Origin of the sequence: Bifidobacterium xylocopae, from assembly GCF_003315615.1 — a bacterium.
GTDB lineage: Bacteria > Actinomycetota > Actinomycetes > Actinomycetales > Bifidobacteriaceae > Bombiscardovia > Bombiscardovia xylocopae.
In genome coordinates this window covers 1-97,526 of record NZ_PDCH01000007.1, presented here as the reverse complement: position 1 = coordinate 97,526, position 97,526 = coordinate 1, and the positions used below count along the sequence as shown (strand labels likewise).

The following is a 97,526-nucleotide window of genomic DNA, read 5'->3' as shown; positions in this document are numbered from 1 at the left end:
TTCTGCACTGCGTCGGTCGAGTGTACACGGGATCATATGGTTTGTTAACGCGGAAAGAGCAGTCCATGGTCGTCCTCGGTTTCGGAGGCGGGAGGAGGTGGAAAAGAGCACGAGGTGAGTGAATGGGTTATTTTGTTGGCGCCGGTGAGGGAGGGAGTAGGCCCCTTTTTGTTCTTTTACTCAGTTCCCCTTTGGGCCCAGTCCCCGTTCGGGATAGTCCCCCCGGGGTATTCAACCCCCCTCTTTCCCCCCCCCCCCCCCCAATCCGTCCGCTCATCTGCTTGTGGGCGAATCCTCACGCATGGGGATGATGCGCCGCCATTTGTTGTGAAGTTGCCAAAAAACCGTGAACGGCGTGTTGTGTGGCGACAGGGGAAGGCGGGGAGCGGCGGAGGTCAGGAGGTGGACGCACCTATTGTGACTTGACCGCCGGAGGGATAGACCCGCGTGCTGTCGTGGGCTTCGACGGAGTTCGCCTGTTCTATTGGGATAATCTGTGACTGGTCAATATGTGGACAGCTTTACGGGATACATACCGGTGGACGCCTATGATGCACCTATACCGGCGGATCGCCACAAGCGTGGGGCCAGGACAGTAATTCCAACCAGCCATCTGTTGAGAAGAAGTGTCACATGACTAGCCAATCACATCACGATCCAGACGCATTGAACAGGCTCGCAGCTGCTTTTACCGTCTCGCCGAACGCGCACCCGGCTTCGGATGAGCAACGCGAGGCAATGATCGACAAGCCTGCTTTCGGGCAAGTGTTTTCGGACAGCATGGTACGCATGAGCTGGCGGAAGGACCAAGGATGGTCCGGCCGCTCCGTGGAGGCTTATGGACCTTTGAGCCTGGACCCGGCCGCTGCTGTGCTGCACTATGCGCAGGAGGTTTTCGAGGGGCTCAAAGCGTATCATCATGATGATGGTTCGATTTGGCTGTTCCGTCCCGACGCGAACGCGGAACGTTTCCAGAATTCAGCCAAGCGACTGTCGTTGCCTGAGCTGGGCACGGAGGACTTCCTTGGCTCGGTCGCAGCGCTGGTGAGACAAGACGCCGCTTGGGTTCCCAGGCGTCGTGAATACACACTGTACCTTCGACCTTTCATGTATGCATCGGAGCCGTATTTGGGGGTCAGAGCCCCGCAGCAGGTTGATTATTGCGTCATCGCATCACCATCCGGTCCGTATTTCCCCGGGGGGGTCAAACCGGTCAGTATTTGGGTGGAGAACCGATGGTTCCGCACCGGTCCCGGTGGTACTGGCTTCGCAAAATGCGGGGGCAATTACGCCGCATCGATGGTCGGGGAAGGGCGCGGTGCCCAGCATGGCTGCGAGCAGGTGTGCTTCGTGGATGCAGCCACGGGTACGTATCTTGAAGAACTCGGTGGAATGAACATCTTCACCGTCCATCGTGACGGGCATCTCGAAACGCCGAGCCTGACAGGAACGATTCTGCCGGGCGTGACACGGCGCTCCATCATAGAGCTTGCTCAGGATGAGGGGCATGAAGTAAGCGAACGAATGATCAAGATGGATGATTTGCTTGCCGACATCCGTTCCGGAGAAGTCACTGAGGTCTTCGCCTGCGGCACGGCGGCCATTATCACGCCCATCGGCCGCTTCAAATCAGACGAAGCCGATGTGACGGTTGCTGATGGTGAATCAGGTTCCTTCACCATGCATCTGCGCGATAAGCTACTCGGCATTCAACTCGGTGAAGTGGACGATCCCCATGATTGGATGTGGAAGGTCTGCTGAATCCCGGTAAACATCGGTAAATGGGCCCCGTATACCTGGAGCCTGCGGAGGGGGGCACCTGCGACTGCCCGTCATGACATGGAGAAAGGGCAGTCGCAGCTGAATCATGGACGGTCGGGTTTGATGGAAGCGTGTGGGATTCATACGCTGTTGAATCTTTCCGGTCTTGGCGGTTTGTGCTGTCTCCGTGCAGTAGGACGGTTGGGTGGCCTGTGGCTGCCGTGTGACCTCCTGACCGAGGTAGGCCGACTATGCGTGCCCATACCCGCCCAGCAGGTATTGGTCTGCTCCCAGTGGCGGCCGAATAGGCGAACTACCTCCGTGTCTTCAGTTTCCATAGGTCTCGGAACCCCTGCCTGGTCAAGTATTCTGCGCACAATAAGCCCATCCCTTTCCTGTATTTGCGGGTAGGGGAATCGGATGATCACATATCCTAGGATTGGAATCTCCGTCTCCCTGTCTTTTCATTCACAATGCCGTCAACCATATTGCCGGACTGCCGCATCGTGGGGTTCAGATATTCCTCCCTGCCATCAAGTTCGCCGGCGATTCTGCGCCCGTTTTTGCATACCCAAAGAAAATCCAAGCGGATGTGTCTGCCTGCATGCAAAGGGCTAGGAAGGGATACTTGCTGACATGGTTCCTCGTATCCCCAAGCATCGAAATGCGCTCTGGCGATGGGCTCACCTCCGCTTTCGTTCAGCGGCGACGCCCGCGAGAATACATATCTGGCGCGCTTTCCGCCCCAGCACCTGCTTTTTGAATCCGCATAGGCGATGAGCTGCGGGCGCGTCAGACCGTATCGGCGCTTCGCGCGGTCGCAGATTGCCAGAGCGTTGCTGTAGTCAAGCCGACGGGCGCAGTCGAACACGGTTTGCAGAAGTGGCGTCACCGGGATTCCCGAACGTTGCTTCGAGATGTCCGCAAGGCAATAGTGGAACTTGACGCTGCCGCCATCACGTGTATGAGTGTGTGTTCGAGCGACGACATGCGTCTGCGCGTCCACAAAGACCGTGTCAGTCAATTTCCGGATGAGTGCGGCTGAGAGGTAGCAGAACGTCCATTCCGGCCTTCTGGCCGAAGTTGCGTAAATGAGATGGAGCGCACGCTCCCGCACCGGCAGCGTCGACCACTGGCTTGACAAAGCGTGCAAGTGTGGTTTGGGACGTTTCAGGACTGAACGCCGGAATGCACGGAGGTACCACATCCTTTCGCTGTTGGAAGTCGGGAAAATGCACGCGCTTCGGCTGAACTTCCGGCTGGGTGGAGACTCGATGCCCCGGTTTGTTGTTTCCATGGATTCGAGTCTATGGACGGTATGATCGGGAGCCCAAATTCAGACTGTGGATGTGGTCGAATGTGGATAACTGCCGGTGGCCGGGGCAAGTCCCGGCTTGGAGGCGCAGCTGACCGACCGAGCAGCCAGTCATGCCTTGTTTTGGGCAAGCAATCACGCTATTAACGCCAATATGGACGATAGTTGTGAGCGTCCGCCCAAAATGGAACACGGGGGGAGGGGTGGCAGGCTCAGCTTGAATGATTGAATTGTCTTGTGCAACTGAAGACTGGGGAAGGAGATGACTGAGCCCCCCATCTTCACAGTGGAAATGGGGGGCTCAGCGAATTGAAAGCAGGCAATCACATGGCATTGATGGCGGTAGCCAGGCCGGACTTACGGTTGGCGGCCTGATTGCGGTGGATTACCCCTTTGCCTGCGGCCTTGTCCAGACGACGAGCGGCGACTGCGAAGGCGGACTGTGCGCCTTCCTTGTCACCGGCGTTGATGGCCTTGCGTACGCCACGAACGGAGGTCTTGATTGCGCTCTTGACTTCCTTGTTGCGCAGGTGCGCCTTCTCGTTCGTGCGGATCCGCTTTTTCTGCGATTTAATGTTTGCCAATGTAACTCCAAACGACATGTGCTACCAATACAGACGAAAACCAATACTATCATGTGCGGTGGAGAACCCGCCGGGGGCATAGGTCACGCATCCACACTGGCACAAGGGATTTCCATGCGGACGGAGGCGATGCGGAAGTCCAATGCCTCGCCGAAGGCGATCGCCGACTCATCCTGGGCCATGACATCGAATGACAATTTGAACAGACCGTTTTGCCTGGCCCAATGCTTGGCTTCCGTCAGCAGGGAACGCCCAACCCCTCGGTGACGGAAACGCCGGTCCACGCATACGTGGCTGATGTGGCCCTCCGGTCGGCCCGACGAAGTGTCGGGACGGATGGCAAGATAAACGAACCCTATGATCCGGCTCATGCCGGATGCTGCTGAAACAGCCCCGCCACCATCGTTCGGCCCGCTTACAGGGTCGGACGTGGAGTTGGGGGCCGTCGTGAGCATGGCAAGCTCGTCAGGTGTATCCGCAATCGCGACTACGACCGCATTCCCGTTCACGCCCTGCTCCCGCTGCAATTCGTCCGCCAGTCGTTTACGCTCGAACAGACCTTGATCGAAACGGCTCAGACCCCAAGGTGCGCCTTGGTCGGCCTGCAATTGCGACAGTTCGAGCAGGCGGGCATCATCGTCATGTCTGCGATATGGCCTCAGTCTCATAAGCGCGCTCCTTCCACTAGCTCAGCCCATTCTAAACATACTTGGTGAGCGTCTGCGGAGGTTTACCGACATTGCCTTGTGCACCGATAGCGCTGCTAACGTGCTTGTTCCGACACGGTGATGCGTTTTCCATGGGGGAAGCAGTGCTCGGGTCAGAAAGCCGTCTTGCGGGGTTTTGGGCGAATCCTCACGCACCATCCCCGCATAAATCGTTGTACAAGTGAGAAAATGCCCAAAATCATGGAACGGCGGTGGGGACGAGGGCGGTTCGAATGAAACAGGGTGGGGTGGAGGAAAATGTTGCGACCGTGATCTGTGTGGGTGGATTCGGGACGGAATCGTCGGCGTTCCGAGGAAGGTTGGGCCGCGGAGAAGGGGAGGACGGCGGAAAGCCCAGGGCAGGGGATAGAATCAGGTATTCGAGCATTGATAAGGGAGGAGCCCGGTGGTCACCTTCACCAACCAGCCAGGATTCACCGACCAGCGGCTGATCCGCAACTTTTGCATCATCGCGCACATCGATCACGGCAAGTCCACGGTGGCCGACAGGATTCTGCAGCTGAGCGGAGTGGTGCCCAAGAGGGAGATGCACGAGCGTTTCCTAGACCGGATGGACATCGAGCAGGAGCGTGGGATCACCATCAAATCTCAGGCTGTTCGTGTGCCATGGGCAAAGAACGGCACCGAATACACACTGGGTATGATTGACACACCGGGACACGTGGATTTCACCTATGAGGTCTCGCGCGCCCTCGAAGCATGCGAGGGGGCCGTGCTCCTGGTTGACGCTACCCAGGGAATCGAAGCGCAGACCCTCTCCAACCTTTACATGGCTATGGAGCACGACCTGGCCATCATCCCGGTGCTGAACAAAATCGACCTCCCCTCAGCCGAACCGGACCGGCATGCCGAGGAGATCGCCAACCTCCTGGGTTGCGATACCGGTGACGTGATGCGCGTCTCCGGCAAAACGGGCGTAGGGGTCCGCGAACTCCTTGACAGGATCGTCGACGAGGTTCCGGCCCCCAGCGGCGACCCGCAAGCACCCCCACGGGCGCTGATCTTCGACTCGGTCTACGACTCATACCGTGGCATCGTCACCTATATCCGCATGGTCGACGGTGAGATCAAGTCGCGGCAGAAGATACGGATGATGAGTCTGGGTACGGTCCACGACCCCATCGAGCTGGGCGTTATCAGCCCTGACATGACCGCTACGAAAGCACTTGGCGCGGGCGAAGTGGGTTATGTCATCACAGGAGTCAAAGACGTGGCCCAGTCCAAGGTAGGCGACACAGTCACGCTTGAAAACCGGCCTGCCAGCGAACCTCTGCCGGGCTACCGCGACCCGCAACCCATGGTCTACTCAGGGCTTTTCCCGATTGACAACGCGCAATTTCCCGAGCTGCGCGAGGCGCTTGACAAGCTCAAACTCAACGATGCCGCCCTGGTCTACGAACCCGAGACCTCGGTCGCCTTGGGCTTTGGTTTCCGGTGCGGTTTCCTGGGACTGCTCCACATGGAGATCGTCTCCGAGCGACTCAGCCGTGAGTTCGGTCTGGACCTTATCTCGACCGCCCCGAATGTGACCTACCAAGTGACCATGGAAGACGGCTCGCGGCATCTGGTCAAGAACCCCAGTGAGTTCCCCGACGGCAAGGTCAAGCGCATAGTCGAACCGCTAGTCGCAGCCGATATCATCACCCCCAAGGAATTCATCGGTTCGGTCATGGAGCTGTGCCAGGACCACCGAGGGCAGATGGGAACCATGGAGTACCTGAGTCCTGAGCGGGTGGAGATGCACTACAAGATCCCGTTGGCTGAAATCGTATTCGACTTCTTCGACCAGCTCAAGAGTCGGACCAAAGGGTATGCCAGTCTGGACTACCATGAGGCAGGGGAGCAATCCGCTGATCTGGTCAAAGTCGACATCCTGATTCAGGGCGAGAAAATCGACGCGTTCTCCGCCATCGTCCACCGCGACAAGGCCTACACCTACGGCGTGATGATGACCAAGAAGCTGCGGGAACTCATTCCCAGGCAGCAGTTCGAGATTCCAATCCAGGCAGCGATCGGATCGCGCATCATCGCTCGTGAGACGATCCGCGCCCTACGCAAGGATGTGCTGGCCAAGTGCTACGGCGGTGACATCACGCGTAAGCGCAAGCTACTGGAGAAGCAGAAGGCCGGCAAGAAGAGGATGAAGATGCTGGGCCACGTCGAAGTGCCCCAGGAGGCGTTCATAGCCGCCCTGAGCACCGGCGATGCCGAAGACCGGGACAGCAAGGATAAAATCCGTGCCGCCCAAAAGGAAGGGTAGGCTTCCATCGGTTTGTGGCGGCGCAGGAGAGCGATTCCAGCGTTGGTGGTTTAGCGGATTACACTCAAATGGCCTCACACTGATCACGCACCATCCTGATGGAGATGGGCATTCGTTCGTCCTTCGCTCTTCGGGAATGAGGGCATTCGCCCCGAAGGTCATAGATCCGGCTACGCACGCCCCTTCCGACCTTCCGGTTTTGGGCGAATGCGCACGATGAGCCACTGACAGTACTGCAAATGCCGTGAGGAGTTGCCCAAAATGAGAGCTGGGACGGTGTAAAGGAGAAGGATTGAAGAAGGATGGGTGGTCTTGGGGCTTGACGGCTTCGAGGGGCGTTGGGACGAATGCAAGGGTCGGAGGATTCGGGGGATGATGGCGGAACACAACATTGCGGCATGGTCCGGCGCCATCGCGCGCACGCCTTTCGAATTGTACATACACGTTCCTTTCTGCCTTCGCCGGTGTGGGTACTGTGATTTCAACACCTATACGGCGGTGGATATGGGCGAAGGCGCCAGCCGCGGCAACTACGTCAACCTGGCCATACAGGAGATGAAGCTGGTCCGCCTGTGGCAGGAAGTCCATGGAATCGTGGAGCCCGCACTGTCGACCATCTTCCTGGGAGGGGGAACCCCGACGGTCCTGCAGGCTGACGAGCTGAACCGCCTGATCCGAGCGGCCGATGAAATCTGGGGCATAAGCCCAGGTGCCGAGATAACGACCGAAGCGAATCCCGACACCGTGGATGCGGCTTACTTGGAACGACTGGCGCAAGGCGGATTCAACAGGGTCTCCTTCGGCATGCAGTCGGCGGTGCCGGACGTGCTCGCCACCCTGGACCGAACGCACACTCCGGCGAATGTGGCAGCAGGCGTGGAAGCTGCACGTTCACTCGGATTGGAATGCAGCGTGGACCTCATTTACGGCACGCCTGGTGAAAGCCTGGACGATTGGCGAAGGAGCGTTGAAACGGCCCTTGATCTCGGTGTTGACCATATCTCCGCTTATGGGCTTGCCCTGGAACCGACCACGAAGATGGGCCGTCGGGTCGCTGAGGGGCGTCTGCCCAGTCCGGACGACGATGATGAGGCAGCGAAATACGAACTGGCCGACGACCTGTTCAGACAAGCTGGGCTGCATTGGTATGAGATCTCCAATTGGGCCAGGCTTGGGCATGAATCCCGACATAACTTGGGTTACTGGCGGAATGTGGACTGGGCTGGTATCGGGCCCGGGGCGCACTCCCACTATGCTGTCACAGCCCTAGGCGCGATCGGCGATCCAGGTGGATGCGTTCGGTCTGGACAGGCCGGGGAGGAAGACGGATACGGCGTGACGAAGAATGTCAATCGGGCGCAACAACCGGAGTCGGAGGAGGGAAACGGATGGCGGCGGACCGGCAATAGTACTGGTGGACCGGAATTGTCAATCGCCAGCCTTGAGCATTCGGTATCCGATAATGCTTGGATGCGTACTCCAGTGCGGTCGTGGGACATCAGCCATCCGCGTCAGTGGGCACATGCCCTCAACGAGGGCCGTGTGCCCTGGGCGGGGGGCGAGTGCATCGGACCCGACGAGCGAGTGGAAGAGCTGGTGATGCTTGGGCTGCGACTTCATGAAGGCCTTTCGATCAGCGGATTGGAACGCAGCATCGGGGCAGCCATAGGATATGGAAGCATGGATGGAATTATCCGTGATGGACTGGCCTGTTTGGAGGGGGACCGGCTCATTCCCACACGGCGTGGGCGCCTGCTCAACGATGATCTCATCGCCAGAGTGCTTGATGTGACGGACCAGGCCCGTAAAAGCAAGGCTGGGAAGTAACATGGCAGCGAGATGGTCCAGGAGCAGTGCCGAGTCGATCTCACGCCAGTCATGGAAGATACGTCCTGCCGGTATGAGGGGCTTGATCCCTCTGGTTTTCATCGCTGCTGGTGCTGTAAAGGGCTGTTGGGGGATGGGGCACTTGTCCCAATCATCCGTAGTCTAATATTGGACAGGTAGGGCATGATTCCTCTTACGGTCACAACCTTCGTGGGGGGAAGGTCCAAAAGCATGCAAGGATAAGGACGTAACGGACTTGGAGGCGGTGTGATGTCGAACCGTGCTGAGCGGCGGGCGCGTGCCAAAAGCGCGCGCAAGGGGCAGGAGAACAGGTACTCGCGTGGGGCGGTGAAGAGCCGGCGTGGTGCTTTGGACGAGATGTCCTTGCAGGAGAAGTCGCGTCGCTTGGCCAACGGCGAGGACGGAGAATGGAAGCCGACTGGCCACAACGGTACCGCGACGGATGCAGGGCTCGTTGACCCAAGCTTGCGTGATCCCCAATTGGTGCGCAAGCCCCGCTCGGCCAGGCAATGGTTCCGCATGTTCAGCTGGTGTCTAATCGTCCTATCGATCGTCGCCTTCCTTGTCGCCATGTGGATACCGAACATGCCGATGTGGGCGATTGCCGCGATTTGTGCTGTCTTTGCTGTCGGTGTCGTCAGCCTCTTCTTCGTGGGGGGATCCTACAAGGAGAATCCTAAGCTGGACTCCTACGGCACCGCCGTGTGATCGTTCGCCATATCCTGGATTCTTGGCATTGGGCATGGTCAGCGGGGTTGCGCTGTTTTACTGGTGCTGACCGAACATGACGGGCATGAGCATATAACCATACAACGCATAGGCAACGGCTACGTCGCCTTCCCTGTATTCACGGTTTTGGGCAGCAACCCACGGCTATGCTCCACAGGTGAGGCCAGAAGCGTGAGGGCTTGCCCAAAACAGTCCAGGCGTGTTCGGGTACGGTGGGGGTGGAGTCGCGATACCGGGGCTTGTGCATTGCGACCGGCGAGGATGGATGACCGGTGCGACGTGAATCGGGAGGAAGAGTGACCGCAGTCAGACGGGGGCCTTTACGGGCGGGCGAAAAGGTGCAGTTGACCGACCGGAAAGGCAAGAAGCTCACCATCATGCTCAAGGCAGGGGCGGTGACGCAGACCGACCGTGGCTTCCTGGCGCACGACCGGTTGATCGGGCTGAGCGAGGGTTCCGTGGTGACCACACTTTCGGCCCAGGGGCTTGCAGAGCGGAAAAGCGGAGAGCGGACGGATGGGTGTCAACCCGGCATCGATCGGTCGGTCGGTTCCGAGTCGGCTGCCCATGCAACCGATGGGCAGCGCAAGGGGGCTGGGTCTTCAGACGGTCCTGTTGTCCCTAGGGCTTCGATGACCAATGGGACCACCAGTGTCCGCGATCCGCGCAAACCTTGGAAGGAGTCGCGGGCCGTCGGCGGGTGGGCGTACGTCGTAATGCGCCCCCGCATGGCCGACTTCGTGCTTTCCATGCCACGCGGTGCACAGATCATGTATCCCAAGGACATAGCCCAGGTGCTCTCTGTCGGTGACATTAGCACGGGAATGCGGGTCCTGGAGTCAGGTGCAGGTTCGGGCGCCATGAGCCTGTCCTTGTTGGATGCGGTTGGACCGGCGGGGTCAGTGACCACCATCGAACTGCGGCCTGAATTCGCACGTGTGGCGCAGGGCAACGCAACGGTGTACTTCGGCGGTCCCCCTGCATGGTGGGACTTGCGCACCGGCGACTTCGACAGCCTGGCACCACAGTTGGCGGAAGGTTCCTACGACCGTGCGGTCCTGGACCAGCTGGACCCATGGAATCGATTGTCCGGTGTACGGCGTGCCCTCACACCGGGCGGTATCCTGACTGCTTATGTGACGACCACGACACAGCTGAGTCGGCTGGCTGAGGCCTTGCGCGAAAGTGGATCATGGACAGAGCCGGAGATCAGCGAAACGATGGAACGCGGCTGGAAAGCGGACGGTCTGGCGGTCCGCCCCCAGCACCAGATGATTGGACACACCGGATTTCTTGTTGTCAGCAGAGCCATGGCGCCAGGTTTCGCGGCCCTACGCCGACGGGAGCATGGGACCAAGGACACGCACGCCGACATCGACACCCAAGTGGCGGGCGCTAGTGGCAGTGACGGCTTGGCTGCACTGGAGTTGCGCGACATCTCCGACCGAAAGCTGCGCAAGGTCCTGCGTGACCTTGAGAGCCAGGAGGCACAGGTGGCGGCCACCGGGAATGACCGGCCGGAAAGGGATGGTGCTTTATGAGCGAGGTCGGGCATGGGGAAGGGGACGGCATGCCGGCAGGTGGCCACCTCCTGCTGATCATGCGACACGCGCAAGCCGAGCCAGGGGTTGCCGGTGGAGACCGCATGCGTCCGTTGAGCCTGCAGGGGCGCCATCAGGCTGAGCATGTGGGCCGCGGTCTGGCGCGACATGGGTGGACACCGGACCGAATCGTGTGCTCCGGGGCTACACGCACCAGACAGACCCTCGATCAGATGTTGGACTCGTTCGGCGATGGACCGAGGGTGGACTACAGGGAGGGTCTGTACTCGGATGGCACCCAAGCGCTGTTGGATGAGCTGTCGGCCTCCAGGTCCGAGGACGGGATCCTCTTGGTGGTCGCCCATGAGCCTACCGTTTCCTATTGTTCGCGCCTACTGGCGACTACTGGCAGCGACGGGGATGGACCGGGACGGCTTGGTCTGGGTATGCCGCCCGCAGCTGTCGCCTGTCTTATCAGCGAGCGCCCGTTCTCCCACTGGGGGCTGCACTCGGCCCGCCTGTGCGGGGTGTTCGGATGGCGCGATTGGCGGTGAAGCGGAACCGCCTTGGTGAAGCGGATGGTGGGCGGCAGGGAAGCGACGGATGATGGAATCGCTTCCTGTGCGACGGGATCGGTGAATCAATGCTGGAAGGCTGACAGTGGCGGGGAAGCCAGGTCAGTCCTCGGAAGCGCGGGAGTCTTGGATGCCTTCCGCCGCATCGCGGAGTCCGCCTGACCTGCGTAATAACTTACATATATTGCTTACGGGGTTGTTATCAATCGTATTGATATCGACACCCACATTCCACTGATTACCCGCGGCGGCAGGCCACTGATAGGCTGAAGACCAGTCAGCCCAGCAGGCTTGGAGGATTCATGCCACGTATCGCATCCGTCATCGGATTTCCCCGGATCGGCGCCGACCGGGAGCTTAAGAAAGCCATCGAAGGCTACTGGAAAGGCCGGCGCGAACTGGATGAGGTCCGCTCGACCGCCAGGGAGCTTCGGGAGCGTCATTGGAGGATTCAGGTCGGTCATGACATCGACCTGATCGCCAGCAACGACTTCTCCTATTACGATCGGATGCTGGACACCGCCATCCTGCTTGGTGCGATCCCCGAACGCTACCGGCGGCTCGGTCTGGACGCCGAGGACACCCTGTTCGCCATGGGACGGGGCTACCAGGGGCCCAGGGGTGATGTGACGGCGCTGCCTATGAAGAAGTGGTTCACCACCAACTACCATTATCTGGTTCCCGAAATCGAAGAGCCCGCGCAGATCCGCCTGAATTCCGAAAAGCCTTTCGAGGAGTTCACCGAGGCAAAGGCCCTGGGTCTGGTCAGCAAGCCGGTACTGATCGGCCCGTATACCTTCCTCAAGCTGGCACGGGGCCCGCAGGGAGGGGCGCTGGACTATGATGCAGGGCTGATTGACGCCGTCGCCTCGGTATATGTCGAGGTCCTCAGACGCTTCATCGGATTGGGTGCACAGTGGTTGCAATTGGATGAGCCCTATCTGGTGTTGGACAAGGATGAGGGCGACATGGCCCTGTTCAGGAGCCTGTACAGCCGGATACTGCCGGCCAGGACCAGCGCACACGGATCGCTCAAAGTGCTTCTGCAGACCTATTTCGGGCATGTGGGCGATTGTTACGAGACCTTGGCACTGCTGGGGTTCGATGGGATCGGGCTGGACCTGGTCGAAGGCCGTGAGGGGAACCTGTCCGCCCTGGAGCGATACGGGGTGTCCGAAGGTACGACGATCTTCGCCGGGGTCGTCAACGGACGCAACATCTGGCGCAACGATTACGCCGCCAGCCTTGGCTTGGTCGATGCGGTCGGTCGGATCACACCTGATGTGGCCGTATCGACCAGTTGCTCCCTCCTGCACGTACCCTTCAGCCTGGAGGGCGAGGACGGATTGGGGGAACCAGTCCGCCGTCACTTCGCCTTCGCTGTCGAAAAACTGGGGGAATTGCGTCGGATTGCCGAGTTGGCCGACCAGGATGAAGCGGGGCTGCGAGCTGACAAGGCGCTGGCCGCCAACCAATCCCTGTTCGACGGGTCGAGGGTCCGACGTGATCAGGCGGTCGTCGAGCGACTTGCCGCCCTCAGGCCGTCTGATTTCACCCGTCATCCGGCCCGGGCGGAGCGCCGGACGATACAGCGGGAGGAGCTGGGGCTACCCCTGCTGCCGACAACCACGATCGGTTCCTTCCCCCAGACAGCCCGGGTCCGTGCCGAGCGGGCGCGTTTGCGCAAGCGCGAGATCGGACAGGAGGATTACGACCGGTTCATCGCGGGAAGAATCGACAGTGTCATCGCCGAGCAGGAGCGGATCGGGCTGGATGTGCTGGTACACGGCGAATTCGAACGCAACGATATGGTTGAATATTTCGGTCAGCGCCTAAAGGGTTTCCTGTTCACCAGAAACGCTTGGGTGCAATCCTATGGGACTCGCTGCGTCAAGCCCCCGATCATCTGGGGGGATGTGTCCCGGCCTGGGCCGATGACGGTGCGGTGGTCCTCCTACGCACAGTCGAAGACCGATCGGATGGTCAAAGGAATGCTGACGGGGCCGGTCACAATCCTCAACTGGTCATGGCCCAGGGAGGACATCGGCCGCAAGGAACAGACCGAACAGCTCGCCCTTGCCATCCGTGACGAGGTCGAGGACCTGGAGGCCGCCGGCATCCGGATCATTCAGATCGACGAGGCGGCATTGCGTGAGAAACTGCCATTGCGCCGCTCCGACTGGCATCGGGCATACTTGGATTGGGCTGTTCCCGCTTTCCGGCTGGTTCATTCCGGGGTCAGGCCCGGCACGCAGATTCATACGCACATGTGTTACTCGGAGTTCAACGACATCATCCGCGACATCGATGCGATGGATGCCGATGTGATCTCGTTCGAAGCCTCACGGTCCGACCTGACCGTCCTTGACGCGATCCAGGCGGCGCATTTCGAGACCGAGGCAGGACCGGGGGTCTACGACATCCACTCACCGCGTATCCCATCCCAGGAGGAGATCGAGGAGAGGATAGGGCAGATACTGCACAAGATGGATGCCGCCAAGGTGTGGATCAACCCGGATTGCGGGCTCAAGACACGCGGCGAGGCCGAGACCTGGCCCAGTCTGGAACACATGGTGGCAGCAGCCCGGTATGTGCGAGCACGGCTTGAGGGCGCATGTTAGCCGCTTCGTCGGAAGGCTTCCGGCGCCGCTCGGGCGATGCATACCACTGGCAGCCGGGAGGTGGATGCGGGGCCGGACGTTCTGATGCCCATGTTCGTGCATATGGGGAAAGGCCGGGCGTCGGGGCGTCCACGGGCATGAAGGGAGGAAGTGGTCATGCATCGACCGATTTTCTCGTTGGAGGTGTTCCCGCCCAAGCGCAATGCCGCAGTGGGCACGATCTACGACACCTTGGATGGTATGGAGGGGCTGAAGCCCGATTTCATCTCGGTCACATACGGTACAGGCCGGCAGGCTGATCGGACGGCGACGGCCCGCATCTGCCGGACGATCCTCCAGGAATACGGCATCCCCGCAGTAGCCCACCTGACCGCCCAGTACGCGGACCGGCAGGTGGTCGATGCTGCCCTTGACATGTTCGAGCGGGCCGGTGTCACAGCCGTCCTGCCCCTGCGGGGGGATGCCATCGAAGGAAGGCGGCCCGCAGGCGTATTCAAGCATGCCAGCGACCTGATCGCATACGTGCACGCCGCCAAGCCCGACATGGCCATTTTCGCCGCCTGCTATCCCGAGACCCACCCCGAGGCGGTTTCGCCCGAGTCGGATGTGCGCTATCTGAAAGCGAAGGTCGATGCAGGTGCAGGGCACCTGATCTCCCAACTTTTTTATGACAACGCCCAGTTCCTGACCTTCCTCGACCATGCACGGGCGGCGGGGATCAATGTGCCGATAGAGGCTGGAATCATGCCCATCACGCGGGTCGGGCAAGTACGGCGTATGAGTGACACCTGCGGCTCGCGCATACCGCCGGCAGTGGAGCGAATCCTCGACAAATGGGGGAACGACGCGGAAGCCCTTCGCGAGGCCGGAATCATCTACGCCTCCGAACAAATCGCCGGTTTACTGGCGGAAGGCGTCGACGGCATCCACCTGTACTCGATGAACCAGCCTGTCGTCATCCGACGTATCTGGCGCAACATCGCACCATTGTTCGTAGGTGGGGCTGCCGCCTGATCAATCACCTGGTCCGGAACCCCACCCCTCCTCTTCCCGGGCGAGCGTATCCGAGTCGTTCACGCGTTTTGGGCGGATTCGCACACGGCAATCGGTTGGCAGCTGCGGCAGGCGTGAGATTACGCCCAAAAAAGCATGTGGCGGTGTGCGATATGGTCGTTGGGTGGGGTAAGTGGCGGATATATTTGATGGTGTGGATGAGCGGCCGGCCGTGAATCCGGGTGTCGAGGGGCGGCCAGAGGGAGCGTGCATGGTGACCGAGGTAGGCTCTGATGGTCCTGATGGGGCCGAACGGGGTATAGAGTCCGTGCGGCTGATCCGGGTCGGGCTGCGACGCTTGGGCCGGGCACGCCGGGAGCTCGGTCTTTTGGCGGGGATGGGGCTGGCGCGGGAGGACATCGAACGGATACTGAGCTGTCTGGCGCACGCATGCGACCCGGACCAAGCATTGGAATCCCTTGTCCACGTCTGCCAAGAGTGTACGGGAGCCCCCCAGGCACCGGCTGTCGAAGGCGATGCGGGAGGCACTACAGCGGGGCATGCGGGTGATGTCAACAATCAGGCTGAGCCGGGGGGGCGTGGCTTGGTTGCCGGCATGGGCGCCAAGGGCGGCAAGGCAAGAAGCGCGGCGAAGGGAATGATCCCAGGATCGGCGGATGAAGCGCCGGATGACGATGCCCCGCAGTGGATCCACCAGCCCCACGCTCTCGATGGGTTGGTCCGTATCCTCGGATCATCGCGGGTCATGGGACGCATGATGCAGAATCGTCCCGGCCTGCTTGCGGCTGCGCTCGGCGGTCCGGAACCGGACGGTCGGGGCCAGGCTGGGGGTAGCCAGACACTGCTGGATGCGGTGAAGGCCGCGGTCGGCGAAGGCAGGAAAGTGGGCTACGCCCAGGCTGTGGCCGCCCTGAGGGCGGGCTACTACCGCCGGTTGGCCGCCATCATGGCAAGGGACCTGACCTCCTCCGACCCGGTCCAGGATCAGCCCGCCATCAGCCTTGCCTTGTCCGACCTGGCGTCCCAGGCCCTTGAAGCGGCACTGGCGATCGCCTGCCGGAAGGTCCCCGGCTCCCAGGACTGTCGGTTCGCGGTGATCGGCATGGGCAAACTCGGAGCCCGTGAACTCAACTATGTCTCGGATGTGGACCTGGTCTACGTGGTCGAACCCGCCGATGAGAGGAGCACGGGGGAGGGCAGCGACCTGGTGGAGGTGGGCAGCGCGATAGCGGCCAACCTCCAGCGTATCTGCCAGTCCATCATCCCTGACGTCACTGAACCCCCGCTGTGGAAGGTGGACACCGCCCTGCGTCCGGAAGGCAAGGACGGCCCCTTGGTGCGTACGCTCGCCTCATACCGCGGATACTATGAATCCTGGGCGCAGAACTGGGAATTCCAGGCTCTGCTCAAGGCCCGACCCGTAGCCGGTGACCGAGAGCTGGGCCACCGCTACCAGGCCATGTGCGACGGGTTCGTCTGGTCCGCCTCCCAGCGCCCCAACTTCGTCTACGACTGTCAGCAGATGCGAGAGCGGGTGGAGACCTTCATCCCAGCCAAGCTCCGTGACCGCGAGATCAAGCTGGGGGCCGGCGGCCTGCGCGATGTGGAGTTCACGGTCCAGATGCTCCAGCTGGTCCACGGACGTACCGACCCTGCACTGCGCGTCCGCCCGACCCTGGATGCCCTTAAGGCCTTGGCCCTCGGCGGGTACATCTCCTCGGACCACGCCCGTCGCCTGGCAGCGGACTACCGGTTCGAACGGGTCATCGAACACCGTCAGCAGATGTGGATGCTCAAGCGCACCCACCTGTTCCCCGATCTGGGCGCCCACAACGAAGGCGGGCTGCAATCACGGCGCAAGCTCACTCTGGAGGACCTGGAATCCAATGACGACCTCTACAGGCTGGCCCGGGCCTTCCGCCTCCATCCGGAAGAGCTGGTCGACCGCTACGACCGCGCACGACGGGAGGTGCGCCGCCTCCATCTGGCCATCTATTTCCGTCCCATGCTGCCGATCGAAGCCCAGCTGGAAGACGATGAGGTGAGTCTGAAACCCGATGCCGCACGGGAGCGATTCGCCTCGATAGGGTTCGCCGATCCGGACGCAGCGGTGCGTCACGTACAGGCACTGACCAAGGGGCTGACACGGTCCGCCAAGATCAACCGCATACTCCTGCCCGCTGTCTTCGCCTGGCTGGGCAACGGGCAGGACCCGGACATGGGGCTCCTGGGTTGGCGCACGCTGGAGGAGCGGTTCGGCACCAAGAGCGCCTACCTGGGTTTCCTGCGCGATTCCTCGTCAGCTGCCCGGCGCCTGTGCCATGTGTTGGCGAACTCCCGCTATCTGTCGGCGGCCCTGTGCAAGTCCGTCGAGTCGGTCACCTGGCTTGGCGACGACCGGCTCCTGAAGCCCCGCGGCATGGCATCCCTGACAGTCTCGTGCGACTCCTACCGGCAGCGACACGTCGACGATATGTCGGGATTCGCCGATGCCATTCGCGCCATGCGACGCCGAGAGATCGAACGGATCGGGCTGGGTCGCCTCAACTGGGTGAGCGACGAGGATGCCTGCCTGCGCGGCATGAGCGACGTCCACGACGCGATGATCCAGTCTGCCCTCGACTGGTCACTGGCGGCCCAGACCAGGCAGCAAGGCGGGGGCCGGGCGCTCGCAAGCATGTGCGTGATCGCCATGGGCAGATATGGTGGTCGTGAGGTCAATTTCAGTTCAGACGCTGATGCGATCCTGATCTACGAGCCGGCGGCCGGGGTCGATGACGCCGACGCCGCCTCCTTCGCCCGTGGGGCAACGGACAAGTTGAGAACGATCCTGGGATCGATGAGCCTAAGTGTGGAGCCCAAGGTAGACCTTGACCTCGCCTTGCGTCCCGAAGGCAAGAACGGACCGCTCGTGCGCTCGCTCGAATCGTGCCGCCGATACTACCGACAGTGGTCCGGTGTCTGGGAGCATCAGGCCTTGTTGCGCGCCCGCCTGGCGGCCGGCGACCCGGGGTTGGGACGGCGCTTCCTGAATGAGGTCGCCGACTCCCTGCGCTATCCGGCGGTGCCCCCAGACTCGGGGCAGCTGGCGCAGGTTCGCAAGCTCAAGGCACGGATGGAGGCCGAACGCCTACCGAGGGGGGTACGCCGTGACCGTCATCTGAAGCTGGGTGCGGGTGGTCTGTCGGATGTGGAGTGGACGGTACAGCTCCTCCAGCTGGAGTACGCCGGACACTGCCCACAACTGCGCACCACCTCCACGCTAGGGGCTCTGCATGCGCTCAAGGACCTGGATCTGATCTCCTCAAAGGACGCCAAGGCGCTTGAGACGGGCTGGCGCCTGTGCACCGGCGCCCGTAACGGCTCCTACCTGTGGTCCGGGCGGGCCAACCAGGCCGACATCCTGCCAGACGACACCTATACCCTGGGTGCGATGGCCGTATACCAGGGTTATCCGGCCCATCGAGGCTCCGACTTCGCCAACGAACTGCTGGGCGCCATGCGCCGTTCGCGCGAAGTCATGGCCCGTCTCTTCTATGGATTGTGAATACTCATTCCCACGCGTTCGGCATTGGTCGCGCAGGCGGCGTATCGTTATACAGGTCACGCAGGGTGACCACCTTCCATGGAAAGGTGCGCCGTTGTCTGAGCAACAGCAAGGCCCGATTTACGGGCGGCATGATTCCCCATCATTCTCATCTTCCTCTTCGAATACCAGTCTGTCGGGTCACAGGCAGGACATCCGGGGTTCCAGCCTGGTGACGCTGGACGAACTGGACACCTGGTGGATCCGGGAATTGATCCACCGAGCGGCGTACATCGACGCCCACCGTGCTCGCGTGGCCGGGACCTGCAAGGGAAAGGTCCTGGCCACGCTTTTTTATGAGCCTTCGACCCGAACCCGTCTGAGTTTCGAGACAGCCATGCTCCGCCTTGGCGGGCAAGTGGTCGGATTCGCCGGTTCCCAGCTGTCCTCGGTCTCCAAGGGGGAGTCGATAGCCGATACCTTGTGTGTCGTGTCATCTTATGCGGACATCATCGCCATCCGCCACCCCAAGGAGGGTGCCGCGCTGGTCGCAGCACGGTCAGCCGACGTGCCGGTCATCAACGCTGGTGACGGCGGACATCTCCACCCGACACAGACCCTGGCCGATCTGGCCACCCTCCAGGCGCGCCTCGGAAGGATCGACCATTTGACGATCGGCCTGTGCGGCGACCTGACCTTCGGGCGTACGGTGCATTCCCTGATAGAGACGCTGACCCGCTTCGGCAATGTGCGGTTCGTACTCGTCTCGCCCCCCGAGCTGACCTGCCCCAGGTACGTGCTTGACCGGATCGACGCCTCGCGCACGTGTTCATTCCAGGAAACCGGTGACCTTGAGGCCGTCATCGGCGACCTGGACGCCCTCTATATGACCCGGGTGCAGAAGGAGCGTTTCTTCAACGAGGACGACTATCTGCGCCTGCGAGACAGCTACATCCTCACCGAGGACAAGCTGCGCCTCGCCAAGCGGGACATGGCCGTTCTGCACCCGCTGCCCAGGGTCAATGAAATCGCCGTTGAAGTCGACCGCGATCCGCGCGCCGCCTACTTCCAGCAGGTCAAGGAGGGGATGCTCATGCGCATGGCACTGGAAGCCGCCCTCTTGGGCGACGAACTGCCAGGATACGAACCCGGTGAGGAGGTGGCGGCCTGATGGAGGTCACCAGCATCAACCAAGGCGTCATCATCGACCATGTGCCCGCCGGCCGCGCCCTGACTGTCCTGCACTACCTGGGTCTGGACCCCTCCCGTACCCGGCTGGCCCTCATCATGAACGCCCCCAGCCGGCGTTTCGGAGCCAAGGACATCATCAAGATCGAGGGGGAACCTGAACTACGGCTCGATGCCCTGGGCTTCGTAGCCCCACAGGCCAGCATCAACCGCGTCGAGGGGGGACGGATCGTCGACAAGCGGCGCCCGGTCAGACCGGAAAGCCTTACCGGTGTCATTGCATGTACAAACCCCCGCTGCGTCACTACGGTCGAGCGCGGACTGCCCCAATCCTTCCACCTGGATCATACCGGAGCGGACGGGGTCTACCGCTGCGACTACTGCGATGAGAAAGCCGAGGTCTGAATGCACGTCGAAGAGCCGGGCCCAGGCCCCTGCATCCTCCTGCGCGGTCTGACCGCGTGGAACGATGGTCGTACCCTCGACCTCCTACTGCCCTGGCCGGACCCGCGGTGTCTTGTCGGCCGCTCCGATGACCTCGGCGTCTGGTTGCACCTGGCCGCTTCCGTGGCGGGGGGAATCCTGGAGGCAGACATGGCCGGCGCCGTTCTGGCACCGGCTTTGACCGACCCCCATGTCCACTTCCGTGACCCTGGGCACACCGACAAGGAGGATATGATCTCCGGAAGCTCCGCGGCCGCGGCCGGCGGCTATGGGACCGTCCTCATCATGCCCAACACGCAGCCCGCCATGGACGGCCCTGCGGTCGTCGACCGTCTCCAAGGCTATGAACGAACCCTCGGACGTCCCCTCCCGGTGCATTACCGGCTGTGCGTGGCCGCGTCGAAGGGGCGGTCGGGGCGGTATCCCAATCCGCCAGGATCCTGGCGGCCCTACCTCCCCGGCGGATCGAGAACACGCCTCGACGAGGCTGCAGCCAGCCACCCGGTCGTGGCCTTGAGCGATGACGGTGCCGCGGTGACCGATGGCATAGCGCATACTGTGGCGGGATGGGCCAAGGAGTACGGAATCCCACTGCTGGACCACTGCGAGCATCATGATTCCGGTGTCATCAACCAGGGGCCTGTCGCCGCGCGGCTGGGACTGCCGGGGGTGCCGGCATCGACCGAAGCACGGATCGTGGAACGCGACATCGACCTCGCCCGCGACACCGGTGCGCACATCCATCTGCAGCATGTGTCCACAGCCGCAGCTTTCGCCGCCATACGCCGAGCCAAGGCACAGGGGCTGCCGATCACCTGCGAGACCGCGCCACACTACCTGGCCCTCTCTGATGATGATCTGCCCCGGCTCGGTGCCATGGGCAAGATGAACCCGCCCTTGCGCTCTCGGGCTGATAGGCGTTCCTGCCTGGAGGCGGTGGCCGACGGAACCGTCGACATGATCGCCACCGACCACGCCCCCCATACCAAGGCAGAGAAGGCCCGGGGTCTCGGTCAGGCCCCGAACGGGGTCATCGGTCTGGAAACCGCCTATGGGGTCTGCCGCACGTCCCTGGTCGGTGGTGGATGGATAGACGACAGTCGGCTGATTGAGCTGATGAGTGCGGCACCAGCCCGTCTGATGGGCCTGGAGGTCACGGACCTGGACGCCCTGATGGACGAGGCGGATGGATGGACGGCGGGCACCAGCCGCAGGCCGCTGATCGACCTGACGGCAGGGGATCAGGCCGGAACCGACCTGGTCGTCCTGGCGCCGGACGCGACCTGGCGGGTGGATGCGGACCGCTTTGTGTCGAAGGCCCGCAACTCACCTTTCGACGGCATGGAATTGACCGGTAGGCCACTGATGACGGTCGTTGACGGCCGACCCGTCCATTCGGCCATAGCCCCCCGATCGTTCAGGCCCGCAAGGAAGATGGATAGGTCCGACATGGAAGGGAGGCGGTGATGGATCGTTTGGTGGAGGCTATAGCGGAAAAGGGCGGCAATCCCAGCTTGGTGGGCCTGGACCCCAAACCGGCCCTCCTGCCGACGCAGTTGATCCGGCAGGCTGTCGAGGAGACCGACCGGCTCGTGGAAGGCCAGAGCGAGGCTTGCGCGAAGGCAGGCGCGAACGGACGGGACGACATCTGGCTCGACAGGTTGGCGCAAGCATACCTGCGTTTCAACCTGGCCGTGCTGGATGGGGTGGCCGACGTGGTCCCGGCGGTCAAACCGCAGATAGCCATGTACGAAGCCCTGGGGCTGCCAGGCATCCGGGCCTACATGGCCACCTGCCGGGCGGCAGGCGAGCGTGGCCTCTTCGTGATCGGCGATGTCAAACGTGGCGACATCGGTTCGACCGCGGATGCCTATGCCTCCCACCTATCCGGGCCGCCCCTGACCTACCGGCAGGCGGTCCAAGGTCTGGACGGTCATGGGGACGCGGAACCGCCTGGGGCGTCCGGGGCGGCCGTCGGTTCCCCCTGGATGGAGGATGCCATCACCGTCAACCCATACCTGGGTTCGGACGGCATAGAGCCCTTCGTCCGGGCCGCCGGAGCCAGCAAGAAGGACCTGTTCGTCCTGGTGCGCACCTCCAACCCTTCGTCCGATCAGATCCAGGAGTTGCCAGTGGTCCATGGCCCCGGTCAGGGTGAGCGGCTCTATCAGAGGATCGGCGACCTGGTACAGGATTGGGGAAGCGGGGAAATCGGTACTTCCGGTTACTCACGGGTCGGTGCCGTCGCCGGCGCCACACATCCCCGCGCCGGCGCGGAGCTACACCAAAGAATGCCCCACACCTTCTTCCTTGTCCCCGGTTTCGGTGCCCAGGGAGGTAATGCGAAAGATGTGGCACCCATGTTCGATGCCCATGGTTGCGGGGCGATCGTCAACTCTTCCCGCGGTATCATCGCCGCCTGGAGGAAGGAGTCCGGTTACCGACCCGACCTGAGCGTGAATGCCACGCTCGGTGTGGTCTCCACCGGAGCCCGACGGTCGGCGGTACTCATGAAGCAGCAACTGCTCGATGTCTTGAAGGAGGATCGGTGAGTCACATCGAAAGTGAATTCAGGCCTATACAGCGAACGCCGGCACCAGAGGTCGGGGTCCGTCATCTGCCAGGTCGCCGTACAGGCCATGTGAGTGCCCAGCGCAGTCTGGCCCAGGGCGTCTACATGCTGACCATCCGGGATGCCCCAGTGGCCCGGAACGCACGCCCAGGTCAGTTCGTCAACCTTTACCCGAACGATCGAACGGCCATGCTACCGCGCCCCTTCGGCATCGCAGGAGTACATGGCGATGAATTCGACCTCATCTACCAGCGTGTTGGTGCCGGGACTAGGGCTTTCGCGCGTCTGTCCGCCGGCGACCCCATCGACCTGGTGGGACCACTCGGCAGGCCTTACGATCTGACCGCTGCAGGCGACTACCTGCTGATCGGGGGAGGACTGGGGGTGCCGCCCCTGATATCAGCCGCCCAAGGCTTGGCCGGCCGGGGGGACGTGCGTGCAATCGCCTTGTTCGGTTATCGGGATGCCCGCTTCGCGGACGGGCTGGTGGGTCGCTTCGCCGATCGTACGCTGAGTGTGTCGGCTTGCGAGGGCAACGTCATAACCCTCCTCGATCGGATCGAGCCCGAGCTGGAAGTCGAGGCCACCACCATCCTCTCCTGCGGTCCTATACCGATGATGCGGGCCGTGGCAGCCTGGGCCGGTCGACGGTCCATACGATCCCAGTTCAGTCTGGAGGAACGGATGGGGTGCGGCTATGGGGCTTGCCTGGCATGCGTGGTGGACACCACGGACGGCAGACTCAGGGTCTGCAAGGACGGACCGGTCTTTGCCGGCGGGCGACTGGAATGGGAGACGGCCCGATGAATGCTCAAACATTCGACCCCTTCGAACCATACGATTACCGGCACGGCAGCGTGGTGGCCGGACTGCGGTGGAAGAATCCGGTGGGCACTGCCTCCGGCACCTTCAAGCTGGATGCCTGCGGTGAATACTATGACGTAAGCCAACTCGGCGCAATCTCCACCAAGGGCGTCTCGCCCGTCCCCTGGGAGGGCAACCCTACACCGCGTACCGCCGAATCGCCTTCGGGCATGGTCAACGCCGTAGGCTTACAGAACCCGGGGGTCGATCACTACCTGCTTGACGAACTGCCCAAGCTCAAGGCACTGGATGCCTTGGTCGTGACCAACGTCGCCGGTCACAGCGACGAGGACTACGCCCAGGTGGTCGCCAAGCTGGCGCAATCGGAAGCGGACATGCTGGAGATCAACGTGTCCTGCCCCAACGTGACCCACGGGGGCATGTCCGTGGGCACCGACCCGATCGCCCTGGAACGGCTCGTCCGCCGTCTGCGCGGCATGACGGACAAACCCATGATCGTCAAGCTCACCCCAAACGTGACCGACATAGCGGAGACCGCCCGGGCCGCGGCGGACGGCGGCGCCGACGCCCTGAGTCTGATCAACACCCTGGTCGGCATGAGGCTTGACACCAGGACAGGCCGACCCATCATCGCGAACGTGACCGGCGGCGTCTCTGGCCCGGCCATCCTGCCCATCGCCTTGGCCTGCGTATGGAAGGTGAGGCGGGCGCTGCCGGACATGCCGATCATCGGCATCGGAGGCATTTCCAGCGGACGCGACGCGCTGGAGTTCCTCTATGCGGGCGCCAACGCTGTCGAGGTGGGTGCCGCGGCGCTGGTCGATCCGCAAGCACCGGTCAGGGTTGCGCACGAACTGGAGGAGTTATTGGACCGGCGGCCCCGATTGGCCGACGCATTGGAGAAAGGACAGGCATGGCAGCAGTAGGGAACACAGAAGACAAGCTAGGGGACATGGGGAACATGAGCGGGGGGCTGGCCCGGGCCTTCACCCGCTTCCTCCTGGCTTCGGGGGCCTTGCGTTTTGGGGATTTCACCCTTAAATCAGGCCGGCGCTCGCCCTATTTCATCAATGCCGGCGCCTTCAAGGACGGCAGGCAGATCGCCCTGCTGGGCGAATTCTACGCCCGTCGAATCCTGCAGGGCATGCGGGAGGGGCAGCTTCCCGAGGACGTGGACACGGTCTTCGGCCCAGCCTACAAGGGTATTCCCCTGGCTGTTTCCACTGCCATCGCCCTGAGCTCGGCCCATGGCAGGGACCTGGGCTACACCTTCGACCGCAAGGAGGTCAAGGACCATGGCGACGGCGGCCTCTTTGTGGGCAGCCAGCTCAAGGACGGCATGAAGGTCCTGTTGGTGGACGACGTGATGACTGCGGGCACTGCCGTGCGCGAGTGTGTGCCCAAGCTCAAGGCTGCGGCCGATGTGCGGATCGTCGGCCTTGTGCTGAGTGTGGACCGGATGGAGGTGGCCGATGGTACGGGCCGTTCCGCCGTCGAAGCCGTCATGGCCGAGTTCGGCTTCCCTGTGTTGTCGATCGCCGACATCGGTCAGGTCTTCCGAGCGGCCGAATCGCTGCGCGACGAGCAGGGGAGGCCGGTCATGGACGATTCGCTCAAGGATCGGGCCGATGCCTACTTGCAACGGTACGGCGCCTAGGGATCGGCCCCGGTGCCAAGATCGGCCGGAAGGCTTACTGCGGCTATCATCGTCCGTAGGGGTTTGTGATTCGACGACCGACGGCCGCCTGGCCGTCAGATGGGATCGGGTATGACCGGGACGAGTGGGACCGAAAAGGCGGAAGACCGGTGCGGGAAGGGGACTAAGGTCACGAAGGCGCATTCCGGACGTTCCTTGCTGCAGGTCATGGTCGGTGCACTTGTCGTGCTGACCTTGGTTGTTGTCGGCGTGGTGGCCGCGCACATGTCCGGCTTCCACAGAGGCCCGGATACGAATGCCGGTCGGCAGGGTTCAGCGGTGCCCGTCGGCAACGAGGCCCGTGTTGCCCTGCAGGCCGTGCCCGTCAAACCCTCCAAGGCCGATGCCCAGGGAGGCATCGTCGTTGGACAGCAGGGCGTGGGCAAGCTCCGGGGCACGGTCCCCACCATCGACATCTACATGGATTTCCTGTGTCCGCCCTGTGGAAACCTCCATCGGACCCTGGATACAAGCCTGTTCTCCATGGTGAAGGCGGGACAGATCAACTTGGGCATACATTTCATGGACTTCCTCGACAGGGTCAGGAGCGATGAATATTCAACCAGGGCAGCTTCGGCCGCCACGACGGTAGCCCAGGAGGACCCCGACCATTTCCTGGAAGTAGTGGCCTCGTTCTATCAGAGCGATTTCCAACCCGAGGAAAAAAGGGACGGCGAAGTGAGTGACAGCCGGCTCGCTGAACGGATGGTGAGCCTGGGCGTGCCCCAGACTGTCGCCAGACGCGCGGCCGGCGGAGAATACAAGGAATGGGTCAGGAAGGTCAATGCCTACACGTTGACCCGGTCGGAACTGCGCAATCCAGATGGCGACAACAAGGGGAGGATGACCACACCAACGGTGACTGTGAATGGCCATTTCCTGCGAATCAGCCACATCAAGCCCGGGCCGGATGCCGCCCGGACAGCCCTTTGCCGGGCGATCGGCCTGGATCCTGGCCAGGTGGGTAAGGCCGACGAACTGCCGTCCATCGGAGGCGGGGGGAAGCCCTTCGACATCTGAGTCCGAAGCTGCCGGCCGGACAGACGCCTCCAGTGGCAGTTTCCTACTGATTGATCTCAGTCGATCAGGTCGAAACCGTGATGGGCGATGACCTCGCGCAGCTTGCCCAGATAGAGGTGGGCCGCCTGTGATGGCTTGGAACGCTCGTTGTTGATCCAGCCCAGCAGCATGGTCTCATCGCTGACCAGCGGTATGGTCGTGATTTTTTCAGTGTTCAGATCTTCGTTGTCGATGCCCGTGCAGACCGTATAGGCGTTGAGCCCGACAATGAAATTGAGCATGGTGGCCCGGTCCGAGACGGTGATCTGCTGCGGGGAGTAGTCAGGCCATACTGGCTCCTCGGCGAAGTAGAAGGAGCCCTCGTCACCCTGCTCGTACTGAAGGAAGGGGTAGGGCTCCAGGTCGTCCATGGTCAGCTCGGCCCGCCCGGCAAGCGGGTTGCCGCGGGAGATGAACACATGCGGTCGGCAGCTGAAGAGCGGGTGAAAGACCAGGTGCTTCTCCCTAAGGAGCTTGGATATGATTTTCCCGTTGAACCCCGACTGGTAGATGATGCCGATCTCGGAGCGAAGCGTGGCCACCTGGTCGATGATGTCCCTGGTACGGGTCTCGCGGAGGGTGAACTCGTACTCATCCGCTTCAATTGAGTTGATCATCTCCACAAAGGCTTCGACCGCGAACATGTAATGCTGGGTGGTGACCCGGCACAGCTGCTTGCGAGGCTTGGTCTGCCGGTAGCGCTGCTCCAGAAGCCCAACCTGGTCGAGCACCTGACGGGCGTATGTCAGGAATTCCGTACCGTCCACTGTCAGTGAGATGCCCTGTGAGTGGCGGGTGAAGATTTCTATGCCCAGCTCGCGCTCCAACTCCTTGACAGATGAGGACAGGGCCGGTTGGGAGACATATAGTTCGTGGGAGGCTTCATTCATGGATCCGCACTCCACGATCTTGACGATGTATTTGAGCTGGAGTAGGGTCATGGCCCCAGTATAGCGACCCGACAGGCCGTCCTAGGGCCGGGGTCCACTGGCTGAAGCCGGTGCGGATGAGGTCAGCCCTTGCCCAGGGCAGCCACCTGCTCCATGCCTGCCCGCGCCGCGTCCGGGTCGAGGTAACGGCCCGGGCCGTTGGGATGGGGCGCAGATGCATCACCTGTCTGGAAGTCATAGACCATTGGCACGCCGGTCGGTACGTTGATCGAACGGATGTCCTGGTCGGACACCCCTTCCAGGCACTTGACCACCGAGCGCACGACCGAACCGTGGGTGACGACCAGGACGGTGCGGCCCTGGGCCAGCGGGGGCGTGATACGTGCACGCCACAGAGGCAGCAGGCGTTCGCCCAGGTCCCTGAGCGATTCCGAAGTGATCGTCGCCGGATTCCTGTCATCCAGACCATCGGAACGACAGGCGGCATAGCGTGGATCGGAACCCTGCCAGTATGGGGAGGAGGAATCGATCGGCGGCGGTGCGACGTCGTAGGAGCGCCGGTAGGTGGCGAAGCGTTCCGGGCCATACCGGTCCAGCATGGCTGGTCTGGTCTGCCCCTGGAATGCTCCGTAGTGGCGTTCGTTCAACCTCCAGCTACGCTCCACGGGGATCCACAGACGGTCGATTTCATCCAGGAGGAGGTTGGCGCTGATGATCGAACGGCTCAGGAGGGAAGTGAAGACCAAATCGGGTCGCAGTCCAGCCTCTCGGACCAGCCTACCCGCCTGTCTGGCCTGTTCACGGCCCTGGGCGCTCAGAGGGACATCCGCCCAGCCGGCGAACCGGTTGACGTCGGGCAGTGTCCATTCACTCTGCCCGTGGCGCATGATGATCAGCTGTCCCGTCATGGGAACTCCTGTCTCATTCAGAACCATAGCGACTCCATCTCGAAGATGGCCGCCGGATTGAGTCCAGATGGCCGGGGTGAGGCAACTCCTGTATTGTCAGGGTTCCCGGACGGCTTTGGGGACAGGGAGGAGGTGTCATGGTTTTCCTCATCGTCTTCGCTGTCCTCGCCGTCATCCTCGGCTGCGGCGAAGGGCAATGCCAGCAGCAGCCCCTGGGCTTCCTCAAGGGAATCGATCAGGTCGCCGGCGTGTATAGGGTGGCCCAAGGGTCCGGAGTCGCCGTCGGTCTGTGAACCTTCAAGCCAGGCCGTCCGGGCACGCTCCAGGAAGTCGCCAGCCTCTTCCGGATCGTACAGGAGGGGCATGCGCCAGGAACGCTGCCTGCTGCCGGAAGCCAGGGAGGCGGCCAAACCATGCAGGAAGGCGCCGGCGGCCGCTAGCTCGCCGATGCTCCCATAATCCTGGGACAGGAGGTCGGTACGGCTGGCCAGGAATGCTCCCTCGACACCGGCAAGGACATCACCGGAACCGGCCGTCGCCAGCCAGGCCGGGCCGAAGCCACTCGTACGGATCCTGGGCCGGCCGTTACCATCATCGGAGACGACGAGCGTGATGGCCCCCTTGAGCAGAACGTTGGCACCCGTCATCCGCCATGCCCTCAGAGCCCAGCGGAGGGGTTCAGCCGCAATGCCATCGGCGTCGATGGTCTCGCCGTAGTCCTGGAGCAGTCGGGCAAGTTCGCCATAATGGGGGGTGAGCAGCAGGTTGTCCATGTGCTGGCCCGGAGGCAGCATGTCGAGCGCGCCGGCATCCACGACGACGGGAACGGGTGTGTCGTCCTGGCCATCCTCAAGCGTTTCAGTGTCCCCAGCCCGATCCTCAAGGATCGTTGCGATGATGCCACGCTGCCCATCATCGTCCGACTCGGCCCCACCGCGTGCCGGCACCCCGGAACCCAGGACAAGGGCTTCGACCCTGCCTTCTCCGATGACGGCCTCCGGCAGGGATACCAGGACCGAGTCCACCGCCCGATTAGGGCCGGTGTAGCGAACCATGCCGGCGCCCCCAGCCGCCGCGGCACGGGTCGAAAGAACGGCTGCTCCCGGGAACTGTTCGGAACCGGTGACCAGACCGACGACCCCACGACTGTACTTGCTGTCGTTCAGACGGGGGCGGCGTATGAGACCGCCCACCCGCTCGGCGCTCATCGCCTCGACGTCGGGCCGTAGGCCGGCGATGTCGAAGCCGAAGTCCACCAGCACTGTGCGTCCGCAGGCATATGCGGCCGGAGGCAGGAGGGCGCAGGGTTTCATGGCTCCGAAAGTGACGGTCACGTCAGCGGGGATGTAGGCCCCAGGCAGGCTCCCGTCGTCGACGCCGATGCCGGATGGCACATCCACCGCTAGCACCAGCGGCCTTTTACCCCGCCAACGCATGAGCGCACCGGCATCCTCGGGTATATCGCCCCCCGGAAGGCCCAGCCCTTCGGCGAGCGCTTCAGGTAGGCCGTGCAGGGCCCCGTTCAAGCCTATGCCTGTCATGGCGTCAATCACCAGGTCTGCGGACTTGGCCAGTTCCACCGCCTGCCCCAAGTGCTCATCATCCTCGCCTGGAGATGAGGGGACGTCGACGTCGGGGATGTCTGCCTGTGGGTCCAGCGCCGTGATCAGGCCCCCGGCCGTCCGGAAAGCCTCGCACCCTTCATCGTGCAGCTCTGATCCAACGGCCACCGCGGTCACATCCGCACCGGCCCTGGCCAGCAAAGCACCCGCATACAGGCCGTCCCCACCGTTATCGCCGCCGCCGGCCAGCAGCACCACCCTCGCCTGATCCAGCTCCACTCCGGTGAGGGAGAGCATGAGCCGGGCGTTCAGGGCAACGGCCTTGGCGGCCATCCGCATCAGGGGCACACCGTCATCCAACAGGGGCCGTTCCAGGGTCCGGATGGTCTGTGACCGGTAGGCCGCCTCCGCCAGTTGGTCAGATGTCCATGTCTCATCATCGTTCATGGCTGTATCCTTCCCCTCATCTTCCGTGCGAGGCGGCCAGTCCTTGGCCTCCTCCTAGACCCCACTCTAACCGTTTTCGCGGCTTCGGCCCCATTGTGGCGCGGGCTGGCGGCTGTATCGTCCTTGCCGGCGCCCATGTCAGTGAGCGGGTATATGCTCTTCGTCATTGAACGTACTGAACAGGGCGAAGGACGGGGACTGACGAAGTGGGCGAAAAGGAGGCCATCTTCATGCAGGGGTTTGATCTGCCGGCGGCCCAGCAGCTGGTCGCTCTTGCGTTGACTGTGCTTCTGTGCGGCCTGATCGGCTTCGAGCGGGAATATCTGAAGCATGACGCCGGCATCCGCACCCATATCCTGGTCGGGTTGGGATCGTGCCTGTTCACCCTGGTCTCCATCTACGGCATCAACGCCGCGGTGGGCAAATACAGTTGGGACGCTTCGCGTATCGCGGCCGGCGTGGCATCGGGCATCGGTTTCATAGGTGCTGGTGTCATCTTCTTCAACCACGACGCAGTGCGGGGGTTGACGACGTCCTCGGCAATCTGGGTCGCTTCAGCGGTCGGCGTGACCTGCGGCGCCAGCATGTTCGCGGTCGCCATCGCCGCGGTCGTCCTCTATTTCTTTTCCGTACTGGTTATCTCGCCGATTGTAAAATGGCTCCTACGCAATCGCCAGAACACCGGTCTACGCATCGTGTATGAGGACGGCCACGGCTCCTTGAGGGCCACCCTGTTGGAGGCGACCAGGATGGGGTTCGAATCCAGGGTCATGACCATCCGGGAACTCCGACGCGACGGCTGGCACGGCGCCTCGGTCACCGTCAACCTGCTGGGCAAGGGGGATATCTCCGACCTCGTCGAGCAGGTCGGGAGGACCGATGGGGTCAAAGGTGTGGAGGTACTAGGCGGGGAGGACTGAGCGTCGCTGGGTCTGGGTAGGCCGGACCCGTCGGCTGTGGCCCATTCCCGTATGAAAATGGCGAACGCGTCCCGGTCGGTTTACTCCTCGGCGACCAGATCCAGGTAGCTGTCGTTCCACAGGTCCTCGTCACCGTCCGGCATCAGCAGCACGCGTTCGGGGTTGAGGGCCTGTACGGCACCCTCGTCGTGGGTGACCAGAACGATGGCTCCCTCATACTTGGCGATGGCTTTGAGGATCTCGTCCCGAGAGGCAGGATCAAGGTTGTTGGTGGGTTCGTCGAGCAGGAGGACATTCGCCCGTGAGGTAACCAGGGTGGCCAGGGCCAGGCGTGTCTTCTCGCCGCCGGAAAGCACCGAGGCCGGTTTCATGGCGTCGTCGCCGGAGAAGAGGAAGGAACCCAGGATCGTACGTGCCTGGGTGTCGTCCAGGTCGGGGGCCACATGCTGGAGATTCTCCAGAACCGACAGGTCGTCCTCCAGGGTGTCGTGTTCCTGAGCGAAGTAGCCGATCTTCGCGCCGTGGCCCAGATCGACCTTTCCGGTGTCGGGCAGCTCGATGCCGGCGAGGATGCGCAGGGTAGTGGTCTTTCCTGCGCCGTTGTAGCCCAGGATCACCACACGCGACCCCTTGTCGATGGCCAGGTCGATCCCCGCGAAGACGATGTTGGAGCCATAGGCCTTGGAAATCGCCTTGGCCATGATCGGTGTGCGGCCGCATGGAGCGGGCTCGGGAAAGCGTAGGTCGGCCACCTTCTCGGAACGCTCGGCCTCCTGGGTGCCCTCCAGCAGGCGTTCGGCCCGCCGCATCATGTTCTGGGCGGCGACTGCCTTGGTGGCCTTGGCGTGCAGACGGATGCCCTGCTTCATCAGACGGTCGGCCTTCTTCTCCGCAACTTCCCGCTCCCGCCGCCGGCGTTCCTCATCCACGACGCGCTGTCTGAGATAGGCCTTCCAACCCATTGAATACGTGTCGATGCGGGAGCGCTGGGCATCCAGGTGCCAGACCTTGTTCACGGTCTCATCCAAGAGTTCGGTGGAGTGGGAGATGACCAGAAACCCGCCCTCGAACTTGCGCAGATAGTCCTTCAGCCATTCGATGGAGTCTGCATCCAAGTGGTTGGTGGGCTCGTCCAGGATCAGCGTGTCGGCATCGGAGAAGAGGATGCGGGCCAGTTCTACCCGCCGGCGTTGCCCACCCGATAGGGTGCCGAGGGTCTGCCTGAGGGTATCCTGGTCCAATCCCAGGCTCTCACCCATGACGATGGCCTGGGACTGGGCGGCGTATCCGCCGGCCGCATCGAAGTCCTGCTGGGCCTTGTCATAGCGTTTCATACCCTTTTCCATGATTTTGGGATCGGGGCTGGCCATGTCGGTCTCGGCCTTGCGCAAGCGCTTGATGATGCTGGCGATGGCACGAGCGGACATGACGCGATCGAGAGCGGTCTGTGCGGGATCCCCGACATGCGTGTCCTGGGGAAGGTAGCCCATCTCACCGGTCACCCTTACCGAGCCCGAAGAAGGCAGCATATCACCCGTGATGACACGGGTCAGCGTCGTCTTGCCGGCACCGTTACGGCCCACCAGGCCGATCCGGTCGCCCTTGGAGACATGGAAGTCGGTCGGCTCCAACAGGAGGCGGGCTCCAATGCGTATCTCAAGTCCCTGTGCCTCTATAGCCATGCCCTGCCCGACGCTTTCTCTACCGTGGATAAACGGGTCCCGCCGCCGCCTGCTTAAGGACGGATCGGCTCAGGGCCCCGCGGACCATCATAGCGAAGGGGACGATAACCGCATTAGGCCCTCAGCGGTGAACCAGCTTGAAACGGTCCCAGGGGAAGTAGACGAGAAGATCTCCGATGGCTGCCAGGGCGATCACCAGGACGCCCATGGCGGTCGAGCGTTCAAGCAGCTGGATGCCGATGGCGAGGGCCGACCAGAAGATGACCAGGCCAAAGACCCAGTCCTTTGCCTTCTGCTCCATCAGGAAGGCCAGGAGGAGGAGCAGGCCCAGGAGAATGACGACCGCGAAGGCCTGAAGCACATGGGAGATGCCGCCAGAAACGATTTCCGCGTCATAGAAGGCGTTGAGGACCGAAGCGACTGACAGCCATGCAGCATAGAGGGACAGAGGTGCCCAGTCGAGTGTGCTCAGGACCTTCGGTGTGTCCATCCTGTCGTCGGTCCGCCGGGTGAGGGCGTACAGGTACCAGGTGAGCGCGGTCAGGACGAGTATGACGATCAGCGAGACCGTGAAGTTCTTTGAGTGCCAGAGAGCCAGCCAGGCGATGTTGAATATGCACGTGAGAACGAACAGGAAGCCCTTGAGGCTCATGACCCTCATCCCTTCACCTTTCCGGTCCGGTCCGGCGATGCAATAGCGGATCAGCCAAACGGCCAGGCCGATGTATATGAGCCCCCAGATGGCGAAGGCCCAGCCGGCGGGCATGAACCAGACATCGGCTTCGTGAGCGATGCCGCCGGTTGTGGTTCCATTGAATCGGAAGATCTCGGCGTAACCGTTGAAGGCGACCATGGCCACCCAGGCGATCCAGAGGATGACATCTTCGACCAGCCGGCCTTTCCTTAACGCGGTCCGGTCCGAACGCGTCGCCGATTCCTCGGCGGTAAGCTCCGCTTGTGTGGTGGATGGGGTTCTGGCTTCTTCCTCGCCCTCCCGCATCGGTGATGATGTCTGTAGTTCGCTCTTATCCTGCGGGTCCATTGATGCTCCTTCTGCCGGTGGATGTGTTCTGGCCCGGCGCCGCTACCCGTACCATTCTAGGGCGGACCGGCTCCATGTGGGTCTGGCGGGGGCGATCGACTCAGGGTGAATCCCCGGTTCGCCCAAGTCGAACACATGTTCGAAATTGTGGTGCCTCTGCGATAGTATGGTGGCTCCGGACAATCTGGCATCGAGGGAGCGCATGAAGCAAGTGCAGCAGCAAAGCGGGGTCAAGGACCGGTTCCAGGCGCTCGGCGCGCCGCGGATGGTCGAGGGGCGGGGGACCCTAGTCGCCGATTTGGGTGATCTGCCGAATGACCGTAAGATCGTGGTGCAAGGGGCCAGGGCGCATAATCTGAAGAACATCGATCTCGCCATACCGCGCAACCGGATGGTCGTCTTCACCGGTCTGTCGGGTTCAGGCAAGTCCTCCTTGGCCTTCGACACCCTCTTCGCTGAGGGGCAGCGGCGCTATGTGGAGTCGCTGTCGTCTTACGCACGCCAGTTCCTGGGACAGATGGACAAACCGGATGTGGACTTTATCGAGGGACTGAGCCCGGCGGTCTCGATCGATCAGAAGACCACCAACCGCAACCCTCGTTCGACAGTGGGCACCATCACCGAGGTCTATGACTACTTCCGCCTCCTCTTCGCGCGGACAGGCATCGCCCACTGCCCTGTCTGTGGAGCTGAGGTCAGTGCCCAGACCCCTCAGCAGATCGTCGACACTTTGATGGACAGACCCGAGGGCACACGCTTCCAGATTCTGGCGCCCATAGCCCGTGGCCGCAAGGGCGAGTTCGTGGAGACCCTTGGCCTGCTGCGCTCGGACGGCTATGCACGTGCCATCATCGACGGTCATATGCACCAGCTCTCCGATGACATCAAGCTGGCCAAGCGCAAGAAGCACACCATCGAGGTGGTCGTGGACCGTCTGGTCATCAAGCCCTCGGTTCGCCAGAGACTCACCGATTCCGTCGAGACCGCCCTCAAACTGGCCAAGGGCCTGATAGTGGCGGATTTCGTGGACCTGGACGACAAGGACAAGGCACGCAGGCAGCCTTTCTCCGAAAAACGCTCATGCCCCAACGGTCACGAGCTGGAATTGGATGAAATCGAGCCGCGTACCTTCTCCTTCAACGCACCCTACGGTGCCTGCCCGGCATGCACAGGGCTGGGATTCAAATTGGAGATCGATCCAGAGCTGGTCGTTCCGGACCCCGACAAGTCACTGAAGGACGGTGCTGTAGAGCCATGGTCATCCACCAAGACCCAGCAGCGTTTCTATGGTCACATGCTCGATGGTCTGGCCAAGGAGATGGGCTTCGACATCACATCCCCATGGAAGGACCTGCCTGAGGAGGTCAGGCATGCCGTCATGTACGGGCATGACTTCAAGGTCGACGTCTCCTACCGGAATCGTTGGGGGAGGCTGCGCGAATATTCAACCGGCTTCGAGGGCGTTGTGCGTACTCTCATGCGCCGCCGGGACGAGACCGACTCCGACTCAATGAAACAGTACTATGAGTCCTATATGCGCGAGGTCCCCTGCCAGGTCTGCCATGGCAAGAGGCTCAAGCCCGAGGTCCTGGCCGTGACCGTGGATGGCCTCTCGATCGCCCAGGTGTGCGACATGCCCATCTCCCGCTCCTGTGACTGGGTGGAGGGCCTCCATATGGATGGTGCCCAGGCCAGGATCGCCGGTGAGGTGCTCAAGGAGATTCGCGCCCGCTTGCGCTTCCTGAATGATGTCGGTCTCAATTATCTGACACTCTCACGTGCCGCGGCCACGCTCTCGGGTGGCGAGGCCCAGCGCATCAGGCTGGCCACGCAGATAGGGTCGGGCCTTGTTGGCGTCATGTATGTGCTTGATGAGCCCTCGATTGGCCTGCACCAGCGGGACAACGAGCGTCTGATCAAGACCCTCAAGCACCTGCGCGACCTGGGCAACACGCTGATTGTGGTCGAACACGACGAGGACACGATTCGGGAGGCCGATTGGCTGGTCGATATCGGACCGGGCGCCGGCGAACATGGTGGCGAGGTCATCTATTCAGGCCCTTCGGCCGGTCTGACCAACGCCAGCCGCTCGATTACCGGTGACTACATCGCGGGTCGTAGGCGGATCGAACTGCCCGCAAAGCGGCGCAGGACCAGCCGAACCAAGCAGCTGACCGTGGTGGGCGCCCGGGAGAACAACCTGAAGAACCTGACCGTCAAATTCCCCTTGGGGGTCATGACCCTGGTCACCGGAGTGTCCGGTTCGGGCAAGTCCACCCTGGTCAACTCGATCCTGTATCCGGTACTGGCCGACAAGCTCAACAACGCACGCATCGTGCCCGGCAAGCACACCAGGGTGGAAGGTGTCGACCTCCTGCGGAAGGTAATCCATGTGGATCAGAATCCGATCGGGCGCACCCCCCGCTCCAACCCGGCCACGTATACCGGTGTCTGGGACAAGATCCGCCAGCTCTTCGCCAAGACGCCCGAGGCGCAGGTACGCGGCTACGGGCCCGGCCGATTCTCGTTCAACGTCAAAGGCGGGCGCTGCGAGGCGTGCCATGGGGACGGCACGATCAAGATCGAAATGAACTTCCTGCCGGATGTCTATGTGCAGTGTGAGACCTGCCATGGCAAACGATACAACCGGGAGACGCTGGAGGTCACCTACAAGGGCAAGACGGTCTCGGATGTGCTGGACATGCCGATTGAGGAGGCCGCCGACTTCTTCGCCGCCTACCCTTCGATCGCCCGCTATCTGAAGACACTGGTGGATGTGGGCCTGGGCTATATACGCCTCGGTCAGCCGGCCCCCACCCTGTCCGGCGGCGAGTCACAGCGGGTGAAGTTGGCCACTGAGCTGCAGAAACGGTCGGACGGCAGGACGGTCTACATCCTGGATGAACCCACGACCGGCCTCCACTTCGAGGATGTGCGCAAACTCCTGGGGGTCCTGCAGGGCTTGGTGGACAAAGGCAACTCGGTCATCGTCATCGAACACAACCTGGATGTCATCAAGACCGCCGATTGGATCATCGACATGGGTCCAGAGGGAGGCGACGGGGGCGGCACGGTCGTTGCCGAAGGCACGCCCGAGCAGGTGGCCGCGGACCCGGCCAGCTGGACCGGTCGTTTCCTCAAGCCCATGCTGGACGCCGGCAAGGTGGCCAAGGCCGGGAAGACCGGCAAGGCTCGCAACAATGGCAATCGTAAGGCGAAAGCGTAAATGTCCAGAAGCTGCTTCGAACGGCACTCGTCAGGGGTCTGGCGCAAGACGGCCCAGACCCTGATCGAGTCGTCAACGGCAGGCTCCGACCCCCGGGTGCAATCGGTCAACGGGAACGGAGCCCCGCTCCTGGGTGACAGCCGTGACCTTTTCCGCCCCCAAGCCAGTGACATACCTGCACAGCCTGGCGTATACAAGTGGCGGGATGGGGAAGGCCGCGTCATCTACGTGGGCAAGGCCAAGAACCTGCGTAACCGTCTGAGCAACTACTTCCAGCCACTGTCGAACCTGCACCCCCGGACCCAGACCATGGTGCTGACGGCCCGCAGCCTGGAGTGGACCGTGGTAGGCACTGAGCTGGAGTCCCTGACACTGGAGTACACCTGGATCAAGGAGTTCGACCCACGTTTCAACGTGGTCTTCCGCGATGACAAGACCTACCCGTACCTGGCGGTCTCGGTGGGGGAGGAAGTGCCGCGCGTATGGATGACCCGGGTGCGCAAGCGGCGCGACACCCGATACTTCGGCCCCTATGCCAAGGTCTGGGATGTGCGCCACACCCTCGACGCCCTGCTCAAAACCTACCCGGTCCGCACATGCACCCCAGGGGTCTTCCACAAGGCCCGCTTATCAGGGCGGCCATGCCTACTGGCATCGATTGGCAAATGCTCGGCACCCTGTGTGGACAGGATCACCCCCCAGGAGCATCGCAAGCTCGTCGCCGAGCTGGTCGGAGTCATGACCGGCCGCCTGGGCAAGTCATACAAGGCGGGCCTGAACCGTGCCATGAAAGCGGCCAGTGCCGATCTCGACTTCGAACAAGCCGCGCGTATCCGTGACCAGATCGCCATGCTGGAAACCGTCATCGAGCAGAATTCGGTCGTATTCAATTCCGATGTCGATGCCGACGTATTCGGCATGGCCTCGGATGAGCTTGAGGCTTCGGTCCACGCCTTCTTCGTACGGGCAGGCTCCATACGTGGTGAGCGGTCCTGGTCGGTGGAGCGCGTGGAGGATGTCAGTGACGGGGAGCTGATGGGCGACTTGATCATCCAAGTCTACTCAGATCTGGTCTCCGAACACCGGCGGGAGGAGGATCCGTCACTGCCGCCCCTGGAACTGCCCGCCGGTGACGACGCCTCGATCGAGGTGAGCCAGCGCCGGGATGCACTGGGGTCTACCCAGCGGGTCACAGCGTTGGACGCAGCCAAGCGGGCCAAGGCGACGAAGGCCCGCCACGAACACCAGGAGCAGACCGGACGGGCCGATCTTTTGGAGCCCATATCGCCTGTGCCTCGGGAGGTTCTGGTACCGGTCCAGCCGGACCGCACCGAGGAACTGGAGGCTTGGCTGTCGGGCCTGCGTGGGGGGGCGGTGACCATCCGCGTGGCCAGCCGAGGGGAAAAGAAGGCGCTGATGGACAGGGCCGGCGCCAACGCGCGCCAATCCCTTCAACGTTCCAAGATGAGCCGGATCTCCGATCTGGGCGCCAGGACCGCGGCTATGAACGACGTGGCCAAGGCCCTTGGCCTCAAACAGGCTCCACTGCGTATCGAATGCTATGACATATCGAACACGGTCGGAGGAGCCTTCCAGGTCGCCTCGATGGTGGTCTTCGAGGACGCGGTGGCCAAGAAATCCGAATACCGGCGTTTCGCCATCAGAGGTGAGGACGGCAGAGGCGCCCTGGACGACACTTCGGCCATCTATGAGACACTGACCCGGCGTTTCCGGCACGGCAATGTCGCGGGTGACTCGGGTGAAAGCATCGAGAATGAGCGTCAGGCCGGCAAGGCGATCGCGGATAGCAGCGACGCCGTGGACCGCAAGGACACGGTGGACCGTTCCGAGATCGTCCAACAGAATACCCAGCCACGGCACTTCGCTTACAAGCCCAATCTGATCGTCGTGGATGGCGGCAAGCCGCAGGTCCAGGCCGCAGCCCGGGCCCTGGTCGACTCCGGGGTCGGTGATGTGGCCCTGTGCGGCCTGGCCAAGCGCCTTGAGGAGGTCTGGACACCGGACGATGACTATCCGATCATCCTCAAGCGGCAATCCCAGGGGATGTACCTCCTGCAGCGGGTGCGTGACGAATCCCACCGCTTCGCGATTACCTACCACCGGCAGACCCGGCGCAAGGGGTCCCTCCGGTCCGCCTTGGACGACATACCGGGGGTGGGACAGGCCTATCAGAAGCGTCTCCTGCGTGCCTTCGGATCGGTGCGGCGGATGCGCCAGGCTTCGGTCGAGGAACTGGAGACCGTCAAGGGCATAGGGCACAAGAAGGCCGAGTCCATCTACCAGGCGTTGCACACCGGAGACGACGGGGAAGGGAAGAACGATGAGGCCTGACTATCCGACCGAAGCTCCATCTCACGAAGAGGTCGGCGGGATTGCCGCTGACGGGTCCATGCACTGCGCGGTACTCGGTTCGCCGATAACCCATTCTCTTTCCCCGCTGCTGCACCAGGCCGCATACAGGGCCCTCGGCCTTGCCGCTTGGACATACCGGCGGGCCGAAGTTGGGGCGGGTGGTTTGCCGGCTTTCCTTTCCTCACTGGACGCCTCATGGGTGGGGCTAAGTCTGACCATGCCCTTGAAACGGGAGGTCATGGGGATGGGCTGCGCCTGCGACCCATGGTCGGTCCGTCTGGGTATCGCGAACACCGCGATCCTGGACTGGCACGGTCCCGGGCCCTCCACCTGCGGTGGTGGCCGGAAGCGACCACGCCTGGCTCTATACAACACCGATGTCGAGGGCATCGTCTGCGCACTGGCGGAGGGACTGTCCGCCCATGGGGATTCGTCCGCTTTCGATCCTAGACCCCTGATCGATGGATTCGCCGCCGGATCGACCATGACCCGGCATTTCAGCGGTTTCCCGGGAGCCGGAACCGCCGCGGTCGTTATCGGCAGCGGAGCCACCGCCTGTTCGGCATTGGCCGCATACCACTGTATGGGAATCCATGGCGTCACAATCGTCGCAAGGGATACGGCAAGAGCGGCCAAGGCGGTCGATCTGGCACGATCGCTGGATTTCGAGCGGGTGGAAGCGGTCGACATGGAGCATGGGGCAGACATCATGGAAGATGCCGGTCTGGTGGTCTCCACCCTGCCGGCCTATGCAGCGGATTCGTTGGCTGATTCCATCGCCGCTCTACAGCCTGTGGAGACGTCAACCGGCCCAAGGCGTGTGCTTCTGGATGTGGCCTACGACCCAAGACCCAGTCGACTGGTGCGGGTTTGGCGGGCACGAAGGGGAGGGGTAGCCTTGGGCGGTGAACGGATGCTGCTCTACCAGGCCGTCCGCCAGGTTGCCCTGATGACGGGTACCCCGGTGGACCGCATTCCGATCAGGGATATGAACGAAGCCATGAGGGGGGTCATCGGATGAACGAGGATACACGGACACGACCTGATGCTACCCGGAAATCATCCATGCCTTCCCCCCTGGAAGGCTTCGAGGTCATGCTGATCACCGGCATGTCCGGGGCGGGGCGATCCCAGGCCGCCGACAGCCTGGAGGATATGGGCTGGTATGTGGTCGATAACCTGCCTCCCAAGCTGCTGGTCCCCATGGTCGATCTGATGACCACAGCCGGCAGCAAAATCCACCGGCTGGCTGCCGTGATTGACGTGCGATCCCGCGCCTACTTCGATGATCTGAACACGGTCCTTGGGCATTTGGACGACTTGGGTGTAAAATGCCGCATCCTCTTCCTGGATGCCAGCGACCAGGTGCTGATCGCCCGTTTCGAATCGGTCCGCCGCCCCCACCCCCTCCAAGGCTCCGGCCGCCTGATCGACGGGGTCAGGAAGGAGCGACGGCTCATGGAAGGGCTCAAGGAACGGGCGGATGTCGTCATCGACACCTCCTCGCTGACCATCCACCAGCTTTCGACCCGTCTCTATGACTCGCTACTGGGTAAAGGGCCTTCCACGGTTGCCGTGCATATCTTCAGTTTCGGATTCAAATACGGCGTTCCGATCGATGCGGATTTTGTCGCCGACGTCCGTTTCCTCCCCAATCCATATTGGGTATCCAATCTGCGCGAGATGACTGGCAGGGACAAGCCGGTGCGTGACTATGTCATGGGAAGTCAAGGGGCCCGGGAATTTTTGGATGCGTACAGTGCAGCCATTTCGATTGCGATCCGGGGCTACGCCCAGGAGGACAAGCATTATGTGAATATCGCCATCGGCTGCACCGGCGGACAGCACCGGTCAGTGGCCATGAGCGAGGAATTGGCGGGCCGCCTGCGCGAACAGGGGCTGGATGTAACCGTTTCGGCCCGAGAGCTGCCCCGAAAGAGCAAGGTATAGGTGATACGACGCCAGTCCCGAGTGACGGGTAACCTTATCTTGCCTTGGACTGGTTCAGGCATTCGTGAATGCTGTCATTTGTCCAAGAGATTCGGTAACACAGTAGTCCGGTGGTCGCATCCCCATGCATGGGGCGGGCCCTGGTAAATCGCATGAGAATCGTAGGAGGACGGGTCTTGGCCCTACTGGATGACGTCAAAAGCGAACTCGCCGGCATCGACGGGGAGTTGCCGCAAGCCAAGAAAGCCCAGTCCGCGGCGATGATCCGTTTCGGCGGCGGCTTGCATATCATCCAGCGCCACATCGTCGTCGAAGCCCAGTTCGACTCACTACCCGCCGCCCAATGGCTGCAGAACACCATCCGTGACATCTATGGCCACGATTCAGACCTCATCGAGGTGGCCCGGCAGACCCCGACCGGTCAAGCCCGCCGCTACTCGGTCCGTGTCCTACGCGCAGGGGGCGCCCTTGCTCTCCAGACAGGGCTTCTCGACCGTCGCAAACGCCCTGTCAGGGGCCTGCCCGAGGACATCGTATCGGGAAACATCTCACAGATAAAAGCCGCTTGGAGGGGTGCCTTCCTGGCTCACGGCGAATTGTCCGACCCTGGCAAGGCATCCTACCTCGAGATTGTCTGCCCTGGATCCGAAGCCGCCCTGGCCTTGGTTCAGGCGGCCCGCCGGCTGGGTATCAAGGCCAAGGCCCGGCAAGTGCGTTCCTCCGAACGTGTGACCCTGCGCGATCCGGATGCCATCGAACGCATGCTCAACCTGATCGGCGCACCGAAGGCGGCACGCGAGTGGACCGGCAAGCGTTCGGATGGCGAATCACGGGGCAAGGCGAACCGTCTGGCGAACTTCGACGACGCCAATATGCGCCGGTCGGCAAAGGCGGCAGTAGAGGCCTCGGCCAAGGTGACCGAGGCGTTCAGGATCCTGGGCGACGACATTCCGGAGAACCTGCGTGCCGCTGGCCAGCTCCGTCTGGACCACCGGGACGCCAGTCTGGAGGAGCTGGGTCGACTGGCCGACCCGCCGGTCACAAAGGACGCGATCGCCGGCCGCATCCGCCGTCTGCTCCAGCTGGCCCAGAAGGTGCGCAAGCAGCGCGGCGACGAATCCTGAGCGGGAACCGAACATCACTTCCACCTTTATCCTTTCGGGCAACTATCATGGGTTGGTGGATTCGCATAATGGTAAGTTTGGCCGTTTCCGCGCCGATGCATCGTTAGCGCGCCTGCGGTCTGGAAAGGAAATCCATGAAGACGCTTCATGATCTCGGCAATCTCAAAGGCAAGCGCGTATTGGTCCGCGCTGATTTCAATGTGCCGCTGGATGGTACGACCATCACCGACGACGGCCGTATCCGTGCCGCGCTGCCAACTATCAAGGATCTTAAGGAGCAGGGGGCCAAGGTCATCGTCATGGCCCACCTGGGACGTCCCAAGGGCAAGGTCGTACCGGAGCTGAGCCTGGCACCGGTCGCCAAGCGCCTGGGTGAGCTCCTGGGTATGGATGTGCCTCTGGCGAAGGACACCTATGGCGAGGATGCGCAGGCCAAGGTGAAGGCCATGTCGGACGGCGACGTGATCCTGCTGGAGAATGTCCGTTTCAATCCTGAGGAGACCAGCAAGGACGGGGCCGAGCGCGCGGCCTATGCGAAGAAGATCGCCGCCCTGGGCGAGGTGTTCGTCTCAGACGGCTTCGGTGTGGTCCACCGTGCCCAGGGCTCCGACTATGACGTGGCGGCCGACCTGCCCTCCGCCGCCGGGCTCCTGGTGCAGAAGGAAGTCGATGCCCTGTCCAAGGGCACGGAGAACCCTGAGCGGCCCTACACGGTGGTCCTGGGCGGTTCCAAAGTCTCCGACAAGCTCGGCGTCATCGAGAACCTGCTCGACAAGGCCGATCGTCTGGTCATCGGCGGTGGTATGGTCTTCACCTTCCTGAAGGCCCAGGGCTACGAGGTGGGTTCCTCCTTGCTGGAGGAGGACCAGGTCGGCAAGGTCAAGGGGTACATCGAGACCGCCAGGCGGAACAATGTCGAACTGGTCTTCCCGACCGATGTCGTCGTCAACAAGGGCTTCCCCGCGGGTGACACCCCGGTTGATCCCAAGGTGGTCCCGGCAGACGCCATTCCGTCGGACATGATGGGTCTTGACATCGGCCCGGATTCCTGCAAGCTCTTCCACGACAAGATCGTCGATTCGAAGACGGTAGTATGGAACGGCCCTATGGGCGTCTTCGAGGTCGCCCAGTTCGCGGAAGGCACCAAGGCTGTGGCCCAGGGCCTGATCGATGCGACCCGTTCCGGGGCTTTCACGATCGTCGGTGGCGGAGACTCCGCTTCGGCAGTGCGCAACCTTGGCTTCCCGGAGGACGGCTTCTCCCACATCTCCACGGGCGGCGGGGCCTCCCTGGAGTTCCTGGAGGGCAAGGAGCTTCCGGGTCTGAAGGTCCTGGAGTAGTCTGTAGTTGATTTCCTGCCATGGCGAGTGCCGGACGGTTGAAACGCCGTCCGGCACTCGTCGCTTCCCGGTTCGATGAAATACGAGAGAAGGATGCCATGACACGGATGCCGCTGGTAGCCGGCAATTGGAAGATGAATTTCGACCATCTGGAGGCCACGTATTTCGTGCAGAAGCTGGCCTGGCTGCTCCGGGATGCCAAGTTCGACTACAGTAGGTGCGAGCTGGCTCTCATGCCCACCTTCACCTCCCTGCGATCCATCCAGGTGCTGGTGGAGGCCGACAACCTGAAGATTCGCTATGGGGCGCAGACTGTCTCGGTCACCTCCCAAGGTGCTTTCACCGGCGATGTGTCCGCTGACATGCTGGCGCAACTGGGTTGTACCTACGTGATTGTGGGGCATTCGGAGCGGCGTAAGTACCACCCGGAGGACGATGCCAATATAGTCGACCAGGTGCGCGCTGTCCTGGCCGCGGGCATGCAACCCATACTCTGCGTGGGGGAGAGCTACGAGGAGCGACGGCAGGGCATAGAATTGGAATTCGCTGTAGGGCAAGTGAAGGATGTCACCCGGGATCTTTCCGAGGAGGAAGCGGCCAAGCTGATTGTAGCCTATGAACCGGTCTGGGCCGTCGGCACCGGTATGGTGGCTACGCCGGACGTGGCCCAGGACGCGGCTTCTGCGATCAGGGCCCATATCAGATCGGCCTTCAGCGACCGCACCGCGGAGGACCTGCGAATCCTCTACGGTGGTTCGGTGAGTTCGAAGAATGCCCAGGAACTGATAGGGCAACCTGATGTGGACGGTTTTCTGATCGGTGGTGCAGCCCTGGATGTCGAAGAGCTAGCGCGCATCGCAAGACTCACGCTCAAGGCCACAACCAGGGGCTGAGCGAGGTTCGAGGCTGCAAGCATGGTCTTCTCCGGGCCTTACGCTAGACTTGTAGCAATACACACGTGGAGGTAGCCCTGTGACCATTGTCAAGATCGCCCTAGAGGTAATTGTCGTCATCGCCAGCATCCTGCTGACCCTGCTCATTCTGATGCACAGGGGCAAGGGCGGTGGCCTGTCCGACATGTTCGGCGGCGGCATCAGCTCGAACGCGGGCACCTCAGGGGTGGCCGAGAAGAATCTGAACAGGCTCACCATCATCGTGGCTCTGATCTGGGTGGCCATCATCATCGCACTGAGCCTGATGGCCAAGTACCACATCGGCTGAGATTCCCTTTCCCGATCCCCGGCGTTCATATACCACGCCGGGGATTGTCATATTCGGGCAGGTCCGGGGACATGGCAGGGCCGTGTCATCGCATCTCCTCGTCATGACGGACGGCCCCGATGGAAGAACATTCCATCGGGGCCGTCCGTATCAATCGGTTGCCGGCCGTACACTGGCAAACCGGAATCAGGAGGTCAACCCTCAGCCGTTGACGCGGTCGATGCCGGCCTGAACATCGGCCAGGACCGAGGACCAGGAATCGATGAAGGCGGCCACACCGTCAGCTTCGAGCTTGTCGGTGACTTCCTTGATCGAGATGCCCAGGTCCGCCAGCCGGTCCATGATCCGATGGCTCTCCTCATACGTTCCTTCGATCGAGGGTGCGCCGGCGCCATGGTCGGCCAGTGCATTCAGTGTCTTCTCCGGCATGGTGTTGACCACATGCGCAGCGACAAGCTCATCGACATACTTGCAGTCGGAGTATGCGGCGTTCTTGGTGCCGGTCGATGCCCAGAGCGGACGCTGCTTCTTGGCACCCTTGGCTTCCAGGGCTGCCCAGCGGGCGTCACCGGCGAACTTCTTCTCGAAGAGCTCATAGGCAAGGCGGGCGTTGGCCACTGCGGCCTTCCCTTCCAGGGCCTTGGCTTCGTCGGATCCGTTGGCTTCAAGGAGCTTGTCCACTGCGGTGTCCACACGGGACACGAAGAAGGAGGCGACCGAACCCATGTGGTTCAGGTCGTGGCCGTTCTGATCGGCCTGGACCATGCCCTCGATGAAGGCGTCCATGACCTGCTCATAGCGCTCCAGGGAGAAAATCAGGGTCACATTGACCGAAATGCCCTTGGCCAGGGTTGCGGTGATGGCAGGCAGTCCCTCCAAGGTGGCCGGGATCTTGATCATCGCGTTGGGGCGGTTGACCTTCTTCCACAGGATCTCCGCCTGCTTCTCGGTCTCTTCGGTATTGTGCGCCAGTCGGGGGTCCACCTCGATTGAGACACGGCCATCTACGTAGTCCGAACGCTCGGCGACATCGTGGAAGATATCGGTGGCGTTGCGTACGTCAGTGGTGGTCAGTTCCTGCACCGCCTGCTCGACATCGACGCGGCCGAGCTCCTTGAGCTGTGCGTCGTAGGGACCCACCTGATGAAGCGCCTTCTGGAAGATCGAGGGATTGGTGGTCACACCGACCACATTCTTCTCGGCGATCAGCTGCTGCAGGTTGCCCGATTCGATGCGGGTGCGGCTCAGGTCGTCCAGCCAGATCGAGACACCGGAATCGGATGTCCGCTTGGTGTTTGCGTTTTGTACCATATTGTGTTTCTCCTTATTGCGCCCCCACCGAAGTACCGGTGGGGAACGGTTGATGCGGCTTTTCAGTTGGCTCAGCGAGCGGCCTCGACCGCTTCGATGGAAGCTTTGGCGGCTTCTATGACATGCTCGGGTGTGATGCCGAGGTCACGCATATTTTCGTCGCCCGAACCCTGAAGGCCGAACTGCTCGATGGAGACAGGCCTGCCGTAGGAACCGAGGTACTTGTACCAGGGCAGGGCCAGGCCGGCTTCGACGGAAACTCGTGCCTTGACCGATGCAGGCAGGATGGCTTCCCGATACTCCGGGTCCTGCTCCTCGAACCAGTCCAGGGACGGTACGGAGATGACGCGGGCTTTGATCCCCTCGCCGGCCAGGGTCCTGGCTGCGCTGACGGCATGCTGTACCTCGGAGCCGGTGGCCATGATCAGCACATCGGGTTGGCCATCGGTGTCCAGGAGCACATAAGCACCCTTGCGCACACCTTCTGCCGCCTTCGCCTGGGTCTCGGCCAGGGTCGGGACACCTTGGCGGGTCAGGATCATGGCAGTGGGATGCGAGTTGCCCTTCTCAAAGAAGGCGCGGTAGGCCTCTGCGGTCTCGAAGGCATCGGCGGGGCGCACGACCTCCATCTGCGGTATCGCACGAATGGCGGCCAGGTGCTCGATCGGCTGGTGGGTCGGTCCGTCCTCACCCAAAGCCACGGAATCGTGGGTCCAGACGTAGAGGTTGGGGATGTCCATCAGCGCCGCCAAACGCACAGCCGGGCGCTCATAATCAGAGAACTGGAAGAAAGTGCCATTGAAGGGGCGGGTATCACTGCCCAGCAGGATGCCGTTGGTTATGGCCCCCATGGCGAACTCGCGCACACCGAAGTGGAGCTGGCGGCCATAGGGGTTGGCCTGCGGCCATTGCTTGGTCGCCATATCAGCTGGATCGAAGGAGGCGGCGCCCTTGATGTTGGTGTTGTTGGACCCGCCCAGGTCGGCCGAACCGCCCCAGAGCTCGGGCATGACCTCGGCGATGGCGTTCAGCACGGCACCGGATGCCTTTCGCGTGGCCAGCTTGGAGCCGGTCTCGAATGAGGCGATGGCCTGGTCGATGGCCTTGTCGAAGCCTTCGGGCAGCTTACCGGCATGGATGCGGTCATAAAGGGCCGCCTTGTCGGGGTTGGCCTTGCGCCAGGCCTGGAAACGCTCATCCCAGTCCTTGTGGGCGGCCAGACCGCGCTGGGCGACCTCTCGCGCGTGTGCCAGCGCCTCTTCATCGATGTGGAAGGTCTCGTCCGGGTCGTACCCCAGCTCCTTCTTGAGACCTGCGACGGCTTCGGCGCCGAGGGCGGAGCCATGGGCCGAGGGGTCGTTTGTCTTGCCGGGGGTGGGCCAAGCCATCAGTGTGTCCACCTTGATGAACTTGGGGCGGTCGGTGACCTGCTCCGCCTTCTCCAGGACAGCTGCGAAGCCTTCGACGTCCTCCTTGTAGGAGCCGTCAGGCTGGATGAAGGAGAACTCGTCGGTGTACCAGCCATAGGATTCATAGCGTTTGAGTATGTCTTCGCCGAAGGCGATCCTGGTGTCACCTTCAATCTGAATGTGGTTGGCGTCGAAGATGACGGTCAGGTTTCCGAGCCTTTGCCCGCCGGCCAGTGAGCTCGCCTCGGAGGAGACGCCCTCCTCCAGGTCCCCTTCCCCGCAGATGACCCAGACCTTGTGGTCGAAGGGTGACTGCCCGGCCGGTGCCTGCGGGTCAAGCAGCCCACGTTCGAAACGTTGTCCATAGGCGAACCCGACGGCGGAGGCCAGACCCTGACCCAGGGGGCCGGTGGTCATCTCAATGCCGGGGGTCAGGCCGTACTCCGGGTGTCCGGGGGTGCGGGTGCCGGCCGTGCGGAAGCGCTTCAGGTCGTCCAAGGTCAGGCCATAGCCGGAGAAGAAGAGCTGAACATATTGGGTGAGCGAGGCATGCCCGCCGGAGAGGATGAAGCGATCACGACCTGCCCAGTCGGGGTCGTTGGGATCGTGCTTGATGAAGTGCTGGTAAAGGGTGTAGGCGATCGGCGCCAGCGAGATGGGTGAACCAGGGTGACCGGAGCCCGCCTTCTCCACCGCATCGGCTGACAGGACCTTGGCCATGTCGACGGCACGCTTGTCCAGGTCAGTCCACGTAAAATCGGTCATATATGATCAACTTTCCTTCCAATTGGTAGGTCGACATGTTCCGACTTGTGCCGAAAATGTTCGTTTACCTTGGCATTACAGTTTACATGCTATCCTCCTGAGCCGACACTGTAAGGTGCTCCAGGAGGGTGGTCAGGGCGGTTCTCAGCCCCGCGCGAAGGTGCATCGCTCCTATGGCCCGACCACCAATAGAATGGGACCGGAGTCCTCTCCTCGCCAGGCGGCGCAGGGGATGGTGAGGAGGAGCGATGGCTACGAACAGACGGATGCTGGTGCTGAGGGCGGTGGTGGAGGACTATATACGTTCGCAGGAACCTGTCGGGTCCGGCGCTGTGGCCAAGGACCACCGGTTGGGTGTGAGCTCGGCCACCGTCCGCAACGACATGGCGGCGCTGGAGGACGAAGGTTATCTGATACAGCCGCACACCTCGGCCGGTCGTGTGCCCACGCAGAAGGGCTACCGCTATTTCGTGGACAGGCTGGCCAGGTTGGTGCCGCTGAGCCCCACCCAGCGCAAAGCCATCGACACCTTTCTTTCAGGATCGGCCGATTTGGATGAGACCCTCCAGAGGGCCGCACGCCTGCTGGCGCAGATTACCGGACAGGTCGCCGTGGTCGCCTCGCCTTCGCTGGCCAAGTCACGTCTGCGTCGCTTGGAACTGATTGGGCTGTCCGGTCATGCCCTTTTGGTTGTTGTGATCACCGACACCGGACGGGTGGCGCAGCACACCCTGCCACTAGGTCCGGAGCAGGAGTGCGACGAAAGCCAACTGGGTGGGCTGTCGGAAACCCTGAACCGGCAATGTCAGGGGCTGTCCCTATCGAAAGCGGCCGATCGGCTGCAGGCCGAATCAGGGCAATCCGGCCCGTCGGCAGGTTCCCGTTTGCTGCGCGGACTGTCGCAGGTATTCGCCGACATGGCGGACGAGGAGGAATCCTCCGCGCTCCACATGGCCGGCCGTTCGCAACTGACCCATCGTAAGGCCCTCACCGTTGCCGAGCTGGCCCCCTTGCTGGACGCTCTGGAGGAGCAGGTCATCCTCATGCGCCTGATGAGCGCACAAAGTGAATTGTCACAGACCAATGGCGGAGTATCGGTGGCCATCGGCAAGGAGACGGGGACGCCCGGTCTCTTGCATGCCTCGGTGGTGACCAGCGGCTACGGCCATGCCCAAGGGGAGGCGGGCCGCGACGGGGGAGGGGATGACGATGGCCCAATCGCCTTCGTGGGGTCCATCGGCCCTACCCATATGGATTACCAGACCACTATGAGCGCGGTCAAAGCAGTGGCCGCCTACCTGACCACCTTTCTGGCCCCAGAGGGGGACGAGGACGGCTGATACGTGTCCCGGACCGGTTGGGCACAGCCCCGACTGACCGGTCCCCATGGCACAATGGCAGGGTTATCCCAGGACAGCAAAAGGAATGATCGTTGGCAGATTATTACGAGGTATTGGGCGTCAGCCGCGGTGCAAGCGAAGCGGAGATCAAGAAGGCCTACCGCAAGATGAGCCGCAAGTACCACCCGGACATCGCCGGCCCCGAGTTCGAAGACAAGTTCAAGGAGGTCAATTCCGCCTACGAGGTGCTCTCGGACCCCGAGAAGAAACGGATGTACGACGCGGGTGTGGACCCCAACGACCCGGCGGCCTCAGCCGGCGGATCGGGCTTCGACATGGGGGACATCTTCGGGCAGTTCTTCGGTTCCGGCTTCGGCGGCGCATCCCAGGGGCCCATACCCCGGACCCAACCCGGAAGGGACGCTCTGGCGGACGTCTCCATCGACCTCAAGACGGCGGTCTTCGGCGGCACCGCCCACGCCCGGATCAGCACCTTCGGCCTGTGTCAGACCTGTGGCGGTTCAGGGGCCGAGCACGGTGAGCAGCCTGTCACCTGCCCGGTCTGCCAAGGCCGTGGGTTCGTGCAGAAGGTGGCGCGTACGCTTCTTGGGCAGATGATGACGACGGCCCCCTGCGAGCGCTGTGAGGGCCATGGCAGCATCATCGAGCACCCATGCCCCGAATGCCAGGGGCACGGTCGTGTCCGGGTCCGCAGGGACGTGGGGGTCACCATTCCCGCAGGCATAGGAGACGGAGCCCGTCTGCGCCTCGGTTCCCAGGGCGAGGTCGGCGAAGGCGGCGGTGCCGCCGGCGACCTGTATATAGACGTGAGCATCAAACCCGACGAACTCTATACCAGGGACGGCGACGACCTCCACTGCTGGATCAACATACCCATGACCTGGGCTGTCCTTGGGCATGAAGCCCAGCTGGAGACCTTCGATGGACCGCAGCAGGTGGAAGTGCCGGCCGGTTGCCAGCCTGGGGACGTCGTTGACCTGAAGGGCCTGGGAGTCACACGTATGGGTACCCAGGAACGCGGTGACATCCTTGTTCATGTCCTGGTTTCTATTCCCACCAAGCTGAGCGAGCAGGAGGACGAACTGATCCGCCGGTTCGCCGACAGCCATGACTCCGGTCGTCAGGAGCTGGCTCAGTCGTCCAAACCCCTCGTCAGTGGGGGCAGAAAGGGACTTTTCGGCAAACTCAAAGGCATGTTCAGCTGAGTCTGCCCTCTGGAGGGAAGGGGTCTTGGATCCGGTCATCGCAAACCGGATCCAAGACCCCTTCCCAATCTCCCTAGACCTATCACTCCAGCAGTGATCGGCACATGGACCGGTACTCGCTGACGTAGCCGCCGCCGAAGAAGACGCAGTGCCCTGCGATCGGGTACAGCTGCCAGAGTGTGTAACGATCCCGCCAGCCCTGTGCAAGTGGATGGACGGACTGGTAGCCGTCCTCTATCTGGCTGAGGTAGGGCATGCCGAACAAGTGGAGCATGGCCAGGTCCTCCTCCCGGTGGCCGCCATGGGCAGCGGGGTCGATGAGGACGGCCTCGGTCCGACCACGGTCGGCGGACCACATCACATTACCCGACCACAGATCACCGTGCAGGCGGGCCGGATGGTCGTCCGCCGCCGGGCCCAGCAACTGCGGGAGGGCCTCGATCACTCGCTCGGTCAGGTCCATGTCCGAGCGGTTGAGACTCCCTCGCGCGATTCCCATCCGCACCATCGGCCTGAGCCTGCCTTCGGCCAAGTATGTGGCGGGATCACTCCAATCGCCGGTATCCATGGGTACAGGGTCCTGCAGTGGGCCAAAGTAGCAGGTGCCGTCATAGCCGTCCGGCCCGGAACCGAAGTGGCCGGCTCCTGCTTCGTGCATATGGGCGAGTTGGGCGCCGAAGCGGTAGGCCGCACCAGGGGTGGGAGCCGTGCTCTCGACCCGTTCGATGTCCAGGTAATCCGCCCCCCAGTCAATTACTTCAACCACGCGCGGTCCACCTTGGGTCTGGGCCTTCCCGAGCCATTCAAGCCCCCTGCCTTCGCATTCGAAGAACCCATCCGGACTCCCGCCCCGTGACTTCCTGTATGCAACCGCCATGAGCGCCTCCTCCAGTTCCATGGTGACACCCCCATTGTGGGCATTCTGCGAGACATCGTCGGCATTGGACCCGGGTTGACCATACGGTTGGCTATGCTTGGCCTTCGGCGCATCTTCCGTCCGCCATGCATGTGAGGGGTCCATGAACTTTTTCCAAGCGATACTATTCGGCCTCGTCCAGGCTCTGACCGAGTACTTTCCGGTATCCTCAAGCGCTCACATCCGCATCGTCGGAGCCCTTATGGGGCGCGATCCTGGGGCCGCGTTCACGGCCATCATCCAATTTGGCACCGAATTCGCGGTCCTGCTCTACTTCCGTCGCGACATCGCACGCATCCTGACCCACTGGTTCGGCTGTCTGACAGGCAAGGATGGCCGGGGATGGCATGAGCGTATGGGCTCGGAAGACCGTGACGCCGCCATGGGCTGGTACATCATCATCGGTACCGTTCCCATCGTCATCGCCGGCCTGCTGTTCCAGAAGTCGATTGAGACAAATCTACGCAACCTGTGGATCACGGTGGTGGTCCTTATTCTCTTCGGCCTCCTCCTGGATTATTTCGATCGTCACAGCAAACAGAACAAGACAATCGAACAGATGACGGCCAAGGACGCTGCCCTATTCGGCATAGGGCAGATGCTCGCCTTGATTCCCGGCGTTTCCCGCTCCGGCGGCACCATGACTTTCGGCCGTGCCCTGGGCTATACGCGGGAAGCTGCGGCCCGCGTCTCATTCCTGATGGCCATCCCCGCGGTCTTCGGGGCCGGCATCCTGGAGACCCTCAAGTCCCTTAAGGACATTAACGCCGATGCCAACTTCCCCGGTTGGGGGGCAACCATCTGCGCCACTATCGTATCCTTCGTCGTTGGCTACCTGGTCATCATCGCCTTCCTCAAGATCGTCTCCATGTTCTCCTACCGCGCTTTCGTCGTCTACCGAATCGGTCTGGCCATCCTGGTCGCCATCCTCCTCCTGGCCGGTGTAATCCCCGCCGTAGGCACCGCCGCAGCGGCCTGACAGCTCTTCCGGCAAGCGCACACCCCGTCATTCCCACTATGAGGAAGCGGGGTTTTGTATGCTGTGATCCGTGCCTACCGCGGCTTGCGGGCCACTATGGAGAAGGTCAGCGGTATGCGTGGCCGGCCCTGAGGCAGCCTCCACACGTCTTCCTTTTCGTCGTGCACCAGCTCCGGCAGGGCCGGCCAGTCCACTTCCGGGTGCTCGCCCAACGCCTCTATGCTCAGTCCGGCGGCCAGCAAGACCGATGTCATCTCCTGGAAGTCGTGCGACCAGTTGTGATTGCTGGTGTGGTGGACTTTTCCGGCCGATCCCGGCGTATAGGAGCCGTCCGACTCGTAGGAGTCCTCGCCGCCGGAGAGGTAGTCGCCGCTGATGGCCAGGGATTGCTCATCGAGTGCGAAGAGCAGGGGGTGGTTGTCCCTGATCATAAAGACCCCGCCGGGATTCAGCAGGTGTGCGATAGAGCGGCCCCAGCCATCCAGGTCCGGCAGCCAGGTGATTGTGCCTACCGAAGTGACGATAAGGTCGAAGCTCTTGCCCGGTAGTGCCTGGTCGGCTGCACGCGCGTCGGCTTCCACATAGGTGATGGGAGCGTCTGCCTGTGCGGCCAGGGCCCGGGCGTGGTCCAGGGATCTGGGCGAAAAGTCCAGCCCATGCACATCGAGAGCGCCCAGGCGCTGCCAGCTCAGGGTGTCGGTGCCGATGTGGCACTGCATGTGGAGCAGACTCAGGCCTGCGACACCGCTTGCGGGCAGGTGGGGTCGGAGCACCGCCAGGTCCCGCTGTACGACCGGTGTTATGGCGGTGGGGTCTGCCGCGAAGACGGCGAGGTCGCCGTAGCCGCCCTGAGCGTGTACTTCGGCCCGGTCGTCCCAGTTGGCCCGGTTCTCGGCTAAGTCGTGGTTGAGGTTTGCGGCGTGGTCATGCATGGTCATATCGTGCTTTCTCTGAGGTGACGCCGGGAGGTGCCCGTCCGGAAGGCTGATGCCGCGGCAGGGACTGCATGGAAGGTCGAATGAACCGTCCGGCACTGTTGGTAGGCGGTAGCCGACTGCGAAGGAGGCGGAACAAGGAAGGAAATAAGGCAGCGAGAACAAGCACCGCCGAATCATTCGATTCCGCCACGGCGCTACGCTTCTGGAGCGTGAGGGTGCTTGTATATCGTGTAAGGGAGTGTCACCGAAAGTCTACGGCACAGGCCTGCGTCCGGCAAGCTTGCTAACCTGCCGGTAAGAGGCCGGGGGCGGCCAGCGCCAAGGGAGGTCAGGTCATGTCGCCGAATGTCAAAGGGGTCACGGTCATGTGGATCGGCCTGCTGGTGGATGCCCTGATCGTACCCATGGCCAAGCGTTTCGATCAACGGCCCTTGGGCGTGCTGCTCATTATCCTGGTCACCCTGTTGGGGCTGGCCTATTGCATCCATGAGTACAGGATCGGGCGGCAGCTCTACCGGGACGGTCCCTATGACGATCCGATCGACCCCAAGGCCCTCAAGGCTTTCCGCATGCAGCACCGGGATCTGAGCTTCAACCAGTCCGTGGTTGCCTACCGGAAGGACCGGGCCGAACGCCGGACGCCAGTGACCCTGGCGGGTCCACCAGCCGAGGCCGGAGATGGGCACGACACCGCGGACGAAGCCCAGGCCTAGTCCGTGACCACTTGCTCAGGCGTGGCCTGGGTGAGCAGACGATTGGACCTGCGATCGGTGAGGTTGAATGCCAGGCCGGCCAGGAGAATGACCAGGCCGACGATGAAGATGGCCCTCAGACCGTCGTAGACAATGCCGCGGGCCGGTTCCAGGAACCGCGCCGGGAGTTGGCCAGCGGTCTCCGGGTTGATCATCCGGTCCATCATCGTGGCGGTCAGTCCCGGTGTGCCTGCCACTCCGCGCGCCATGACCACATTCATCACGATGCCGAACACGGAGATCATCAGGGTCTGCCCCAGGCTGCGGGCCAGGGTGTTGAAGGACGTGGCCATGCCCACCTGATCCGAACCCACCACTGATTGCGAGGTCATCGTGCCTATCGTGATTGATAGACCGAAGCCGTAGCCGAATACGGCGGAGATCAGCAAAAACACGAAATATGAAGTATGGATGGGCACCACGATACTGGCGATGCAGCCTACAATCAGGAAGCCCAGGGCCTGGTTGGTGATCCAATGCGGTGGGCGTCTGGTCAGCAGCTTTCCGGCCATGAAGGAGCCCACCAACCATAGGATCGAGGAGGGGGTCAGCGCGAACCCGCCGAGTGTGGGATTGAATCCCAGCACGGACTGCATGCGGATGGGTAGGTAGGTCTCAAAGCCCATCAGGAACCCCGAGATGAGCAGGACAACCATGTTCTGGACAATGAAGGTGCGGTTGCCGAAAAGGGGCAAGGGCAGAATGGGGTCACTCTGCCGTCGCTCGATCCGGATCAGGCCGATGCATGCCAGGACGCAGATGACCAGCGGCAGGATGGACGCCCAGGGGCCGGCCGTTCCATCCAGGTATTGCAGCCCCAGCATCAGCCCCACGAGACAGATGGTGAGCAGGGTTATGCCGGCATAGTCGACCGGCCGGTCTTGGGCCTTGATGTCCTCCTTGAGGAAGAGCTGGATCAGGACGATGGCGAGCAGGCCGATCGGCACATTCACTGCAAACACCCAATGCCAGGAAAGCTGCTGGACCAGGAAGCCGCCTAGGAGCGGGGCCACAATCGAAGCCACGCCCCAGGCCGACGAGTTGAAGCCGATCATCTTGGCCCGCTTCTCTATCGGGAAGATGTCGGCCAGGATGGTGAAGGTCAATGGTTGGATGGCCCCGGCGCCAAGTCCCTGCACCACTCGTGAGAGAATGAGTTGGATCATGCTCTGCGACAGGCCGCATAGAAGGGAGCCGATCACGAAGACGGCCAGGCCTATGTTGATCAGTGGCTTACGGCCGAAGCGATCGGAGAGTTTGCCGTATATGGGAGTCGTGACCGCGCACATGAGCATGTATATGGAGAAGACCCAGTTCATCATGCTCATGCCATGCAGGTCGGAGACGATTGTGGGCATGGCCGTGGAGACTATCGTTCCCTCCACCGCCGTCATGAAGGTCGACATGAAGACAGCCGCCGTCACTGGTCCGACCCTTGTCCCGTTAGCCGCTCGTTCGCTCACCCTACACCGCAACCCTTTCGTTGTATCAACCATGTCTTCTTACCGTTGCCCAGCCTGCGCCAGCAGGCGGAGGCTCACGATATTATCCAACCATCCCCGGATTTTCCATCAATGCACTTGCCGCAGCCCCTCGCGGGGGAGAGGGCTATCTTGCGGTCGGCACCCGCGCCCTGAGGTCAGTCGGGCACATGAGCCGAAGCCCCCCCCCCCCTGATCCGTGCTCGGTGTATATATGAGCGTTCACAGCCTGCCACACCGGAGGAGTGAAAACAGCCGGTCGAGCATTGCTGGCGCCGTTGATCTCTCTTCTCGCTGCACTGCAGTGTGAAAGCCTCCGGTTCCGCTGGTTGTGGACCGGAACGATATGCAGCCCAGTCATCTGTCATGCATGTGGTCTTCAAACTACGTATCGCGACGCCAAGAAACTATGGAAGACCAGGGCGGCCGGTTTCCGGCATGCCACATCGTATGGCCGGTTTCCCTGTATTCGCCGAGGACGCGGAAACTAGGCGACACGCGGTTGTTGCGTTGTCAGGCCGCAGCCGATATAGTTACATCTTGTGCTCAGGTGGTCCCCTCGGGGAGTGCATGAGATGCGGGCATAGCTTAGTTGGTAAAGCGCGACCTTGCCAAGGTCGAGACCGCGGGTCCGAGTCCCGTTGCCCGCTCGAGGCTTCGAGTAGTCCGACCTCTTACGGTGGGTTAGCCAAGCGGTTAGGCAGCGGCCTGCAAAGCCGTATAGACGAGTTCGACTCTCGTACCCACCTCTCGTGCATGAGCGGTTTCGTTTGTGCGCAGCAAGACCCGGGCGGTTGGCGCAGAGGTAGCGCACTTCCCTGACACGGAAGGGGTCGCAAGTTCGAATCTTGCATCGCCCACTCAATCGACGTACGCGGTCGATTGCATCCGGCTAAGGCTGCTGGATTCTATACTGGGTGATTGGCGCAGCGGCTAGCGCACTTCCTTCACACGGAAGGGGTCGCAGGTTCGATTCCTGCATCACCCACTCTGATTTTCCGAATCCGCCAAGCAGGCATTGCAGTCCGATACCGGCATGCGCCATCATCTGATTCGCTGTGCCTCATGATTGGATGCGGGGCGCGGCGACCGTCGTGTCGTCACTCGACGTGATGTGCCATATCCCTGAACACGTCGGAACGGATGGTCGTTCGAACAATCACGGTGTGAGTTCTCGGCACCACTGTCCGGCTCATCCATGCCGTGCCTCTCCGGCAACTCAGCAATGAACAAAGTAGGGGGGGGGGCAAGCAATCAACACTGGCCAACCGATCGCCTTTTCATCGAGCAAGACATCGGCACTGGTCTGGCATGGGTTAGGGAACCGTGAATGCCTGCCATGATTTCGTCGGACTTATTCACCATCGTCGAGTCCGGCATATCAGATTTCATGAATCGCCGGGTGTGCAGGGGACACGCGACAGCCTGCCAGGGATTCGGCCACCTTTGAACGGTCTCGCTGATGGCATACCGTACCACCGGCAACCCCAGCCAGGCTAGGGTATAAGTATGAGTGAAGAAGCCAAACCCCGCCGGTACCCTCTGCTGCTGGCGGCTTTCGACGGGTGGAACGACGCCTGCAGCGCGTCCACGAATGTGATCCGCCACCTGCTCAATGCCTACCAGTCGCGGGAAGTCGGTGGCATCGGCTGTGAGGGGTTCTACGATTATCAAGTGGCACGGCCCATGCTCTGCCATGTGCAGGGGCGCCGTTCGATCTGCTGGCCGGAGACGAAGTTCTATGAGGTCCGTCTGACACCTGAGGTCTCCCTACTGGTGGAAACCGGGCCCGAACCGAACTACCGCTGGGAGGAGTATTGCAAGCGGAGCATCCGCATGGCTGAGGACTATGATGTGGGTGCAATCGTGACCCTTGGATCCATGTTCGCCGATTGCCCGCACACCCGAGCCCTGCCGATCGATGACCTGGCCAGTGATGAAGCCGACGTTGACACCGAGGGGCACTCCGGTCCTGTCGGAATACCTACCGTCCTGGAAGCCCTGGCGCGTGAAGCCGGCTTCGAGACGGAGACGGTATGGGTGTCCGTCCCGCAATACCTCGGTTCCGACGAATGTGCACAGGGCACTTTACAACTCCTCCGCCGGGTATCAGGACTGCTGGGTTTGCCCCTGGACGAGGGCGACCTGCCCCAGCGGGCCGACCACTGGCGGGCCCAGGCATCGGTCCTGACTCGCTGCAACGACGATTTGGCCGAATACGTACGGCGCTTGGAGGTGGAGAGCGATTCGAAAGCTGCTTCATCCATCCCAAGCCATGTTAACGATCCGACCGCCCGGGAGCTGGTGCGCGAGGCCGAGGAGTTCCTGCGGTCCATGGACGGCCCGGGAAAGGGAGACTGAAGCGCGGGTTTGTCGGCGTGAAGGCCTATCGTTGCGTCGGTAATGTAAGTCCAAGGCCTGCACCCTGTACCGCGGGCCCCGATAGCTAGGACGGCACCGATATGACGCAGTCGAACATCTCCATAACCCTGAACGACCAAGCGAAGGAGGTGGCGGCCGACTCGACCGGCGCCCAGCTCTTCGCAGATGACAAGGACATCATCGCGGTAACGGTCAATGGCAGCCCACGCGATTTGGACACACCGCTCCAAGACGGTGATTCGGTCGAACCCATCACACTCGCATCGGATGCGGGCCTGGCGATCATGCGTCATTCGGCCGCCCACGTCATGGCTCAGGCGGTACTTCAGGTCCGGCCGGAGGCCAAGCTGGGGATCGGCCCTGCGATCCAGGATGGCTTCTATTACGATTTCGACGTTGACAAGCCCTTCACCCCCGACGACCTCAAGGAGGTCGAAAAGAGAATGAAGGCCATCATCAAGACTTCGCAGCCTTTCCGCCGGAGGGTGGTCTCAGAGCAAGAGGCCCGTGCGCAGGAAGCCGACCAGCCCTACAAGCTGGAGCTTATCGGCTTGAAGGAAGCACAGATCGAGGGCGACGAGGCCATTGAAGTCTCGGGCGGTGAGCTGAGCATGTACGACAACCTGGATCGCCAAGGCCAGGTGACTTTCACCGATCTTTGCCGGGGCCCTCACCTACCAAACACCCGCTATATCAAGGCTTTCAAGCTCCTGCGTACAGCCGCTGCATACTGGCGCGGCAGCGAGAAGAACCCCATGCTGCAACGCGTATACGGAACCGCCTGGGCCTCCAAGGAGGACCTGAAGGCCTACCAGACCAGATTGGAAGAAGCAGCCAAGCGCGACCACCGCAAGCTGGGTTCAGAAATGGATCTCTTCTCATTCCCGGACGAAATAGGGCCCGGCCTGCCGGTCTTCCACCCCAAGGGGGCGGCGGTGATCAACGCCATGGAGGATTACTCGCGTGAGATGCACCGCAAGCACGGCTACTCCTTCGTGCAGACCCCGCATATCACCAAAGGGCATCTCTATGAGATCTCCGGCCACCTCCAGTGGTACAAGGACGGCATGTACCCGCCGATGCATCTGGATGAGGAGCGTGACATCGACGGCAATGTCGTCAAGCAGGGTTTCGATTACTATCTGAAGCCCATGAACTGCCCCATGCACAACCTGATCTTCAAGTCTCGACAGCGGTCCTACAGGGAGCTGCCCCTGCGCCTGTTCGAGTTCGGCACCGTCTACCGCTATGAGAAGTCGGGCGAGGTCCATGGCCTGACACGCGTGCGTGGCCTGACACAGGACGACTCCCATATCTACTGCACGCGGGAACAGATGAAGGGCGAGCTGACCAGCCTGCTCAGATTCGTGCTCAAGGTCCTGAAGGACTTCGGGTTGAACGACTTCTACCTTGAGCTGTCCACCAAGGACCCGGACAAGTTCGTCGGCTCCGACGAAGTCTGGGAGGAGGCAACCTCCACGCTGGCACAGGTAGGTTCTGAATCAGGACTTGAGCTGGTGGATGACCCGGGCGGCGCCGCCTTCTACGGCCCCAAGATCTCGGTCCAGGCGAGGGACGCAATCGGCCGTACCTGGCAGGTGTCTACAATTCAGCTTGATTTCAACCTGCCCGAGCGTTTCGGCTTGGAGTACATCGCCGCCGACGGGTCCCACCAGCGGCCGGTCATGATTCACCGTGCCTTGTTCGGTTCGATCGAGCGTTTCTTCGCCATCCTCCTCGAGCACTATGCCGGAGCTTTCCCGGCTTGGCTGGCGCCGGTCCAGGTGCAGGCCGTTCCGGTCGCAGACGATGTGGCCCCTCACCTGCAAAGCGTCATCGACCGCTTGCGGGAGAATATGGTCCGCTGCGAGCTCGACCGGTCGGACGACCGATTCGGCAAGAAGATACGCAACGCGGCTAAGTCAAAGGCTCCTTTCATTCTTATCGCCGGTGAGGAGGATGCTTCCAATGGCGCCGTCTCATTCCGTTTCCGGGACGGTTCCCAGCTGAACGGAGTGCCGGTGGATGATGCCATCGCCTGGATAGGCCAGGCCCTCGCACGACGTGTGCAGGTCAATACAGCCGACGATTTCGTCGAGCACACGGACGCGGTCAAGGTCTGAGGCGGTCAGGGGGGAAGGTCGCCGACGATGGGTGGATGACCTATAACAAGGCGACAACCGGTCGACGATAAGGTGAAGGATGTTCGAACATTTACGTGGGCCCTGGAAGCGGGCCATTGAGCCTATAGCCCGGGGCATCGTGCACCTGGGCATCACAGCCAACGGGGTCACCGTAATAGGGGCGGCCGGCACGGTCGTGGTCGCCTTCATCACCGGTCTGACCGGTTGGCTCCTGCCTGGGGCCGTTTTGCTGGCCATCCTGGTCGCGTTCGACTCCCTGGACGGTTCAGTGGCCTCACTGACCGGGGGTGGCACCCAGTTCGGTGCCTTCCTGGATTCGACACTGGACCGGGTGGCGGATTGGGCGGTCCTGGCGGCGGTTATGATCTACCTGCGCAAGCATGAGCTGGCATGGATCGCCCATGGTGCGTCCGGAGGGGACATCTGGGCCCAGGTCGGCATGGCAGCCGCCTTATTCGCGATCATGACCTCCTTCGTCACCTCTTATGCCCGGGCACGCGCCGAGGCTGAGGGATTCGAAGCCAAGAACGGCATCGCCACCCGTTCGGACCGCCTGGTCATCATCCTCGCTGGCATGGCCCTGACAGGCGCCGGCCTGCCACTGGCTTGGCTCGTCTGTTTCCTGCTCCTGCTCGACCTGCTGGGGCTGGTCACGGTCTGCCAGCGAATCGGCCTGGTCCGCCAGGAGATGAACCGTACCCCCAGCCCCGCTGATCCCAGCCACGAGTGAGGCCGTATGGTCACCAAGCTGTTGCTGGTGCTGATGCATCATGTGGGTCATGTTCCGGAAGGTGTCTTGCGGACCCTGTCGAATCTGGCGGCCGACCTGGCCTGGGCGCTGCACATGGGGGGCGTACCCCAGCTTGAACGCAATCTGCGCCATGTCATGGGACCACTCCCACGGGTGCGCTTGCGGCAGATGAGCAGGGAATCCCTTCGCTCCTACTTCGCCTACTTCTGCGAAGCGCTCACCGTCGGTGCCCGCACCCCCGATGAGCTCATGGCGAGGGTGCGCACAGAAGGCAGCGGCTACCCCGATCCGGCCCGCTCGGATATTCCCTTTCGTTCCGTGCCCATCGCCATGGGCCACCAAGGCAATTGGGACTACGCCGGTTTCTGGGCTGGTCACGAGCTGGGTCATGTGACGACGGTTGCGGAACGCCTGGCTGACCAGGAGCTTCTGGAGGCCTTCGTGCGTATACGCACGGGATTGGGGATGACCATCCTGCTGACCGGGCAGGAAGGTCTGATCCAACGCCTGACCGATCGGCTGCATGACGCCGGGCAGGTTGTCCCGCTGCTGGCGGACCGTGATCTCAGCCGCAACGGGGTCTTCGTCCATGCCTTCGATTCGGTCATACGGGTGGCCGCCGGACCGGCTGTCCTAGCCTTGGACACGGATCTGCCGCTCTATACGGTCAATATGCATAGGGAGCGTCTGCATGGGGCACGTCGACGGCGGGCCAAAAACCCTTATGGATATGTCTGCCGCATTGACGGGCCGATTGACATCACCCCATACCGGGACCTGCCCCGCGGGCAGGCAGTCCAGCGTCTCACCCAGGCCTGGGTGGACCAGTGGGCGGTCAACATCAGGTCCCACCCTCAGGATTGGCATATGATGCAACCGATTTTCGTCGAGGACCTGGACTCCAGCCGCCTGCACAATGTGCCACCTCAATTGCGTGAAGTTATGCAGAGCCATGGGAATCGGCGCAGGGAACAGGAGGATGGTCGTGATCGTTGAGGCACCGGCTTGGGAGCGGGGGACCGGCGGCGAAGATCCCCTTAACGGCCGCAAGCTCAGGGTCGGCATCATCTCTCCCTATTCCTTCGAAACCCCAGGCGGTGTCCAGCTGCATATCCGGGATTTCGCCCAGCAGCTGATCGAGCGGGGGCACCAGGTACAGGTCCTGGCCCCGGGTCGGCGGACCGCCGATATGCCTCTTTGGGTGCATACGACAGGTTCCTCCTTTGCGGTGCCCTATAACGGTTCCGTCGCGAATCTGAGCTATTTCGGTGCGGCAGGTCGCACCACCCGTCAATGGGTGCGACAAGGTCGTTTCGACATCCTGCACCTGCACGAGCCCGAAGTGCCCAGCCTGAGCCATAAGCCCCTGCTCAGGGGCTTCGCGCCCTGCCCATATGTGGCCACCTTCCACGCCTCCTTCGACTCTTACCCACTGGCCTTGAAAATAGCCCAACCCTACCTGCGTTCCCATCTGGGTGGGATCAGACAGGCGGTCTGTGTAAGTGAGGCGGCCATGGACACCGCCATCCGCTATCTGCATCCATCCACGCAAGTGCAGATCATCCCAAACGGGATCAGAGCATCCTTCTTCGACCAGGCCGACCCGTGCGCGAAATGGCAAGGAAGCGTCCAGGCCCCGACAATCGGTTTCCTTGGCCGCATGGGTGAGGAGCGCAAGGGCTTCGCGGTCTTCGTGAGGGCAGCCCTCAACCTGCTGGACAAATGGCCCGGTGCCCGTTTTCTTTGTGCCGGCGACGGGCAGGAGGAGGCCCGCAAAATAGTCCATGCCGCGGATCCCGGATTGGAGGAACACATGGAGTTCCTCGGTCGGGTTTCGGACGAAGGCAAGGCGCGATTCTACCGGAGCCTGGATGTGTACGTCGCGCCCCAGACCGGCGGTGAATCATTCGGAATCGTCCTGGCCGAAGCCATGGCGGCAGGATGTCCCATCGTAGCTTCGGATTTGGAAGCCTTCCAGGCAGTTTCCCAACATGGCCGTTCCGCCATGCATTTCCCCGCAGGCGACGGGGCCGCCTGCGCCCGTCTAATCGGAAATCTGCTGGCGGACCGGTCCAAGCGTGAGGCCCTGGCACAGGCTGGTCGCGAGCGCGCGCTCACCTACGACTGGGGGAAGGTGACCTCGCAGGTCCTGGCCGTCTACGCCAAGGCGCTGCGGTCCGCCCGCCGGGATTGACCAGAACCCCCTACGTCTCCGACGTCCTTGGCGTAAGACGCACACGACAGCCAGGACGACGCTAGGATTGTCAAAGAGAACACATAGAATTATCCGAGTTCAGTGCATCCTCAAATTGTCAGGAGCGATATGTCAGGGCATTCAAAGTGGGCGACCACGAAGCACAAGAAGGCCGCCATCGACGCCAAGCGCGGCAAGCTCTTCGCCAAGCTGATCAAGAACATTGAGATCGCTGCCCGCACGGGTGGCGGTGATCCCGACGGCAACCCCACCCTCTACGATGCTATCGTCAAGGCCAAGAAATCCTCCGTGCCTGCCGACAACATATCTCGAGCTGTCAAGCGCGGCTCCGGCGAGGAGGCAGGTGCTGCCAACTACGAGTCAATCGTATACGAAGGGTATGCACCCGCTGGCGTTGGTCTGATCATCGAGTGCCTTACCGACAACCGCAACCGTGCGGCCGCCGAGGTGCGTTCCACCCTGACGAAGAATGGTGGCTCTCTGGCCCAGAACGGTTCGGTCTCCTTCAACTTCGAGCGCAAGGGCCAGATAGTGGTCCCCGCTGACGGCGCCTCCTATGATGACGTGTTCGAAAAAGCCGCGGAAGCCGGTGCCGAGGACGTACAGGACGATGGCGAGAGCTTCACGGTGATTACCGCGCCGACCGACCTGGTAACGGTCCGAAAGGCCCTGCAGGACGCAGGCGTGGACTATGACTCAGCCGATTTAGTCCTGAATCCCAAGACCGAGGTGACGCTGGATGTGGATGCCGCTCGCAAGGTCTCCAAGCTCATCGACAGCCTGGATGACCTTGATGATGTGCAGGACATTTACAGCAATTGGACCGCGTCGGATGAGGTCATGGCCCAACTCGACGAGGAATAAGGCCCAGTGATCGTCTTCGGCGTCGATCCTGGCCTGACACGTTGTGGGGTCGGCGTCATCGAGGCGGAGGCCTCTCGCAAGCTCTCGTTCGTCCATGTCGACGTAATCCGATCCGCACCTGAACTGTCCCAGGACCTACGCCTACTGGCGATCTATGATGGCCTGGCCGACCAAATCGACGAGTTCAGTCCGGATGTGGTCTCAATCGAGAGGGTCTTCGCCCAGGCCAATCGCAACACGGTTCTGGGCACGGCTCAGGCTGCCGGGCTGGCTATGCTCGCCGCGGCTCAGCGCGGCATCCCTGTGGCCTTGCACACGCCCACCGAGGCCAAACTTGCGGTCACGGGCAATGGACAGGCCGAGAAGATTCAGGTTGAACGCATGGTGGCCCGGCTTCTTCGCCTGGACCGTCTGCCGAAACCCGCGGATGCGGCAGACGCCTTGGCGCAGGCCATTTGTCATGCATTGAGACCTGCAGGCGCACTTCAAGGCGGTGAGCGTGAGCAGCATCTGACCCAGGCCCAGCGGCAGTGGGCACAGGCTCAACAGCGAACGAAGCGGCGGGGTCCGGTCCAGCGGGACATGTAATCTCAGTCGAACAGGTGTTCGAACATGAGCCGGACCGGATTCGGCTGAAGGGGAGCGAGGCGCGCATGCTGGCTATGTTGACCGGATCGGTGGCTCAGATCGAACAGGCCCTCGCCGTCATTGATGTCGGCGGAGTCGGTTACGAAGTACGGATGCCCATGTCGGATCTGACGGGTCTGCGCACGGGCACTCGGGTGACTGTGCATACCAGCCTGATTGTCTCCCAGGACTCCGTCACGCTGTACGGTTTTCTGTCACGGACTTCAAAATCCCTGTTCGTACAGCTGCAAAAAGTGAGTGGCATAGGCCCGCGAGTTGCTTTATCCATCCTTTCCACCCTGACCCCGGACATGCTGGCCCAGGCCGTCTCCCAAGGTGATGCGACCACACTGGCCAGGGCTCCCGGACTGGGAAAAAAAGGCGCTCAGAAGATTATTCTGGAGCTCTCCGGCAAAGTGGATGTGTCCGGCCTGGAGGCTCGGAACTCCCGACAGCCAGCCGATGAAAGCCTCAGTCAGGTCATCAAGGGGTTAGTATCCCTCGGTTGGCAGGAGCGTGATGCCCAGCGGGCCGTGGAGAAGACCTGTGAGGAAGGCGGGTACCAACTGCCGCTGGACGGCAAGGATGTCCCGGCTGTGCTCAAGGCTGCCCTGACTTCGATGGACAGGGGTCGTTGATGGTTAAGCAGACAGACGGCGGCGCTGGTAACGACGAAAGCGCAGAGCAGTCCCTGCGGATGGTCTCGGCCGCGCCGATCGAGGGTGAGCCCGTATCCGACGAGGAACTGCGCCCTCAGGATTTGGAAGGTTTCATCGGACAGCCACGGCTGAAGGCTCAGCTGGATTTGTTCCTCAAGGCCGCCCGCAAAAGGGACGTGGCACCGGACCACATCCTGCTGGCCGGTCCGCCCGGGCTGGGCAAGACCACACTGGCGATGATCGTTGCCCATGAGCTTGAAGTGCCCATCCGTATCACCTCCGGCCCTGCTGTCCAGCACGCAGGGGACCTGGCCTCCATACTCAGTTCTCTTGAGGCCGGCGAGGTACTGTTCATAGACGAGATTCACCGTTTGCCACGAGCCGCTGAAGAACTGCTCTATATAGCGATGGAGGACTTCCGAGTCGATGTGATGGTCGGCAAAGGGCCCGGGGCCTCGTCGATTCCCCTCACCTTGCCAAGGTTCACGGTCATAGGAGCAACCACTCGGGAGGGCATGCTGCCTTCCCCCCTGCGCGCGCGCTTCGGCTTCACCGCCCATCTCGACTTCTATCCGCCCCAGGAGTTGGAACGCCTCGTGGCTCGCTCGTCCAAGGTACTCGGGATTGACGTCACCGGGGCTGCCTGTACCCAGCTCTCCCGTCGCTCGCGTGGTACGCCGCGCATCGCCAACCGCCTGTTGCGCAGGGTGCGCGACTGGGCCGTGGTCCACGACCTTTCGCAAGTGGGCCCCGAGGACGTCAAGGAGGCCCTTGCTCTCTACCAGATAGATTCGGAGGGCTTGGACCGCCTGGATCTGGCTGTGCTTGACGCCATCGTCCGTTCCTTCGAAGGGGGGCCGGTGGGTCTGAACAATCTTGCGGCCATGGTAGGGGAGGAGGCAGAGACCGTGGAGACGGTTTGTGAACCCTACCTCGTGAGGGAAGGCTTCCTTGTACGCACACCCAAAGGCCGGGTCGCCACCGCCAAAGCCTGGGAGCACCTCGGGCTCAAGCCTCGCGAGGATGTCACTAAGCTATTCTAGAATGAAGCCTCTGGCGCTGTCGGGCGTCGATTGACGCCCGCCTTGATATCGGACCCATAAGGAGCCTATCGTGCAGTCAAACATGTCGTCCATGTTCTTCCTCATCGTGCTGATCGCTTTGATGTTCGGCATGACCTGGTGGTCCTCCCGTAAGAACAAGCAACGGCAGGGTCAGGTTCAGGACTTCCGGCAGACGCTCAAGCCGGGCGTCGAGGTTGCGACGGCTTCAGGACTGCTGGGTAAGGTCGTTTCGGTGGACCTTGAGAAGGAACAGGTCGTGGTCGACTCCGAAGGTTCCCTATCCCGGTGGCGTATCCAGGCCATCACCAAGCCTCCGGTCGTCCCCGCTTATGTGCATGATGATGAGGTCGACGAAGAGGGCAACCCGCTGCCGGAGCCCGAAGAGGAGCTGGACGGTAGCCAGGAAGGGCCTGCCCAGAGCGGCGGGGATCCCTCCGGGGAGCATTCCGAGCCATCGCAGGATGGGCATGCGGCCGATACGGAACATCAGGAGCCCAAGGTTGCCGAAGGCAGCAAAGAGGAGCCTTCAGGGGACAGGTCCGTGCAGGACTGATAACGCTCGAAGCGGGTACCCGCCCGCTTGGCGGTTCAGGCATGCGCGGACACCCGCGGACAGGAAACGACAGAAAGAAGACCATGGCTCAGTCCAGCGACATCAGTATCGCCCAACTTGGCGCAGTGGGGTCCGAGGATGCCCGGTATCTGGTATCCCTTATGAGAACCATCCCCGATTTCCCGAAGCCCGGAATCCTTTTCCGTGACTTCCTGCCGGCCATGGCCGATCCCCGTGGCCTCAGGATACTGACCGATGCGCTGGTCAGGACTCTGCCAGCTGATGCAGACTCTTTCGACGCCGTTGCTGGCTTGGAGGCCCGTGGGTTCCTGCTCGGCCCCCAGCTTGCCCTTGCTTTAGGCAAAGGTTTCATAGCACTGCGGAAGAAAGGAAAGCTTCCACCGCGCACCCTGGCACAGGACTATTCCCTGGAATACGGTACGGCGAGCATTGAGGCGGAGGAAGGTGCGGTGCACCCTGGAGAGCGGGTGCTTGTGGTCGATGATCTGATCGCCACGGGAGGCTCAGCCAAAGCGGCGGCCGATCTGATCGAACGTGCGGGTGGCCAGGTAGCCGGCTTCAGCTTCGTCATGGAGCTGGAAGGTCTGCAAGGACGCCGAACCTTAGAGCCGCACCCCATCACGGCCCTGGTCTCAATGCCCGCCTGAACGATGAAAGCAAAGCTGAAGGCAGGGATAAGGGGGGTTTATGCCTCGCTTGCGGCAGTGTCCATTTATGCCATGGCGATCGGGTCCTGCATGGCTTTGCTGCTGCTCATAGTTTCCATGGAAGAGGGAGGCCCGAACCTCTCTGCCAACGCCTTCCCCCTAACCCAGGCGATTTTCCTGCTGAGCCAGGGGACCGGCTTCCATGCAGGAGCGCTCACACTGACCATCATGCCATTGGGGCTGACGGCGCTCCTGCTGGCTCTTACCGCCGCCTTGATCAGACGTTTCGGTCCCTCATGGCCCGCTTTTGCCGCAGGTCTGCTGACATGGCTGGTCTGTACCTTGGCCGTCCAGGATCCACACGGCATGTACGTAGTCGATGGCGTTGTCGCCGTAGAGTCAAAAAGCGCAGTCGTCTTCCTTTGCGCCTATGCCCTGGCCTTGGCTCAGGAACAGGGGGTCCGGGAATGGGTGAAGACACATATTGTTGAACGCCTGCCCGCAGCATTGAGGGCAAGTGTGGCGGCAGGAGCCCGACTGGCCTTTTGGATAGTGGCGACAATGCTCCTGGAAGCCCTCATCATCGTCCTGGTCTGGATTTTCCTCTATCACGATTCCGTCGCGCGCCTCTTCACCCTGTCGCATATGGGGCCAGGATCGCGCATCGTCAGCTCGCTGGCTGCTCTGGCCTGGCTGCCCAACCTGATCATCTGGGCCCTGTCCTGGGCATGCGGAGCGGGTTTTTCGATCGGCGATCTGGCCACATTCACCTTATGGACGGGGCATGCGCGCGCTTTACCGGCGCTGCCGGTATTCGGCCTGCTGCCGGATCCAGTCGCCAACACACCCATGCGCGCCTTCCTGCTGATTTTTCCGGCTTTGCTGGCCTTCATCCTGTCCATGGCTACTCTCTGCAGTCGAAAGGGCCTGGGGCTGATGGAAAAGCTCCGCAAGCATGGATTGGGCACCTTGGATACGGCTCTGATAAAGTCCTATGCCTGGAACTTATTGGGCCTTGTGGTCGCATGCACCTTATCAAGTGTGGCTTTGGGCCTTGGCTTCCTATGGTCAGGCGGAGCGCTGGGCGAGCACCGACTGGCCCGAGTGGGCGTAGACACGACACAGGCCATAGCGGTCGTTGCCCGTGCCCTGCTCGTGGGGCTGTCCACTTCCTGGCTGCTGTTCCTGCTTGCCGCGGCTGTAGTACTGGCTTGGCGGAACAGCCCGCTCAGGTCCTCCGATACGATAACCGCAGAGCCTGAACATGGCAACATCGGACGAGACAGCAGCAGTCCCAAGGTCAACTCTGCCCCTGCAAAGCAAAGCGGCACCACGGCATCAGTCGGCTCTACCACAGCTAATCATCGAGATCCTGACCGGTCATAGCCCCCCCCCCCCTGAGATGTGCCCAACCTGTATGGGGAAGTGGGTCTATGCAGGCCGACGCCGGAGCGATACACTGAGAAGGTGTTCACATTCAAAGGAGAATGAGATGACATATCAGACCATAAACCCCTATACGAATACGCTGGTGAGAAGCTATCCGGATGCCGGCAACAGCGACCTCGAGGATGCCTTGGCTAGGGGGCACGCTTTATACAAGCACTGGCGCGGGGGGCAAGCTGACCTCCGTTCAAAAATCCTGCACGGGGTGGCCAGGTTGATGGGGGAAGATAGGACACGGCTGTCGGGCTTGATAACCATGGAGATGGGCAAGCGTATCAGTGAGTCACAAGCGGAAGTGGACATCTGCATCTCTATCGCTGACTATTTCGCGGATCACGCAGAAGAGCTCCTCAAACCGACCACGCTCGAGACGGATACTGGACACGGTCATGTGGTCAAGCAGGCACTCGGCGTCCTGATCATGGTCGAACCCTGGAACTTCCCCTACTACCAGATCATGAGGGTGTTTGCCCCGAACTTCATACTCGGCAACCCGATGATCCTCAAGGACGCTTCCAATATTCCCGCCTGCGCTCAGGCCTTTGCTGACATCGTGGAGCGTGCCGGCGCCCCGAAAGGGAGCCTGTCCAACCTCCGGATGGACTATGGCCAGGTCGACAAAGCCATAGCTGACAGACGCGTCGCCGGCGTGGCCTTGACCGGCTCTGAGCGCGGGGGCTCTTCCGTGGCACGATCCGCCGGTGAGCATCTTAAGAAATCCACCATGGAATTGGGGGGTAACGATGTCTTCATCGTCCTGGACGATGCCGACATGAGTGAGGTCGCCAGGTTGGCGCCGGACGCCCGACTGGGCAACACCGGCCAGGTCTGCTGCGCCTCCAAACGCTTCATCGTGATGGAATCGAAGTATGACGAATTCATGGATATCATGACCGAGGCTTTTGCCAAGCCGAAACCAGGGGACCCGTCCGATCCTGCCACGACCTTGGGTCCCATGTCCTCCGTAGGAGCCAGGGACAACCTCCAGAAGCAGGTGGATGCGGCCGTCGATGCGGGGGCCCATGTGGCCTATGGCAATGAGCGGCTCGACTCCCCGGGAGCCTTCTTCCAGCCGACCGTGTTGACGGATATAGCACCGGACAACCCGGTCTACGACCAGGAGATGTTCGGCCCCGTCGCCGCGGTGTACAAGGTGGAATCCGTCAGGGAGGCCTTGGACCTGGCAAACGACTCCAGCTACGGCTTGGGTTCGGTGATCGTGTCCGGCGACCCCGAACGAGCCGAGCGTGTGGCAGAGGGTATCGAAACCGGAATGGGCTTCATCAACGGTCCATGGACAACGGCACCCGGACTGCCCTTCGGAGGTGTGAAGAACTCCGGATTCGGCCGCGAGCTCTACACATATGGCTTCGATGCTTTTGCGAATGAACATCTGATTCTGGACGAGAGCGGGCGCTGATGCGCTAAGCTGGTTCCTGGCCCTGCACAACTAGAGAACTGAGGCGACGGATGAATCTGGTGGCCCGACACAAGCACGAGCCCGGTCGATCATCCGCTGAGTCTGTAAGGCGACCACCCACGGGGCGGACGGACCAGGCGCCTCGTGTCTCCGAAGCAGGGGAGGGTAAGCCTCAGGCTGAATGGGCCGTAGGCCTCCTGGTCATCTGTTCGGCCCTGCTGGCCGCCACGGGACACACTTTGGCCGGGACCTGCCTTATGGCTCTGACTTCTCTTGTTCTTGGCTTGCTACGGCTGTTCCTTCGAGAACGCAGCCCTTGGAAGGTCAGGTCAGTCGGATTTGACGTCTTCATCTGCATCGGTCTTGGCCTTGGGCTTATGATCACTTACCTGAGTGTGCTTCTGCTCTTCTGAGGCATCACCTGCGGCGGGCTCGAGCATGTCCGGATCCCCACTCTCCTGCCTGGGCGCTGAATCGTCAGAGCCCGCTACCTTATCGGCATCTGGTGCGGCAGGCTCTGATTGCTTGATGCCGGAGAACTCTGGTTCCCCTTCGGAAGTCTCCACGGTCTCGGTCATCGTCACCCTTTCAACGTCGCCATGGGTGCGACCTTCGGTGCCCAAGAGAACCTCGGGTACATCGATCGTGCTTTCCGGTGCCGTATCCAGTTTGGCTCTGGCGCCATCCACAATCATGTGGCACAGGATGACGATAAGACCGACGACGGCACCGGCCATGAGCGGGCAGATCCAGAAGATCGGCAGCTGACTGAGCGGATCCACGGCCAAGCCCTTGCCGCGGGCGAACAGGGCGATGCCGGTGGATCGCGCCGGGTTCAGGCCCGCGCCGGTCACCGGATAGGTGATCATGACACCTACACCGTAGGCGGCGGCGGAACGCAGGACATGTCCTTCCTTGGACCGCCCGTCCTCCGTGAGGCTGGTGACGGCGGTACCGACGACGATGAGACTCGCTATCAATTCAGCGACAATCGCCAGTGCGACTCCGAAGGAGAGATGATATTGCCCCAGCATCTGCGCGGAGGGTGAGCCCTTGTCGAAACCGTTGACGGCAGCGGCCAGCCAGACCTTGCCGTCGTTTTCCTTGGTAAAAGGCAGAACCGCGACGACCGCTGCTCCGGCGGCCACTGCACCCAACAGCTGGCCGAAGATGTATAGCAGGCCCTGTATCCAACCTGTCTGAGCCGTGAACATGGCGGCGAACGTGACAGCAGGATTGAAATGGGCACCGGAAACGGTTCCGAAAATGGAACCGGCCGCCAGGAAGGCCAAGGCGAAGGTCAGCGCCGCGGCCAAAGGTGTCGTGCCGGACGGTATACGCCCCCAGGATGAGACCGCGTACACCGCGAAGCAGATCATGAACGTCCCTGCGAATTCCGCGGCCACCTGCATGGCGGTCACCATCCCGGGTCTGAGAACCTGCACCGCGCTTGTCTGTGTATCCGGATCCATCTGCCATCCTTCGCTTGCGTTTATTGTCCACACGGACCACGCGTAGGCCCCTTACTGGGGAGGGGAGTGAACGCGCTTCCGGCGACGGCTGAAATCGGAGCCTTAAGGTAGGCTATGAGGTGATTTCGCCATTCATATGTCATGGTATCAGGCCACGTTGGGAGAACGATGCCACATCCTTATTCCCGCGCCTTGAGGGCGCATACAGCCTCCGATGAGGGGATTCGTCTACAGAAGGTCCTGGCCCAGGCGGGCTTCGGATCGCGCCGAAAGTGCGAGCAGATCATCACCGAAGGCAGGGTCGAAGTGGACGGGGCCCTGGTCACAGAGTTGGGCAGCCGGGTGGACCCGGACAAGCAGCAGATCCGTGTGGATGGGTCACGCATCCACATCTCAGGCAGGCATGTGACCCTGGCATTGAACAAGCCTCGCAAGGTCCTGTCCGCCATGGACGATCCCAAGGGTCGCTATACCCTTCGGGACATCATCGGTGATGGCTATGAGCGGGTCTTCCACATGGGGCGTCTGGACTATGACTCCGAGGGCCTTATCCTGATGACCGATGACGGGGAGCTGGCCCAGCACGTCATGCATCCCAAGTACGAAGTGGAAAAGACCTACATCGCCACGGTACGAGGCAAGCTGAGCGGCAGCATCTGCCGGCGGCTGGTCACCCAGGGCGTGTTGCTGAACGACGGGCTGATCAAGCTCGACCGCTGCGCGATCGTGGACCGCTCACGTGAGCATACGATGGTCAAGGTCGTTCTTCACTCGGGCAAGAACCGGATAGTGCGTCGCATTTTCGACGCAGTCGGTTTCCCGGTGGCACGCCTGGTGCGCACCCAGATAGGCCCCATTCGACTTGGGGAGGTCAAGCCAGGATCGTACCGGGTCCTTTCCAGGGCTGAGATCATGGCTTTGGACAAGGAGGTTGGCCTGTGATCACCGTAGCCATCGACGGTCCCGCTGGAGTCGGAAAGTCCTCAACCGCAAGAGCGCTGGCAGGGCGCTTCGGACTCGCTTATCTCGATACCGGTGCCATGTACCGGGCCGCTGCCCTCTGGTGCCTGAATCAGGGAATCGATCTGGATGCCTCGAACACTGATGAGCGGGCGATTGTGGAGGCGGTCGGCGCTTTGTTCACCGAAGGGCATTTCGAAATCAGCTTGGATCCGGATGACCAGTGGGTGCGACTGGACGGCCAGGATGTCGGCGAACGGATACGCTCTGCTGAAGTCTCATCCCGTGTCTCGGTCGTCTCGTCGATTCAGCCGGTGCGTCGCGTCCTTATTGCCGCGCAGCGGGCCTATATAGCCGGCGAGTCCGACGAAGACTCCTACTCACGCGGGAAAGGTGTTGTGGCGGAAGGGCGGGACATCACCACGGTCGTGGCACCTGACGCACAGGTGCGCATCCTGCTGACCGCACGTCCCGAGGTCCGCGAGGCCCGTCGGGCCGGCCAGTCCTCACAGGCAGCAGGCATGGTGGGTCGTGACGATGTGATCGCGCGGGATCGGAAGGATTCGCAGGTCACATCCTTTACCAAGCCGGCCGAGGGTGTCAGCGAGATCGACAACTCGGAGATGACATTCAAGCAAACACTTGATGCCGCGACAGTACTTGTCCGGGATGCCATGGATCAGGAGCCTGGTTCCGACAGACGGGACCTGAACGACTACGAACTTGACGATGAGGACAGGGCCATCATCGAGGCAGAAAGCGGCAAGGACAACGAGGAGCAGGTAAGCAAGGGAGTGGGCGTCCTGGCTGTAGTCGGAAGACCGAACGTCGGGAAATCCACCCTGGTCAACCGCATCCTGGGCCGTAGGGCGGCGGTCGTCGAAGACACCCCAGGTGTCACCCGGGACAGGGTCTCCTACGATGCCGAATGGGCAGGAACCTACTTCAAGATAGTGGATACCGGCGGTTGGGAGGCTGATGCACATGGTATCGGCTCAGCCATCGCCGACCAGGCCCAGCTGGCGGTCTCGCTGGCCGACGCGGTCTGCTTCGTGGTCGACGGGCAGGTTGGTCTGACCGATATGGACAGCCGTCTGGTGTCCATGTTGCGCAAAGCCGGCAAACCGGTGGTCCTGGCGGTAAACAAATTGGATACCACGAACGCCGACTACTCAGCCTCGGAATTCTGGAAGCTCGGCATGGGTGAGCCTCATCCCATATCCGCCATGCACGGACGCGGCGTAGGGGACCTTCTGGATGCGGCTCTTGCCGAGCTCGAACGCGCCGAGACCACATCCGGCCTGCTGACCCGCAGCGACCTGCGCCGGGTGGCACTGGTTGGAAGGCCCAATGTGGGGAAGTCCTCCCTGCTGAACCAGCTGGCTGGTCAGGAGCGCGCCGTCGTCAACGATCTGGCAGGCACCACCCGAGACCCGATTGATGAGACGGTTGAAATGGACGGTCAGGACTGGCTCTTCATCGACACGGCCGGCATCAAGCGCCGCCTGCACAAGATTTCAGGGGCCGAGTACTACTCATCCCTGCGCACCCAGGCTGCAATCGAGCGCTCGGAACTCGCCCTGGTGCTCTTCGACGCCTCTCAGCCCATTGCCGATCAGGATCTCAAGGTTATGAGCCAGGCAGTGGACGCCGGTCGTGCCATCGTACTTGTCTTCAATAAGTGGGACCTCCTGGACGACTTCGGTCGCCAGCGCCTGGAACGCCTGTGGCAGACCGAGTTCGACCGGGTCACCTGGGCTGAGCGGGTCAACCTGTCGGCAAGGTCAGGCTGGCACACCAACCGCTTGGCCAAGGCCATGCGTACCGCCCTGGATTCATGGGACCAACGTATACCCACCGGCAAGCTCAACGCCTTCCTGGGCACCGTCCAGGCTGCGCACCCCCACCCCCTGCGTGGCGGCAAGCAGCCACGAATCCTGTTCGCCACCCAGGCCTCCACACGTCCGCCACGATTCGTGATTTTCACCACAGGCTTTCTCGAGGCCTCTTACAGGCGATTCCTGGAACGCCGGCTTCGCGAGGAATTCGGCTTCCAAGGCACCCCTATCCAGCTTTCGGTCCATATCCGAGAAAACAAGAAAGGGAAAGGCAAGAGCCGCTCGTAAGTTCCCCGACAATATCCTGGGGGGTACGCTGCTCATCTGGTCTGGTGAGTGGCAGTCACGGCCAAGCTACTGGTAAAGGCCTTCCATTTCAATGCTCGCCAGAGTGCACCCTTGCAGCGATTTGAGCAGCAGCCTACGGTCTGCTCGGGGATCCAGGTCCAGGAGGCCAGAGACCGCATAAACGGTGAACACGTAGCGGTGGGTATGCCCTTTGGGCGGTTTGGGTCCGCGGTATCGGTGCCAGCCATACGCCCGTCCTTGGCAAATACCGCCTATCCGCCGACCGTGCGGGATGCCGGCTTCGATCCGGTCGCCCACGGGCAGGTTCCAGGACAGCCAGTGGGTCATCGAGCCGAAGAGCGGGTGGCTCTCATCGCGCAGGACCAGAGCAAAAGATTGGGTGCCGTCAGGGATGTGCCGGAAGTGAAAGGCCGGTGACATATCCTCGCCTCTACCGGTGTACCGGTCCAAGAAGCGCCCGTCCCGTCCTATGCCCTCGCATACACCGATGAATTGGCCCGCATGTGTCATGCCTACCTGCTTTCCCTGCTATTGGCCGGTTTTGCGGCCCCGCCAGTCACAACCACAGACTGCACCGAGTATATCGTGGCAGCGCCTGCGAACAGCCTCTAATTCAATGACTTAGGGTTCGAGCAAGAGCTCAAGCACGTCGAACGACAAGCCCGACCGATAGACTGTTGATGCCGGGAACGACTGGTCCACGAGAGCAGGACTAGATGGGAAAAGGTATGGGGATCGCAGACGAACATGGGTCAAGCCAGGTGAATGCCATGGCGCATTCGGAACCGGCAACAGCAACCGGGGAAAGCGGTGAGGACAAGCAGACGGGGATCCGGCTCGGTTCCATGACTCCGGTTGAAGCCCCAGAACCGCTCATGACCAAAACCTCAGGTGCAACTAGTGATGACCAGCTGCAAGTCAGGCCAGTCGGCGAACAAACGGATGGCGAAAGAGACGGCATGGTCTGGACCGAGCCGTCGGCCGATGCACGGAGGCCGGAATCAGGGACCGGCATCAAGCGGCGGATCACGCTGCTGGTGCTGGCTGCAATCGTGGCGGTCACCATCCTGGTAGGCGGAGGTTTCCTGCTGAACGGGATGGCCCAGCGGGTGATGCTCAATCAGGCTATGGATGATTGTCGGTCCAGCTCCAGCGAAGCGGATGCCGCTATTAAACGCCTGCAGCGCTCGCTCGACGAGGGGGAAAGGGCTGTTGAGGAGCATCAAGGAAAGCCGGGGGAGCGGAGGGCGGTGATAGCGCTGGCCACCAGTGTTGATAACGTAAAAGGCGGCTCGATCGTGCTGGAATGCAAGTCGGGCATGAACAGGGACCAGTTGCAGGAAATGACCTACAAAGCAAAGAACTGGCGCGATTATGCCGACCAACACAGCTCAATCATCAAACGCAACATCAAGGCCGTCAGAAGCCAGTGAAGCGGCCCGTAACCTGGCTGCTTGAGATTCTCAGCATGCTACTGCCAACCGCTTTCCGAAGCGGTGGGCATAACTTGCGAAAGACAAGGCCGATTACAGGCTGCGACAGCGTCGGAGGACCGGGCCCGGCTGAAAAAGATGATGGCCGCATTCCAGGCAAATCGGAAATCAACGAACGGTACAAGCCGTACATACCTTTTCGATCCTCGACACTCAGCACATATGGATAGCGGACATTACCCTGCAGGGGTGGGGATATGAAAGACATCCTTGACCATCAGACTCATTTTGGCCGGCCAGCCATCAGGCAACACTAGGCAAACCAGTACAAGACTAGCTGCAAAAGAGTCCTCAGAATCATGGGAGTCAGCAAAAGCGCCAAATAAGCCTGGCAATTGGTTATAAGCCTGCGCAATAAAAGCCATAACAAATCGGGCGGCCCAGCCCTTGAAATGATTTCGTCGGGCCGGCGGGATTTGAACCCGCGACCCCTTGACCCCCAGTCAAGTGCGCTACCAAACTGCGCTACGGCCCGACGGTGCATCAGCACCGAGTCGATACTTTAGCATATATGCACCCAATCGCCAATCCATTGGCGAGTCCCTCGGACCTGAATCTGCAATCCATCCTTCCGGATCACCACCGGCTTGGCCGCCGATGGAGTATGAGACTAGACTGGTGGGCAGTCGCACCGTAAGGAGACCGATGGATTCCGCAGCCGTGACCCTTTGTCACACGAAGATGGCCAACACCGGCATGAGCCGGCTGGCCATAGCCCAGTTTGATCGCCTCTACCAGGCATGGGCTCACGGCGATACCGGCGGATCCTTGCGTGAAAAGGATATAGAGCCTCTGCGAGGCATCCGGAGTTTCCAGGAGGTCCGGGCCTCCATGGACATGGACCTGGCCCTTGAGGCCTTCTCAAAGACCGCCTTTCTCAAACTCAATGGGGGATTGGGCACGTCCATGGGACTGGAGAAGGCCAAGTCCCTACTGCCGGTGCGACGGCACAAGGCCCGACGGATGCGGTTCCTGGACATTATCCTGGGGCAGGTGCTCACGGCCAGGCAACGCCTCGGCGTCCCACTGCCTCTGACACTGATGAATTCATTCCGCACGTCGGCCGACAGCATGGCGGTCGTTCGCCGGCATAAGGCATTCATCCAGAGCGACGTGCCTGTCGAGATCCTCCAACATCAAGAGCCCAAAATCGACCCTGAAACAGGACAGCCTGCATCCTTCCCGGATAATCCCGAACTAGAATGGTGTCCACCCGGCCATGGGGATCTCTTCTCCGCGATTTGGGAAACCGGACTCCTGGACAAGCTGCAATCGGCCGGGATTGAGTACCTGTTCATCTCCAACTCGGACAATTTGGGCGCACGTCCGTCCAGGACGCTTGCCGGGCATTTCGCCCAATCCGGCTCGCCCTTCATGATCGAAGTGGCCCAACGCACGGAGGCCGACCGCAAGGGTGGTCATATCGTCGTTGACAAGGCTACAGGCCATCTGCTCCTTCGTGAGATGAGCCAAGTGCATCCGCATGACCTCGCTTCGGCCATGAGCATCCATAAGCACCCCTATTTCAACACGAACAGCATCTGGGTGCGGGTGGACGCGCTGAAGGCGAAGCTAGAGGAGTACAGGGGCATCCTGCCGCTGCCGGTCATTGTCAACGAGAAGACCGTGGACCCCGCCGACCCTTCAAGCCCCAAGGTGATTCAACTGGAAACCGCCATGGGGGCGGCCGCAGCCCTGTTTGATGGGGCGACATGCGTACAGGTGGATCGGATGCGGTTCCTGCCGGTCAAGACCACTGACGACCTCTTCATCATGCGTTCGGACCGTTTCCACCTGACCGACTCCTATGAGATGGAGGACGGCAACTACGTCTTCCCGAACGTTCAGCTGGATCCGCGCTACTACAAGAACATCGCAGACTTCAACGACCATTTCCCCTACGGGGTGCCCGCCCTCGCCGCCGCCAACTCGGTTACGATCGAGGGCGATTGGACATTCGGCCGGGACGTGACCTTCTATGCTGATGCCAGGCTGGAGGACCAAGGAAGGCCATCTTATGTGCCGAACGGACAGTTCGTCGGACCCCAAGGGGTCGAGCCAGACGATTGGATATAGGCCCACAGAAAAATGTCGTAGTCTGATAACCAGTGATGCAGGAACATGCAAGTCAGCCATGCAAGAAATGAACAGTGGATTTGGACATTCCGGTTCCCACGCTCGTCAAAACAACCTATGATAGAAGGTGTGCGTTCAAAGCACACATACCTAATATAATATGCTAGTGATACGCGAGGACTGATGGCAGAGGGAACGAACGGCAGACGGCGATTCTCAGACAAGTGGGGGAAGCACGAGCTCGATGTCCTCGCCGTTTTGTCATCGGCCTTCCCCCAGTGGCTGACTTCCAGGCAAATCGCGCAGCGAGTCAAGGCCTATGCCGACTCCTACGGGGAACTGGCCGATCAGGCTGCAAAGGCGGCCTTTGCCAAGCAGTTCCAGCGCGACAGAGCCAAACTCGCGGCCATGGGCATCGCAATCGAGTCGCGTCAGCCTGAATACTCATCCAAGTCCGAGGGACAGGATTTCGCCTCCTACCGTCTTCAACTGGGCGATGAACCTCGCATCCGCATGCAATTCGACCAGGAGGACCTGCCGATACTGGCCGCCGCCAACTACCTGGCCCGCTCGATTGCCATGTCCCAGGAAGCCTCACAACCGATCCAGCCCGTCTCACGCACAACACCACGTGTACCCCAGGTTCCCATCCCGGGCCTCGGCCTGGATTCGATCGCACCGGGTCTGGGTACCCAGCACTTGCCAGATTCCCTGGTAAAGGTCATTGATTCGCGCCGGTTCGCCGCCACGATTGATGTTGATGGTGAAAACCTCAATGTGGCATATACCGACTCGGACGATCTGGCCATGTTTGTCCTGGAGCATCCCGGGGCAGCGATCGTCAGCCCACAGGAGGCGGTCGACGCGTTCCACCGTCGCTTGAACGCCGCCGCCGCTTTCGGATTGGCGGATGAATCCATTGGTGATGCAACAGCCACCGTAGTGACCCCAGCCATCAGCGGCGGCCAAGCCGAGGAAGCAGGCGAAGGCGAATCGGAAAGCGAGAGTGAGCCCAGGCCACGCAAGTCATCCCAGGCCTTCCAGACCGGTTCCGAAGTCGACCGCCGCCTGCGGCTCATGCTCTTCCTGTCCGCCCACCTAGGAGAGGAATTCTCGCTGGCCGAACTCGCCGAACGTTTCATAGGCAAGGCCAGCACTCCCGAAGAACTCAAAAAATCGGTCAACACGATCCACAAGGACATCAACACGCTTACCACGGTCTCGGACGATGGTGAGATGGCTGGCTCCCAGTTCTTCGACATCGACTGGACACTCCTGGACGAGTCAGGCATCGTCTCCGCCACTAACTCCCTGGGTCTGGAACGATTGGCCGGCATTTCTCCCCAATACCTGAGCATGCTGACCGCTTCCCTGAACTACCTGGCGCATTCGCCCCTGCTGCCCGGGCAATCCCGCCAGCAGGCCGGTGCCCTGTATCGACGCCTGCGCAAGCATGTCGGGCCCGGGGATACCCCCTGGCTTTCCTTAACCGGCTACGAGACGGAACCAGCAAGCTTCTCACTGGTCCAGCGGGCCATACGGACGGGGTCCCTGCTCACCATGGAGTACACCGACGGAGCAGGTCGCACCAGACGCAAAGTCGTAGCCCCGGCTAAGATTTTCGTGGATGAGGGCCTGTATTACGCGGCTGTGTGGACTGACATCGGCGATGCAGCGGAAGGGACAGCCGCGGATCAGGACGCATACCCAAACGAGGCGGGCAAGCCAACCAAGCCCAGGCCCAAGCTCAAGCAGGGGACCGGGCGGAACCGCCAATGGCAGGTGCTGCGTCTGTCGCGCATTGAGCACGGTGAATTGGTCAAGCCCAAACACGCCGTTCATTTTCCGGACGTACCGGTCTCTGAACTGCGCAAGTGGAGCTTCGACAATGGCACGGCGGCGGTGTTCGTGACTGATTCGCCTAACCTGCCCTTCATCAAGTCCTTGCCAGGCGCATCGGTCGAAACATGCGGCCCGGGGCAGAAGGTCCACCTGACCGTATCCTCGGATTCATGGTTCGTGGCCTTCTGCATCGCCCATGCACGGCACATCACCGCTGTCGCCCCCGAGACCCTGCGCAAGATGATACTCGCCCGGGCCCAGCGCGAGCTTTCCATCTCAGTCGGTACAGCCGACCGCAACGACTGAAGGCCTGTATCGATGAGTCATAGGAGGTAGTCATGCCCTGGTGGATCTGGTTGCTTTTGGCCTTGCTCATGCTTGCTGTGCTCGTCATGGGCGTGGTCTACGCCTTCAGACGGGCGAACGCAGCGCTCAAGCTGCTGGGCTCCTTCGGTTCGGCGGTCAATCAGCGTCTCGATCCGGCCCGTACGGAAGCAAAGGGCCGGCCGGCGCAGGACCCATCATTCACCGATTCGGTTTCAGTCAGTGCTGGCAGGTACGCTGATGCCCATGCCCGGCTCCTTAAGCGTAAGGATGCGGCGCACCGTAACCACTTAGAACGCTGGGCAGCCTGGCGGTCCTTCAACCAATGACAGGGACTCAGGGCGGTGGGAGAAACCGAATAGAGTAATGTCCTGGCCGATTGCAGGCCGAAATGAACGGTGTGGGGAGAGAGCCCAATGTCACGTCACATTCGCACCAAGACCGTGGTGGAGAATGCCAAGCGCAGGAACGACGAATCCGTTTTGAAGCACGGGCGGCCCAAAGCACTGGAACCAGGCAATGTTTCCGCCGGTCCGTCCGAACGCTACGCACGTTTCAGAGCGGGACAGCGCCGTGCCGCAAGCGCGGCTGGACGCTTCGCCGCGGGGCTGCCTTTCCAGCTGGATGCCTTCCAGCAGGAGGCCATCGACGCTCTCGAAGAAGGCAACAACGTCCTTGTCGCCGCGCCAACCGGAGCCGGCAAGACAATCATCGCCGATTTTGCAGTCCATCTGGCTCAGGAGCAGAATGTCAAAGCCTTTTACACCACCCCAATCAAGGCACTGAGCAACCAGAAATTCCATGACCTCGTCGACCTGTACGGCGAGGAGAAGGTCGGCCTGCTGACTGGTGACACCTCGATCAATTCAGAGGCCGACATCGTGGTCATGACCACCGAAGTTCTTCGCAACATGCTCTACGAGCGCTCCACCACACTTGGCGCCCTAAGGTATGTCATACTGGATGAGGTCCATTACCTGGCCGACCGGTTCCGCGGCCCAGTCTGGGAGGAGGTCATCATACACCTGCCCCGGACTGTGAAAGTCGTAGGTCTATCGGCCACGGTCTCGAATGTCGAGGACTTTTCCTCCTGGATCGCTTCGGTCAGGGGTGGGACCAAGCTGGTGGTATCAGAACGGCGGCCAGTCCCTCTGGAACGCCATGTCATCCTCCAGGAAGACCCGGCGACCGAACCCGAAGTCCTGGACCTCTACCGGAGCGGCCGGGACGGCAAGCAAATGAGCAGAATCAATCCGCAGCTCGTAGCGCGCCTGTCTCAGCTTGATTCCTTGGCCATGAGGGAAACACACAGCGCGCGACCCGGCCGCCGTCGGGCCTCCCATGGCAGACGGGGGAGCGACCCGGTACGGCAACCCAACCGTTATACGCCGCGACGCTGGGCCGTGATTGATGAACTCGACTACATGGGCATGCTTCCCGGCATCTATTTCATCTTCTCCAGGAACGGCTGCAATGATGCTGTCGAACAGTGCATGGATGCCGGCCTCAAACTGACGACCGATGATGAAAGCCGCAGAATCCGTCGAATTGTCGATGGGATGGTAGAGGGCCAGCTCAGCCATTCGGACCTGGCTGCCCTTGGATATTCACAGTTTCGCTTCGCCCTGGAGCAAGGCATCGCCGCCCACCATGCGGGTGTCATCACCCTGTTTAGGCAGGTTGTGGAACACCTGTTCGAACTCGGTCTGGTCAAGGCCGTCTTCGCCACAGAAACATTGGCGTTGGGCATCAACATGCCGGCGCGCTGTGTCGTGGTCGAGAAACTGGAAAAGTTCGACGGTACCGGGCATGTGCCGCTGACGCCAGGGGAGTTCACCCAACTGACGGGACGGGCCGGACGGCGGGGCATCGACTCCATCGGCCACGCCATAGTGGTGGATCACAAGGGTTTCAAACCGGAGACCATGGCATCCTTATCCAGCAAGCGCGTCTATCCCTTGCATTCGTCATTCAAACCAACTTTCAACATGGCAGTCAACCTGCTCAATTCCAGCGACTATGAGACGGCTCGAAATACACTTGCCCATTCCTTCGCCCAATGGGAGGCGAACGAATCTGCTTCCGAGCTGGAGGACCAGATACGCAAGCTGACGCAGGCCATGGACGGCTATGAACAGGCCGCCCATTGCGACTATGGGGACATCACTGATCTGGCGCTGATACGGTCCGGCCTCTCGTGTATGCAGAAGAAGGGACGGCGTTCCCTGAAGCGGCAGAGCTTCACGTCTGAGTCGGAACGCCGCTCGGCCTTCGATGCTCTGGACCGCCAGATAAGGGCCTTGGAGGAGACGGACCGCAACCATCCCTGCAGACAGTGCCCCCACCTGCAGGATCATCTGAAGTGGACCAGACGCTGGCTGCGTGAACGACACGAATTGGCTTTGGCCAAGGACCGATACGCTTCAAGGACCGGGTCGGTGGCCAGGCAGTTCGACCGTATATGTCAGATTCTGAAGAAAATGGGCTATCTGCGCCAGGCGGAACACCGGGTCGACACCACGGAGAATTCCGGCTGGAGCAACGATTTCCGGCTCACGCAGAGCGGTCAGCTCCTTCGTCGAATCTACAGCGAGCAGGATCTCGTCCTGGCACAAACCCTGTTGAGCGGCGCTTTGGACCATCTGAACCACCAGGAGTTAGCGGCTGCCCTGTCCAGTCTTGTCTATGAGTCTCGTAGAGGCGGGCCGACGGGGGCCCCCGGACGCTGGCCCGGAGGGACAGATGGAGCATTGGCGACCGCTGCGGCGGATATGGCGGGAATCTGGAAGCAAGTGGATGAGGCATGTGACGAGGCGGGACTTTCAGCCGAATTGCCTGAACTTGACTTTGGGCTTGCGGGTGTAATCCATGAGTGGGCCGACGGGGCGGGACTAGCTCGTATCCTGCAGGATTCTGAACTCACCGCCGGCGATTTCGTACGCAACGCCAAACGACTTTCCGACGTGTTGACCCAGGTGTCCCAGCTTGGACCGTATCTGGATCCCCAGTCCAAAGACCTGGCACGGCGAGCCTATCAGGCGTCCCAATCCGTCAACCGCGGTATCGTGGCCTATACCGGCGTCGATTGAGCCGCTGGCTGAGGTATGGGAATACAAGCGCCGTCCGAGCTGTTCGATAACTTGGGTATTGGTTGCAAGGTAATAGTCGTCTGACATGGAGGAAGCATGGCCGAACGCAGTCTGCGCGGTATGAGCATTGGCGCCAAATCACTGGAGTCCGACGACAATGTCGACTTCGCACCCAGAAGCGAGGTCGCGTATATATGCCCGAAGGGGCACAGGACGATCCTGCCTTTGGCGGAGGGTGCGGAGGTACCGGAAGAATGGGAGTGCCGCTGCGGGCAGATTGCCAAGCGCGAGGGCGGGGAAGAGACAGAGGAACACCATAGCGGCAAGCCCACCCGGACGCACTGGGATATGCTGATGGAGCGCCGATCCGAGGACGAGCTCAAGGTCCTGCTCGACAAGCGCCTGAAGATGCGCCGCGAGGGCTGGTTCCCGGACTACGAGTAACCCATGGCTGATTTCACGCCCGTACAGGCACGTAAGATCGTCCTGCTGGATCTTGACGGAACGCTAATAGCGTCGCACCCGGGTATCCTTGCATCAGTACGTAAAATGTTCGAGGGTCTAGGACTGGCGGTTCCGCCTGAGGAGGAACTCAGACGGTTCATAGGTCCATCCATCGCCGACTCACTCAGGCGTAATCATGTGGAGGAATCGCTGATTCCGGAGGGCATAGCAATTTACCGAAAGTATTATAATGATTACGCCTCATTCGAGGATCCGGCCGGCAGCGGCCATTTGCTGCCCGGTAGTCTGTGCAGCTCGGTCTTTCCGGGGATCCCTGCCCAGCTTGAGGACCTGAGATCCAGTGGATTCCACTTGTCTGTGGCCTCCTGCAAACCGGAATACCAAGCTCGGCCCATCTGCCAGCACTTCAGGTTGGATGCACTGCTGGACGATATCTTCGGGGCTTCGCGGGATGGTTCCAGAGTCGAGAAGGCCCAGGTAATCAGCTATGGTTTTGCGCAATTGGGTTTCAATCCGGACGCTGGTGACCGTGCGCTGATGGTCGGTGACCGTTGGACGGACGCTGATGGGGCACAGGCCTTGGGGCTGGACTGCCTGGGCTGCGGCTGGGGGTATGCGGAAGACGACGAGTTGTCGGCACACGGTTGCTATCGGGTCATCAACCACGTCAATCAACTTTCCCAAGCTGTAAACGAATACTTCATGTCGTTGAATTGACATGAAATTAATCCCACACAGCGGTGAATCGGTTGTCGTACATTCTTTCGACTGCCGTTAAGGGCTCGTCCTGCATGCTTGAAAGCAGAACTCGCATAGTGCTTGTAGAAACGACCTGAGGTCAATGCGCATATCGCCATATCAGCAAAGAAAGCGATTGATTCGAGGACTCACTAGTCATACGCCGATAAGGTACGTTATGTCATATTAGCGACCCAAACCAGCTACTACGCGCATGTAGAAGTCCCGTGCCCTTGCAGACTGCGCTTCCCCATCCCCATGTCATAGACAAGTCGCGGCTGCCGTTAATCACATCGAACATTGCTAGCGATATCCGGCAGGAGTGAATGGGAGGATCAGACTTGCTTCAGCGAGATTGACGATGACCTTATCGGTTCCAGCCATACCGCACGGCTTCATACTCCTGCCGTTCCGCCTGCTGCCTCTCGATTCGCTCCCGTAGTCGCTCTATGGCCATCTCCTCGACCGGCCTACGAAGCTTGCCCCGGAAAGCGGACGATTCGTCCAGGTCAACGTAATCCTGATCCTCCAGATCATCTTTGACCTGCTTCCAAATACTGGAGACCGACATGGCGAAGACGGCCTTACCGGAGGTCATGATGTCGAAAAGCTGTTCCGAACTGGCGCAGTCCACCACCGTCTCACCATCACACACGATGGTGACGGCCTCCAGGCGTGTCGCGGACAAACGTGAGAGGAAACCGACGGCAGCGGTGCCATTCGGCAATCCAACACCGATGTCAAGCAGGTGCTTCAGCACCGAGAGGATGACAATGTCCTTGAAGGAGTACAGACGACGTGAGCCTGAACCATGGGACTGGTTGATTGAAGGTTCCAGAATTCCCTTGCGCGCCCAATAATCCAACTGACGGTAGGTAATACCCGCGACCTTGGAGGCCACAGACCCACGATAGCCGCGTGTCACCGGTTCATCCCCGCTCAGGGCAAACAACTCACCCTGTATAGGGCGGATGACACCACCCCCCGCTCTCGTCGATTCCTCGCTGCGCATCTTCGGCACTGCTCCCCTTCTTTCCCCCACGAGTCCCACTGGTCATTTGGCTGTGTTCGCCAGTCTACGTCCTGGATGACACGACTCAAGGTCTGTCTGACATCCCCTTCGCATACCTCCACATCCGACTGACCATTCGGACGGGCAGAAAATCTAGGAGCGCGAAGTGTGTGACTCCCCCAAAGCCGTCCTGGTGAAGTAGACCAATCTGAATTTACCGATCATGATCTCGTCGCCATTATGCAAGAGGGCCTGGTCCACCCGCTGTCGGTTGACATATGTTCCGTTGAGGCTTCCCGCATCCTGAACGGTGTATCCTTCAGAGCTCCGGCTGAAAACAGCGTGAGAGCGGGATACTGTCGAATCGTCCAGTAGGATGTCCGCCTTCGGGTCCCTTCCCACGCACACTTGGTCCTCATCCAGCAAGTAACGCGAACCTGAGACCGCGCCCCGCGTCGAAATAAGCAGTGCGGTCTCTGCAGACAGTCGTGTTATGGTTTCCAGATCCTCTTGAGTGAGCGGACGGTCCCCGGTGGAGGTGATCGGTACATGGAGAGCAGGCATTCCTATGATCGTCGTTTCGCCTGCGGTTGGAATCGGTTCAGTCATAGGTCCTATTCTACAGTCTGAGCGTATTGGTATCGCTGAGGCCGACGAATTTCATCGATTCTGACACTGTTCGACTGCTCGACAGTTACCTGGGCATGGAATTGCACCTTGATCCTGGATCCCACTCCCCCTGCTATCTGGACTGCGTTTTGGAGAGCGTCAGGGTCGCCGATCGCCTTTATCGTGTATGGGCTTACCAGCTTGCGGCCGTCGCAGACCAGGCCATGATTGTCATCTTTCAGATATGTGGAGGTCACCACCCGGGTGTCATTGATCGCGATGACTTCCGCGCCGGCGTTGCGCAGCTCTTCCAGCAGTGTGAACATTGTCGCTGCATCCACCCGGTCCTGGCCTTCGACAATAGTGATTTGCACACCCTTACCCTGGGCAGGCAGGGCCCCGGACAGGATGCCTGAGGAGACTTGGTTCTGCTTGGCGATCCGCGCGGCCTCCTGCTGCTTGTCAGCCGAGGATTGGATGGATCGGAGCTGCTCGCCCAGCTGGCTCTTGCGTTCCTCGAGCTTATCGACCTGTGTACTGGTCTCATCCAGAAGACGGACCAGCTCCTCTTCGCTCAGTCCCTCGTATGAAGACTTGGTATTGTGCACCTGAATGACATAACCAAAACCCAGAAGTGCACACAGAAAGGCCACCAGCAGGCTGGTCAGCGCCTTGATACGGGAAGCGCGGGAGCCAAATGTACGTGGTGGCTTGCGCCGCACGATGGGAAAGGAACCGGTGCGGGTGTCGTCCCCTCCCCCACGTACGCGTCCACCTCTCGGCTGTATGCTCGGAGGGTTCACCTGTCCGTTGCTCCGGGGCCAAAGTCGTTTTATCATCCGTCAGCCCTTGAAGATGAAGCGCCGCAAGGCTGAGACGTTGGAGAATATGCGGATGCCCAGAACCACGATGACCGCAGTGGACAGCTGGGATCCGACTCCCAGCTGGTTTCCGAGGAAGACCAGGAGCGTGGCCGTGACCACATTTGAGAAAAAGGACACCACGAAGACGCGGTCTGAGAAGGAACGCTCGAAGTAGGAGCGGGCGGCGCCCAGGAGGGCGTCCAAGGCAGCCACGACCATGATGGGCAGGTAGGGCTGAAGCGCCACGGGTATGTCCGGCTGTAGGAAGACGCCGGCTATGATGCCGACGATCAGACCCAAAATTGCCGCCATGCTTACCTGCCCTTCTTCGCATACCTCAGTTCCGGCACCCCCACCGCATTCAGTCTAATATCCCGTGAGGATGAAACCTGCAATGTGATGCTGGCCTTCCGCAGTCCATTCAGATAGTCGCGCTGGTCAGCCCGCTTGAATTGGTCGGACAAGGTCCCTGCATCACCGATGGCCTCTATACGATAGGGGCTCTGGACTGAGTCGGTACCAACCAGGACCGTCTGCCCGGCCAACCGTATTGAAGTCTGCGTGCCTATCCGTCTGCCATTTATGGCTATGGCCTCTGCACCGGCCGACCATAGCCTGCTCACGAACCACTGGAGGTCCGTGTCCGTGACGACGCGGACCTGCCCGGGCTTGTCCCTGCTGTCCTGGCCGTTCAGTGGGTCAGACACCACCAGAATCACACCCGGGCCTCTCACGGCCGCAGAACCGTTTAGGATATCGTCGACGGAACCTGAACGCCTGGCATCGGCCGCCCCAACCTGCGCTGAGAGATGGTCTATCTGCCCTTGGAGACCGGAGATCTGGCCGGAGAGGGTGTCAGAGCGGCTTGAAACCTCCTGAATCTGGGAGATCAGCTTCTCCCGTACTTTCTGACGCGGGTCCTTATGAAGGACCTGGACAACTGATGTCACACCGATCCCAACGGCTGCGCAGATGATGAAGACGACAATCCTGCTGGCCCAGACAGACAGGGCGGAGCGGGTCGGGCGCGGCATAAGCCGGGCGTCCTCGAATAAGGGATCCATGGGCCGGTTCGTCAGATCATCGATCAGGCGCAGGGACTCGTCTCGTACACTGCGACGGCCTGGAGCTATCCCGCTTCCCCCCTCCTCGCGGACATTGTGGGAGCCAAGGGCCCCGACCAAGCCTGAGAAGACCACCCTTCGGTGGATCAGAGCCCGCTCGGGAGGCACTGGAAACGAAGCGGGTAGCGGGCTCTGGTCAATCATGCCTGACGCTCCGCCTTCAACAGGCACAGTCCCTGTCGAGCATACAGAAGGCCCGCCAACCAGTACAGTCCCACTCCCCATATGACCGCTCCCAATGCAATCAGATGCATGAACTGGAAGAACGGTGTGTGCCAGGCATCGGCGAATATCAGCGCCGGTATGGCCAGCATCAGTACTGCTGTACCGGTCTTGCCGGCGAAGTGGACCGGCAGCGGGCCGTAGTCATGCTGTGCCAGGGCAAGAACCAGCAGCCCCATCAGAACATCACGCAGGCCGACCAGTAACAGCAGCCACCAGGGTAGGATACCAGCGATGCTCAGCGCCAGCACGCTGCACAGGATCAGGAGTCTGTCGGCGACCGGGTCGAGGATCTGCCCAAGTTTGGACACCTGGTTGTAGCGGCGGGCTATGATGCCGTCCACCCCGTCTGAGACGGCTGAGAACAGGAGAACGACCAAGGCGATGATCAAATGTCTTTTCGCGACCAGATAGGCAATGACTGGTATCGACAGGATGCGCAAAAACGAAATGACATTAGGCATTGTCCAGATCACATCCCTCGGATCCGGACTGTAAGCGCTTCTCGACAAACGCTCGATAATGCGATGTCTCACCACCGGCTCCTTGCCGTCTCGGGAACTGCCGTGCATAGGCGCACGCTCAGGAGCGAACGGCGGCTTGCGCGGCACCACGGATGGCCTCGATGGCCTGGGCGCGATCAGGTGCCCCATAGACTGCCGAACCGGCCACCAGGACGTCGGCGCCAGCTTCGGCGACTATCGGGGCGGTCTTGGCACTGACCCCGCCGTCCACCTGGATGTGCGTATCCAGGCCAAGTTCCTTGATCCTGTCGCGCAGACGACGGACCTTGCCCATTTGGTTCGAGAGGAACCTTTGCCCACCGAAGCCTGGTTCCACCGTCATGATCAGAATCATGTCGAATTCGTCGAGGATATCAAACAGCGGCTCTACAGGCTCGGCCGGCCTGACCGCAAATGATGCCTTGACCCCCATGTCGCGCAGCTGGCGTGCAAGACGGACAGGTGCATGGGTGGCACCCATATGGAAGGTGACAGAAGCCGCTCCCAGTCGGGCGAACTCCGGGGCCCAACGATCGGGGTCCTCAATCATCAGATGGACGTCGACCGGCAGGTCGCTCACCTGGCAGATGCGCTCCACCACCGGCTCGCCCAAAGTCAGATTGGGCACGAAATGATGATCCATCACGTCCACGTGGACCATGTCCGCCGTCCCGATGGCTTTCAGGTCACGTTCGAGGTTTGCAAAGTCCGCTGACAGGATGCTCGGTGCTATCTGGATGTTCATGTTGACCATTCTATGAGGGGCGAGAGACCAGCCGACGTTCCTCCATCTCGGTGACGGTCCGCAGCTTCTCGGACAGGAGGGCCACAGGCTTGCCACGTCGGTTGACCATGGCGAAGGCCACCGCCCCCATGATGAAGACGACTATCGAAACCCATACGTTTACCCGCAGTCCCAGGATCATGTGCGCGAAATCGATGCGCAGGGCCTCTATCCAGGTACGGCCTGCCGTGTACCACATGACATAGATGGTGAACAAAGAGCCGGCCTTGAGCCTGGCCGACCATTGGCGTCCGATCCATACCAGCAGGGCCGCCCCTATCAGGTCCCATATCATCTCATAAAGGAATGTCGGGTGGAATAGTGTTCCGGTCGGACAGGTCGCACCGTCATAGCACTGCTCCTGTGACCCCATGGCTGTACCCGCATCGTTGAGTTTCAGCCCCCAAGGGAGGTCGGTCGGAGCACCGTAGAGTTCCTGGTTGAACCAGTTGCCTATGCGTCCTATCGCTTGGGCCACCAACAGCGCAGGCGCCATGGCATCGCATAGGAGGGCTGCGGGATAGTGCTTGTGCCGGCACCAGGCCCAGGCGGCTAGACCCCCTAGTAGGACAGCTCCCCATATGCCGAGACCACCCTGGCGCAGATTGAAGATATCGACCCAACGACCGTGTGAACCAAAAAACCGTTCAGGCGTGGTGATCACGTGGTACAGACGGGCTCCGATGATGCCTGCAGGCACCGCGCAGATGGCAATGTCCAGTATCTGGTCGTAGTTGCCCCCCAACCGCTTCCAACGGGCTCCCCCTAACCAGGCGGCTGCGACTATCGCCACAATCATGGTCAATGCATAGTAATGAATTGGGAAGGAACCGATCGAGAAGGAGGAGACCGGCGGTGAAGGTATGTAGGCGAAGGTCATCATGTTCCCATCCTAGCCCTGACGTTTCCCTGTGCATCCATGCCGCTCAGTGGACCTGCCCCGTTTTGGCAGCCAGCTGTCCGCAGGCGCCGTCGATGTCTGAACCCCTGGTATCGCGTAAGGTGGCCGCGATACCTGCCGCATGCAGTATCTCGAGGAAACGACGCTCATCCTCCGGTTCGGAGGCAGTCCAACGGGAGCCTTCGATCGGATTGAGCGGGATGGGGTTGACATGGGCCCAGTCATCGCCGTAATGGTTCAGTCGCTTCGCCAACAGGCGGGCATGCTCGGCCTGGTCGTTGATTCCCCTCATCAGCGCGTACTCGATGCTGACCCGTCGTTTGGAGGCCAGATAATAGTCATGGGCGGCATCAAGGACCTGTTCCGTGTCGAATCGCCGGTTCATGGGGACCAGCTCATCTCGGAGGGCATCCGAAGGTGCGTGGAGGGAGACGGCGAGACGTACCGGGATGCCTTCGCCTGCAAGCTTGCGAATTCCCGGAACGACACCGACCGTGGAAACCGTGATGTTGCGCGCCGAAATGCCGAAACCATGCGGGGGCAAAGCACTGATCTGGCGCACAGCCGACAGGACGGAGCGGTAATTGCCCATCGGCTCGCCCATGCCCATAAATACCACATTCGACAGACGCCCGGGACCTCCCGCCAGTCTGCCCTGCCGGACAGCCACAGCGGCCGCACGGACCTGCTCCAGTATCTCACCTGTAGACATGTTACGGGTCAGACCAAGCTGTCCGGTGGCGCAGAATGGGCAGCCCATGCCGCAACCCACCTGGCTCGATATGCACAAGGTGACACGCTTGGGGTAGCGCATCAGAACCGATTCAATTTGCGAACCGTCGAAGAGCTTCCATAGGGTCTTGACGGTCATGCCCCGGTCAGCCACCTGGCTGGTGACCGGCGTGATCAGGGCCGGGAAGAACCTCTCCGCAGCCTCCTGCCGGCTTGCGGATGGAAAGTCGCTGAAGGTATCAGGATCGATGCTCAGGTGGCTGAAATAATGGTTGGCCAGCTGGCTGACACGAAACCTCGGTAACCCAAGCTTACCTGCAGCCTCCTGGCGTGCCCGGTCATCCATGTCCGTGAAATGCAGTGGCGGTTTACCTCGCCTTGCATGGCCTGGAGCCAGCACATCCCTGAATCCGCCATGCTCACCCCCTGGAGTTATCCCGCTGTCTGGCTGACCTGCCATCGCGTCGTTCACTCGCATCCTTTCCCATCGTCAGTCAAATGGCCTCCACACCGGCTGTACGCGTTCATCAAAGACCTGTGAACCACAGGAGGAGGGTGATGAAAGGTGCGGACATCAGAATCGAATCGACCCGGTCCAGGACCCCCCCGTGGCCTTTGAGGAAGTGCCCCATATCCTTGATGCCAAGATCGCGCTTGATCAAAGAGGCGGACAGATCACCGAAGGTGCCTGTCACACCCACCATGGCCCCCAGCAGGATGGCCACCCACCAGGTACGGCCGAGGTCCCGTACCGGATAGGTGCAGACGAAGATGACACCTGCGGCCACGACGCACGACAGCATGGAGCCCGCCAGTCCTTCGACCGATTTTTTGGGTGATATGCGCGGGGAGAGCTTATGTCTGCCCAGGAAAGCACCGAAGAACAGCCCGCCTATGTCCGACACCGCCGGCAGGAAGACCGTCATGGCTCCATGCGCCACCGGATGTTCGCCGAATGTGGTAGGCAGCACGATCATGCATGCCAACAAGGTGATGTACAGGACAGTGAGCAGGGTTACCGTCATATTCGCATAGCCGTTGTAGGCATGTCGCTGTGACTGGCCTGCACGTTGACCATCCTGCAACAGCCGGGTCTTACCCAGGACGGCGCGTTCCAGGCGCTGCCCCCCCTGCCCCTGGAAGCCGGAAGCGAGTGATGCGATAACCGCTGTCAGTAGGACACCGGCCGTCATAGCTCCCAGATGGTCCTTACAGTAGAACATGGCAAGCATGGTTCCTGCGGAACCCAGCCAGAGGGCTACGACCGGGATGTACAGGCCTGCGGTCGCGAAATCCACTCTGAGCTCCCACAGCCCCAGAGTCATGAAAACGACGATAAGAAACATGAAGGCGTCCGGCCTGGCCAATAGGCAAAGCACTATCAATATGACCAGGGCGGCCCCCGTCGCTATGGCCTGCGGCATGTTGCGCCCTGTACGTGTGTTGATGGAGGTCAGGCCAGCCTGCCCGTCCTGCCCCTGCGGATCCTTCATGGTCTCCTTTTCCGCCAGTCAAGGGTCGATAGGCTTGAGTGGACGACTCAGACCTCGAGGATCTCCTGCTGCTTGCTCTCCAGCAGCTGGTCGATTTCGCCACTCATACGCTTCGTCAATGCGTCAAGGTCCTTCTGCAGGCGCTCCCCTTCATCCTCTCCAAGGTCACCATCCTTGACCGAAGCTTCGATCGACTCCTTGGCCTTACGACGAATGTTGCGCAGGGCTACTTTGCCGTCCTCGGCCTTGGTCTTGGCGATTTTGACGTAGTCCTTGCGCCGGTCCTCGGTCAACTCGGGCAAGGTCACCCGTATGACCTTGCCGTCACGGTTGGGGTTGACCCCAAGATCGGAGTCACGGATGGCTTTCTCGACAGCCGACGCCTGAGAGCTATCGAATGGGGTCACCGCCAGTGAACGTGGTTCCGGTACGGAAACCGAAGCAAGTGACTTGATTGGAGTTGGAGCCCCATAGTAGTCCACCATGATGCCGTTGAGCAGTGAGGGGTTGGCCCGACCCGTGCGTATGTCCGAGAAGTTCTCCTTCGTCGATTCGATCGTCTTGTCCATCTGGCTCTTGGCCTGATCCACGACTGTTGCCATTATGCGCTCCTAGCTATTCGTTACGTTCTGTGCAGCCTGCGGTTTCAGCGGGTGGCGGACTCCTGATCGCACACCAGTGTGCCTAATGTCTCACCTTCAAGGGTCCGGGTCACATTGCCCTCGTCCTCCAGACCGAACACCCTTATGGGCATGGCATTGTCACGGGCCATCGAAAGGGCGGAAGCATCCATGACGGCCAGGTTGTCGACCAATGCCCTCTTGTAGCTGAGTCTGGTGAACATATTGGCATCCGGATCCTTGCCGGGGTCCGCGGTGTAGACACCATCAACCCCGTTCTTGCCCATCAAAACTTCGGAGCAGTGGATTTCAAGGGCCCGCTGGATTGAGACCGTATCCGTTGAGAAGTATGGCAGCCCGGCACCGGCACCGAAGATGACAACACGGCCCTTTTCCAAGTGCCGTATGGCTTTTAGAGGTATATATGGTTCAGCCACCTGGCCCATGGTGATGGCGGTCTGCACCCTGGTGGCCTGACCTGCCTGCTCCAGGAAATCCTGGAGCGCCAGGCAGTTCATCACCGTACCCAGCATGCCCATGTAGTCACCGCGGGAGCGCTCAATACCGGCCTGACTGAGTTCGGCTCCGCGAAAGAAATTGCCACCACCAACTACGATGGCCACCTGTACTCCCGTAGCGACCGCCTCGACTATCTCCTTGGCGATCCGCTGGACGACCCTGACGTCCACGCCGACCGCCCCACCTCCGAAAGCCTCTCCGGAGAGCTTCAGCAGGACTCTGCGGACTCCTTCATGCTGGTCGACTTGTGCCTCAGAGCAGGTCATGTAAAGCCTTCCTCGCTTGGTAATCGGTGGCTTGCTGCGCGCAGCCATCTAGCATTGAAGTTTATCGCCGAAGAGCGACAAGGGACATATAACGAGAGGGCCGCACCCTTGTCGGGAACGGCCCTCTCGAGTCATATGCAGGCCCCAAGGCCCGTATCAGGCTTTCGGATCACTCATCGTCCTTGCCGACCTCAAGGCGGGCGAACGCAACGGCCTTGCCGCCAGCCTGCTTGAACAGGTCACCGACCGTCTTGGAAGGATCCTTGACGTACTGCTGCTCGAGCAGGACGCTCTCCTTGAAGAAGGCGTTCAGACGCCCTTCGACGATCTTGGGGATGATCTGCTCAGGCTTGCCTTCGGCCTGCGACTTCTCCGTGGCCACCCGACGTTCGGACTCGACGACATCCTGGGGCACATCCTCACGACGCAGCCACTTGGGGCTCATCGCGGAAATCTGCAGAGCCGCTTCGTGGGCGACGGAGGCACCGGCCTCGTCCGTGGCGATGACGGCCACGATCGACGGCGGCATCTCCACCGACTTGCGATGGGAATAGATCTCCACATGCGGCCCCTCAACCTTGGCGAATTGACCGACCTTGACATGCTCATGGAAGAGTGCGGCGGCCTGCTCGACGGTATCGTGTACCGTGCCGTCCTTGGATGGTGCGGACTCGGCGTCCTGAGCCGTCGAAGCGCCGGCCTTCGCGACATCTGCGATGACCTCGTCGCCGAACTCGATGAACTGCGGGGTCTTGGCCACAAAATCGGTTTCGGAGTTCAGCTCGATTGCGTAACCGACCTGTCCGGCGCCGCCGTCCACGACCGTAGAGGCGATCAAACCCTCCTGTGCCTTGCGGCCTTCCCGGGCGCCCGCGGCCTGGATGCCCTTGGCGCGGATGATTTCCTTGGCGCGATCTACGTCGCCATCGGCTTCAGTGAGAGCCTTCTTGACGTCCATCATGCCGGCTCCGGTCTGGTCGCGCAGCTCCTTGATGAGTGCAGCGGTGATTGTTGCCATGCTATCTCCTCTGGTTTCCGTAGGGCCGTGTTGTCCCGGCCCTACGGCTAGGTGCAATTATTCGGCCTAGGCCTCAGCCTGCTTGGCCTGGGCCTCAGCCTCTGCCGCAGGGGCAGCGGCCTGCTCGGACTTGGCCTGCTCGGTCCCGTCCTTCTGCTTGAGAAGGTCCTTCTCCCATTCGGCCATGGGTTGGTCGGTCGACTCCTGCGCCTTGGCGGCCTTGTTGGAACGCTCCAGCAGGCCATCGGCAACGGCGTCGGCCATGAGGGTCGTCAACAGGTTGACGCCTCTGATGGCATCGTCATTGGCCGGAATCGGGTAGGTGACCTTCTCGGGATCAGTGTTGGTATCCACCAAGGCGACGACCGGGATCTGAAGCTTACGGGCCTCTTCGACCGCCAAGGCCTCCTTGTTGATGTCGACCACGAAGAGGGCGGAGGGAGTACGGTTCATGTTGCGGATGCCGCCCAGCTGGCGTTCCAGCTTGTCCTTCTCACGGCTCAGGAGGAGGAGCTCCTTCTTGGTCAGACCAGAGCCATGCACATCGGAGAAGTCCATCTCCTCCAGCTCCTTGAGGCGGTCCACCCGCTTGGTGATGGTCTGGAAATTGGTCAGCATACCGCCCAGCCAGCGCTCCGACACATAGGGCATGCCGACGCGGGTCGCCTCGCCCTTGACCGCCTCCTGGGCCTGCTTCTTGGTTCCTACGAAAAGAATGGTGCCATTGTGGGCAACTGTCTGCTTGATGAACTCATATGCCTGGTCGATCAAGCCCAGGGTCTTGAAGAGGTCAATGATGTGGATGCCGTTGCGCTCCATTAGGATGTACTGCTTCATCTTGGGGTTCCAACGGCGGGTCTGGTGTCCGAAATGGACGCCGGCCTTGAGCATCTCGCTCATTGTGATCTGTGCCATGGTATTGCCTTTCTGTCGGTTCTTGCCTGGCCATGCGCACCTGCATGCAACCCTTCGTAGGGCCGACCGACACAGGGCATCGCGGGCATGGCGCGAATTCATACGCCTGGTTGGATGAATGCTGTAGTAATCCTCCTCACCCGTGACAGCTCGAAGGATGGATTTCGGCGTACAGAGTAGAGAATAGCACGGGGGGCGCTCATTCGCCGTCAGGCTGAACGGGCGCCCGGGGGGGGGGGGGGGGGGGGCGGGCGGCGGGCGGGGCGGGGGCGGGATCGGGGAGCAGAGGATGGCGGGGGACGAGGTGGTCGAGGGAGGGGGGGCCGAGATGGCGGAGGGCGAGGGGAAGGGAGCGGATGGCAGGAGGAATGGGGCGGGGGATGGGGGGAAGGCACGGATCAGGTCAGGCTGACGTGTGGATGCTAGGGATCATTACAGTACGACGGACACGGCTTGGG

82 protein-coding genes and 5 tRNA genes are annotated in these 97,526 nt (G+C 61.4%); 57 read left to right on the top strand and 30 right to left on the bottom strand.

All coding sequences use genetic code 11. The features are described from left to right. The first annotated feature begins 633 nt into the window (after positions 1–633). Entirely contained in the window at positions 634–1,761 is a 1,128-nt protein-coding gene (locus tag CRD59_RS04740) for a branched-chain amino acid aminotransferase (RefSeq protein WP_113853538.1), read from the top strand. Between the two features lie 433 nt (positions 1,762–2,194). On the opposite strand, the gene CRD59_RS07820 is transcribed toward CRD59_RS04740, so the two are convergent. The 3 genes from CRD59_RS07820 to CRD59_RS04730 form a co-directional block, all read right to left on the bottom strand. Then, positions 2,195–3,058 (bottom strand): hypothetical protein, encoded by an 864-nt coding sequence (locus CRD59_RS07820; RefSeq protein ID WP_127920940.1) that lies wholly within the window; start codon positions 3,056–3,058, stop codon positions 2,195–2,197. Positions 3,059–3,399: 341 nt separating this feature from the next. After that, positions 3,400–3,660, bottom strand: coding sequence for a 30S ribosomal protein S20 (gene rpsT / locus CRD59_RS04735; RefSeq protein WP_113853537.1), 261 nt, complete (start codon positions 3,658–3,660; stop codon positions 3,400–3,402). A gap of 83 nt (positions 3,661–3,743) precedes the next feature. Further along, positions 3,744–4,328, bottom strand: coding sequence for a GNAT family N-acetyltransferase (locus CRD59_RS04730; RefSeq protein WP_113853536.1), 585 nt, complete (start codon positions 4,326–4,328; stop codon positions 3,744–3,746). Positions 4,329–4,773: 445 nt separating this feature from the next. On the opposite strand from CRD59_RS04730, the gene lepA reads away from it, so the two are divergent. The 16 genes from lepA (at position 4,774) to CRD59_RS04650 (ending at position 26,247) form a co-directional block, all read left to right on the top strand. Next, positions 4,774–6,648 carry a translation elongation factor 4 gene (lepA, locus tag CRD59_RS04725; protein ID WP_113853535.1) on the top strand — a complete coding sequence of 625 codons (1,875 nt, stop codon included), beginning with the start codon at positions 4,774–4,776 and terminating at the stop codon, positions 6,646–6,648. A 375-nt stretch (positions 6,649–7,023) separates the two neighbouring features. Beyond that, positions 7,024–8,475, top strand: coding sequence for a radical SAM family heme chaperone HemW (gene hemW / locus CRD59_RS04720; protein WP_113853551.1), 1,452 nt, complete (start codon positions 7,024–7,026; stop codon positions 8,473–8,475). Between the two features lie 270 nt (positions 8,476–8,745). Then, complete coding sequence (locus CRD59_RS04715; protein WP_113853534.1) at positions 8,746–9,204, top strand: tripartite tricarboxylate transporter TctB family protein; 459 nt, start codon at positions 8,746–8,748, stop codon at positions 9,202–9,204. 317 nt (positions 9,205–9,521) lie between these two features. Then, positions 9,522–10,766: a tRNA (adenine-N1)-methyltransferase gene (locus CRD59_RS04710; protein WP_269088370.1), complete on the top strand. Its 1,245-nt coding sequence runs from the start codon at positions 9,522–9,524 to the stop codon at positions 10,764–10,766. Then, positions 10,763–11,320, top strand: coding sequence for a SixA phosphatase family protein (locus tag CRD59_RS04705; RefSeq protein WP_113853532.1), 558 nt, complete (start codon positions 10,763–10,765; stop codon positions 11,318–11,320). The genes CRD59_RS04710 and CRD59_RS04705 overlap by 4 nt, the downstream gene beginning before the upstream one ends. A 323-nt stretch (positions 11,321–11,643) precedes the next feature. Then, on the top strand, positions 11,644–13,962 hold the full coding sequence (gene metE, locus CRD59_RS04700) for a 5-methyltetrahydropteroyltriglutamate--homocysteine S-methyltransferase (protein ID WP_113853531.1): 2,319 nt from the start codon (positions 11,644–11,646) through the stop codon (positions 13,960–13,962). 156 nt (positions 13,963–14,118) lie between these two features. Further along, the gene (gene metF, locus CRD59_RS04695) at positions 14,119–14,976 is read left to right on the top strand and encodes a methylenetetrahydrofolate reductase [NAD(P)H] (protein WP_113853530.1); all 858 of its coding nucleotides are present in this window, start codon (positions 14,119–14,121) and stop codon (positions 14,974–14,976) included. A gap of 250 nt (positions 14,977–15,226) precedes the next feature. Then, positions 15,227–18,523, top strand: coding sequence for a bifunctional [glutamine synthetase] adenylyltransferase/[glutamine synthetase]-adenylyl-L-tyrosine phosphorylase (locus CRD59_RS04690; RefSeq protein ID WP_113853529.1), 3,297 nt, complete (start codon positions 15,227–15,229; stop codon positions 18,521–18,523). Between the two features lie 193 nt (positions 18,524–18,716). After that, positions 18,717–19,673, top strand: a complete 957-nt coding sequence (gene pyrB, locus CRD59_RS04685; RefSeq protein ID WP_201736553.1) for an aspartate carbamoyltransferase — start codon at positions 18,717–18,719, stop codon at positions 19,671–19,673. Beyond that, positions 19,673–20,095 carry an aspartate carbamoyltransferase regulatory subunit gene (locus CRD59_RS04680; protein ID WP_113853527.1) on the top strand — a complete coding sequence of 141 codons (423 nt, stop codon included), beginning with the start codon at positions 19,673–19,675 and terminating at the stop codon, positions 20,093–20,095. Before pyrB ends, CRD59_RS04680 begins: the two co-directional genes overlap by 1 nt. After that, on the top strand, positions 20,096–21,601 hold the full coding sequence (locus tag CRD59_RS04675; RefSeq protein WP_113853526.1) for a dihydroorotase: 1,506 nt from the start codon (positions 20,096–20,098) through the stop codon (positions 21,599–21,601). Continuing rightward, positions 21,601–22,686: an orotidine-5'-phosphate decarboxylase gene (gene pyrF, locus CRD59_RS04670; RefSeq protein ID WP_113853525.1), complete on the top strand. Its 1,086-nt coding sequence runs from the start codon at positions 21,601–21,603 to the stop codon at positions 22,684–22,686. The genes CRD59_RS04675 and pyrF overlap by 1 nt, the downstream gene beginning before the upstream one ends. A 26-nt stretch (positions 22,687–22,712) precedes the next feature. Next, positions 22,713–23,513 carry a dihydroorotate dehydrogenase electron transfer subunit gene (locus CRD59_RS04665; RefSeq protein ID WP_407923111.1) on the top strand — a complete coding sequence of 267 codons (801 nt, stop codon included), beginning with the start codon at positions 22,713–22,715 and terminating at the stop codon, positions 23,511–23,513. Further along, positions 23,510–24,457 carry a dihydroorotate dehydrogenase gene (locus CRD59_RS04660; RefSeq protein WP_236632723.1) on the top strand — a complete coding sequence of 316 codons (948 nt, stop codon included), beginning with the start codon at positions 23,510–23,512 and terminating at the stop codon, positions 24,455–24,457. Before CRD59_RS04665 ends, CRD59_RS04660 begins: the two co-directional genes overlap by 4 nt. A gap of 35 nt (positions 24,458–24,492) precedes the next feature. Beyond that, positions 24,493–25,188 carry an orotate phosphoribosyltransferase gene (gene pyrE, locus CRD59_RS04655; RefSeq protein ID WP_113853549.1) on the top strand — a complete coding sequence of 232 codons (696 nt, stop codon included), beginning with the start codon at positions 24,493–24,495 and terminating at the stop codon, positions 25,186–25,188. 111 nt (positions 25,189–25,299) lie between these two features. Beyond that, positions 25,300–26,247: a DsbA family protein gene (locus tag CRD59_RS04650; RefSeq protein WP_161522280.1), complete on the top strand. Its 948-nt coding sequence runs from the start codon at positions 25,300–25,302 to the stop codon at positions 26,245–26,247. 56 nt (positions 26,248–26,303) lie between these two features. Here the strand turns inward: CRD59_RS04650 and CRD59_RS04645 are convergent, their stop codons facing one another. The 3 genes from CRD59_RS04645 to CRD59_RS04635 all read right to left on the bottom strand — a co-directional run bounded on the left by CRD59_RS04645 (position 26,304) and on the right by CRD59_RS04635 (position 30,093). Beyond that, positions 26,304–27,227 (bottom strand): LysR family transcriptional regulator, encoded by a 924-nt coding sequence (locus tag CRD59_RS04645; RefSeq protein ID WP_113853522.1) that lies wholly within the window; start codon positions 27,225–27,227, stop codon positions 26,304–26,306. 71 nt (positions 27,228–27,298) lie between these two features. Then, entirely contained in the window at positions 27,299–28,084 is a 786-nt protein-coding gene (locus CRD59_RS04640; RefSeq protein ID WP_113853521.1) for a 2,3-bisphosphoglycerate-dependent phosphoglycerate mutase, read from the bottom strand. A 17-nt stretch (positions 28,085–28,101) separates the two neighbouring features. Further along, positions 28,102–30,093: a bifunctional ADP-dependent NAD(P)H-hydrate dehydratase/NAD(P)H-hydrate epimerase gene (locus CRD59_RS04635; protein ID WP_113853520.1), complete on the bottom strand. Its 1,992-nt coding sequence runs from the start codon at positions 30,091–30,093 to the stop codon at positions 28,102–28,104. 230 nt (positions 30,094–30,323) lie between these two features. Here CRD59_RS04635 and CRD59_RS04630 point away from each other — a divergent pair, with 230 nt between their 5' ends. Then, on the top strand, positions 30,324–31,013 hold the full coding sequence (locus CRD59_RS04630) for an MgtC/SapB family protein (protein ID WP_113853548.1): 690 nt from the start codon (positions 30,324–30,326) through the stop codon (positions 31,011–31,013). An 80-nt stretch (positions 31,014–31,093) separates the two neighbouring features. On the opposite strand, the gene CRD59_RS04625 is transcribed toward CRD59_RS04630, so the two are convergent. Then, positions 31,094–32,695: an ABC-F family ATP-binding cassette domain-containing protein gene (locus CRD59_RS04625; protein ID WP_113853519.1), complete on the bottom strand. Its 1,602-nt coding sequence runs from the start codon at positions 32,693–32,695 to the stop codon at positions 31,094–31,096. A gap of 121 nt (positions 32,696–32,816) precedes the next feature. Then, complete coding sequence (locus CRD59_RS04620; protein WP_113853518.1) at positions 32,817–33,737, bottom strand: TspO/MBR family protein; 921 nt, start codon at positions 33,735–33,737, stop codon at positions 32,817–32,819. Between the two features lie 265 nt (positions 33,738–34,002). Here CRD59_RS04620 and uvrA point away from each other — a divergent pair, with 265 nt between their 5' ends. The 8 genes from uvrA (at position 34,003) to secG (ending at position 44,971) form a co-directional block, all read left to right on the top strand. Beyond that, a complete protein-coding gene (uvrA, locus tag CRD59_RS04615) occupies positions 34,003–36,963 on the top strand; it encodes an excinuclease ABC subunit UvrA (protein WP_236632725.1) in 2,961 nt (986 codons plus the stop codon). After that, positions 36,964–39,315 carry an excinuclease ABC subunit UvrC gene (gene uvrC, locus CRD59_RS04610; RefSeq protein WP_113853516.1) on the top strand — a complete coding sequence of 784 codons (2,352 nt, stop codon included), beginning with the start codon at positions 36,964–36,966 and terminating at the stop codon, positions 39,313–39,315. Next, entirely contained in the window at positions 39,305–40,357 is a 1,053-nt protein-coding gene (locus tag CRD59_RS04605) for a shikimate dehydrogenase family protein (protein WP_201736552.1), read from the top strand. The genes uvrC and CRD59_RS04605 overlap by 11 nt, the downstream gene beginning before the upstream one ends. After that, complete coding sequence (gene rapZ, locus CRD59_RS04600) at positions 40,354–41,286, top strand: RNase adapter RapZ (protein ID WP_113853515.1); 933 nt, start codon at positions 40,354–40,356, stop codon at positions 41,284–41,286. Before CRD59_RS04605 ends, rapZ begins: the two co-directional genes overlap by 4 nt. A 176-nt stretch (positions 41,287–41,462) precedes the next feature. Beyond that, complete coding sequence (whiA, locus tag CRD59_RS04595) at positions 41,463–42,410, top strand: DNA-binding protein WhiA (protein WP_113853514.1); 948 nt, start codon at positions 41,463–41,465, stop codon at positions 42,408–42,410. Positions 42,411–42,544: 134 nt separating this feature from the next. Further along, the gene (locus CRD59_RS04590; RefSeq protein WP_113853513.1) at positions 42,545–43,750 is read left to right on the top strand and encodes a phosphoglycerate kinase; all 1,206 of its coding nucleotides are present in this window, start codon (positions 42,545–42,547) and stop codon (positions 43,748–43,750) included. A 98-nt stretch (positions 43,751–43,848) separates the two neighbouring features. Continuing rightward, positions 43,849–44,643 carry a triose-phosphate isomerase gene (tpiA, locus tag CRD59_RS04585; RefSeq protein WP_113853512.1) on the top strand — a complete coding sequence of 265 codons (795 nt, stop codon included), beginning with the start codon at positions 43,849–43,851 and terminating at the stop codon, positions 44,641–44,643. Positions 44,644–44,722: 79 nt separating this feature from the next. Beyond that, a complete protein-coding gene (gene secG / locus CRD59_RS04580; protein ID WP_113853511.1) occupies positions 44,723–44,971 on the top strand; it encodes a preprotein translocase subunit SecG in 249 nt (82 codons plus the stop codon). 201 nt (positions 44,972–45,172) lie between these two features. On the opposite strand, the gene tal is transcribed toward secG, so the two are convergent. Both tal and tkt read right to left on the bottom strand, forming a co-directional pair. Beyond that, positions 45,173–46,282: a transaldolase gene (tal, locus tag CRD59_RS04575; protein ID WP_113853510.1), complete on the bottom strand. Its 1,110-nt coding sequence runs from the start codon at positions 46,280–46,282 to the stop codon at positions 45,173–45,175. Positions 46,283–46,353: 71 nt separating this feature from the next. Next, positions 46,354–48,456 (bottom strand): transketolase, encoded by a 2,103-nt coding sequence (gene tkt / locus CRD59_RS04570; protein WP_113853509.1) that lies wholly within the window; start codon positions 48,454–48,456, stop codon positions 46,354–46,356. Between the two features lie 248 nt (positions 48,457–48,704). Here tkt and hrcA point away from each other — a divergent pair, with 248 nt between their 5' ends. Beyond that, entirely contained in the window at positions 48,705–49,796 is a 1,092-nt protein-coding gene (gene hrcA / locus CRD59_RS04565; RefSeq protein ID WP_113853508.1) for a heat-inducible transcriptional repressor HrcA, read from the top strand. Between the two features lie 92 nt (positions 49,797–49,888). After that, positions 49,889–51,022, top strand: coding sequence for a molecular chaperone DnaJ (dnaJ, locus tag CRD59_RS04560; RefSeq protein WP_113853507.1), 1,134 nt, complete (start codon positions 49,889–49,891; stop codon positions 51,020–51,022). Positions 51,023–51,104: 82 nt separating this feature from the next. On the opposite strand, the gene CRD59_RS04555 is transcribed toward dnaJ, so the two are convergent. After that, the gene (locus tag CRD59_RS04555) at positions 51,105–51,899 is read right to left on the bottom strand and encodes a fructosamine kinase family protein (protein ID WP_113853546.1); all 795 of its coding nucleotides are present in this window, start codon (positions 51,897–51,899) and stop codon (positions 51,105–51,107) included. 142 nt (positions 51,900–52,041) lie between these two features. On the opposite strand from CRD59_RS04555, the gene CRD59_RS04550 reads away from it, so the two are divergent. Beyond that, positions 52,042–52,917, top strand: coding sequence for an undecaprenyl-diphosphate phosphatase (locus CRD59_RS04550; RefSeq protein ID WP_113853506.1), 876 nt, complete (start codon positions 52,042–52,044; stop codon positions 52,915–52,917). 74 nt (positions 52,918–52,991) lie between these two features. On the opposite strand, the gene CRD59_RS04545 is transcribed toward CRD59_RS04550, so the two are convergent. After that, entirely contained in the window at positions 52,992–53,855 is an 864-nt protein-coding gene (locus tag CRD59_RS04545) for a class I SAM-dependent methyltransferase (RefSeq protein ID WP_236632722.1), read from the bottom strand. A 335-nt stretch (positions 53,856–54,190) separates the two neighbouring features. Here CRD59_RS04545 and CRD59_RS04540 point away from each other — a divergent pair, with 335 nt between their 5' ends. Further along, complete coding sequence (locus CRD59_RS04540; protein ID WP_113853505.1) at positions 54,191–54,568, top strand: hypothetical protein; 378 nt, start codon at positions 54,191–54,193, stop codon at positions 54,566–54,568. Here CRD59_RS04540 and CRD59_RS04535 read toward each other — a convergent pair. Further along, complete coding sequence (locus tag CRD59_RS04535) at positions 54,565–56,031, bottom strand: MDR family MFS transporter (protein WP_236632721.1); 1,467 nt, start codon at positions 56,029–56,031, stop codon at positions 54,565–54,567. The two genes, CRD59_RS04540 and CRD59_RS04535, sit on opposite strands and share 4 nt — an antisense overlap. Before the next feature lie 634 nt (positions 56,032–56,665). Here CRD59_RS04535 and CRD59_RS04530 point away from each other — a divergent pair. The 18 genes from CRD59_RS04530 (at position 56,666) to CRD59_RS04445 (ending at position 71,294) form a co-directional block, all read left to right on the top strand. After that, a tRNA-Gly gene (locus CRD59_RS04530) sits at positions 56,666–56,738 on the top strand. A gap of 28 nt (positions 56,739–56,766) precedes the next feature. Further along, positions 56,767–56,837, top strand: a tRNA-Cys gene (locus CRD59_RS04525). Positions 56,838–56,876: 39 nt separating this feature from the next. Further along, positions 56,877–56,948, top strand: a tRNA-Val gene (locus tag CRD59_RS04520). Positions 56,949–57,003: 55 nt separating this feature from the next. Continuing rightward, a tRNA-Val gene (locus tag CRD59_RS04515) sits at positions 57,004–57,076 on the top strand. Between the two features lie 521 nt (positions 57,077–57,597). Next, positions 57,598–58,449 (top strand): PAC2 family protein, encoded by an 852-nt coding sequence (locus tag CRD59_RS04510; protein WP_113853503.1) that lies wholly within the window; start codon positions 57,598–57,600, stop codon positions 58,447–58,449. A 101-nt stretch (positions 58,450–58,550) separates the two neighbouring features. Beyond that, the gene (gene thrS, locus CRD59_RS04505) at positions 58,551–60,593 is read left to right on the top strand and encodes a threonine--tRNA ligase (protein WP_113853502.1); all 2,043 of its coding nucleotides are present in this window, start codon (positions 58,551–58,553) and stop codon (positions 60,591–60,593) included. A 79-nt stretch (positions 60,594–60,672) separates the two neighbouring features. Continuing rightward, complete coding sequence (gene pgsA, locus CRD59_RS04500; RefSeq protein WP_113853501.1) at positions 60,673–61,344, top strand: phosphatidylinositol phosphate synthase; 672 nt, start codon at positions 60,673–60,675, stop codon at positions 61,342–61,344. Positions 61,345–61,350: 6 nt separating this feature from the next. Beyond that, positions 61,351–62,361: a phosphatidylinositol mannoside acyltransferase gene (locus CRD59_RS04495; protein ID WP_113853500.1), complete on the top strand. Its 1,011-nt coding sequence runs from the start codon at positions 61,351–61,353 to the stop codon at positions 62,359–62,361. Then, positions 62,345–63,559, top strand: a complete 1,215-nt coding sequence (locus tag CRD59_RS04490) for a glycosyltransferase family 4 protein (protein WP_113853499.1) — start codon at positions 62,345–62,347, stop codon at positions 63,557–63,559. Before CRD59_RS04495 ends, CRD59_RS04490 begins: the two co-directional genes overlap by 17 nt. A 129-nt stretch (positions 63,560–63,688) precedes the next feature. Beyond that, complete coding sequence (locus tag CRD59_RS04485; protein WP_113853498.1) at positions 63,689–64,444, top strand: YebC/PmpR family DNA-binding transcriptional regulator; 756 nt, start codon at positions 63,689–63,691, stop codon at positions 64,442–64,444. A gap of 6 nt (positions 64,445–64,450) precedes the next feature. After that, on the top strand, positions 64,451–65,032 hold the full coding sequence (gene ruvC, locus CRD59_RS04480; RefSeq protein ID WP_113853497.1) for a crossover junction endodeoxyribonuclease RuvC: 582 nt from the start codon (positions 64,451–64,453) through the stop codon (positions 65,030–65,032). A 65-nt stretch (positions 65,033–65,097) separates the two neighbouring features. Further along, on the top strand, positions 65,098–65,709 hold the full coding sequence (gene ruvA / locus CRD59_RS04475) for a Holliday junction branch migration protein RuvA (RefSeq protein WP_113853496.1): 612 nt from the start codon (positions 65,098–65,100) through the stop codon (positions 65,707–65,709). After that, the gene (ruvB, locus tag CRD59_RS04470; protein WP_113853495.1) at positions 65,709–66,773 is read left to right on the top strand and encodes a Holliday junction branch migration DNA helicase RuvB; all 1,065 of its coding nucleotides are present in this window, start codon (positions 65,709–65,711) and stop codon (positions 66,771–66,773) included. Before ruvA ends, ruvB begins: the two co-directional genes overlap by 1 nt. 70 nt (positions 66,774–66,843) lie before the next feature. After that, the gene (locus CRD59_RS04465; RefSeq protein ID WP_236632720.1) at positions 66,844–67,347 is read left to right on the top strand and encodes a preprotein translocase subunit YajC; all 504 of its coding nucleotides are present in this window, start codon (positions 66,844–66,846) and stop codon (positions 67,345–67,347) included. 83 nt (positions 67,348–67,430) lie between these two features. Continuing rightward, a complete protein-coding gene (locus CRD59_RS04460; RefSeq protein ID WP_113853493.1) occupies positions 67,431–68,015 on the top strand; it encodes an adenine phosphoribosyltransferase in 585 nt (194 codons plus the stop codon). 72 nt (positions 68,016–68,087) lie between these two features. Continuing rightward, a complete protein-coding gene (locus CRD59_RS04455; RefSeq protein ID WP_127920939.1) occupies positions 68,088–69,401 on the top strand; it encodes a cell division protein PerM in 1,314 nt (437 codons plus the stop codon). Positions 69,402–69,507: 106 nt separating this feature from the next. Further along, complete coding sequence (locus CRD59_RS04450) at positions 69,508–70,881, top strand: NAD-dependent succinate-semialdehyde dehydrogenase (protein WP_113853491.1); 1,374 nt, start codon at positions 69,508–69,510, stop codon at positions 70,879–70,881. A gap of 50 nt (positions 70,882–70,931) precedes the next feature. Further along, positions 70,932–71,294, top strand: a complete 363-nt coding sequence (locus tag CRD59_RS04445; protein WP_113853490.1) for a DUF3017 domain-containing protein — start codon at positions 70,932–70,934, stop codon at positions 71,292–71,294. Here the strand turns inward: CRD59_RS04445 and CRD59_RS04440 are convergent. Beyond that, positions 71,211–72,353: an aquaporin gene (locus tag CRD59_RS04440; protein ID WP_113853489.1), complete on the bottom strand. Its 1,143-nt coding sequence runs from the start codon at positions 72,351–72,353 to the stop codon at positions 71,211–71,213. The genes CRD59_RS04445 and CRD59_RS04440 overlap by 84 nt on opposite strands. 168 nt (positions 72,354–72,521) lie before the next feature. Between CRD59_RS04440 and CRD59_RS04435 the strand changes: the two genes are divergently transcribed. Continuing rightward, complete coding sequence (locus CRD59_RS04435) at positions 72,522–73,295, top strand: pseudouridine synthase (RefSeq protein ID WP_113853488.1); 774 nt, start codon at positions 72,522–72,524, stop codon at positions 73,293–73,295. Next, a complete protein-coding gene (der, locus tag CRD59_RS04430) occupies positions 73,292–75,439 on the top strand; it encodes a bifunctional cytidylate kinase/GTPase Der (protein WP_113853487.1) in 2,148 nt (715 codons plus the stop codon). Before CRD59_RS04435 ends, der begins: the two co-directional genes overlap by 4 nt. Positions 75,440–75,505: 66 nt before the next feature. On the opposite strand, the gene CRD59_RS04425 is transcribed toward der, so the two are convergent. Then, complete coding sequence (locus CRD59_RS04425; protein WP_113853486.1) at positions 75,506–75,970, bottom strand: YbhB/YbcL family Raf kinase inhibitor-like protein; 465 nt, start codon at positions 75,968–75,970, stop codon at positions 75,506–75,508. A 218-nt stretch (positions 75,971–76,188) separates the two neighbouring features. Here CRD59_RS04425 and CRD59_RS04420 point away from each other — a divergent pair, with 218 nt between their 5' ends. After that, positions 76,189–76,893 (top strand): hypothetical protein, encoded by a 705-nt coding sequence (locus CRD59_RS04420; RefSeq protein WP_113853485.1) that lies wholly within the window; start codon positions 76,189–76,191, stop codon positions 76,891–76,893. A gap of 461 nt (positions 76,894–77,354) precedes the next feature. On the opposite strand, the gene CRD59_RS04415 is transcribed toward CRD59_RS04420, so the two are convergent. Beyond that, positions 77,355–77,428, bottom strand: a tRNA-Pro gene (locus CRD59_RS04415). 170 nt (positions 77,429–77,598) lie between these two features. Here CRD59_RS04415 and CRD59_RS04410 point away from each other — a divergent pair. The 6 genes from CRD59_RS04410 to CRD59_RS04385 all read left to right on the top strand — a co-directional run bounded on the left by CRD59_RS04410 (position 77,599) and on the right by CRD59_RS04385 (position 85,466). Continuing rightward, entirely contained in the window at positions 77,599–79,029 is a 1,431-nt protein-coding gene (locus CRD59_RS04410; RefSeq protein WP_113853484.1) for a UTP--glucose-1-phosphate uridylyltransferase, read from the top strand. Between the two features lie 183 nt (positions 79,030–79,212). Then, entirely contained in the window at positions 79,213–81,177 is a 1,965-nt protein-coding gene (locus CRD59_RS04405) for a helix-turn-helix transcriptional regulator (RefSeq protein WP_113853483.1), read from the top strand. A 32-nt stretch (positions 81,178–81,209) separates the two neighbouring features. Continuing rightward, positions 81,210–81,524, top strand: a complete 315-nt coding sequence (locus tag CRD59_RS04400; protein WP_113853482.1) for a hypothetical protein — start codon at positions 81,210–81,212, stop codon at positions 81,522–81,524. An 87-nt stretch (positions 81,525–81,611) separates the two neighbouring features. Beyond that, the gene (locus CRD59_RS04395; RefSeq protein ID WP_113853481.1) at positions 81,612–84,284 is read left to right on the top strand and encodes a DEAD/DEAH box helicase; all 2,673 of its coding nucleotides are present in this window, start codon (positions 81,612–81,614) and stop codon (positions 84,282–84,284) included. A 96-nt stretch (positions 84,285–84,380) separates the two neighbouring features. After that, a complete protein-coding gene (locus CRD59_RS04390) occupies positions 84,381–84,728 on the top strand; it encodes an RNA polymerase-binding protein RbpA (protein ID WP_113853480.1) in 348 nt (115 codons plus the stop codon). Between the two features lie 3 nt (positions 84,729–84,731). Next, on the top strand, positions 84,732–85,466 hold the full coding sequence (locus tag CRD59_RS04385; RefSeq protein ID WP_113853479.1) for an HAD hydrolase-like protein: 735 nt from the start codon (positions 84,732–84,734) through the stop codon (positions 85,464–85,466). Positions 85,467–85,854: 388 nt separating this feature from the next. Here CRD59_RS04385 and CRD59_RS04380 read toward each other — a convergent pair whose 3' ends face one another. The 14 genes from CRD59_RS04380 to rpsB all read right to left on the bottom strand — a co-directional run bounded on the left by CRD59_RS04380 (position 85,855) and on the right by rpsB (position 97,068). Continuing rightward, positions 85,855–86,499 carry a MerR family transcriptional regulator gene (locus CRD59_RS04380; RefSeq protein ID WP_113853544.1) on the bottom strand — a complete coding sequence of 215 codons (645 nt, stop codon included), beginning with the start codon at positions 86,497–86,499 and terminating at the stop codon, positions 85,855–85,857. A gap of 153 nt (positions 86,500–86,652) precedes the next feature. Next, entirely contained in the window at positions 86,653–87,108 is a 456-nt protein-coding gene (locus CRD59_RS04375; RefSeq protein ID WP_113853478.1) for an FHA domain-containing protein, read from the bottom strand. Between the two features lie 5 nt (positions 87,109–87,113). Further along, on the bottom strand, positions 87,114–87,947 hold the full coding sequence (locus CRD59_RS04370; RefSeq protein ID WP_113853477.1) for a DUF881 domain-containing protein: 834 nt from the start codon (positions 87,945–87,947) through the stop codon (positions 87,114–87,116). A 3-nt stretch (positions 87,948–87,950) separates the two neighbouring features. Further along, a complete protein-coding gene (locus CRD59_RS04365) occupies positions 87,951–88,283 on the bottom strand; it encodes a small basic family protein (protein WP_113853476.1) in 333 nt (110 codons plus the stop codon). Between the two features lie 2 nt (positions 88,284–88,285). After that, a complete protein-coding gene (locus CRD59_RS04360; RefSeq protein WP_161522278.1) occupies positions 88,286–89,239 on the bottom strand; it encodes a DUF881 domain-containing protein in 954 nt (317 codons plus the stop codon). Further along, positions 89,236–89,841 (bottom strand): CDP-alcohol phosphatidyltransferase family protein, encoded by a 606-nt coding sequence (locus CRD59_RS04355; RefSeq protein WP_407923110.1) that lies wholly within the window; start codon positions 89,839–89,841, stop codon positions 89,236–89,238. The genes CRD59_RS04360 and CRD59_RS04355 overlap by 4 nt, the downstream gene beginning before the upstream one ends. Positions 89,842–89,899: 58 nt before the next feature. Further along, positions 89,900–90,565, bottom strand: coding sequence for a ribulose-phosphate 3-epimerase (gene rpe, locus CRD59_RS04350; RefSeq protein ID WP_113853541.1), 666 nt, complete (start codon positions 90,563–90,565; stop codon positions 89,900–89,902). A gap of 10 nt (positions 90,566–90,575) precedes the next feature. After that, positions 90,576–91,484: a prolipoprotein diacylglyceryl transferase gene (gene lgt / locus CRD59_RS04345; protein ID WP_113853542.1), complete on the bottom strand. Its 909-nt coding sequence runs from the start codon at positions 91,482–91,484 to the stop codon at positions 90,576–90,578. Between the two features lie 46 nt (positions 91,485–91,530). Then, complete coding sequence (gene rlmN / locus CRD59_RS04340; protein ID WP_113853540.1) at positions 91,531–92,697, bottom strand: 23S rRNA (adenine(2503)-C(2))-methyltransferase RlmN; 1,167 nt, start codon at positions 92,695–92,697, stop codon at positions 91,531–91,533. Positions 92,698–92,764: 67 nt separating this feature from the next. After that, positions 92,765–93,730, bottom strand: a complete 966-nt coding sequence (locus CRD59_RS04335) for a phosphatidate cytidylyltransferase (protein ID WP_113853474.1) — start codon at positions 93,728–93,730, stop codon at positions 92,765–92,767. A 47-nt stretch (positions 93,731–93,777) separates the two neighbouring features. Next, positions 93,778–94,332 carry a ribosome recycling factor gene (gene frr / locus CRD59_RS04330; RefSeq protein ID WP_113853472.1) on the bottom strand — a complete coding sequence of 185 codons (555 nt, stop codon included), beginning with the start codon at positions 94,330–94,332 and terminating at the stop codon, positions 93,778–93,780. A gap of 44 nt (positions 94,333–94,376) precedes the next feature. After that, entirely contained in the window at positions 94,377–95,135 is a 759-nt protein-coding gene (gene pyrH, locus CRD59_RS04325; RefSeq protein WP_113853470.1) for a UMP kinase, read from the bottom strand. A gap of 169 nt (positions 95,136–95,304) precedes the next feature. After that, positions 95,305–96,153, bottom strand: a complete 849-nt coding sequence (gene tsf / locus CRD59_RS04320) for a translation elongation factor Ts (protein WP_113853468.1) — start codon at positions 96,151–96,153, stop codon at positions 95,305–95,307. Between the two features lie 66 nt (positions 96,154–96,219). Beyond that, on the bottom strand, positions 96,220–97,068 hold the full coding sequence (gene rpsB / locus CRD59_RS04315; protein WP_113853539.1) for a 30S ribosomal protein S2: 849 nt from the start codon (positions 97,066–97,068) through the stop codon (positions 96,220–96,222). Positions 97,069–97,526: the final 458 nt, after the last annotated feature.

What these genes read in the sequence shown, in the direction of transcription:
- CRD59_RS04590 (WP_113853513.1), top strand. Translation starts at nt 42,545, where the DNA reads ATGAAGACGCTTCATGATCTCGGCAATCTCAAAGGCAAGCGCGTATTG.
- tkt (WP_113853509.1), bottom strand. Translation starts at nt 48,456, where the DNA reads ATGACCGATTTTACGTGGACTGACCTGGACAAGCGTGCCGTCGACATG.
- tal (WP_113853510.1), bottom strand. Translation starts at nt 46,282, where the DNA reads ATGGTACAAAACGCAAACACCAAGCGGACATCCGATTCCGGTGTCTCG.
- CRD59_RS04730 (WP_113853536.1), bottom strand. Translation starts at nt 4,328, where the DNA reads ATGAGACTGAGGCCATATCGCAGACATGACGATGATGCCCGCCTGCTC.
- CRD59_RS04640 (WP_113853521.1), bottom strand. Translation starts at nt 28,084, where the DNA reads ATGACGGGACAGCTGATCATCATGCGCCACGGGCAGAGTGAATGGACA.
- CRD59_RS04440 (WP_113853489.1), bottom strand. Translation starts at nt 72,353, where the DNA reads ATGGATCCGGATACACAGACAAGCGCGGTGCAGGTTCTCAGACCCGGG.
- rpe (WP_113853541.1), bottom strand. Translation starts at nt 90,565, where the DNA reads ATGAACATCCAGATAGCACCGAGCATCCTGTCAGCGGACTTTGCAAAC.
- pgsA (WP_113853501.1), top strand. Translation starts at nt 60,673, where the DNA reads ATGTTCGAACATTTACGTGGGCCCTGGAAGCGGGCCATTGAGCCTATA.
- metF (WP_113853530.1), top strand. Translation starts at nt 14,119, where the DNA reads ATGCATCGACCGATTTTCTCGTTGGAGGTGTTCCCGCCCAAGCGCAAT.
- CRD59_RS04540 (WP_113853505.1), top strand. Translation starts at nt 54,191, where the DNA reads ATGTCGCCGAATGTCAAAGGGGTCACGGTCATGTGGATCGGCCTGCTG.
- CRD59_RS04380 (WP_113853544.1), bottom strand. Translation starts at nt 86,499, where the DNA reads ATGCGCAGCGAGGAATCGACGAGAGCGGGGGGTGGTGTCATCCGCCCT.
- CRD59_RS04370 (WP_113853477.1), bottom strand. Translation starts at nt 87,947, where the DNA reads ATGATAAAACGACTTTGGCCCCGGAGCAACGGACAGGTGAACCCTCCG.
- CRD59_RS04450 (WP_113853491.1), top strand. Translation starts at nt 69,508, where the DNA reads ATGACATATCAGACCATAAACCCCTATACGAATACGCTGGTGAGAAGC.
- CRD59_RS04360 (WP_161522278.1), bottom strand. Translation starts at nt 89,239, where the DNA reads ATGATTGACCAGAGCCCGCTACCCGCTTCGTTTCCAGTGCCTCCCGAG.
- CRD59_RS04420 (WP_113853485.1), top strand. Translation starts at nt 76,189, where the DNA reads ATGGGGATCGCAGACGAACATGGGTCAAGCCAGGTGAATGCCATGGCG.
- CRD59_RS04680 (WP_113853527.1), top strand. Translation starts at nt 19,673, where the DNA reads ATGGAGGTCACCAGCATCAACCAAGGCGTCATCATCGACCATGTGCCC.
- hrcA (WP_113853508.1), top strand. Translation starts at nt 48,705, where the DNA reads ATGGCTACGAACAGACGGATGCTGGTGCTGAGGGCGGTGGTGGAGGAC.
- CRD59_RS04390 (WP_113853480.1), top strand. Translation starts at nt 84,381, where the DNA reads ATGGCCGAACGCAGTCTGCGCGGTATGAGCATTGGCGCCAAATCACTG.
- CRD59_RS04630 (WP_113853548.1), top strand. Translation starts at nt 30,324, where the DNA reads ATGCAGGGGTTTGATCTGCCGGCGGCCCAGCAGCTGGTCGCTCTTGCG.
- CRD59_RS07820 (WP_127920940.1), bottom strand. Translation starts at nt 3,058, where the DNA reads ATGGAAACAACAAACCGGGGCATCGAGTCTCCACCCAGCCGGAAGTTC.
- CRD59_RS04455 (WP_127920939.1), top strand. Translation starts at nt 68,088, where the DNA reads ATGGCGATCGGGTCCTGCATGGCTTTGCTGCTGCTCATAGTTTCCATG.
- CRD59_RS04490 (WP_113853499.1), top strand. Translation starts at nt 62,345, where the DNA reads ATGGTCGTGATCGTTGAGGCACCGGCTTGGGAGCGGGGGACCGGCGGC.
- CRD59_RS04645 (WP_113853522.1), bottom strand. Translation starts at nt 27,227, where the DNA reads ATGACCCTACTCCAGCTCAAATACATCGTCAAGATCGTGGAGTGCGGA.
- pyrF (WP_113853525.1), top strand. Translation starts at nt 21,601, where the DNA reads ATGGATCGTTTGGTGGAGGCTATAGCGGAAAAGGGCGGCAATCCCAGC.
- CRD59_RS04625 (WP_113853519.1), bottom strand. Translation starts at nt 32,695, where the DNA reads ATGGCTATAGAGGCACAGGGACTTGAGATACGCATTGGAGCCCGCCTC.
- CRD59_RS04385 (WP_113853479.1), top strand. Translation starts at nt 84,732, where the DNA reads ATGGCTGATTTCACGCCCGTACAGGCACGTAAGATCGTCCTGCTGGAT.
- CRD59_RS04705 (WP_113853532.1), top strand. Translation starts at nt 10,763, where the DNA reads ATGAGCGAGGTCGGGCATGGGGAAGGGGACGGCATGCCGGCAGGTGGC.
- CRD59_RS04375 (WP_113853478.1), bottom strand. Translation starts at nt 87,108, where the DNA reads ATGACTGAACCGATTCCAACCGCAGGCGAAACGACGATCATAGGAATG.
- CRD59_RS04550 (WP_113853506.1), top strand. Translation starts at nt 52,042, where the DNA reads ATGAACTTTTTCCAAGCGATACTATTCGGCCTCGTCCAGGCTCTGACC.
- CRD59_RS04620 (WP_113853518.1), bottom strand. Translation starts at nt 33,737, where the DNA reads ATGGACCCGCAGGATAAGAGCGAACTACAGACATCATCACCGATGCGG.
- CRD59_RS04395 (WP_113853481.1), top strand. Translation starts at nt 81,612, where the DNA reads ATGTCACGTCACATTCGCACCAAGACCGTGGTGGAGAATGCCAAGCGC.
- CRD59_RS04400 (WP_113853482.1), top strand. Translation starts at nt 81,210, where the DNA reads ATGCCCTGGTGGATCTGGTTGCTTTTGGCCTTGCTCATGCTTGCTGTG.
- rpsB (WP_113853539.1), bottom strand. Translation starts at nt 97,068, where the DNA reads ATGGCACAGATCACAATGAGCGAGATGCTCAAGGCCGGCGTCCATTTC.
- CRD59_RS04410 (WP_113853484.1), top strand. Translation starts at nt 77,599, where the DNA reads ATGGATTCCGCAGCCGTGACCCTTTGTCACACGAAGATGGCCAACACC.
- tpiA (WP_113853512.1), top strand. Translation starts at nt 43,849, where the DNA reads ATGACACGGATGCCGCTGGTAGCCGGCAATTGGAAGATGAATTTCGAC.
- tsf (WP_113853468.1), bottom strand. Translation starts at nt 96,153, where the DNA reads ATGGCAACAATCACCGCTGCACTCATCAAGGAGCTGCGCGACCAGACC.
- CRD59_RS04425 (WP_113853486.1), bottom strand. Translation starts at nt 75,970, where the DNA reads ATGACACATGCGGGCCAATTCATCGGTGTATGCGAGGGCATAGGACGG.
- CRD59_RS04605 (WP_201736552.1), top strand. Translation starts at nt 39,305, where the DNA reads ATGAGGCCTGACTATCCGACCGAAGCTCCATCTCACGAAGAGGTCGGC.
- CRD59_RS04660 (WP_236632723.1), top strand. Translation starts at nt 23,510, where the DNA reads ATGAATGCTCAAACATTCGACCCCTTCGAACCATACGATTACCGGCAC.
- CRD59_RS04740 (WP_113853538.1), top strand. Translation starts at nt 634, where the DNA reads ATGACTAGCCAATCACATCACGATCCAGACGCATTGAACAGGCTCGCA.
- CRD59_RS04715 (WP_113853534.1), top strand. Translation starts at nt 8,746, where the DNA reads ATGTCGAACCGTGCTGAGCGGCGGGCGCGTGCCAAAAGCGCGCGCAAG.
- rapZ (WP_113853515.1), top strand. Translation starts at nt 40,354, where the DNA reads ATGAACGAGGATACACGGACACGACCTGATGCTACCCGGAAATCATCC.
- pyrH (WP_113853470.1), bottom strand. Translation starts at nt 95,135, where the DNA reads ATGACCTGCTCTGAGGCACAAGTCGACCAGCATGAAGGAGTCCGCAGA.
- thrS (WP_113853502.1), top strand. Translation starts at nt 58,551, where the DNA reads ATGACGCAGTCGAACATCTCCATAACCCTGAACGACCAAGCGAAGGAG.
- CRD59_RS04445 (WP_113853490.1), top strand. Translation starts at nt 70,932, where the DNA reads ATGAATCTGGTGGCCCGACACAAGCACGAGCCCGGTCGATCATCCGCT.
- CRD59_RS04675 (WP_113853526.1), top strand. Translation starts at nt 20,096, where the DNA reads ATGCACGTCGAAGAGCCGGGCCCAGGCCCCTGCATCCTCCTGCGCGGT.
- CRD59_RS04405 (WP_113853483.1), top strand. Translation starts at nt 79,213, where the DNA reads ATGGCAGAGGGAACGAACGGCAGACGGCGATTCTCAGACAAGTGGGGG.
- CRD59_RS04460 (WP_113853493.1), top strand. Translation starts at nt 67,431, where the DNA reads ATGGCTCAGTCCAGCGACATCAGTATCGCCCAACTTGGCGCAGTGGGG.
- CRD59_RS04495 (WP_113853500.1), top strand. Translation starts at nt 61,351, where the DNA reads ATGGTCACCAAGCTGTTGCTGGTGCTGATGCATCATGTGGGTCATGTT.
- uvrC (WP_113853516.1), top strand. Translation starts at nt 36,964, where the DNA reads ATGTCCAGAAGCTGCTTCGAACGGCACTCGTCAGGGGTCTGGCGCAAG.
- CRD59_RS04545 (WP_236632722.1), bottom strand. Translation starts at nt 53,855, where the DNA reads ATGACCATGCATGACCACGCCGCAAACCTCAACCACGACTTAGCCGAG.
- lgt (WP_113853542.1), bottom strand. Translation starts at nt 91,484, where the DNA reads ATGACCTTCGCCTACATACCTTCACCGCCGGTCTCCTCCTTCTCGATC.
- CRD59_RS04485 (WP_113853498.1), top strand. Translation starts at nt 63,689, where the DNA reads ATGTCAGGGCATTCAAAGTGGGCGACCACGAAGCACAAGAAGGCCGCC.
- CRD59_RS04690 (WP_113853529.1), top strand. Translation starts at nt 15,227, where the DNA reads ATGGTGACCGAGGTAGGCTCTGATGGTCCTGATGGGGCCGAACGGGGT.
- CRD59_RS04555 (WP_113853546.1), bottom strand. Translation starts at nt 51,899, where the DNA reads ATGGCGGTTGCATACAGGAAGTCACGGGGCGGGAGTCCGGATGGGTTC.
- frr (WP_113853472.1), bottom strand. Translation starts at nt 94,332, where the DNA reads ATGGCAACAGTCGTGGATCAGGCCAAGAGCCAGATGGACAAGACGATC.
- rlmN (WP_113853540.1), bottom strand. Translation starts at nt 92,697, where the DNA reads ATGGCAGGTCAGCCAGACAGCGGGATAACTCCAGGGGGTGAGCATGGC.
- CRD59_RS04650 (WP_161522280.1), top strand. Translation starts at nt 25,300, where the DNA reads ATGACCGGGACGAGTGGGACCGAAAAGGCGGAAGACCGGTGCGGGAAG.
- ruvA (WP_113853496.1), top strand. Translation starts at nt 65,098, where the DNA reads ATGCTGGCTATGTTGACCGGATCGGTGGCTCAGATCGAACAGGCCCTC.
- metE (WP_113853531.1), top strand. Translation starts at nt 11,644, where the DNA reads ATGCCACGTATCGCATCCGTCATCGGATTTCCCCGGATCGGCGCCGAC.
- uvrA (WP_236632725.1), top strand. Translation starts at nt 34,003, where the DNA reads ATGGTCGAGGGGCGGGGGACCCTAGTCGCCGATTTGGGTGATCTGCCG.
- CRD59_RS04365 (WP_113853476.1), bottom strand. Translation starts at nt 88,283, where the DNA reads ATGGCGGCAATTTTGGGTCTGATCGTCGGCATCATAGCCGGCGTCTTC.
- CRD59_RS04335 (WP_113853474.1), bottom strand. Translation starts at nt 93,730, where the DNA reads ATGAAGGATCCGCAGGGGCAGGACGGGCAGGCTGGCCTGACCTCCATC.
- CRD59_RS04635 (WP_113853520.1), bottom strand. Translation starts at nt 30,093, where the DNA reads ATGAACGATGATGAGACATGGACATCTGACCAACTGGCGGAGGCGGCC.
- CRD59_RS04510 (WP_113853503.1), top strand. Translation starts at nt 57,598, where the DNA reads ATGAGTGAAGAAGCCAAACCCCGCCGGTACCCTCTGCTGCTGGCGGCT.
- CRD59_RS04435 (WP_113853488.1), top strand. Translation starts at nt 72,522, where the DNA reads ATGCCACATCCTTATTCCCGCGCCTTGAGGGCGCATACAGCCTCCGAT.
- pyrE (WP_113853549.1), top strand. Translation starts at nt 24,493, where the DNA reads ATGAGCGGGGGGCTGGCCCGGGCCTTCACCCGCTTCCTCCTGGCTTCG.
- hemW (WP_113853551.1), top strand. Translation starts at nt 7,024, where the DNA reads ATGGCGGAACACAACATTGCGGCATGGTCCGGCGCCATCGCGCGCACG.
- ruvB (WP_113853495.1), top strand. Translation starts at nt 65,709, where the DNA reads ATGGTTAAGCAGACAGACGGCGGCGCTGGTAACGACGAAAGCGCAGAG.